101 protein-coding genes, 3 rRNA genes and 1 pseudogene (2 of these 105 only partly in view) are annotated in these 114408 nt (G+C 74.2%); 49 read left to right on the top strand and 56 right to left on the bottom strand.

From position 1 onward, the window contains the following. From HNR12_RS19935 to HNR12_RS19910, 6 genes and pseudogenes are all read right to left on the bottom strand, one after another. A protein-coding gene (locus HNR12_RS19935; protein ID WP_179770743.1) for an iron-containing alcohol dehydrogenase family protein crosses the window boundary here: on the bottom strand, window positions 1–880 show its 5' portion. The gene continues 170 nt to the left of window position 1, outside the view; the window shows 880 of its 1050 coding nt (coding positions 1–880); it begins with the start codon at window positions 878–880; its stop codon lies beyond the left edge, outside the window. Between the two features lie 5 nt (window positions 881–885). Continuing rightward, window positions 886–1617, bottom strand: a complete 732-nt coding sequence (locus HNR12_RS19930; RefSeq protein WP_179769027.1) for a phosphocholine cytidylyltransferase family protein — start codon at window positions 1615–1617, stop codon at window positions 886–888. 16 nt (window positions 1618–1633) lie between these two features. Beyond that, on the bottom strand, window positions 1634–2293 hold the full coding sequence (locus tag HNR12_RS19925) for a DUF5941 domain-containing protein (RefSeq protein ID WP_179769026.1): 660 nt from the start codon (window positions 2291–2293) through the stop codon (window positions 1634–1636). A 3-nt stretch (window positions 2294–2296) separates the two neighbouring features. Continuing rightward, window positions 2297–3304 carry a hypothetical protein gene (locus tag HNR12_RS19920; protein ID WP_179769025.1) on the bottom strand — a complete coding sequence of 336 codons (1008 nt, stop codon included), beginning with the start codon at window positions 3302–3304 and terminating at the stop codon, window positions 2297–2299. A 145-nt stretch (window positions 3305–3449) separates the two neighbouring features. Continuing rightward, window positions 3450–4331 (bottom strand): annotated as a pseudogene (locus HNR12_RS19915) (ABC transporter ATP-binding protein); the annotation flags it as partial. Between the two features lie 146 nt (window positions 4332–4477). Then, on the bottom strand, window positions 4478–5302 hold the full coding sequence (locus HNR12_RS19910; RefSeq protein WP_179769023.1) for an ABC transporter permease: 825 nt from the start codon (window positions 5300–5302) through the stop codon (window positions 4478–4480). A gap of 451 nt (window positions 5303–5753) precedes the next feature. On the opposite strand from HNR12_RS19910, the gene HNR12_RS19905 reads away from it, so the two are divergent. Together HNR12_RS19905 and HNR12_RS19900 are read left to right on the top strand one after the other, a co-directional pair. Continuing rightward, on the top strand, window positions 5754–6539 hold the full coding sequence (locus tag HNR12_RS19905) for an IspD/TarI family cytidylyltransferase (protein ID WP_179769022.1): 786 nt from the start codon (window positions 5754–5756) through the stop codon (window positions 6537–6539). Next, a complete protein-coding gene (locus tag HNR12_RS19900) occupies window positions 6536–7312 on the top strand; it encodes a glycerophosphodiester phosphodiesterase (protein ID WP_179769021.1) in 777 nt (258 codons plus the stop codon). Before HNR12_RS19905 ends, HNR12_RS19900 begins: the two co-directional genes overlap by 4 nt. A gap of 29 nt (window positions 7313–7341) precedes the next feature. On the opposite strand, the gene HNR12_RS19895 is transcribed toward HNR12_RS19900, so the two are convergent. Then, window positions 7342–8343, bottom strand: a complete 1002-nt coding sequence (locus HNR12_RS19895) for a glycosyltransferase family 2 protein (protein ID WP_179769020.1) — start codon at window positions 8341–8343, stop codon at window positions 7342–7344. Between the two features lie 404 nt (window positions 8344–8747). On the opposite strand from HNR12_RS19895, the gene HNR12_RS19890 reads away from it, so the two are divergent. The 6 genes from HNR12_RS19890 to HNR12_RS19865 all read left to right on the top strand — a co-directional run bounded on the left by HNR12_RS19890 (window position 8748) and on the right by HNR12_RS19865 (window position 14927). Beyond that, complete coding sequence (locus HNR12_RS19890) at window positions 8748–10277, top strand: LCP family protein (protein ID WP_308118915.1); 1530 nt, start codon at window positions 8748–8750, stop codon at window positions 10275–10277. Between the two features lie 91 nt (window positions 10278–10368). Beyond that, complete coding sequence (locus tag HNR12_RS19885; RefSeq protein ID WP_179769019.1) at window positions 10369–11076, top strand: hypothetical protein; 708 nt, start codon at window positions 10369–10371, stop codon at window positions 11074–11076. Window positions 11077–11150: 74 nt separating this feature from the next. Then, entirely contained in the window at window positions 11151–11924 is a 774-nt protein-coding gene (locus HNR12_RS19880) for a hypothetical protein (RefSeq protein ID WP_179769018.1), read from the top strand. Between the two features lie 499 nt (window positions 11925–12423). Continuing rightward, on the top strand, window positions 12424–13755 hold the full coding sequence (locus HNR12_RS19875) for a UDP-glucose dehydrogenase family protein (RefSeq protein WP_179769017.1): 1332 nt from the start codon (window positions 12424–12426) through the stop codon (window positions 13753–13755). A gap of 72 nt (window positions 13756–13827) precedes the next feature. Further along, window positions 13828–14244: a CoA-binding protein gene (locus HNR12_RS19870; RefSeq protein WP_179769016.1), complete on the top strand. Its 417-nt coding sequence runs from the start codon at window positions 13828–13830 to the stop codon at window positions 14242–14244. Between the two features lie 74 nt (window positions 14245–14318). Further along, window positions 14319–14927: a hypothetical protein gene (locus HNR12_RS19865; RefSeq protein ID WP_246425135.1), complete on the top strand. Its 609-nt coding sequence runs from the start codon at window positions 14319–14321 to the stop codon at window positions 14925–14927. A 24-nt stretch (window positions 14928–14951) separates the two neighbouring features. Here HNR12_RS19865 and HNR12_RS19860 read toward each other — a convergent pair whose 3' ends face one another. Both HNR12_RS19860 and HNR12_RS19855 read right to left on the bottom strand, forming a co-directional pair. Continuing rightward, a complete protein-coding gene (locus HNR12_RS19860; RefSeq protein ID WP_179769015.1) occupies window positions 14952–15182 on the bottom strand; it encodes a helix-turn-helix domain-containing protein in 231 nt (76 codons plus the stop codon). Window positions 15183–15291: 109 nt separating this feature from the next. After that, the gene (locus HNR12_RS19855) at window positions 15292–15696 is read right to left on the bottom strand and encodes an ATP-binding protein (RefSeq protein WP_179768761.1); all 405 of its coding nucleotides are present in this window, start codon (window positions 15694–15696) and stop codon (window positions 15292–15294) included. 354 nt (window positions 15697–16050) lie between these two features. Between HNR12_RS19855 and HNR12_RS19850 the strand changes: the two genes are divergently transcribed. The 5 genes from HNR12_RS19850 (at window position 16051) to HNR12_RS19830 (ending at window position 18008) form a co-directional block, all read left to right on the top strand. Further along, window positions 16051–16860: a helix-turn-helix domain-containing protein gene (locus HNR12_RS19850; RefSeq protein ID WP_179769014.1), complete on the top strand. Its 810-nt coding sequence runs from the start codon at window positions 16051–16053 to the stop codon at window positions 16858–16860. Further along, window positions 16838–17017 carry a DUF397 domain-containing protein gene (locus tag HNR12_RS19845; protein WP_179769013.1) on the top strand — a complete coding sequence of 60 codons (180 nt, stop codon included), beginning with the start codon at window positions 16838–16840 and terminating at the stop codon, window positions 17015–17017. The genes HNR12_RS19850 and HNR12_RS19845 overlap by 23 nt, the downstream gene beginning before the upstream one ends. Before the next feature lie 217 nt (window positions 17018–17234). Further along, window positions 17235–17507 (top strand): DUF397 domain-containing protein, encoded by a 273-nt coding sequence (locus HNR12_RS29565; RefSeq protein ID WP_179769012.1) that lies wholly within the window; start codon window positions 17235–17237, stop codon window positions 17505–17507. 59 nt (window positions 17508–17566) lie between these two features. Then, entirely contained in the window at window positions 17567–17758 is a 192-nt protein-coding gene (locus HNR12_RS19835; RefSeq protein ID WP_179769011.1) for a DUF397 domain-containing protein, read from the top strand. A 61-nt stretch (window positions 17759–17819) separates the two neighbouring features. After that, a complete protein-coding gene (locus tag HNR12_RS19830) occupies window positions 17820–18008 on the top strand; it encodes a DUF397 domain-containing protein (RefSeq protein WP_338119802.1) in 189 nt (62 codons plus the stop codon). A gap of 71 nt (window positions 18009–18079) precedes the next feature. Here HNR12_RS19830 and purE read toward each other — a convergent pair whose 3' ends face one another. Continuing rightward, window positions 18080–18616 (bottom strand): 5-(carboxyamino)imidazole ribonucleotide mutase, encoded by a 537-nt coding sequence (purE, locus tag HNR12_RS19825; protein ID WP_338119801.1) that lies wholly within the window; start codon window positions 18614–18616, stop codon window positions 18080–18082. Window positions 18617–19103: 487 nt separating this feature from the next. Here purE and HNR12_RS19820 point away from each other — a divergent pair, with 487 nt between their 5' ends. Both HNR12_RS19820 and HNR12_RS19815 read left to right on the top strand, forming a co-directional pair. Then, window positions 19104–19955 (top strand): DedA family protein, encoded by an 852-nt coding sequence (locus HNR12_RS19820; RefSeq protein ID WP_338119800.1) that lies wholly within the window; start codon window positions 19104–19106, stop codon window positions 19953–19955. 209 nt (window positions 19956–20164) lie between these two features. Continuing rightward, complete coding sequence (locus tag HNR12_RS19815) at window positions 20165–20782, top strand: MBL fold metallo-hydrolase (RefSeq protein WP_308118685.1); 618 nt, start codon at window positions 20165–20167, stop codon at window positions 20780–20782. 7 nt (window positions 20783–20789) lie between these two features. On the opposite strand, the gene HNR12_RS19810 is transcribed toward HNR12_RS19815, so the two are convergent. The 3 genes from HNR12_RS19810 to HNR12_RS19800 form a co-directional block, all read right to left on the bottom strand. Beyond that, window positions 20790–22067, bottom strand: coding sequence for a sensor histidine kinase (locus HNR12_RS19810; RefSeq protein WP_179769009.1), 1278 nt, complete (start codon window positions 22065–22067; stop codon window positions 20790–20792). 62 nt (window positions 22068–22129) lie between these two features. After that, window positions 22130–22798 (bottom strand): response regulator transcription factor, encoded by a 669-nt coding sequence (locus HNR12_RS19805; protein ID WP_179769008.1) that lies wholly within the window; start codon window positions 22796–22798, stop codon window positions 22130–22132. A gap of 257 nt (window positions 22799–23055) precedes the next feature. Next, complete coding sequence (locus tag HNR12_RS19800) at window positions 23056–23550, bottom strand: GtrA family protein (protein WP_179769007.1); 495 nt, start codon at window positions 23548–23550, stop codon at window positions 23056–23058. A 115-nt stretch (window positions 23551–23665) separates the two neighbouring features. Between HNR12_RS19800 and HNR12_RS19795 the strand changes: the two genes are divergently transcribed. Then, on the top strand, window positions 23666–24823 hold the full coding sequence (locus HNR12_RS19795) for a 5-(carboxyamino)imidazole ribonucleotide synthase (RefSeq protein WP_179769006.1): 1158 nt from the start codon (window positions 23666–23668) through the stop codon (window positions 24821–24823). 43 nt (window positions 24824–24866) lie between these two features. Here the strand turns inward: HNR12_RS19795 and HNR12_RS19790 are convergent, their stop codons facing one another. Further along, entirely contained in the window at window positions 24867–25424 is a 558-nt protein-coding gene (locus HNR12_RS19790; protein ID WP_179769005.1) for a peptidoglycan-binding domain-containing protein, read from the bottom strand. Between the two features lie 123 nt (window positions 25425–25547). Next, complete coding sequence (locus tag HNR12_RS19785) at window positions 25548–26426, bottom strand: SDR family NAD(P)-dependent oxidoreductase (protein ID WP_308251342.1); 879 nt, start codon at window positions 26424–26426, stop codon at window positions 25548–25550. A gap of 121 nt (window positions 26427–26547) precedes the next feature. Here HNR12_RS19785 and HNR12_RS19780 point away from each other — a divergent pair, with 121 nt between their 5' ends. Both HNR12_RS19780 and HNR12_RS19775 read left to right on the top strand, forming a co-directional pair. Continuing rightward, window positions 26548–27219: a TetR/AcrR family transcriptional regulator gene (locus HNR12_RS19780; RefSeq protein ID WP_179769003.1), complete on the top strand. Its 672-nt coding sequence runs from the start codon at window positions 26548–26550 to the stop codon at window positions 27217–27219. 212 nt (window positions 27220–27431) lie between these two features. Then, a complete protein-coding gene (locus HNR12_RS19775; protein WP_179769002.1) occupies window positions 27432–27755 on the top strand; it encodes a hypothetical protein in 324 nt (107 codons plus the stop codon). Window positions 27756–27895: 140 nt separating this feature from the next. On the opposite strand, the gene HNR12_RS28625 is transcribed toward HNR12_RS19775, so the two are convergent. From HNR12_RS28625 to HNR12_RS19735, 8 genes are all read right to left on the bottom strand, one after another. Next, complete coding sequence (locus HNR12_RS28625) at window positions 27896–28723, bottom strand: class I SAM-dependent methyltransferase (RefSeq protein WP_179769001.1); 828 nt, start codon at window positions 28721–28723, stop codon at window positions 27896–27898. Next, window positions 28720–30426: a class I adenylate-forming enzyme family protein gene (locus HNR12_RS19765; RefSeq protein ID WP_179769000.1), complete on the bottom strand. Its 1707-nt coding sequence runs from the start codon at window positions 30424–30426 to the stop codon at window positions 28720–28722. Before HNR12_RS19765 ends, HNR12_RS28625 begins: the two co-directional genes overlap by 4 nt. 142 nt (window positions 30427–30568) lie before the next feature. Beyond that, on the bottom strand, window positions 30569–32512 hold the full coding sequence (locus HNR12_RS19760) for a CoA transferase (RefSeq protein WP_217782665.1): 1944 nt from the start codon (window positions 32510–32512) through the stop codon (window positions 30569–30571). Window positions 32513–33143: 631 nt separating this feature from the next. Further along, window positions 33144–34706, bottom strand: a complete 1563-nt coding sequence (locus HNR12_RS19755; protein WP_179768999.1) for a class I adenylate-forming enzyme family protein — start codon at window positions 34704–34706, stop codon at window positions 33144–33146. Further along, complete coding sequence (locus HNR12_RS19750; RefSeq protein WP_179768998.1) at window positions 34693–36045, bottom strand: protoporphyrinogen/coproporphyrinogen oxidase; 1353 nt, start codon at window positions 36043–36045, stop codon at window positions 34693–34695. Before HNR12_RS19750 ends, HNR12_RS19755 begins: the two co-directional genes overlap by 14 nt. Then, window positions 36042–37028 (bottom strand): UbiA family prenyltransferase, encoded by a 987-nt coding sequence (locus HNR12_RS19745; RefSeq protein WP_179768997.1) that lies wholly within the window; start codon window positions 37026–37028, stop codon window positions 36042–36044. Before HNR12_RS19745 ends, HNR12_RS19750 begins: the two co-directional genes overlap by 4 nt. Before the next feature lie 197 nt (window positions 37029–37225). Beyond that, window positions 37226–38359, bottom strand: coding sequence for a DegT/DnrJ/EryC1/StrS family aminotransferase (locus HNR12_RS19740; protein ID WP_179768996.1), 1134 nt, complete (start codon window positions 38357–38359; stop codon window positions 37226–37228). Then, window positions 38356–39606 (bottom strand): DegT/DnrJ/EryC1/StrS family aminotransferase, encoded by a 1251-nt coding sequence (locus HNR12_RS19735; protein ID WP_179768995.1) that lies wholly within the window; start codon window positions 39604–39606, stop codon window positions 38356–38358. The genes HNR12_RS19740 and HNR12_RS19735 overlap by 4 nt, the downstream gene beginning before the upstream one ends. Before the next feature lie 631 nt (window positions 39607–40237). Here HNR12_RS19735 and HNR12_RS19725 point away from each other — a divergent pair. Genes HNR12_RS19725 through HNR12_RS19700 form a run of 6 tightly spaced genes read left to right on the top strand, consistent with a single transcriptional unit; the run spans window position 40238 to window position 46087 of the window. Beyond that, window positions 40238–41290, top strand: a complete 1053-nt coding sequence (locus HNR12_RS19725; RefSeq protein WP_179768993.1) for an oxidoreductase — start codon at window positions 40238–40240, stop codon at window positions 41288–41290. Continuing rightward, window positions 41283–42302 (top strand): sugar phosphate isomerase/epimerase family protein, encoded by a 1020-nt coding sequence (locus tag HNR12_RS19720; RefSeq protein WP_308118629.1) that lies wholly within the window; start codon window positions 41283–41285, stop codon window positions 42300–42302. Before HNR12_RS19725 ends, HNR12_RS19720 begins: the two co-directional genes overlap by 8 nt. Beyond that, window positions 42299–43588, top strand: coding sequence for a M20/M25/M40 family metallo-hydrolase (locus tag HNR12_RS19715; RefSeq protein WP_179768992.1), 1290 nt, complete (start codon window positions 42299–42301; stop codon window positions 43586–43588). Before HNR12_RS19720 ends, HNR12_RS19715 begins: the two co-directional genes overlap by 4 nt. Beyond that, on the top strand, window positions 43585–44709 hold the full coding sequence (locus HNR12_RS19710) for an Ldh family oxidoreductase (RefSeq protein WP_179768991.1): 1125 nt from the start codon (window positions 43585–43587) through the stop codon (window positions 44707–44709). The genes HNR12_RS19715 and HNR12_RS19710 overlap by 4 nt, the downstream gene beginning before the upstream one ends. Further along, window positions 44709–45674 carry a Gfo/Idh/MocA family protein gene (locus HNR12_RS19705; RefSeq protein WP_179768990.1) on the top strand — a complete coding sequence of 322 codons (966 nt, stop codon included), beginning with the start codon at window positions 44709–44711 and terminating at the stop codon, window positions 45672–45674. The genes HNR12_RS19710 and HNR12_RS19705 overlap by 1 nt, the downstream gene beginning before the upstream one ends. Continuing rightward, window positions 45671–46087, top strand: a complete 417-nt coding sequence (locus HNR12_RS19700; protein ID WP_179768989.1) for a DUF6917 domain-containing protein — start codon at window positions 45671–45673, stop codon at window positions 46085–46087. Before HNR12_RS19705 ends, HNR12_RS19700 begins: the two co-directional genes overlap by 4 nt. 342 nt (window positions 46088–46429) lie before the next feature. Here HNR12_RS19700 and HNR12_RS19695 read toward each other — a convergent pair whose 3' ends face one another. The 7 genes from HNR12_RS19695 to HNR12_RS19665 all read right to left on the bottom strand — a co-directional run bounded on the left by HNR12_RS19695 (window position 46430) and on the right by HNR12_RS19665 (window position 54533). Further along, the gene (locus HNR12_RS19695; protein ID WP_179768988.1) at window positions 46430–46957 is read right to left on the bottom strand and encodes an EF-hand domain-containing protein; all 528 of its coding nucleotides are present in this window, start codon (window positions 46955–46957) and stop codon (window positions 46430–46432) included. A gap of 496 nt (window positions 46958–47453) precedes the next feature. Beyond that, a complete protein-coding gene (locus HNR12_RS19690) occupies window positions 47454–48461 on the bottom strand; it encodes an adenylate/guanylate cyclase domain-containing protein (RefSeq protein WP_179768987.1) in 1008 nt (335 codons plus the stop codon). Window positions 48462–48847: 386 nt separating this feature from the next. Next, on the bottom strand, window positions 48848–49423 hold the full coding sequence (locus tag HNR12_RS19685) for a CAP domain-containing protein (RefSeq protein ID WP_179768986.1): 576 nt from the start codon (window positions 49421–49423) through the stop codon (window positions 48848–48850). Window positions 49424–49517: 94 nt separating this feature from the next. Next, window positions 49518–49769 carry a hypothetical protein gene (locus HNR12_RS19680; protein WP_179768985.1) on the bottom strand — a complete coding sequence of 84 codons (252 nt, stop codon included), beginning with the start codon at window positions 49767–49769 and terminating at the stop codon, window positions 49518–49520. Window positions 49770–49977: 208 nt separating this feature from the next. Next, window positions 49978–50247 (bottom strand): hypothetical protein, encoded by a 270-nt coding sequence (locus HNR12_RS19675; RefSeq protein ID WP_179768984.1) that lies wholly within the window; start codon window positions 50245–50247, stop codon window positions 49978–49980. 631 nt (window positions 50248–50878) lie between these two features. Beyond that, on the bottom strand, window positions 50879–51787 hold the full coding sequence (locus tag HNR12_RS19670; protein WP_179768983.1) for a biotin--[acetyl-CoA-carboxylase] ligase: 909 nt from the start codon (window positions 51785–51787) through the stop codon (window positions 50879–50881). 103 nt (window positions 51788–51890) lie between these two features. Further along, on the bottom strand, window positions 51891–54533 hold the full coding sequence (locus HNR12_RS19665) for a phosphoenolpyruvate carboxylase (RefSeq protein ID WP_179768982.1): 2643 nt from the start codon (window positions 54531–54533) through the stop codon (window positions 51891–51893). Window positions 54534–55154: 621 nt separating this feature from the next. Between HNR12_RS19665 and HNR12_RS19660 the strand changes: the two genes are divergently transcribed. The 7 genes from HNR12_RS19660 to HNR12_RS19635 all read left to right on the top strand — a co-directional run bounded on the left by HNR12_RS19660 (window position 55155) and on the right by HNR12_RS19635 (window position 63696). Beyond that, a complete protein-coding gene (locus HNR12_RS19660) occupies window positions 55155–56759 on the top strand; it encodes an acyl-CoA carboxylase subunit beta (RefSeq protein WP_179768981.1) in 1605 nt (534 codons plus the stop codon). A 55-nt stretch (window positions 56760–56814) separates the two neighbouring features. Further along, a complete protein-coding gene (locus HNR12_RS19655; protein ID WP_179768980.1) occupies window positions 56815–57060 on the top strand; it encodes an acyl-CoA carboxylase subunit epsilon in 246 nt (81 codons plus the stop codon). Window positions 57061–57135: 75 nt separating this feature from the next. Next, a complete protein-coding gene (locus tag HNR12_RS19650) occupies window positions 57136–58911 on the top strand; it encodes an acetyl/propionyl/methylcrotonyl-CoA carboxylase subunit alpha (protein WP_179768979.1) in 1776 nt (591 codons plus the stop codon). Between the two features lie 421 nt (window positions 58912–59332). Then, window positions 59333–60385, top strand: a complete 1053-nt coding sequence (locus HNR12_RS19645; protein ID WP_179768978.1) for an ABC transporter substrate-binding protein — start codon at window positions 59333–59335, stop codon at window positions 60383–60385. Between the two features lie 139 nt (window positions 60386–60524). Beyond that, window positions 60525–60671 carry a putative leader peptide gene (locus tag HNR12_RS29800; RefSeq protein ID WP_394353921.1) on the top strand — a complete coding sequence of 49 codons (147 nt, stop codon included), beginning with the start codon at window positions 60525–60527 and terminating at the stop codon, window positions 60669–60671. Window positions 60672–60790: 119 nt separating this feature from the next. Beyond that, window positions 60791–62236 (top strand): dicarboxylate/amino acid:cation symporter, encoded by a 1446-nt coding sequence (locus tag HNR12_RS19640; RefSeq protein WP_179768977.1) that lies wholly within the window; start codon window positions 60791–60793, stop codon window positions 62234–62236. 248 nt (window positions 62237–62484) lie between these two features. Beyond that, a complete protein-coding gene (locus HNR12_RS19635) occupies window positions 62485–63696 on the top strand; it encodes a chemotaxis protein CheA (protein WP_246425133.1) in 1212 nt (403 codons plus the stop codon). A 112-nt stretch (window positions 63697–63808) separates the two neighbouring features. Here the strand turns inward: HNR12_RS19635 and HNR12_RS19630 are convergent, their stop codons facing one another. Beyond that, entirely contained in the window at window positions 63809–65188 is a 1380-nt protein-coding gene (locus tag HNR12_RS19630; protein WP_179768975.1) for an NAD(P)H-quinone dehydrogenase, read from the bottom strand. Window positions 65189–65343: 155 nt separating this feature from the next. Between HNR12_RS19630 and HNR12_RS19625 the strand changes: the two genes are divergently transcribed. Both HNR12_RS19625 and HNR12_RS19620 read left to right on the top strand, forming a co-directional pair. Further along, on the top strand, window positions 65344–65799 hold the full coding sequence (locus HNR12_RS19625) for a gamma-glutamylcyclotransferase (RefSeq protein WP_179768974.1): 456 nt from the start codon (window positions 65344–65346) through the stop codon (window positions 65797–65799). A gap of 157 nt (window positions 65800–65956) precedes the next feature. After that, window positions 65957–66787 carry a purine-nucleoside phosphorylase gene (locus tag HNR12_RS19620; RefSeq protein ID WP_179768973.1) on the top strand — a complete coding sequence of 277 codons (831 nt, stop codon included), beginning with the start codon at window positions 65957–65959 and terminating at the stop codon, window positions 66785–66787. 535 nt (window positions 66788–67322) lie between these two features. Here HNR12_RS19620 and HNR12_RS19615 read toward each other — a convergent pair. The 5 genes from HNR12_RS19615 to HNR12_RS19595 form a co-directional block, all read right to left on the bottom strand. Further along, a complete protein-coding gene (locus HNR12_RS19615) occupies window positions 67323–67919 on the bottom strand; it encodes a PH domain-containing protein (protein ID WP_308251396.1) in 597 nt (198 codons plus the stop codon). Continuing rightward, entirely contained in the window at window positions 67916–69013 is a 1098-nt protein-coding gene (locus HNR12_RS19610) for an adenosine deaminase (protein ID WP_179768972.1), read from the bottom strand. Before HNR12_RS19610 ends, HNR12_RS19615 begins: the two co-directional genes overlap by 4 nt. An 89-nt stretch (window positions 69014–69102) precedes the next feature. Next, the gene (locus HNR12_RS19605; RefSeq protein WP_179768971.1) at window positions 69103–70344 is read right to left on the bottom strand and encodes a M20 family metallopeptidase; all 1242 of its coding nucleotides are present in this window, start codon (window positions 70342–70344) and stop codon (window positions 69103–69105) included. Next, window positions 70331–71572 carry a glutamate--cysteine ligase gene (locus HNR12_RS19600; RefSeq protein WP_179768970.1) on the bottom strand — a complete coding sequence of 414 codons (1242 nt, stop codon included), beginning with the start codon at window positions 71570–71572 and terminating at the stop codon, window positions 70331–70333. The genes HNR12_RS19605 and HNR12_RS19600 overlap by 14 nt, the downstream gene beginning before the upstream one ends. A 504-nt stretch (window positions 71573–72076) precedes the next feature. Next, complete coding sequence (locus HNR12_RS19595) at window positions 72077–73279, bottom strand: YihY/virulence factor BrkB family protein (RefSeq protein ID WP_179768969.1); 1203 nt, start codon at window positions 73277–73279, stop codon at window positions 72077–72079. A gap of 239 nt (window positions 73280–73518) precedes the next feature. Here HNR12_RS19595 and galT point away from each other — a divergent pair, with 239 nt between their 5' ends. The 4 genes from galT to HNR12_RS19575 all read left to right on the top strand — a co-directional run bounded on the left by galT (window position 73519) and on the right by HNR12_RS19575 (window position 78653). Next, complete coding sequence (gene galT / locus HNR12_RS19590; protein ID WP_179768968.1) at window positions 73519–74736, top strand: galactose-1-phosphate uridylyltransferase; 1218 nt, start codon at window positions 73519–73521, stop codon at window positions 74734–74736. Next, on the top strand, window positions 74733–75722 hold the full coding sequence (galE, locus tag HNR12_RS19585; protein ID WP_179768967.1) for a UDP-glucose 4-epimerase GalE: 990 nt from the start codon (window positions 74733–74735) through the stop codon (window positions 75720–75722). Before galT ends, galE begins: the two co-directional genes overlap by 4 nt. Before the next feature lie 96 nt (window positions 75723–75818). Then, complete coding sequence (gene galK / locus HNR12_RS19580) at window positions 75819–77135, top strand: galactokinase (RefSeq protein WP_308251392.1); 1317 nt, start codon at window positions 75819–75821, stop codon at window positions 77133–77135. A gap of 279 nt (window positions 77136–77414) precedes the next feature. Further along, complete coding sequence (locus tag HNR12_RS19575; protein WP_179768966.1) at window positions 77415–78653, top strand: LCP family protein; 1239 nt, start codon at window positions 77415–77417, stop codon at window positions 78651–78653. 461 nt (window positions 78654–79114) lie between these two features. Here the strand turns inward: HNR12_RS19575 and HNR12_RS19570 are convergent, their stop codons facing one another. Next, complete coding sequence (locus HNR12_RS19570; protein ID WP_179768965.1) at window positions 79115–80332, bottom strand: NADP-dependent isocitrate dehydrogenase; 1218 nt, start codon at window positions 80330–80332, stop codon at window positions 79115–79117. Window positions 80333–80605: 273 nt separating this feature from the next. After that, window positions 80606–80980 (bottom strand): DUF3017 domain-containing protein, encoded by a 375-nt coding sequence (locus HNR12_RS19565; protein WP_308118929.1) that lies wholly within the window; start codon window positions 80978–80980, stop codon window positions 80606–80608. A 535-nt stretch (window positions 80981–81515) separates the two neighbouring features. On the opposite strand from HNR12_RS19565, the gene HNR12_RS19560 reads away from it, so the two are divergent. Then, a complete protein-coding gene (locus tag HNR12_RS19560; RefSeq protein ID WP_179768964.1) occupies window positions 81516–82121 on the top strand; it encodes an FHA domain-containing protein in 606 nt (201 codons plus the stop codon). A gap of 117 nt (window positions 82122–82238) precedes the next feature. On the opposite strand, the gene HNR12_RS19555 is transcribed toward HNR12_RS19560, so the two are convergent. The 3 genes from HNR12_RS19555 to purN all read right to left on the bottom strand — a co-directional run bounded on the left by HNR12_RS19555 (window position 82239) and on the right by purN (window position 85403). Further along, window positions 82239–83105, bottom strand: a complete 867-nt coding sequence (locus tag HNR12_RS19555; protein ID WP_179768963.1) for a bifunctional methylenetetrahydrofolate dehydrogenase/methenyltetrahydrofolate cyclohydrolase — start codon at window positions 83103–83105, stop codon at window positions 82239–82241. 79 nt (window positions 83106–83184) lie between these two features. After that, entirely contained in the window at window positions 83185–84756 is a 1572-nt protein-coding gene (gene purH, locus HNR12_RS19550) for a bifunctional phosphoribosylaminoimidazolecarboxamide formyltransferase/IMP cyclohydrolase (protein ID WP_179768962.1), read from the bottom strand. Further along, a complete protein-coding gene (gene purN, locus HNR12_RS19545; RefSeq protein ID WP_274614040.1) occupies window positions 84753–85403 on the bottom strand; it encodes a phosphoribosylglycinamide formyltransferase in 651 nt (216 codons plus the stop codon). The genes purH and purN overlap by 4 nt, the downstream gene beginning before the upstream one ends. 298 nt (window positions 85404–85701) lie before the next feature. Between purN and HNR12_RS19540 the strand changes: the two genes are divergently transcribed. Continuing rightward, complete coding sequence (locus tag HNR12_RS19540; RefSeq protein ID WP_179768961.1) at window positions 85702–86115, top strand: DUF4190 domain-containing protein; 414 nt, start codon at window positions 85702–85704, stop codon at window positions 86113–86115. A 19-nt stretch (window positions 86116–86134) separates the two neighbouring features. On the opposite strand, the gene HNR12_RS19535 is transcribed toward HNR12_RS19540, so the two are convergent. The 5 genes from HNR12_RS19535 to HNR12_RS19515 all read right to left on the bottom strand — a co-directional run bounded on the left by HNR12_RS19535 (window position 86135) and on the right by HNR12_RS19515 (window position 91882). Then, the gene (locus tag HNR12_RS19535; protein ID WP_394353920.1) at window positions 86135–87775 is read right to left on the bottom strand and encodes a cell division protein PerM; all 1641 of its coding nucleotides are present in this window, start codon (window positions 87773–87775) and stop codon (window positions 86135–86137) included. 242 nt (window positions 87776–88017) lie between these two features. Next, window positions 88018–88896, bottom strand: a complete 879-nt coding sequence (sucD, locus tag HNR12_RS19530; protein ID WP_179768960.1) for a succinate--CoA ligase subunit alpha — start codon at window positions 88894–88896, stop codon at window positions 88018–88020. Window positions 88897–88923: 27 nt separating this feature from the next. Further along, a complete protein-coding gene (sucC, locus tag HNR12_RS19525) occupies window positions 88924–90105 on the bottom strand; it encodes an ADP-forming succinate--CoA ligase subunit beta (protein ID WP_394353919.1) in 1182 nt (393 codons plus the stop codon). Window positions 90106–90386: 281 nt separating this feature from the next. Next, window positions 90387–91160, bottom strand: coding sequence for a TSUP family transporter (locus HNR12_RS19520; RefSeq protein ID WP_179768958.1), 774 nt, complete (start codon window positions 91158–91160; stop codon window positions 90387–90389). Window positions 91161–91462: 302 nt separating this feature from the next. Then, window positions 91463–91882 (bottom strand): cobalamin B12-binding domain-containing protein, encoded by a 420-nt coding sequence (locus HNR12_RS19515; protein WP_179768957.1) that lies wholly within the window; start codon window positions 91880–91882, stop codon window positions 91463–91465. A gap of 146 nt (window positions 91883–92028) precedes the next feature. Here HNR12_RS19515 and HNR12_RS19510 point away from each other — a divergent pair, with 146 nt between their 5' ends. The 4 genes from HNR12_RS19510 to HNR12_RS19495 all read left to right on the top strand — a co-directional run bounded on the left by HNR12_RS19510 (window position 92029) and on the right by HNR12_RS19495 (window position 95730). Next, window positions 92029–92445, top strand: a complete 417-nt coding sequence (locus HNR12_RS19510; protein WP_246425131.1) for a hypothetical protein — start codon at window positions 92029–92031, stop codon at window positions 92443–92445. Between the two features lie 159 nt (window positions 92446–92604). After that, window positions 92605–93411, top strand: coding sequence for a TIGR02452 family protein (locus HNR12_RS19505; protein ID WP_179768956.1), 807 nt, complete (start codon window positions 92605–92607; stop codon window positions 93409–93411). 92 nt (window positions 93412–93503) lie between these two features. Continuing rightward, window positions 93504–95225, top strand: a complete 1722-nt coding sequence (locus tag HNR12_RS19500) for an AlkA N-terminal domain-containing protein (RefSeq protein WP_274614024.1) — start codon at window positions 93504–93506, stop codon at window positions 95223–95225. Then, window positions 95128–95730, top strand: coding sequence for a methylated-DNA--[protein]-cysteine S-methyltransferase (locus tag HNR12_RS19495; RefSeq protein WP_274614025.1), 603 nt, complete (start codon window positions 95128–95130; stop codon window positions 95728–95730). Before HNR12_RS19500 ends, HNR12_RS19495 begins: the two co-directional genes overlap by 98 nt. A gap of 97 nt (window positions 95731–95827) precedes the next feature. Here HNR12_RS19495 and HNR12_RS19490 read toward each other — a convergent pair whose 3' ends face one another. Continuing rightward, window positions 95828–97027 carry a methyltransferase gene (locus tag HNR12_RS19490; RefSeq protein WP_179768955.1) on the bottom strand — a complete coding sequence of 400 codons (1200 nt, stop codon included), beginning with the start codon at window positions 97025–97027 and terminating at the stop codon, window positions 95828–95830. 285 nt (window positions 97028–97312) lie between these two features. Next, window positions 97313–97891: a TetR/AcrR family transcriptional regulator gene (locus HNR12_RS19485; RefSeq protein WP_179768954.1), complete on the bottom strand. Its 579-nt coding sequence runs from the start codon at window positions 97889–97891 to the stop codon at window positions 97313–97315. 66 nt (window positions 97892–97957) lie between these two features. Between HNR12_RS19485 and HNR12_RS19480 the strand changes: the two genes are divergently transcribed. Continuing rightward, window positions 97958–98563, top strand: a complete 606-nt coding sequence (locus HNR12_RS19480) for an NAD(P)H-dependent oxidoreductase (RefSeq protein ID WP_179768953.1) — start codon at window positions 97958–97960, stop codon at window positions 98561–98563. Between the two features lie 154 nt (window positions 98564–98717). Here HNR12_RS19480 and HNR12_RS19475 read toward each other — a convergent pair whose 3' ends face one another. Beyond that, window positions 98718–99659, bottom strand: a complete 942-nt coding sequence (locus tag HNR12_RS19475) for an aldo/keto reductase (RefSeq protein WP_179768952.1) — start codon at window positions 99657–99659, stop codon at window positions 98718–98720. 93 nt (window positions 99660–99752) lie between these two features. On the opposite strand from HNR12_RS19475, the gene HNR12_RS19470 reads away from it, so the two are divergent. After that, window positions 99753–100355: a TetR/AcrR family transcriptional regulator gene (locus HNR12_RS19470; RefSeq protein WP_179768951.1), complete on the top strand. Its 603-nt coding sequence runs from the start codon at window positions 99753–99755 to the stop codon at window positions 100353–100355. A gap of 168 nt (window positions 100356–100523) precedes the next feature. Here the strand turns inward: HNR12_RS19470 and HNR12_RS19465 are convergent, their stop codons facing one another. Next, window positions 100524–101210, bottom strand: coding sequence for an NADPH-dependent F420 reductase (locus HNR12_RS19465; RefSeq protein ID WP_179768950.1), 687 nt, complete (start codon window positions 101208–101210; stop codon window positions 100524–100526). Between the two features lie 210 nt (window positions 101211–101420). On the opposite strand from HNR12_RS19465, the gene HNR12_RS19460 reads away from it, so the two are divergent. Beyond that, window positions 101421–101927: a winged helix-turn-helix transcriptional regulator gene (locus HNR12_RS19460; RefSeq protein ID WP_308251395.1), complete on the top strand. Its 507-nt coding sequence runs from the start codon at window positions 101421–101423 to the stop codon at window positions 101925–101927. 38 nt (window positions 101928–101965) lie between these two features. Here the strand turns inward: HNR12_RS19460 and HNR12_RS19455 are convergent, their stop codons facing one another. The 5 genes from HNR12_RS19455 to HNR12_RS19435 form a co-directional block, all read right to left on the bottom strand. Next, a complete protein-coding gene (locus HNR12_RS19455) occupies window positions 101966–102547 on the bottom strand; it encodes a TetR/AcrR family transcriptional regulator (RefSeq protein WP_246425130.1) in 582 nt (193 codons plus the stop codon). Window positions 102548–102883: 336 nt separating this feature from the next. Then, window positions 102884–102999: ribosomal RNA gene (rrf, locus tag HNR12_RS19450) — 5S ribosomal RNA — on the bottom strand. A 77-nt stretch (window positions 103000–103076) separates the two neighbouring features. After that, window positions 103077–106173, bottom strand: a 23S ribosomal RNA gene (locus tag HNR12_RS19445). A 288-nt stretch (window positions 106174–106461) separates the two neighbouring features. Then, window positions 106462–107994, bottom strand: a 16S ribosomal RNA gene (locus HNR12_RS19440). The 16S, 23S and 5S rRNA genes sit together here, the layout of an rRNA operon. A gap of 436 nt (window positions 107995–108430) precedes the next feature. Further along, on the bottom strand, window positions 108431–108886 hold the full coding sequence (locus HNR12_RS19435; RefSeq protein ID WP_179768948.1) for a winged helix-turn-helix transcriptional regulator: 456 nt from the start codon (window positions 108884–108886) through the stop codon (window positions 108431–108433). A 135-nt stretch (window positions 108887–109021) separates the two neighbouring features. Here HNR12_RS19435 and HNR12_RS19430 point away from each other — a divergent pair, with 135 nt between their 5' ends. Next, complete coding sequence (locus tag HNR12_RS19430; RefSeq protein ID WP_179768947.1) at window positions 109022–109891, top strand: aldo/keto reductase family oxidoreductase; 870 nt, start codon at window positions 109022–109024, stop codon at window positions 109889–109891. A 48-nt stretch (window positions 109892–109939) separates the two neighbouring features. Here the strand turns inward: HNR12_RS19430 and HNR12_RS19425 are convergent, their stop codons facing one another. Then, a complete protein-coding gene (locus HNR12_RS19425) occupies window positions 109940–112321 on the bottom strand; it encodes a UvrD-helicase domain-containing protein (RefSeq protein ID WP_338119798.1) in 2382 nt (793 codons plus the stop codon). Between the two features lie 362 nt (window positions 112322–112683). Here HNR12_RS19425 and HNR12_RS19420 point away from each other — a divergent pair, with 362 nt between their 5' ends. Together HNR12_RS19420 and HNR12_RS19415 are read left to right on the top strand one after the other, a co-directional pair. Continuing rightward, window positions 112684–113679 carry an endonuclease/exonuclease/phosphatase family protein gene (locus tag HNR12_RS19420; protein ID WP_179768946.1) on the top strand — a complete coding sequence of 332 codons (996 nt, stop codon included), beginning with the start codon at window positions 112684–112686 and terminating at the stop codon, window positions 113677–113679. Window positions 113680–113790: 111 nt separating this feature from the next. Continuing rightward, window positions 113791–114408, top strand: the 5' portion of a protein-coding gene (locus HNR12_RS19415; protein WP_179768945.1) for a nucleoside hydrolase. The gene runs 315 nt beyond the window's last position; only the first 618 of its 933 coding nucleotides appear in the window; its start codon is at window positions 113791–113793; its stop codon lies beyond the right edge, outside the window.

Raw genomic sequence — 114408 nt, 5'->3', positions numbered from 1 at the left:
GCCCGTGGCGCAGCAGGCAGGCGCGGATGTCCTCCAGGCGGGACTCCCCCTCGCCCTGGTAGCGGCTGCGCAGGAAGTAGGCGTAGAGCGCGCCCACCCCCGCCAGCTCCCCGTGGTTGCTGGTGCCGGGGTAGAGCTGGTCGATGGCGTGCAGCACCTCGTGGCAGGCGCCGCTGGCGGGGCGGCTGGAGCCGGCCACCGACATCGCCATGCCCGACAGCACCAGCGCCTCGGCCAGCGCGGTCAGGAAGTCCTGGGAGTCCACGGAGTCCTGCCGGTTGAGGATGGCCTCGGCTGCCACGCGGGCGAAGGTCACCGCCATGCCGTCGACGGGTTCGCCCTGCTCGCGGCCTGCCAGCTCCCAGTCGGCGATGGCCGAGAGGTTGCTCACGGCGTCGCCGATCCCCGAGCGCACCAGCCGCTGCGGCGCGGCGCGCACGTAGTCGACGTCGACCACGACCGCCACCGGCATGGTGACTCCGTAAGAGCCCTTGCCGCTCTCGTGCTCCAGGGAGCTGACCGGCGAGGCGATGCCGTCGTGGGAGAGGTTGGTGGCCACCGCGACCATGGGGATGCCGGCCATCGAGGCGGCGTACTTGGTGACGTCGATGGTCTTGCCGCCGCCGATTCCGGCCACGGCCTCATAGGCGCCCGCGCGCAGCTTCTTGCCCAGCTCGGTGGCGACGTCCACGCTGCCGCCCTCGACCTTGAACACCTCGCAGTGCGGCAGGTCGAGTTCGGCGGCGATCTGGGAGCCCTGCCCGGGGCCGACCGCCACCGCGATGCGGCCCTCGTTGGCGATGCGGCGGTCGGCGAGCACGGTGCCCAGCGAGCCGATGGCGCCCCGGCGGACGTCGATCGCCAGGGGGGCGGCGAGCATCCGGGCTAGTAGCGGCATGCGATCTCCCGGGCTCGGGCGAGGTCGTCGTGGTTGTCGACCTCGACCCAGTCGACGGTGCCGATGGGGGCCACCGCGACCTTGCCGCCGCGGTTGACCAGCTCCTGGTAGCCGTCCTCGTAGTAGAGCTGGGGGTCGCGCTCCCAGGTGGCCTTGAGCGCGTCGGCGAGCCGGCCGGCCAGGGAGCCCTCGATGAGGGTGGCGCCGATGTACTCGCCGGCGGCCTCGGCCGGGTCCATCAGCTTGGTGATGCGGCTGAGGTGCCCGGAGTCGTCCAGGATCACCTTCATCTCCTCTTCGGCCAGAGTTTTGACCGTGTCCACCGCGAGGAGCAGTTCGGGCCCGCGGGCGGCGAGTAGGGTCTCCTCGACGCTCACCGGGTGCACGGTGTCGCCGTTGACGAGGAGGACGCCTTCGGAGAAGTACTCGCGCGCGGTCCACAGGGAGTAGGCGTTGTTCCACTCCTCGGCCTTGTCGTTGTACACGAGGGTGAGCTTCACCCCGTGGCGCCGCTCCAGGGCCTCCTTGCGCTGCTCCACCGCCTCGGACCGGTAGCCCACGACGATCACGACGTCGGTGAGCCCGGCCGCGGCGAGGTTGCGCAGCGAGATGTCCATGATGGTGGTCTCACCATCGACCGGCACCAGGGCCTTGGGCAGGGTGTCGGTGTATGGGCGCAGTCTGCGGCCCGCTCCGGCGGCAAGAACCATACCGAGCATGTAGGCGTGCTCCTCCTTAGCCAGTGGAGGCGTCCACGCCTCCCGAGTCGTTGCGCGGGGCCTCCGAGGGCTCTGCCTCCGCCTCCGCGATGGGGGTCGCCAGCCAGCCCGTCGTGGCCTCCCAGACGAGCAGGACCGTGAGGTAACCCGCAAGTACACCGTAGGTGAACGGCAGCCAACCTAGTGCGCCGCCGACGGCCGTGACCAACATCCGGCCGTCCCAGCCGAGCATGGCCCGCATGAGCCACGCCGGGGGGCGCACACCGCAGCGCGTGCGGTGCACGGCGTCGGCGTGGTGCAGCGCGACCACGGCCACCAGCGCGAACACCAGGGGGCCGGGGACACCGGATCCGTAGCCGAGCGCGAGCAGATAAAGATACTCGGTCGCGCGGAGGATCGGCGGCACCAGCCGGTCGAAGCGCCCGTCGTGCGGATGCCCCGAGGCCACTCCGGAGAGCAGCAGCGCGGCCACCGGTGCGAACAGGGTAATGCCTGACAGCCGGTTGAGCCCCGCCACCAGCAGCACCCCCACCACCAGCGCTCCGGCGACGGCCGGAAGCAGCGGGGGCAGCCCGCCGGCGGCGAGCCGGCCCAGGGCGGTGCTCAGGTGGCCGTCGTCGCGCAGAAACCGCAGATCGGGGCCTGAGCGGGCCGGCGGACGAGGGGACGCGCCCATAGGTTACCTCGCGGTGTCCGGGGTGGTGGTCTCCACCAGTTCGACGGCGATCGCCAGGGCGCAGCCCGCGATCAGTGCGATGAACGTCACCCGCGCGTCCCAAATCGTTATCGTCAGCGCGACAACCGCGAAGCGGGCGATCTGCGGGAAGGCCAGGACCGCACGCACCGGCGGGGGCACCCGCAGGCCGGGGCGGGCGCCGGCCGGGGCGGCGGATCCGGTGTCGGCGGCGGCGGAGCGGCACAGGGCGTGGGCCCAGCCCGGCCAGGGCCGCCCGGCGGGCACCGTGCGCAGGCGGGCGCCGGCCGGGCCCTCCGTGCCGTCCGTGCCTTCTGTGTCCGCCGTGTCGGCGCCGCCCTCGGGTGCCGGGGCGGCGCGCGGCGCGGGGACAGTTGCCGCCGGGTCTCCGGCCGCCGTCGCGCCGGCGGGCGCATCGGCGGGGGCGGGGGGCTCGGGCTCGCGGGGGTCGCCCAGCAGTTCGTCGGCGAGCGAGGGGTCGCTGGGCGAGCGGTCGGCGACGTCGCGGCTGGGGTCGACCGCGTCGAGAGGGGTGCCCCCGTCGGGCCCGGGAATCCACTCGGGCTCGCCGGCGCGGGCGCCGCGCGCGGCGGCCACGGAGTCCTGGAGTGCCTGGGCGATCAGCGCCCCGGCCGCCCACGCCCAGGCGTCGGGCACGCCCGCCAGGGCGCCGCCCACCGCCAGGCCGACGTAGACGACGTACTCGCGCAGCCGGAGCAGCATGAGCGACAGCCACAGCTCCAGGCGGTCGGGCCGGTCGCCCCGCAGCCGCTCGGCGACGGGGTCGGTGCACAGCACCAGGGCCAGCAGCAGCGAGCCCACGACGGCGCCGCGCACCCCGGAGTCGGTGAACCAGACGGCCGCCGCCACGGCCAGCAGCAGCCCGATCTGCGACATGCCGGTGGGACCGACCTGCCATTCGCGCAGCCGGCGCGCCACTGACCAGGGCCGCCGTGCGCCCTTGCCGCCGCTGCGCGCGTCGACGTCCGACACAGCCGTGCCCCTCCCGTGCGCGCTCGCGTTCACCGTCTACCCGCGAGGGTGGTTCTGGCAACCACCGGCACACCCCATATGGCCGAACCCGGATCCGCCCATGGCGCCGCCGTGGCGGTGGCCGTGCGCCGCCGGGCGGCGCGGGTCAGGCGGCGCGGTCGTCACCGCGGCCGGGGGTGCGGTCGCCGCTGCCCTGAGCGGGGTCGGCGGGGTCTTCGGAGGGGGCGGCCGGGGTGCCCGAGCCCTCGGGGGCGGCGGAGTCCGATGGCGCGCCCGGACCGGGCGGCGCGGCCGGCTGGTCCGCCTGGCCGGTCTCCCCGGTGTCGCCGGTCTCAGCGGCCTGGTTCCGCCCGGCCGCGCCGGCGGCCTGCGCGCCCTCGGCCTTGGCCTGCTTGGCGGCGCGCTTGGCCTTCTGCGCCTCCTGCTCGGCCTGGGCGTCGGCCTGGTAGGCCGCCAGCGCGGTGTCGATGTCGGTGTCGAGCACCAGGCGGCCGTCCTTCATGTAGAGGCCGCGGGTGCAGAACCGGCGCAGGTCGCCCTCGCTGTGGGAGACCAGGACCATGGTGCGGTCGGCCTCCAGCATCCGGCTGATGGCGCGGTAGCACTTGCGCTTGAACGCGCGGTCGCCCACCGCCAGCACCTCGTCCACCAGCATGATGGGGTGGTCCAACTGGGAGATCAGCGCGAAGCCGAGCCGGACCTTCATGCCGCTGGAGTAGTGCCGCACGGGCATGTCGATGTAGCCCTCGCGGATGTTGGCGAACTCCACGATCTCGTCGAAGCGCTCGTCGATGGTCTGCTGGCTCATGCCGTGCAGCGACCCCACGAGGTAGATGTTCTCGCGGCCGGTGAGCTGGCCGTTGAACCCTGCCCGCAGCTCCAGCAGCGGCGCGACCTTGCCCCGGACCTCGACCGTGCCCTCGTCGGGGATGAGCACGCCCGCGATGATCTTGAGGAGGGTGGACTTGCCGGTGCCGTTCTTGCCGACGATGCCGACGCACTCGCCCTGTTCGATGGAGAAGGAGACGTCGCGCAGCGGCCAGAACTCGGCGCCGGAGGCGTTGGGGTCGCGCTTGGTCCCGTGGATGAGCATCTCGCGCAGGCTGCGCCGGCGCTTGCGGTTCATCGCGAACTTGATGCCGAGCCCCTTGGCCTCGATGACCGGCTCCGCCATTACAGCTCCTTCAGGACGGAAGTCTCCAGGCGCCGGAAGGTCAGGTATCCGGCGACGAGCAGGATGAGCGCTCCCCCGATGCTCGTGCTCAGGATCAGGGCGTTGGGCGCGTCGGCCGGGTACCACACCGCGTGGTGCATCTTGAAGATACCCAGCAGCGGATTGAGCTGGTAGAGCGTGACGAACCAGTCGGGGAAGTCGGAGTCCAGGACCAGCGACGACGGGATGATGATGGCCGACGCGTAGAACAGCACCCGGTTCAGGATACGCACGACCCGCTCGATGTCGCGGACCAGCACGTTGACCGAGGCCAGCAGCAGCGTCATGCCCAGTGAGAACACGATCTGCACCACGATCGCCAGCGGCAGCCACACCAGCAGCCCCTCGGCGCTGGTGCGCCCGCCCAGGGCGAACACGAACAGCAGCAGCACCGGCCAGGTGAACAGGTAGTCCACGAACTTCGCGGCCACCACCTCGATCGGGAAGATCTCCCGGGGCACCTTCATGGTGGTGATGAGCTTGGCGTGGGAGATCAGCGCGTTGGGGGCCTGGCTCAGCGACTGCGAGAACCACAGCCAGGGCAGCAGCCCCGAGATGAGGAACAGCAGGTAGCCGCCCGGAGCGTCGTCGCCGCCGGGCACCCCCCGGTTGGTGTTGAAGATGAGGCCGAAGACGAAGAAGTACACCCCGGCCATGGCCAGCGGCTCCAGCATGGACCACGCGTAGCCCAGGATGGACTTCTGGTACTTGACCTTGAGGTCGCGCGCGACCAGGAGGCTCACGACCTGCCGGTTCTGCCAGACGGCCAGCGCCCTTGACGGCACCGCCACCTCCTTATGGAGCGGATCAGACGGGGGGATCACGCGCCCCGGCCCGTACGGGGGCACCGCGCGGGGCCGTGCGGGGGCCTGGGCGGTGCCTCCGGGCGGCGCGGACCGCGCGGCGCGGCCACGGCGGTGCTCGGCACCGCCGAGTGGCGCCGAGTGGCGCCGGACCGGGGAGTTCTCCTGCGAGCGGCGGGACGGTGCGCGGGGCGCGGTGGTGGGCGGCCGGGCGCGTGGGGTGCGCCGGAGCGCGCCGGCGCGCTCGGCCGGCGCCTCGCACGGCCCGCCCGGTCCCGCCGGGTGCGCCGGGCCCACCGGCCCGGCGCGCCTCAGCCTACCCCGTGCGCGGGCGCGGGCCGGGCCGCCGGGCCAGGCGTTCTCGCCGGACACCGGCGGCGCCCGGCGCGGGTCCGCTACCCTCGGCTATCGACCACGCGGAGAAAGGGAGTCGATGCCGGTTGAGGAGTCCGCGCCGGGCGGTGCGGCCGGGGCGGACCGCCCGCACGTGACCGCCGCGGTGCTGGCGGGCGGCGTGGGCGCCCGCATGGGGGGCGGCCTGCCCAAGCAGCTGCTGCCGCTGGCCGGGCGCGCCGTGCTGGAGCACGCGGTGGCGGCGTTCTGCGCGGCGCCCGAGGTCGACGACGTGATCGTGCTGATGGTGGGCGAGCACCTGGCCGAGGCGGAGCGGATCGTGGCCGGCGCCGACCTCGCCAAGGTGTCGGCGGTGCTGCCGGGCGGCGCCACCCGCACCGCCACCTCCGCTGCCGCGCTGGCCGCGGTGTCCCACCGCCGCGACTCCGACCTTCTGCTGCTGCACGACGCCGCGCGGCCGCTGGTCACCCGGGCGGTCATCAGCGGCTGCGTGGCCGCGCTGGCCACGGCGGGCGCGGTGGGCGTGGCGGTGCCCTCGGGCGACACCGTGGTCGAGGTCGCGGCCGGGCCCGGCGGCACCGAGATGCTGCGCGCCGTGCCGCCCCGGGCGTCGCTGCGCCGGATGCAGACCCCGCAGGGCTTCCGCCTGGGGGTGCTGCGCCGGGCCTACGAGAGCGCGCTGGCCGACCCCGCCCTGGTGGCCACCGACGACTGCGGCGTGGTGCTGCGCTACCTGCCGGGCGAGCCGGTCCGGGTGGTCGAGGGCGACGAGGCCAACATCAAGATCACCCACCCCGGCGACGTCGAGGTCGCCGAGGTGCTGCTGCGGCTGCGCGCCGAGGCCGCCGCGGAGGCGCTGCGGTGACGGGCGGGGGCGCGGCCGCGCGCGGCCGGGTGTTCACCGCCACCGAGGTGATCGGCCACCGGGGGCTGGGCCGCGGCACGGTCGACGGCCTGCGCGAGAACACCGCGGAGTCCTTCGCCGCGGCGGCCAAGGCCGGGGCCGACTGGATCGAGGTCGACGTCCGCCGCGCCGCCGACGACGTGCTGGTGGTCAACCACGACCCCGCCCTGCCCGACGGCCGCGTGATCGTGGACCTGCCCTCGGCGCTGTGCCGCGAGGCGGGGCTGATCACCCTGGAGGAGGCGCTGGAGGCGGTGCCGCCCGAGGTCGGGGTGGACGTCGACGTCAAGTCGGTCATGGAGGACGCCGTTGACCCCGGGCACCGGCGCACCATGGCGCTGCTGGCGCCGGTGCTGCGCCGCGAGGCCGGGCGCCGCCGGCTGTTCGTGTGCTCCTTCGACCCCGCCGCGCTGCTGTACGTCCACGAGCACGCGCCCGGGGTGCCCACCGCGTGGATGCCGTTCGTGCGCAATCCGCTGGACCAGGCGGTGGCGGGCGCGGCCGGGCTGGGCTGCGCGATCGTGGCCGTCGACGCCCGCTCCTTCGGCCTGGCGGGTGAGGAGCCCCGGCCGGGCCGCCGCGAGGTCGGCTACACGGTCGAGGTCGCCCACCGCGCGGGCCTGGAGGTGGTGTCGTGGTGCCCCGGCCCGGTGGACGCCGCCCGGTTCGCCGAGGCGGGTGTGGACGCCGTCGTGGTCGACGACGTCCCGGGCGCGATCGCCGCCCTGCGGTGAGGGCGCACCGCCCGCCCGCGCGGGGCGCGCTAGGCGGGCTCGCGCCGGGTCTGGGCCACGCGGGAGTCGGCGCCCAGGCCGGGCGGGCTGGTGATGAACCCGATCCCCCAGGCCATGTGCATGGTGGCCAGGGCCACCGGGATGCTCAGCCGGGCGCGCGCCGGCAGGCCCCGCCCCAGCGGAACGGCCGCGCCGGCGATCGCGGCGGCGTAAGCGCCGGGCACCAGCCACAGCGGCCACAGCCAGAACCCGCCCACCAGGCCCACGGCGATTCCCAGCACGGCCAGCGGCGGCGCGAGGTAGCGCAGGTTGATGGTGCCCTTGTGCTGGCGGGCCACCACCCGGCGCCACCGGCCGTAGTTGAAGTACTGCTTGGCCAGCGCGCCCACGGAGGGCCGCGGGCGGTAGGACACCCGCATGCGCGGCTCGAACCACACCACCCCGCCGGTGCTGCGGATGCGGTGGTTCATCTCCCAGTCCTGGGCGCGCAGGAACGCCTCGTCGTAGCCGCCGACGCGCTCCAGGGCCGTGCGGCGGAACACCCCGAGGTAGACGGTGTCGGCCGGGCCGCCCTCGCCGCCGGTGTGGAACCGGGCGTTGCCGACCCCGATCTTGGAGGTCATGGCGGCGGCCACCGCCTTCTCCCAGGGGGTCTCGCCCTCGGCGGCCATGATCCCGCCGACGTTGTCGGCGCCGGTCTCCTCGATGGTGCGCACCGCCACCGCCAGGTAGTCCGGCGGCATCATGGCGTGGCCGTCGATGCGGGCCACGATGGAGTGGGAGGACGCCGCGATGGCGGCGTTGAGCCCGGCGGGGGTGCGCCCGGTGGGGTTGTCCACGACCTTCACCCGGGGGTCGGCCGCGGCGAGGGTGTCGGCGACCTCGCGGGTGCGGTCGGTGCTGGGACCCACCGCGAGCACGACTTCGAGATCTCCCGGGTACTCCTGGGCGAGGACGTGGCGCACCGCTTGGGCGAGGTGGCGCTCCTCGTTGAGGACGGGCATGACGACGGATACGGCCGGCCAGGTCACGAGCGATTCCAACGGTCAGGTCAACGGGTCGCGAGGCTCCTTCGCGGCTTCGCAGTCGCAACGGTACTGCACTCGGCGGCCGGGTCCGGCCACCCGCCGGACGCCGCCGCCCGCCCGCGACCCCCTGCCCACACGGCGTTTGGGCACGCCCGGGCGGGGAACCACACGTCGGCGCAACCGTGTCCGCCGGGGCCGCGTCCAACCGGGCGACGGGCCCCCGCCGGCGGACGCGAGTGCGCCAAGAGGGGCAACACGCCGACAGGTGACATCGGGCGACCGATCGGTGGATTCGGTGACAACCTAGAGGACGCGAGTGGAGGGGCCGGCGGGCCGAGCACCGCCGGGCCGCGCCGCCAGCGCAGTCCGCGCCGACTCCGCTGCGGCCAGAGCGGACGGAGGATGCTGTGAGCGACCGCCGGGGCCATGACCGGCGCGGCGGCGGCCGGGCCGACCGCGGCGCGGAGTTCCACCGCGTGCGCTCCGCGCCCCTCCCGCCCGAGCCCGGCCGGCGCCGCGCGTTCACCCCGCCCAGCCCCCGGGTGCGCCGCAAGCGCACCCTGCTGCTGCTGGCGGGCACGATGTCGGTGCTGGTGCTGCTGGCCTCGGGCACCGCGTGGTCGCTGTCGGGGTGGGTGTCGGGCCAGATGAACCGGTTCGACGTGTTCGGCGACCTCGCCGACGGCGACCGCCCCGAGGCCGGCGCCACGGGCGCGCTGAACTTCCTGGTGATCGGGTCGGACACCCGCGACGGCATGGACCGGGGCCGGCGCGCCGACCTCGGCGTGGGCCAGGCCGACGGCCGCCGCTCCGACACCATGATGCTGGTCCACCTCAACCACGACCGCGACCACATCACCGTGGTCGGCATCCCCCGCGACTCCTGGGTGGACATCCCCGGCCACGGCAAGGACAAGATCAACGCCGCCTACTCCTACGGCGGCCCGGCGCTGGCGGTGCAGACCGTGGAGTCGGCCACCCACGTGCGCATCGACCACTACGTCGAGGTCGACTTCTCGGGGTTCGTGGACGTGGTCGACGCGCTCGGCGGCATCGAGGTGTGCCTGACCGAGCCGATCAACGACCCCAAGGCCCACCTGGACATGCCGGCGGGCACGCACCGCGTGGACGGCACCGAGGCGCTGGCCTTCGCCCGCACCCGCCAGACCGCCGGCGGCGACATCGACCGCATCGACCGCCAGCAGCAGGTCGTGGCGGCCATGCTGCAGACCGCGCTGAGCACCGACACCCTCACCGACCCCCAGCGCTTCGGCGCCTTCCTCGACACCGCGCTGGGCGCGGTCACCGTCGACGAGGGCCTGGACACCGCCGCGCTCAACGAGCTGGCCGGCCAGCTGCGCGACATCACCCTGGACGACGTCACGTTCGCGCAGGTGCCGCTGGAGAGCACCGACTTCTGGACCCCGCGCGGCGACGTCGCCGTCACCTGGGACGCCGCCGCCGCGGCCGACATGTTCGCCAGGATCTCGGCCGACAAGCCGCTGGAGGGCGGTACCGGAGGCGCCGGCGCCTCGGCGGCGGGCGGGGGCACCGCGCCGCGCCCCGAGGACGTGGAGCTGGAGGTCTTCAACGGCACCGGGATCCCCGGCCTGGGCGCCCAGGCCAGCACCGCGTTCACCGACGCCGGGTTCCAGGTGGCCGACCCCGCGCGCAACTGGTCCAGCACCGACGTGCCCGAGACCGTGCTGCGCCACGGCCCCGGCCACCGGGGCGAGGCCGCCATGGTCGCCGAGACCCTGCCCGGCGCGTCGCTGGAGGAGGCGGCCGGCCTGGGCGACCGCATCCAGGTCGTCGTGGGGTTCAACTACCAGGAGGTCCGCCCGCCCGAGGACGCGGCCTCCCCCTCGCCCTCGCCCGAGGCGCCCGAGGGCGGCGACGGCCCCGCCACCGCCGCCGAGACCGTCTGCTCGGGCTGACCCGCCGCCGCGCCCCGGCGCCCGGCGGCCCCGGCGGATAGCGTGGAGGACGGGGGCGCCGCCCCGGAGCCGATCCCCCAAGGAGGCCGCCATGCTGCGCCATTTGACCGGACTGCTCGCCGGGCTGGCCCTCGCGCCGCCGCTGTGGCTCGCGCTGGCCTGGGCCTGCGGTGAGCTGTACCCCAACGTGCTGCGCGGCGGCGCCGAGGGGTTCTCCCCGCTCGCGCTGGCGGCCGTCGGCACGCTGATGGCGGTGGGTGTGGTGTGCGGGTTCCTGGCCGGCGCCCGGGTCACGCCGCTGGCCGCGTTCGTCGCGGGCGCCGTGCCGCTGGCCTACGCGCTGTGGCCGGTGCTGGCGCCGGGCTCGGTCGACGCCGTGCTGCCCGGCTGGATCCCGCCGGACTCCCTGTTCCACCCGCGCGGCCCCGGCCTGCCGGCGGGCCTGCTGGTGGGCGCGCTGCTGTTCATCTCGGCCGTGGTGCCCTCGCGCTGGCGCTCCTACCGGGCGGGCGACCCGCCGCCGGCGCCGCTGCCCGTGCCCGCACCGGCGCCCGCGCCCGCCGGGCGCGGCGGCCCCGCGCCCCGGGGCACGGTGGACGACGCGGCCGAGCCCGTCGGCGCCTACCCCGACGACGCCTATACCGGCGACCCCTACGCCGACGACCTCGACGGCGACCCCGCCAAGACCACCACCCCGCTGCGGCGCGGGCGGGCCGCGGACGCGCCGTGGCAGGGCGCGGAGCCCGCGGACGGCGAGCCGCACGACACCCGCGAGTTCCACCGGGGCGACCGCCGCTGAGCGCTGGCGGGTCCTCTGGCCGGGCGCCCCGCGCGCGGTTAGCGTAGAGGGTCCACGCTGAGGAGGCGGTCGCCATGTCCAACGCCCTGCGCCACGTGCTGGGGCTGCTCCTGGGGATCCTGCTGGCCCCGGTCCTGGCCTTCGGGCTGGCCTGGGCGCCGCTGTGGCCGGCCGAGGCGGGCCTGGACCCCGGCCTCGCCGACATCCCCGGCGCGCCGGAGTGGGCGGTGCCGGTCGGGGCGCTGGTGGTCCTCGGCCTGCTGCTGGGCCTGCTGGCGGGCTCGCGGGTCTCGCCGCTGGCGGCGCTGGTGGCCGGGCTCGCGCTGGCCGCCCTGGGCGTACTGCGCACCGCAGCCCCGCCCGAGGCGCTGCCGCGCGCCGGCGACCTCCTCACCCCCGACTCGCCCGACGTCTGGTTCGCCTGGGGGCCGGCGCTCCTGCTGGTGGGCTCCGCGCTGGTGTTCTCGGCGCTGTGGCCGTCGCGCTGGCGCGGGCGGCGGCGTCCCGCGGAGACCGGCGGACCGCCCGGGGACGACGACGCCTACACCGCCGGCTACCGCGACTATCCCGACTACCCCGGCCCCGACGACGGCCCGGGGCACGGGCGCCACCACCGCCGCGACGGCGCCCCCGCGCCCGGCCCCACGGGCACCCCGCCGCAGGGCACGCCCACCGCCGGCTGGGACGTCGACGGCATGCCGCCGCGCCACCACACCTCGGGACCCGGCGCCGCGCAGGCAGGCTGGACCGACCCCCCGCGCGCGGCCCCGCCCGGCGGCGGACCCACCGACGCCGCACCGGGGCGCCCGCCGGGCTGGGAGGACAGCGGGCCCGGCGTGTCGCGCTGACCGCACCGCCCGCCGCACCGGGCGGGCGCGCGCCGCGCCCGCGCGCCGCCGCCCTACCGCCATCTTTTACCCACGGGTAATCTTGTAGTCGACCAGCCGCTCGTGACTCGCCACCCTCCGCCCGCACCATCGCAGGATCACGTGTTCTCTCACCCGGTCCACCGGGCTCCGAGTCGGCGACCGATCCTCGGCCGCCCCCGCGTCGGCCGCGTGGCGAGCGAGAAAGCGGTGAACGAAAAAAAGGGCCACGACGCGTAGCGGCGGGCTCACGGGGTACACAGTCGGCCCGCGTCCGGCGCCGCGCGGAGGCGCCGGCACACACCGACCGTCCCCGTCCCCGAGGCCGGGCACCGCGCCACGAGAGGCGTACCTCGCACGCCGCGCGCCGCCACCGGCACCACCATTGCCGCGACCCGCATATACCATTCCAGGGCCGCGGCGGGCCGGGGACTTCGGCTCGGACGGCGGCGAGGGCAGCACAGCTGGGAAGGACGGACCATTGGTCGCAGAATCGCGCAGCCGGATCTCGGTGATCGGCACCGGGTACCTGGGTGCCACGCATGCCGCCTGCATGGCCGAACTCGGTTTCGAGGTGCTGGGCCTCGACGTCGATCCGACCAAGATCGAGAGCCTGTCCGCCGGCCGCGTGCCGTTCTACGAGCCGGGTCTTGAGGAGGTGCTGACCCGCAACCTCGCCAACGGGCGGCTGCGGTTCACGTCCGACTACACCGAGGTCGCGGAGTTCGCCGACGTCCACTTCCTGTGCGTGGGCACCCCCCAGCGGGCCGACTCCAACGCCGCCGACCTCAGCTATGTCGAGGCCGCCGTCGACAGCCTCGCGCCGCTGCTGGACCACCCCTCCATCATCATCGGCAAGTCCACGGTGCCCGTGGGCACCGCCGAGCGCCTGGCCAAGCGCATCGCGGAGCTGGCGCCCGCCGGCGCCGACGTCGAACTGGGCTGGAGCCCGGAGTTCCTGCGCGAGGGGTTCGGGGTCGAGGACACCCTGCACCCCAACCGGATCGTGATCGGCACCGACTCCCCCCGCGTCGAGGCCGCCATGCGCCGGCTGTGCGCGCCGCAGCTGGACGAGGGCATCCCGTTCCTGGTCACCGACCTGGCCACCGCCGAACTCGTCAAGGTGTCGGCCAACGCCTTCCTGGCGACCAAGATCTCGTTCATCAACGCCATGGCCGAGGTCTCCGAGGCGGCCGGCGCCGACGTGATCAAGCTCGCCGAGGCACTGTCCTACGACGACCGCATCGGCGGGAAGTTCCTCGGCCCCGGCCTGGGGTTCGGCGGCGGCTGCCTGCCCAAGGACATCCGGGCGTTCATGGCCCGCGCCGACGAACTGGGCGTGGAGCCCGCGCTGTCGTTCCTGCGCGAGGTCGACGCCATCAACCAGCGGCGGCGGGCCCGCACTGTCGACATCGCGCGCGGGCTGATCGGCGGCAGCTTCGCCGGGCGCACCGTGGGCGTGCTGGGCGCGGCGTTCAAGCCCAACTCCGACGACATCCGCGACAGCCCGGCCCTGGACGTCGCCTCGACCATCGCCTCGCTGGGCGCGGTGGTCACCGTCTACGACCCCGAGGCCCTGGAGCGCGCCCAGCGCGAGCACCCCGACCTCCGCTACGCCCACAGCATGCTGGAGGCCGCCCGCGACGCCGAGGTCGTGCTGCTGCTGACCGAGTGGGCCGAGTTCCGCGACGCCGACCCCGACGAACTCGCCAAGGTCGTGGCCGAGCCGCGCATCGTGGACGGCCGCAACGCGCTCGACCCCCAGTACTGGCGCTCCCGGGGCTGGACCTACCGCGCGCTCGGCCGCCCTTGACCCCGCGACCCGCCGACCCGCCGTGCCCGCCCCGCGCGGCGGCGGCCGGGGCGGCGGAGCACAATGGGACCCATGAAGGCTGCCAGTGACGAGGACACCATCCGGCGGGTGCTGACCGAGAGCCGGGTGTGGGCCGTGGTGGGGCTGGGCGACAACCCCACCCGCCCCGCCTACAGCGTGGCGCGGTTCCTGCAGAGCAAGGGCAAGCGGATCGTGCCCGTGCATCCCAGCGCCGCGACCGTGCACGGCGAGCAGGGCTACGCCTCGCTCGCCGACATCCCGTTCGAGGTCGACGTGGCCGACGTGTTCCGGCGCTCGGCCGACGCCGGGGAGATCGCCGACCAGGCGCTCGCCCGGCCCGACATCACCACGGTGTGGTTCCAGCTGGGCGTGGTCGACCCCGACGCGGCCGAGCGGGTGCGCGGCGCCGGGCGGACCATGGTGATGGACCGCTGCCCGGCCATCGAGTGGCCGAGGCTGCTCGGATGAGCGCGCACCGCACGGCGGCGGGGCACCGCCCGCGCCCCCGATTCGCGCGCGGCGCGGCGGGGTAGGGGGCGGGCATGCGACGTCCGCGCTTCCTCCGCTCCGCAGACCGCTCCGCGCCGGCCGGGGCCGCCACGGCCACCGCGCAGCCCGAGCCCGACGACTCCGCGCGCGCCGTGGCGCGCCGCGAACTGGCCGAGGCGCACGGGTGGCGCTACACCGAGCGCAACCAGCGCGCCATCCAGGGCTGGCCGCGCACAGCGCTGCCGCCCGGCCCCATCGGGCGGGTGCGCCACGAGGTGGCGGGGCGGCACCGGGGGCGGCTGTTCCGGCTGTTCGACTACGTCCACCACGGCGAGCGGGACGCGCCGTGGCAGACCATCGAGGTGTACGCGGTGGCGCTGCCGGTGCCGGTGCCCTACCTCTACATCCGCGACAGCACGGGCGATGCCCGCGACATCTACGCCGAGGGGCCCGAGACCCAGTTCGCCGTGGAGCTGCTGACGGAGTCGCTGCGCGACGACATCCGCGAGCACGGGTTCACCGACCTCGTCCTGGACCGCGATGTGCTGATCTGCACCAGCGACGGCGGCGGCCCGCGCGACCCGGAGTCCCGGATCGAGGCGCTGACCGGCATGGTCGAGCGGGTTCCGGCGGATGTGTGGGCGCGCTGGGGGATGGACTGATCCGGCCTACCCGGCCCACCCGGCCTACCGCGTGCCATCGGTGTCGCCGCCGCTGAGCAGTGCGTCGACGTCGTCGGCGTAGAGGCGGCGGTGGCCGCCCACGGTCCGGGCGGTGCGGATGTGGCCGGTGTCGGTCCACCGGCGGACGGTGGACTGGCTGATGCGGAAGATGTCGCGGACCTCGGCGGGGGTGTAGAAGCGGGGCGAGGGCTGCGGCGCGGGGTGCGTGGCGTGCTGCGGGTGCTGGGTGTTCATGGCTCCGTCCGGGGGGTCGGTGTCCAAGGGGTCGGGCACCCCCGCCCGCCGGGGTCTCGCACGGAGGCGGGCGGGGTGGATCGCGGGCGCGGATCAGTCCGCGGCCTGGTCAGGGGGCGGCCTTTCCGGGTGTGAACGCGATGACGTAGTAGAGGCCGGGGCTGTGGTCCAGGCAGCCCCATTCGTGGGCGAAGGCGCTCATGATGCGCAGTCCGCGCCCGTGCTCGGCGTCGGGGTCGGCCTGGACCACGTGGGGCTTGGTGGCTCCGGTGCCCTCGTCCTGGGCCTCCACGCGCAGCCGTCCGGGGGAGAGTTCCACGCGGACCGTGATGGTCCTGCTTGTGGTGTGGAGGACGGCGTTGGTCACGGCTTCGGACAGCAGCAGCACGGCGGTGGCCCGGGCGTCGTCGGGGATGTGGCCGGCCGTGGCGAGTGTGTCCTCCAGCCACGCGCGGGCGCGTGCGACCTGGTCGACATAGCGCGCGAAGGCGCGGCAGTGGATGGCGGTGTTCATGCCCGCCTGCCCCACCACACGTCGGGGCGGCTCCACCACAGGTAGGGCCGGATCCGACCGGCCCGCGCGTGGCGGGGGCGGTAGCGCGTGGAATGGCGCGGCGTATAGGGCGATTGCGGGCGTATAGGGTTCAGCACGGGTCTCCACCTGCTCTCTCAGGTCGGGGATCAAGGCCCTGCCCGGTGCTCACATCACCGGCAGGGCCGAATTGTTGTTCGGCGTTGTGACGCTCATGCCTACGATCGCGGCCCACAGCCGGTGAAGGCTAGTGGTAATACACAGCTGAGCAAATCCGTGCTGGCCATGTTGTGATAGCTGTTGTGATCAGTGGTGGTTTCGTGGTGAAGTACAAGCATGGCTGACGAACCACGCGAAGAATGGCTTCGGATAGGCCGCGAGATTCGACGCATGCGCAAAGCCCGTGATCTATCGCTAGACCGACTTGCCGAGAGGCTTCCGATTTCGGCTGGAATGATCGGTGCGATGGAGCGGGGAATCCGCGACTGCAAACCCAAGCATGCCGAGGCTTTGGACAAGGCTCTGGGGACCGGCGATCAACTGACAAGCCTCATAGCGCGTACCCGACCCGGCACCCCATGGATGGCAGAGGTCGATCCACTGCTGATGCAAGCCGAGCAAATCGGGCAATGGCAGTTGGCGTGGGTGCCGGGACTGCTACAGACCGAAGCGTATGCGCGTGCTGCCTTCCGCGCTGGTACGCCTACTGCAAGCGCTGAGCGGATAGAGGACTCAGTACGTAACCGCCAGAGGCGACAGGAGACCGTTTGGCGAGACGGGCCACCGCTTGCCCGCTTCGTTCTCGATGAATCGGTGCTGCTGCGCACGGTGGGGGGCGCTACCGTGATGGTCGGACAACTCGACCACTTGCTCACCATGGCAGAGAAGCCCCATGTCAGCGTGCAAGTCCTTCCTCTGTACCATGCGCCTCATTCGGGGATGGACGGCAGCTTCCTTCTTCTTCACCTTCCAGGTGGCGAGGTGGTGCTGGTGCTAGAGAGCCGCTTCGCGGCCAGCGTCGATCACAAGGAAGCTGACGTGCGCCGCTACCGCTCAGGCTTTGAGGACTTGCGGGCGCTCGCGCTGAGTCCGCCGGAGTCGGCAGACCTGATACGGAGGAAACGTGACCAGTTGGCGGAAGAGTAGTTACAGCACATCAACGGGGGGCGAGTGCGTAGAGATCAGCGAAACACCCGAAGCGGTGCTCGTGCGCGATACGCAAAACCGCGCGGCGGGGCACCTGGTGGTACCGCGTGAGGCCTGGGCGGCCTTCCTCACAGCCGTCAAGTCCGCCGACCTGTAGCCCTCCCAACCACCTGCCCCTCCGGTTGACGGCCGGAGGGGTCTCGCCAAGGCGCACCCTCCCCGGGGCTGCTCGTCCCGCCTCGCCCCGGCGAATCTTCCAACTGCTCGCACTGCGCCCCGATGTACCTCGGCAAGCGGTCCGCGTCCGCGCTGCTCGACCAGGGCGCCGAAGGCATCCTCTCCCGCATCAGGAACACACCCTCGAATCCGTAAGGATGGTCGGCCCTTCGCGCCATGGTGCTTGCCCCTCCATCATCGGAAGAATTGGCCGAAAAGGCGGAGGAGTCGTGCCAGTGAGCGTCATTCAGGGCACCTGGAGGAAGAGCAGCTACAGCAACAGCAAGGGCGGGTCGTGCGTGGAGGTCACGGCAACGGCCGCCCGTGGCGCCGCTGTGCGAGACACCCAACACCGCGAACACGGGCACTTGGCCTTCTCAGCCGTCGAATGGACAGCGTTCATCGGAACCGTCAAAGGCGCTGATCTCTAAGCTTCTCGCTTCCCCGCCGCACTCGCACCAGGGGAAGCACCCACGGAAAGGACAAGGCCATGGCAACTGAGCACCGTGATGCCTGGCACAAAAACTCATACAGTTCGGCCGGAGAGAACTGCGTGGAGGTCCGGGAACACGCCGCCGGAGCCGATGTCCGCGACACGCAGAACCGCGACACCGGACACCTGAGCATGCCCGCCACCGAGTGGGCGGCCTTCCTCTTAGCGGTCAAGGCCGCCGCGCTGTAACCCTCCTCGTGGGAAACGCAGTACCCACATCACTAAGGCTGCTGGAAAGAGGAGAGACCTGGTGATCGCGGACGAACGCTGGCGTACCAGTAGCTACAGCACAGCCAAGGGCGAATGCGTGGAAATAGCGGCGACCTCCACCCGTGGGGTGGCCGTGCGTGACACGAAGAACCGCGACGCCGGGCACCTGAGCATGCCCGCCGGCGAGTGGGCGGCGTTCCTCACGGCGGTCAAGGCCGCCGAACTGTAGCCCTTACAGTCCTCCCCCAGCGTGTATCCCCTCCGGTTGGTCAGCCGGAGGGGTCTTCCCTTGTCCGGGGTCTACGCGGCGCCGAAGCCCGCCGAGGCGCTACCCGGCGAGGACTGGCGGCGGAGGCGTTCGCCCTTTTCCTTGGCCTGGTTGCGCAGCTCCTCCTGGAACTCCCGCATGCGCTTGCGCAGGGCCGGGTCCTCCACGCCCAGGATGCGGGCGGCCAACAGTCCGGCGTTGCGGGCGGCGCCCACCGCGACCGTTGCCACCGGGACGCCCGCGGGCATCTGCACGATGGACAGCAGGGAGTCCATGCCGTCGAGGTGGCGCAGCGGCACCGGGACGCCGATCACCGGCAGCGGGGTGACCGCCGCGAGCATGCCCGGCAGGTGGGCGGCCCCGCCCGCGCCCGCGATGATGACCTTGATCCCCCGCTCGGCCGCTTCAGAGCCGTAGGCGATCATCTCGTGCGGCATGCGGTGCGCCGAGACGACGTCGGCCTCGTAGGAGATGCCGAACACCTCCAGCGCCTTGGCGGCGTCCTCCATCACCGGCCAGTCGGAGTCGCTGCCCATCACGATCCCGACGGTGGGGGCGTCCTCGCTCACAGCTGGTTCTCCCTTGCAGGTAGGCGGGTGCTTGCCGCGGGTCGGCGCGGCGGCCCGCGGGCGGCCGTGCGGATGCGCGCGGCGTGCCGATCCTACGGCCGGGGCCCCGGGCGGGTCCGTGCGGCGGGCCGCCGGGCGCGCCGCAGGGTTGCCCCAGCGCCGGGGTGGGGCGCGTCGGCGGCGAACCTGCGGTCTTCCGCAGTGCGCGGCGAGCACCGCCTCGGCCACAATGGAATCCGGGCGAGGGGCCGCAGGCGGCCCCGCCCGGAGGAAACCGCAGTTCACGACCGCCCCACCGGCGCGCGTCGCCGCAGTTCCCGCTTCCGCCCCGCGTTCGCGCACCGGCCATGTATTTCATGCCGTCCGCAAACCAGGCAGAATACGGACCGTACGCGGAAGTGCGACGGCCGCCCGCGCCGGCCCGGTCTGCGGATTCCGCCCCCTTCTGTCTTGCCTCGATCACCTTTTCCGACGGAGCTGATATCGCGTGCAATCGACCTCTTGGCCGTATCTGATCGCCGCAGCGCAGCGGCCGGCCACCGACGCCGTTCCGGGGCATGAGTACGAGGGCTTCATCGGCTGGGTCCTGAGCCTGATGGAGACCATCGGCGAGGTGGGGGTGGGTCTCGCGCTGCTGATCGAGACCGTGTTCCCGCCCGTGCCCAGCGAGGCGGTGCTGCCCGGAGCGGGCTTCCTGGCCTACGAGGGCCGGATGAACGTGTGGCTGGCCATCCTGTCGGCCACGGTGGGCGCGGTGATCGGCGCCTGGCTGCTGTACTTCATCGGCGCGGCACTGGGCCGCGAGCGCACCCGCTGGGTCGTCGAGAAGATGCCGCTGGTCGACCTGGAGGACTTCGACAAGGCCGAGCGCTTCTTCGCCCGCTGGGGCGGGATCGCCGTCCTCATCGGCCGCTGCGTGCCGCTGGTGCGCAGCCTGATCTCGATCCCGGCCGGCATCGAGCGCATGGGCTTCTGGAAGTTCACCGCCTACACCTTCGTCGGCAGCGCGGTGTGGAACAGCATCTGGATCGGCCTGGGCTTCGCGTTCGGACCGGCCATCGCCCCGGTCCTGGAGCGCTGGAGCGGCCTGCTCAGCGACGCGGTGCTGGTCATCATCGGCCTGCTGTTCCTGTGGTTCGTCGTGGCCCGCCTGCGCCGCAACTACCTGCGCCGCCGCAACGGCCACCCCGGTCCCGGCTCCTCGGGCGGCGCCGGCCCCTCGGGCGGCCCGGGCGCGGCCCCCATGGCCGGCGGCCCCGGGGCGGCCCCGATGGCGGGCGGCGCGCACCGCGCCCACCGCGCCGACCGGCCCGACCACGGCGGACGGCACGGCGCCTGACCCGCGCCGCGGCGTTCGGGTCCGCCACCCGGGAGCGCGGCCCGCGCGGGCCGCGCTCCCGCGCTTTTTCCCGGGCGCGTTGGATACTGTGGTGGCCCGCGCCGGACGAGGTGGAGGAGGTTTCGCGACCGATGGACAGCGACAGCGCGGCACACCGGCCCGACCCCGACGACACGGCCCCCGAGGCGCCCCCGTCCCCGGCGGCGCCCATCCACCACCTGGTCACCTCGGGCACCTTCCGCCTCGACGGCGGGGAGTGGGAGGTCGACAACAACGTGTGGATCGTCGGCGACGACCGCACGGCGGTGGTCATCGACGCGGCCCACGACCACGAGGCGATCGCCCGCGCGCTGGGCGACCGGGAGCTGATGGCCGTGGTGTGCACCCACGCGCACAACGACCACATCAACGCCGCCGCGCGGCTGGCCGACCTCACCGACGCGCCGATCCTGCTGCACCCCGCCGACGCCGAACTGTGGGCGATGGTCTACCCCGACCGCGAACCCGACGCCCCGCTGCTGGACGGCGAAATCCTCAGCGCGGGGGGCGTGGACCTCCAGGTACTGCACACTCCCGGGCACAGCCCCGGCGCGGTGAGCCTGTACGCGCCCGACCTGGGCACGGTCTTCACCGGCGACACCCTGTTCCAGGGGGGCCCGGGCGCCACCGGCCGGTCGTTCTCCGACTTCCCCACCATCATCGAGTCCATCCGCGGGCGGCTGCTGTCGCTGCCCGGCGAGACCGTGGTGCGCACCGGCCACGGCGGCCCCACCACCGTGGGCGGCGAGGCACCGCACCTGGCCGAGTGGATCGACCGGGGGTACTGAGCCGCCCCTACACGGGCGAGGAGGTCTGGCCGCCCCCGGGCGGCAGGAACAGCGCGAACGTCGTGGGGCGGGCCTGGATCAGCTCGACCCGGGCCCCCTCCGACTCCGCGATGTGGCGGGCCAGGGCCAGGCCCAGCCCGGTGCCGTTGCCGCCCGTCACCTCGCGCTCGAAGATCCGCCCGCTCAGGTCCTCGGGGATTCCCGGGCCCTCGTCGCTGACCTCCACCCGCACCGACCCCCCGCCCTGGACCGTGCGCACGGTCACCGTTCCGGCGCCGTGCTTGCGGGCGTTGTCGACCAGGGTCGCCATGATCTGGGTGAGGTCGGTGGGCGCGACGGCGGCGCGCAGCCCGCGCTCGCCGGCGAGTTCGACGTCGCGGCCCTCCGCGCGCAGGATGGGCCGCCACTCGGCGACGAACCGCTCCAGGACCTCGTCCAGCTCCACCACCTTGGCCTCGGGGTTCTGGCTCTTGCGCGCCCGGCCCAGCAGGCTCTCCACGGTCTCGACCAGCCGCTCGGTCTGGGCCAGCGCGGCCTCGCCCTCCTCGCGCACGACCTCGGGCTTGTCGGCCTCGGCGATGATCTCCTCCAGGCGCATCGACAGCGCCGTCAGCGGCGTGCGCAGCTGGTGGGAGGCGTCGGTGGCGAAGTGGCGCTCCGTGGCGATGAGCCCGGCGATGCGCTCGGCGCTGCGGTCGAGGACCTCGGCGACCCGGTCGGCCTCGGAGATCCCGTAGCGGTGGCCCCAGGGGGTGGCCACCCCCGATCCCAGCCGCTCGGCGGTGGCGGCGAGGTCGACCAGCGGCAGGGTCAGCCGGCGCGCCTGGAGCATGGCCAGGCCCACGGCCACGCCGATGGCCAGCAGGGACAGCGAGGCGATCCCCGCCCAGGCGTTGAGGATGCTCTCCTGGAGGCGCTGGGTGTCGCGCCAGACGGTGATGACGTTTCCGGCGCGCGAGGTCGACGTGGCGCGCAGCGACGGCGGCGCGTCGGGGGCGCCGGGGTCGTACTCCCAGCCCCCGGCCTGCAGCACCTCGCCGGAGCGGGCCAGCTCGATCTCGATGTGGCGGCCCGGATGCACCTCGGTCAGGCGCTCCAGGTTGACCGTGCTCTGGTCCTCCAGTTCGTCGTCGACCTCGGCCGCGATGATGTCGGCCTCCTGCTGGAGCTGGCTCGTGCTCTGGGTGTGGATCGTGGTGTAGGTGAGCGCGCCCAGGGGCAGCCCGAGGAGCAGCACCGCGATCACGGCCACCACCAGGGTGGAGAACAGCATCCGCCTGCGCATGTCACCCCTTCGTCCCGGCGGCCGGCGCGGTTGCCAGACGTCGCGGGGCGGTGCGCCGCGGCCTAGTCGCGTTCAAAGCGGAAGCCGACACCCCGGACGGTCGTGATGTAGGACGGCTGGTTGGCGTCGTCGCCGAGCTTGCGGCGCAGCCAGGAGATGTGCATGTCCAGCGTCTTTGTGGAGCCCCACCAGTTGGTGTCCCACACCTCGCGCATGATCTGCTCGCGGGTCACCACCTTGCCGGCGTCGCGCACCAGCACCCGGAGCAGGTCGAACTCCTTGGTGGTGAGCTGCAGCTCGCGGTCGCCGATCCAGGCGCGCCGGGAGTCGTTGTCGATGCGCACGCCGTGGACCACGGGGACCTCGGCGCCGCCCCGGCGCAGCAGGGCGCGCACCCGCGCCAGCAGCTCGGCCAGCCGGAAGGGCTTGGTGACGTAGTCGTCGGCGCCCGCGTCCAGGCCCACGACGGTGTCGACCTCGTCCGCACGGGCGGTGAGGATGAGGATCGGCGTGCCGTGGCCCTCGGCGCGGAGCCGTCGGGCGACTTCCAGGCCGTCCATTTCGGGCAGCCCGAGGTCGAGGACCATCAGATCGATGTCCCCGGCGCGGGCGCGGTCGAGGGTCTCGTTGCCGTTGACGGTGACATCGACCGTGTACCCTTCACGGCGAAGTGCGCGCGCAAGGGGCTCGGAGATCGAGGTATCGTCTTCGGCCAGCAAAACGCAGGTCATGCGGTTGATCGTAATTCCACCGGGCGCGTTTCCCTATCATGCGCGCCGTATGGGCCCGGCTCGACCGGAAAATACCCGCCGACAGAGCGGAACATAGCGGACAATGTGTTTCCATTCCGCAATCCCCGCCAAACCAGCGCGCTTATCGCCGAATTTCGCATTACGCCGCGCCGCCGGGCACGGCGGCGGCTCGCACCGGTGGACGGTGGCGGGAGGGGACCGGGAAGGGGCGGGGCCGAGGAGGCGGGGACGGCCGCTCAGGACGGCTCGGAGGCGCGCGGCGCCGACTCCGGCTGGGGCCCGGGCGCGGCGGCCTCCGGCTCGCCCGCGTCGGGGAACACCCACTGCCGGTAGGCGTAGAACCGGAACAGCGAGCCCAGGCCCACGCCCACGACGTTGCCCGCGATGTTGCGGGCCAGCGGGCCGTCGAGGCCCAGCAGGTAGACCGACACCCCCAGGCACGCCAGCTGGATGCCCAGGCCCACCGCGTTGAACAGGAAGAACAGCAGGTACTCGCGGCCCAGCCCGGTGCGCGCGCGGTGCGCGAAGGTCCAGAACCGGTTGCCCAGGAACGCCACCACCGTGGCGATCAGCACGCCCAGCGCCTGGCCGACCAGCGGCGGGGCGTCCAGCACCAGCCAGAACAGGTTGGTGGCCGCGAGCTGCACGACGTAGGCGACCCCGCCGACGGTGCCGAACTTGGCGAGTTCGCGCAGCAGCCGGGGCAGCCGGTCGCGGATCGGGGCGGGCACGGGGGACTCGGTTCCTTTACCCAGGTGGTCACTAGAATTCCGTAGGGCGCCCGTTCGGGCGCCGTGTCAGCCTACCCCCGCCCCGCGCGGCCCACCACCGAACGAATGAGGCACTGTGAGCGAGCATCAGCGGTCCGTCCCCCGCGTCGGCATGGTCGGCGGCGGCCAGCTCGCCCGGATGACGCACCAGGCCGGTATCGCGCTGGGTGTGGACTTCCGGGTGCTGGCGGGGTCGCCCGGCGACAGCGCCGCGCGGGTGTGCGGCGACGTCCAGCTCGGTGACGACCGCGGCCTGGCCGACCTGCTGGCCTTCGCCAAGTCCTGCGACGTCCTCACCTTCGACCACGAGCACGTGCCCGAGCCCGTGCTCCGCGAGGTCGAGGCCGCCGGCGCGGTCGTGCGCCCCGGCCGCGCCGCGCTCCAGCACGCCCAGGACAAGCTGCGCATGCGCACCCGCGCCACCGAGCTCGGCCTGCCCTGCCCCCGCTGGCGCGCGGTCAGCGCGATCGAGCAGATCGAGGCGTTCGGCGCCGAGGCCGACTGGCCGCTGGTGCTCAAGGCCGCGCGCGGCGGCTACGACGGCAAGGGCGTGTGGGTGGTGGCCGACCCCGCCGAGGCCGCCGCCGTGCTGGCGCGGGCCGACGATGCCGGCGTGCAGCTGCTGGCCGAGGAGAAGGTCGCCTTCCGCCGCGAGCTGGCGGTGCAGGTCGCGCGCTCGCCCTACGGCCAGCTCGCGGTCTACCCGGTGGTCGAGACCGTGCAGCGCGACGGCATCTGCCACGAGGTGATCGCGCCGGCGCCGGACCTGCCCGAGGACAAGGCGCTCCGCGCCCAGGAGCTGGCGATCGACCTTGCCCACGCGCTGGACGTGGTGGGCCTGCTGGCCGTGGAGCTGCTCGAGACCGACGACGGGATCGTCATCAACGAACTCGCCATGCGCCCGCACAACTCCGGGCACTGGACCATGGACGGCGCGCGCACCTCGCAGTTCGAGCAGCACCTGCGCGCGGTGCTGGACCTCCCGCTGGGCTCGCCGCGCACCACGGCGCCCTACACGGTGATGGCCAACGTGCTGGGCGGCGCCGACCCCGACGTCTACGGCCGCTACATCCACGTCATGGCCAAGGACCCCGAGGTCAAGGTGCACCTCTACGGCAAGGAGGTGCGGCCGGGGCGCAAGATCGGGCACGTGAACGTGGCCGGCGACGACCCCGCCGACCTGCTGGCGCGCGCCCGCGACGCCGCCGCCTACCTGCGCGGCGACCAGGGCTGAGCCCCGGGCGGGCCGCCGCACCGGCGGCGCCCGCCCGCCGGGGTCAGACGGGGTCCTCGGCGCCCTCGGCGTACATCGCGCGGAAGGTGATCGGGCCGATGACCCCGTCCACGCCGATGCGCCGGTCCCGCTGGAACGCCTTCACCGCGCGGGTGAACCCGCCGTGGTCCAGGGGCGAGTAGCCCAGGTGCGTCAGCGAGTGCTCCAGGCCGTTGACCAGGGCCGGCCGGGAGTCGCCGGCGCGCACCAGGCCGACGTCGTCGGACAGCGCCTCCCACACCGCGCCGTCGACCACTCCGGTGACCGGCAGGCCGCGCGCCGCCTGGTACTCCTCGACGGCGGCCACCAGGTCGGCGTCGAAGGTGGCGATCGGCTCCTTGTGGTAGAAGCGCTCCTCGGCGAGGATCGCGGCGACCGCGAGCACGCGGTACTCGCGGTCGCCCTCGCTGAGGACCACCCACGGGCGGGCCTGGACGGCCTCGGCCACGGCGGGCGGGGTGCGAGGGCCGTCGGCCAGCGCCGCCGGGGCGCTCAGGCCGCCCAGGGCCAGGGCGATCCCGGTGGCGGCCGCGACGGCGGCTGCTCGGCGTTTCGTGGTCATGGCGCCTCCCTCTCGTGTGGCGGGGCATCCATGTGACGCGGGCCACGACCCGCCGGTTGGCGTCGTTCACCCGGTGTTCGCCGGGTGCGCGGCCGGCGCCGCCCGCGCACCCGCCCCGGCCCGTTACCCGGCCGCGGGGAACAGCCACTCCGGCGGCGGCACCGGGTGCTCGGCGGCGCGGCTGACGTCCTCCCACCGCTCCCACTCCGCCATGCGGCCGCGGTAGACGTCGAAGGCGAGGTCGTAGACCATGCCGCCCAGCAGCAGGCGCCGGGGCGGGTCGTCGCTGTCGACGAGGGTGAGCACGGCCTCGGCCGCCAGCCGGGGCTCGCTGTCGGTGGGCCCGGCCGAGGCGTACTGCTCCTCCAGTTCGGCGCGCATGGGGTCGTACTCCGCCATCGGCTGCGCGGTGCGCATCCGGGTGTACAGCTCGGTCCAGTACCCGCCGGGCTGCACGATGCTGACGCGCACCCCGAACCGGGCGGCCTCGGCGGCCAGGGCCTCGCTCATGCCCTCCAGCGCGAACTTGCTCGCGCTGTAGAGCCCTGTGGAGGCGTGGCCGGCCACGGCCCCGATGCTGGAGACCTGCACGATGTGGCCCGCGCCCTGGGCCCGCATCCGCCCGAGGGCGGCCTGGCTGACCCACAGCGCGCCGAAGAAGTTGACCTCCATCTGCGCGCGGGCCTCGGCCTCGGTGAACTCCTCGACGGCGCCCATGCTCAGGGTGCCGGCGTTGTTGACCACGATGTCGACGCGGCCGAAGTGGTCGGCGGCGCGGTCCACCGCCGCGAAGACGGCGGCGCGGTCGGTGACGTCGAGCGGCAGGTCGAGCACGCGGCCGGGGTGGTCGGCGGCGAGCGCGGCAAGGGCCTCGGTGTCGCGGGCGGCGGCGGCCACCCGGTCGCCGGCGGCCAGCGCCGCCTCGGCGAACGCCCGGCCCAGGCCGCGGCTGGCGCCGGTGATGAACCAGACGCGGTCTCGGGCGGGAGAGGTGGTGGTCACGGAATCGCCTCCGGGAAGCTCGCGAGACGAACCGTATCGCCTCTCGTGGTCACCACCATGCGGCATGGACGCCCACTTGTCAAGACGGACCGTCTCGTCTTCGGTTTGGTAGCATCGCGGGGTGAGCACAGAGCGCAACTCCCCCGCGGGCGGCACCGCCAGGGACCGCACCCCCAACGCCGCGCGGCGCAGCGAGGCGTCCCGGCGCGCCATCCTGACGGCCGCCTTCGACCTGGTCGGCGAGGTCGGCTACGCCAGGCTGAGCATCGAGGGCATCGCCGCGCGGGCCGGCGTGGGCAAGCAGACCATCTACCGGTGGTGGCCGTCCAAGGGCGCGGTGCTCTTCGACGCGGTGCTGATGCTGGCGCAGGACCCCGGCGGCGGCACGGCCGCACTGCCCGACACCGGCGACCTCGCGGCCGACCTCGGGCTGGTGCTGCGCGCCACGGTCGACGAGTTCGCCGACCCCCGCTTCTCCGAGCCGCTGCGCGCGCTGAGCACCGAGATCGCCCACGACCCCGCCCTGGCCCGCAGCTACGCCGAGCGGCTGGACGGCCCCCTGCGCGAGGCCAAGAAGGACCGGCTGCGCAGCGCGCAGCGGGTCGGGGACCTGCCCGAGGACCTCGACCTCGACCTCGCCGTGGACCTGATCTGGGGTCCGCTGACCGCCCGCTGGCTGCACCGCACCGGCCCGCTCACCCACGCCTTCGCCGACGCGCTGGTCGCCGCCGCCCTCGACGGCCTGCGCGGCGCGGCCGCCCCCGGGCGGGACGGCACCGGCCGGCGGGAGTGACCCGGACGGGAACGGCAATCACGACATTCTCCGGCAAATGCAATTCGGCGGCCCGGAAATCCACCGGCCGGAAATGGAAAGCGCCGTTCATCCGCGAACCGATTGACGCGTTCGGACGCCTGCGGCGAGAATTCAAGAGGCCCGTTCCGTTCCGGCGGATAACCACCGGAACGCATCCCCGAACCCATTCTTCGCCCCGCACGGGAGTATGCATGCGAACGCTCTTTTCCGCCCTCGCGGCGGTCGCGCTGACCGGCGCCCTCACCCTTTTGCCCGCCGGCGCGGCGCACGCGGCGACCGGCGAGGTCGTCGTGTTCAAGACCGAGGTCGAGGACCTCGACGTGCACGAGAACCCCGCTCCGGGCTGCTACAGCCTGCCCGGCACCGCGCACGTCCTGATCAACCGCACCGACACCGACGTCGTCATCCACGGGAATTCGCTGTGCTTCGGCCCGGGAATTACCGTTCCGCCCAACCGCGGATGGCACGCGCCGCCCGGCGGCCTCGACGGCGTATTCGCATTCTCGGTCCGCTAGGACCGCGAACACTTCCGCGGCGCCCATGTTCCCCGCGCCCCACCGGGCATGGGCGCGGGAACCGCCGTGGAAAACCGGGGGCGGGCGGGCCGCTCCGTCCTTGCGGTCCGCCCGCCCCCGGCCCCTGCTCCCCCGCCCCGTCAGGCGGCGGGCCGCCGCCCCTGAACCGTGTAGAACACGCACGAGGACGCGCGGAACGCGGGGTCGGCCAGGAGCAGCCGCACCCGCGCCAGCTCTTCGTCGGTCATGCCGACGGCCACCAGCCGGTCCCGCAGGTGGCGGGTGTGGTGGGCCTGGAGCCGCGCCCCGGCCGAACCCGCGTCCCACAACTCCACCCGCGGCAGGGGGTCGACCTCGGTGAACCCGGCGTCGCACATGTCGGCCGCGGCGTGCCGGCCCCACTCGGGGTCGCCGCCCGCGGCCCGCAGCACGTCGGCCTTGGCCCGCTGGAACCGCGTGTAGAGGTCGCGGGCGGCGGGGTCGGCCGGCAGCAGCGCGGCGTGGTGGGCGGCGTCGAACTCGTCGACCTGCAGCCAGCCGCCGGGCCGCAGCGATCGCAGCAGCCGCGCCAGCACCGCGCGCCGCTCCGGCAGGTGGGACAGCACCAGCCGCGCGTGCACGAGGTCGTAGGCGCCCTCGGGCACCGGGTCGCGCACGATGTCGTGGCGCAGCACCACCAGGCCGGGCACCGCGGGGATGCGGCCGGGCTTGATGTCGGTGGCGACCACGCGCCCCGAGGGGGCCACCCGGCGGGCCAGCCACGCGGCCACGCTGCCCTGGCCCGCGCCGACCTCCAGGCAGCGCCAGCCCGGTCCCACACCGGTGCGCTCCAGCCGGGCGGTGGTGGCGGGGTCGTAGGCGGCGGCCAGGCAGCCGTGCTGCTCGGCGGCGTGGACGCTGTCGTTGTCGAAGGCATAGCCGGGGACGGGACCGGGGGCGGGGTCCGGAGCGGGCGCGGGCGCGGTCACCGCGGCCCCCCGTCGCGCGCCGGGGCGGCGGGCGCGGCGGGCGCCCCCTCCGGTCTCCCGGCGGCGGCCAGCGCCGCAAGGGTGGGCAGGCAGACCTTGCCGGTGGCGCCGAGCGGGAGTTCGTCCAGCAGCAGCAGCCGCTCGGGCAGCTTGGCGCGCTCCAGGCCGCGGTCCTCCAGGAACGCGGCCAGTCCGGCCAGGGTCAGCGGGCCCGCGCCGGGGCGCGGCACGACGCACGCGCACAGCCGCTCGCCCAGGTCGGGGTCGGGCACCGGCACGCACACCGCCTCGGCCACCGCCGGATGCCCGGCGACCTGGGTCTCGACCTCGCGCGGGCTGATGGTGTAGCCGCCGCGCTTGACCACCCGCTTGATGCGGTCGATGACCCGCAGCGCGCCGTCGGGCTCGATCCGGCCGCGGTCGCCGCTGCGGACCCAGCCGCCGGGGGCGCGGTAGCGGGCGTCGAGCTCGGGGGCGTTGACGTAGCACAGCGGGCTCATGGGGCCCCGCGCCCAGATCTCGCCCTCCTCGCCCGGCGGCAGCGGGCGGCCGTCGGGCCCGGCGATCCGGATGTCGGCGACGGCGGGGTCGGGCGGGCCGGTGACGCCGCCGGGCAGCGCGCTGGAACCGTAGGGGGTGTGGCAGTTCATGCCGTCGGCCGAGCCGTAGACGTTGAGCACCGGGCAGCCGAAGCGCTCCTCGGCGGCCGCGATGACGTCGGCCTCGATCACCGCCGAACTGGTCACCACGGTGCGCAGGGCCGAGGTGTCCTCGCCGGGCGGGCGCGGCAGGTCGGCGATGCGGCGCAGCATGGTCGGCACCGCGAAGAGGTGGGTGGGCCGGTGGGCGGCCACGGCGCGCAGGGCGGCGCGGGGGTCGAAGCCGTCCAGGACGATCAGGGTGCCGCCGAGGCGGGCCAGGGTGACCGGCACGCCCAGCGAGCCGTAGGAGGACGCCAGCGGCACCAGTACCAGGTTGCGCATGGGCACCGAGCCGTCGTGCAGCGCGGCCACGTAGTTGCCGCGCCCGCCGGCCACGGCGTTGTGGGAGTAGGCGATCATCTTGGGCTCGGCCTCGGAGCCCGAGGTCACCAGGATCCGCGCGGGCCATTCGGGGTCGACCGGCGGCCCCGGCCACGCGTCGGGGGTGCCGGGGTCGTGGGCGAACGCGGGCTCCAGCGCCACCGCCCCGGCGGGGGCGGCGCCGAAGGCCAGGACGGACACGGGGTGGGGGAGGTCCCGGCACAGGTCGAGCACCCCCTCGGCGGCGCCGGTGCGGCCGGGGGCGTCGCCGGTGATCACCGCGCTCGCCCGCGACCGGCGCAGCAGCGCGGTGATGCCCAGGCGCCCCCGCATGGCGGGGTAGGGCAGCGAGACGGCCCCGACCGCGGCGACCGCGAGCTCGGCGGCGGCGGCCCGCCGGCCGTTGGGCAGCTGGATCGCGACGATGTCGCCGGCGCCGAGCCCGGCGTCGGCGAGCACGGCGGCGATCCGCCGCACGCGGGCGGCCAGCCCGGCGTAGTCGAGGATGCCCTCGGAGTCGATGACGGCGTCCCGGCCGGGGTGCTCGCGCGCCCGTTCGGCGAACAGCGAGTACAGGTCCCGGTCGGGGCAGTACCCTCGCTCGACCCAGGTGCGGCGCAGCCCCGCGGGCACGAGATCGGTCAGGACGACGCCGTTCTTCGACGTCCAGGAAGCGGTCATACCCGGTACCCCCACGAAAACCCAGCAGGACAGGCCCCTTGGAGCAGGGGCGCACAACACGGCCGGCCGCCGCCGGCGCGGGGCCGCGCCCGGACGCGCCCCGGCGCGCCCGCCGCCGCGCCCCCGGTCAGGCGTGCCCGGCTCATCCGAAGAACTCCCAGGGCGAGCGGACGAACACCGAGCCGTCGCTGGTCAGCGCGCGGGCGAACCGGGGGTCGGCGGCGAGCGCGGCGAGGTCGGTGCCGACCTCGGCGGCCGGGAGGCCGGCGGCGGTCAGGGCCGCGGTGAGGTCGGCGGTGGTGTGCTCGCGGCAGTGCGCGGCCACGGCGGCGGGGAGGTCGGCCGCCGCGGGCGGCGCGCCCAGGGCGCGCAGCAGCTCCGCGGGGTCGCGGCGGGCGCGCGCGGACAGCGCGAGGTGGCCGTCGGCCGTGGCCAGGGGACCCTCCAGCGGCGACCGGCGCGGCCGCCGCCACCGGCGCTGCGCGCCCCGGCCGCGCAGGGCGGTCCGGCACAGCACCAGCGCGGCGTCGTAGAGCGAGGTGTCCACGCGCTGCCCCGAGCCGGTGCGCAGGCGGGCCAGCAGCCCGGCGAGCACGCCCTCCACACAGGTCAGCGCGCCCAGCACGTCGGTCAGCGTCATCAGCGACGGCGCCGGGGGCTCGCCCTCGGGGCGCACCAGCGCGCCCAGGCCGCTGTGCGCCTGCACCAGGAAGTCGGTGCCCAGCAGGCCCTCGGCGTCGGGCGCCTCGCCCCAGCCGCCCGCGTAGGCGTAGACCAGGCCGGGCCGCACGGCGTGCAGGTCGGCGGAGTCCAGGCGCAGGGCGGCGGCCTTGCCGGGCGCCCAGTTGTGCAGGAACACGTCGGCGCCGGCGGCGAGTTCGCGCAGGTCGCGCCGCCCGCCCGCCGTGCGGATGTCGATCTCGACCACGCGCTTGCCCCGGTTGAGCGCGAGGAACCGGGCCGAGCAGTCGCCCGACATCGGCGGCACGCCGCGCAGCGGGTCGCCGCCGGGGGGCTCGACCCGCACCACCTCGGCGCCCAGCAGCCGCAGCAGGTGGCCGGCCAGCGGCCCCTGGACCCGGCGGGTGGACTCCACCACCACCAGGCCGGTCAGCGGCAGGCGGTCGTGGGAGGCCGCGCGCGGGCGCGGCGCCCCGCCGGCGCCGGGCGCGCCCGGGCCGGCCCAGGCCGCGGCGGGGCCGGTACCGGCCATGAGGGCCGCCAGGCCGTCGGCGGCGGCGATCCGCCACGGGCGGTGGGCGTCGAGCCGCTCGGGCGGGGCGGGCGCGTCCGAGCGCACCCGGACCGCGCTGATACCGGCGGCCTCGGCGGCGGCGAGCACGTCGCGGTAGAGGCGGGCCGCCGCCACGGCGTGCAGGTGCGGCGGCAGCGGGCTGGTGGCCGTGCCGAAGCGGCCCTGGAAGGGCGGCCAGCCCCGCGCGAGGGCCGGGGCGTCGGCGCCCAGCGCGGTCCAGAAGCGCTGCCAGCCCTCGGGGTACAGGGTCTCGATCTCGAACCGGACGCCGTCGGCCGAGGTGAACGGCGGCCCGCCCGGGGACACCGCCTCGCGCGGGTCGTCGTCGGGCGCGGTGGCCGCCGCGATGTACTGGCCGACGCTGAGCAGCGCGCCCTGGGCGACGGAGGTGGCCACGCCGCGCGGGCCGGTGCCGCGCAGCCGGCCGAGGGCGGCGGCCAGCAGCCCCTGGACGGCCAGCACCCCGGTGACGGCGGAGGCGTAGTCCACGCCGAGCGGGGCGGGCGCGCCCTGGGCGCGGCCGTGGACGTGCATGATGCCGCAGGCCGCCTGCGCGGTGGCCTCGTCGACGACGCAGACGTCGATCGGGCCCGCCCAGTCGGCCACGCATTCGGCCAGGACGCCCCGGCCGCCGGGGTCGTGGAGCAGCAGCCGCGCCGCCGGGGCCGCGGGCACGCTGGACCCGCCGTGCTCGGCGAGGTCGGCGCAGCCCAGCAGGCGGAGGTGGCGCGCCGCGACGTCGCCGACGGCGGAGTCGCCGCGGTGGGCCGCGGCCATGCCCGCCAGCGGCGCGGCGCCGGTGTCGCGGCCCTGGACGTCGGACACGGTCATGCCCGCCGCCCCTCGCCCGGCGCCCGGCGCGCGCGGCGCGGCCCGACCGCGCCCGGCGCGGCGGACGTGGCCGCTGTGGCGGCCGTAACGGGTCCGGCCGCACGCCCGCGCCGCCCGGCGCAGACCCACGACACCCCCCGGGCCGCGGCGGTGCGGGAGGGCGGCGCGGGGGCGGGCGCCCGGCCGCGGGCGGCGCGGCCCGCCCCAGGGGCCGACACCCACGAGACGCCGCGCGGCCGGCCGGCGGTCGCAAGCCCCGGACCGCGCGGCGCGGTGCCCTCGGCGCGGTCGCGGCGGGCCGCCGCCGGCGCGCCTGCGCACGTATCGGGCGGGACGCCGTCGTCGCGGGAGGCCCGGTGGGCGGTGCCCGGGCCGGCGCGGCGGGCCGACCCGCGGGCCGTTCGGGAGGGGCGGGCGGAGCCCCCGCCTCCCGCGCGGAGCCGGCGGGCGGCGGGCCCCGGGGCGGCACCGCGCTCGGCGGGGGCGCCCTGGCCGGGCGCGGTGCCCGGGGCCGGGCCGGTGGTCCAGTTCTTCCCCGGTATCGGGAACAGCGGGACAGCGGTCATGGGCGGTTGTCTCCTCACTGCGATGTGGGCGGATCGGGCGGTGGCGGGCCGCGGGGGCGGCCCGGTCAGGCGTCGGGGGAGCCGACGAGGCGGCGGCGCAGCTCCAGGCGGCGGACCTTGCCGGTGCCGGTGCGCGGGAGCTCGTCCCACGCCATCACCACCGGCGGCGCCAGCGCGGGGAGGTCCCGCACGGCGCGCTGCCACTCCCCCGCGTCCAGGCGGCCGTCCTCGGTGGCGACCACCGGCAGCGGCGGGCCCTGCGGGGTCCGCAGCACCACGCACTCCAGGACCTCGGGGATGCGGTCGTCGACGATGTCCTCGATCTCCACGCAGCTCATGCCGGGCACGGCGTCGATCTCGCGGTCCAGCACCCGCACGCCGCCCCAGCGGGTGCGCTCGCCGATGTCCTCGGTGTTCCACCAGCCGTCGCGGACCTTGGCGCTCCAGCGCTCCTGTTCGCCGAGGTAGCCCAGCCCCAGCGCCCGGGTGCGGGCCAGGATCAGCCCGGGCTCGCCGCGCGGCACCGGCCGCAGGGTGTGCGGGTCGACCACGCGCAGCCGGGTGCGGGTGGGCACCGGGTGGCCGAGGTCGCGGGTGGTGGGCCGGCGCCCGCCCCGGGCGGCCACGGCCGCGCGGGTCAGGAACCGGAAGGTCAGCGGCCCGGTCTCGCTCTGCCCCCAGCCCTGCATCCACAGCGGCCGCCGGCGCGTGGTGGCGTTGAGGAAGGTGCGGACGGCCGGCGGGTGCATGGCGTCGAAGGTGCTGATGTAGAGGCGGACGTCGCGGAAGACGTCGGTGCGCGCCGCCATCGGCTGCCACCGCACGTAGGTGGCCGGCAGCGCCTCCAGTGTGGTGGGCGGGTGGGCACGCAGGAACGGCTCGGCCGCCGCCGGGGCGTGGTCGGCGACGATCGCGACCGCGCGCGGGCGCAGCCACAGCACGCTGGCGGTCCAGGCGAACGCGCGCCCGTGCACGTAGGAGGTGGCCGCCGCCACGGTGTCGTCGGGCCGGCTGCTCAGCACGGGCCAGCGGTGGGCCTCGAAGCCGATGAGCCGGCGCACCATGGTGGCCGTGGAGTGCGGGACCAGCTTGGGCACCCCGGTGGTGCCCGAGGTGTGCACGATGAGCAGGGGGTCGTCGGCGGCGCGCCCGCGCGGGGCCGACGGCCCCGGCTCGACCTCGGCCAGCGCCGCCGCGCCGGGCGCGGGGCCGTCGATGCTGAGCGTGCGGTCGGCGCGCAGTACCACCCCCGCGTCGGCGGCGGCCTTGAGCACCGCGCGGGTGGTCACCAGCACGGCGGGGCGCAGCCGGTCCAGCAGCACGGCCAGGGTGGCCGGCGGCAGGTGGTCGGAGATCGGCGCGGGCACCGCGCCCACGCGCACCGCCGCGAAGGCCAGCAGGGTGGAGTCCCAGTGGTTGTCCTTGATTACGGCGACGGTGGTGCCGGGGCCGGCGCCCGCCCCGGCCAGGCGGCCCGCCGTGTCGGCCACCAGGTCGGCGAGGCCGGCCGCGCCGTAGGCCGTGCCGCCGTCGGGGGCGATGTCCAGCGGCCGGCTCAGGTGCACGGTGGTGGGGCTGTGCGCGGCGGCCAGCGTGTCGAACAGCGTGGCGGGGTCAAGCCGCTTCATGGTGGTGTCCTTCCGTGGCGCGGGCGGACCGGCGGCGCAGGAGGTCGAGGACGCGCGGCGCGGTGATGAGCGCGGAGGCGGCGGCGCCCTCGCTGCACGGGCGCAGGGTCAGCCAGTCGCCCGCGTACTCCACCGCCCGCAGCGGCCGGCGGAGGAAGGCCGGGCGCAGCCGCAGGGCCTCGGGGGTGGGCTCGGGCAGGCCGTGGGGGAACCGGTGCGGCGTGGCGGTGCGCAGGGCCGCGCGCAGTCCCGGCAGGTAGGGTTCGGCGCGCTCGACGACAAGGTCGGCGGTCTCGGTGTCGGAGGCCTCCAGCAGCTCGGCCGTGGCCTCGGGCGTGGTGATCACCGAGACCAGGCCGCGCCCGGCCGGTGCGCGGCCGGGGTGCTTGCGGTGGTCGACGGTGACCACGTTGACCACGGGATCGGCCGAGGCGGGCACGAGCACCGCGAACCCGCGGCCGTCGGGGCGCGCGGCAAGCGGCCGGTCCAGGGTGAGGCTCACCCGCAGCATGGGCGCGTAGGCGCAGGCGTCGAGGAAGCCGCGCTCGTCGGGCGGCGCGCCCGGGTGCAGCAGGCGGGCGGCGGGGGCAGGCACGGCGAGCACCACCGCGCGGGCGGTCAGGCCGCCGCCGTCCCAGGCCACGCGGGCGCCGCCGGGGACCTCGGCGACCTCGCGCACCGGGTGGCCGGTGGCCACGTCCAGCCCGCGGGCCAGGCGCCGGGCCAGGGTGTCCATGCCGTCGCGGTAGGTGCACCAGGCGGCGGTGCTGCCGGTGGCCGCCAGGTGGGCCAGCAGCGGCGCGGCCGAGGCGCGCTCGGGGCGCCAGCCGAAGAACCCGCGCACCAGCGGCGCGAGCAGGCGGTCGGCCAGGGCGGGGTGGTGGTCGGCGGCGAGCTCGGCGACGGTGCGGCGCGCGTCCGGGGAGTGCTCGGCGGCGTCGGCGCGCACCGCGCGGGCCCGGGCGAGCAGCCGGACCAGGTCCCAGCGGGCCGGTACGGGCAGGCCCGCGCCGGTGAGCAGGCCCAGCGGGCGCCCGGCGTGCAGGCGGGCCCGTCCGTCGTGCCACACGGCCAGGGCGTCGGGGACGCGGGGGACCTCGTCGGGGGTGAGGCCGAGCTCGCGGATCAGCGCCCAGGTGGCGGGGTAGCCGCGCGCGGCGATCATCTCGGCGCCGGTGTCGACCAGGCAGCCGTCGCGCCGCACCGTGCGCATGCGCCCGCCCACCGCGTCGGCGGCCTCCAGCACCCGCACCGAGTGCCCGGCGCGGGCGAGGGCGCGGGCCGTGGCCAGGCCGGCGACCCCCGCGCCGACCACGGCGACGTCGAGGTCGGGGGTCATGCCGCCGCCCCCGCCCCGCCGACCAGGGGCGCGGCCAGGTTGACGGCGGCCAGCAGGGCCACGCTGACGCGGTGGACGCGGATGCCGAGGTTGCGGGCGCGCAGGATGTCGTGGCGGAGGAACCCGATGGTGAACTGGAGCGCGCGCAGCGCGATGACCGGGGCCATGGCCAGCGGGAACCACCACGGCGCGATCCCGGACGCCGCGGCGCCGACGATGATCAGCGCCTCGGCCGCCGACACCGCCCCCACGAAGGCGGCGTTGCCGCGCGGCGACGCCAGGACCGCGACGGTGCGCCGGCCCACGCGGGCGTCGCCGGGGATGTCGTTGGTGTTGGAGTACACCCCGAACAGCAGCGGCCCCAGGCCGAACAGCACGCCCTGGACCACGGCGAACGCGTGGACCGTGCCGCTGAGCAGGCCGTAGGGCGCCACCAGCAGGCCCACGCCCAGGGCGACGAGGAAGACCTCCTGGCCGCCCCGGTAGCTGATCTTGAGCCCCCAGGAGTACTGCACGGCGAAGAACAGGCACAGCGCCAGGCCGGCGGCGGCCCACGGCGGCTGGTGCGGCGCCGCCCACACGGCGGACGCCCACAGCAGGGCCGCGGCGACCGCGGCGGCGGTGCCCAGCCGGACCGCCTCGCGTTCGGTCAGGGTTCCGGCGATCAGCGGTTTGCGGGCGAGCTTGCGGCGGGGGGCGTCGGGGCCGTAGTTGGCGGCGTCGCTGCCGTCGCGCAGGCCGGTGACGTCGTCGAAGGAGGTCATGGCGGCGACCATGCAGACCTCGCCGACCAGCAGCAGGACCAGCGCCGCCCACACGGCGGGCTCGAAGCGCGCGGCCGGGGCCAGCAGGGTCCAGGCGAGGACGAGGCCGAGGTAGTAGTCGATGATGTCGAGCTTGGCCAGCCGGGCGTAGGCGGCGGCCTTGGCCAGCCCGGTGGGGCGGGGCGCCGGTGCGGGTGCGGGTGGGGAGTCGTGGGCCATCGCTTCTCCGCGGAGGTGTCGGCGGCCCGGCAGGGGGCCGCGCGGTCGGGGGCGTCGCAGGGGCGTCGGGGGACGCCAGGGGGACGTCGGGGACGTCGGGAGGCTCGTGCGGGCGGGGGGTCAGCGGGCCGGGGCCCGGGGCCGGCCGGGGGTGCGGGCGCCGCCTCCGGAGGTGCGGGCGGGTATGCGGTCGGGGGTCACCACTGCGGCTCCCGCCGGGGGTCGGCGAAGGCGCACACCGCGTCGGCGACCTGCTCCACCTGCGCGTCGGTCAGGTGCGGGTAGACGGGAATGGAGATGTTGCGGCGGGCGGCGGACTCGGCGTTGGGCCAGCGGTCGCCGGGGGCGGCGTAGCGGGCGAACGCGGGCTGGAGCGGCAGCGGCGCCGGGTAGTAGACGTGGGCGCCCACGCCCCGGCGCTCCAGGTGCCGCTTGAGGTCGTCGCGGCGCTCGGCGAGCAGGGTGTAGACGTAGAAGCAGCGGCCCTCGCGGCCCGGCGGCGGGGCGACCACCCCGCGCTCGCGCAGCGGGGCGAACCGCGCGGTGTAGTAGTCGGCGATCTCGGCGCGCCGGCGCAGCCGGGCGTCGAGGCCGGGCAGCCGGTGCAGCTGGAACGCCGCCAGCACCTCGTCGAAGCGGCTGTTGTAGCCGACGCGGTGGTGCACGAACCGCTGCTTGCCGTCCTGGCCGTGGTTGCGCAGCATGCGCACGGCCTGGCCGAGGTCGGGGTCGCGGGTGACGACCGCGCCGCCCTCGCCGGCCGTGCCGAACGTCTTGACCTGCACGAACGAGAACACGCCCGCCTCGCCCCAGAGCCCGGCCGGGCGCCCGCCGAGCACCCCGCCCTGGGCGACGGCGGAGTCCTCGACCAGGCGCAGGCCGTGGCGCCGGGCGGTGTCGGCGATGCGCGGCATGTCGGCCATGACCGAGAACATGTGCGCGGGCATGAGGGCGGCGGTGCGATCCGTGACGGCGGCCTCGACGGCGGCGGGGTCGGCCACCATGGTCCAGGGGTCGATGTCGGCGAAGACCGGCACCGCGCCCAGGACCGCCACCGCGGCCGCCAGGGGCGCGCAGCCGAACGCCGGCACCACGACCTCGTCGCCGGGGCCGATCCCCATGGCGGTCAGCACCAGGGTGAGCGCGCTGGTGCCGCTGGAGCAGGCCACGACGTCGGCGGCACCCAGCCGCTCGCGCAGCGCGTCCTCGAACGCGGCGGTGCGCCGGCCCAGGATGAACCGCTGCTCGGGGTCGGTGCCCACCTCGCGCACCGCCTCAAGCAGGGCGTCGCGGTCCTCGGCGAACAGGTCCGGGGGGAAGAAGGGGATCACACCCGCTCCCTTCCGGTGTAGAAGCGGCTGATCAGGGCGCAGACGCGGTCGAGGTCGGCGAGCGCGAGGCCGGGGTAGAGCGGCAGCGCCAGGGCCGAGGCGCAGGCGGCCTCGGCGCGGGGGAAGTCGCCGGGCCCGTGGCCGAGGTGGGCGAAGCAGGGCTGGAGGTGCAGCGGCACGGGGTAGTAGACCTCGGTGCCCACGCCGTGGTCGGCCAGGAAGGCGGCCAGCGCGTCGCGGTCGGCGACCTCGACCAGGTAGACGTAGAAGACCGGGGGGTCGCCGTGGGGGCCGGGCGCGTGGTCGGGCAGCCGGAGCACCCCGGGCACGCCCCGCAGCCGCTCGGAGTAGGCGGCGGCGAGGTCGGCGCGGCGGCGGATGTCGTCGGCCAGGCCGGGGAGCTTGGCCAGCAGCACGGCCGCCTGGAGGTCGTCCATCTTGCTGTTGAGGCCGGGCAGGCTGGTCTGGGTCGCGATGCCGGGGAAGTTGTCGAGCGTGGCGCCGCGCCGGCCGTGGTGGCGCAGCGCCGCCGCGGTGTCGGCGATGTCGTCGCGGTCGGTCAGCACGGCGCCGGCGTCGCCGATGGCGCCCAGGGTCTTGGCGGGGAAGAACGACAGCACCCCGCCGGCGCCCAGCAGCCCGGCGTGCACGCCGTTCCAGCGCATGCCGACGGCCTCGGCGCTGTCCTCGACGAGCGTGATCCCCCGGCGGCGGGCGAGGCCGGCCAGCGCGTCGAGGTCGGCGGTGCGCGAGAACAGGTGGGCGGGCATGACCGCGCGGGTGCGCGGCGTGACGGCGGCGGCGGCGGATTCGGGGTCCAGCGCGTAGGTGGCGGGGTCGATGTCGGCGAAGACCGGCCGGCCGCGCGCCAGCGCGACCGAGGTGGCCGTGGCCGCGAAGCTGTAGGCGGGCACCACGACCTCGTCGCCGGGTTCGAGGCCGCAGGCGCGCAGCAGCAGGACCAGGGCGTCGGTGCCGGAGTTGACGCCGATGACGTGGCGGGCGCCGGTCCAGGCGGCGAGCACGGCCTCCAGTTCGGCGACCTTGCGGCCGTGGGAGAACTTGCCGTGGTCGAGCACGTCGGCGCAGTGCGCCCGCACCCGCGGCCACAGCTCGGCGAACGCGGCCCGCTGGCTGAAGAACGGGACGGGCGGCGCGGGCGGCGGGTCCGCGGCGGGCGGGGTGGCGGTGGTGGTCGGTACGGCGGCGGGCGCCCGCGGAGCGGGCGCGGGAGCGGGGGTGTCCAAGGTGCATCCCTGCCGGACGGATCGCGTGCCCGGGGGCACGGGTGACGAGGGCTTGTCGAGGGCGGGCGGAACGGACGAGCCGGGTCCGACCGCGATCGCGGGCCGGATTCGGCTGAATCGGAACCGATAAGGCTGGTCGGGTCTTCCGGATTTACCGGGTTCACCTGGGTTGCGAGGGTTGCCCGGGTTATCGAGACATCGGCGTTTCGGGGTTTATCTCCGCCGACAATCCACAGCGTTCGCGGTTATTCCCCACGCCTTCCGGAGACTAACGCAGCACACGGGAAAAGTGTGCACAGTCGGCAAGGCGGAACACAACAGCGGAAGCGAATCCTCCGCCAATCCGACCTATCGGCGCAGTACAGGGACAACATCCCGTTCGTCCGATCATGCCCACGTATGCACCCCTGCAAGGCCGGACGTCGGACATATCGCCAGACGGCAATTTGCGGACATTTGACAAACACCGCACACCCGGTGAACCTGGGGTCCGACCACGGAATTCCACCGCGACCTCCACCTGACCGAAAATCAGGGCGCCAGTCGGACCACACCCCCAAAATCGCATTCTTCACCTGGACCGGGTGCCGCCGCCGTGCGCCCGAAAACCGGAAAAGGGGACGGAGTAGCCATGCTGCACACGCTCGTCGTCGGTCTGGGCCGCTCGGGGCGGGGGCTGCACCTCCCGGCGCTGAACCGCGCCCGCGCCCTCGCCGGCCGCCGGCGCCTCTTCTCGCCCGGCCCCGTGCTGACCCACGACATCCGGGCGCTCCGGGGCGAGCCGCCCCTGCCGGGCACCCGCCCCGTGACCGCCCTGGCCGAGGCCGCGGCGCTGGTCGACCCCGCCCGCACCGTCGTCCACCTGTGCACCCCGCCCGGGGTCCGCTCGCGCCTGATGGCCGACCTCGCCGCCCTGGGCTACCGCCGCATCCTGGTCGAGAAGCCCCTGGCGCCCGACGAACCCGAACTCGCGGCCGTGCTCGGCGCCCGCCGCCGCCACGGCCTGGACCTCGTCGTGGTCGCGCAGTGGCTGACCAGCGCGCTGAGCTACCGGCTGCTCGCCGCCGCCCGCGAGGGCGCGTTCGGCGCCCTGCGCGCCATCTCGGTCCTGCAGACCAAGCCGAGATTCGTCCGCTCCCTGACCAGCCGCGCCCACCCCACCGTCTTCGACGTCGAGCTCCCGCACTCGGTCGGGCTGGCGCTGGCGCTGGCCGGCCCCGCGCGGGTGCGCGCCGCGGCGTGTACCGACATGGCCCTGGGCAACGTCGAGGTCCCCCGCCTGGGGCAGGCCCGGCTCGTCCTGGACCACCGCTCCGGTACCCGCACCGAGATCTTCTCCGACCTGATGTCGCCCACCCGCGAGCGCCGCATCCGCCTGGAGTTCGACACCGCCACGCTGGTGGGCCACTACCCCTGCAGCGAGGACGACGACACCGCCCAACTGCGCACCACCACCGAGGACGGGTCCTCCCACCTGGTCTTCCACGACGACGCGCTCGCCGACTTCATGCTGCGCGCCTACGAGCACTTCGCCGGGCGCCGCCCCATCACCGACCTGTTCGACATCCAGGTGCGCACGGTGCGCCTGCTCGCCGAGGCCAAGCGGGTGTGCGCCGCCCCCGCGACCGGCGCCGGCCGCGCCGCCGGCCCCGCCCTTACCGAGGCGGTGCCCCCCCGTGCCTGAGCCCGCCCCGATCGCCGCGGCGCCCCCGGCCGCGCCCGCAGCCGACACGGTGGCCGCGGTGCCCGCAGCCCCGACGGCGCCCTCGGCGGCGCCGCCGGCCGCCGCGTCCGGGCCCACCGCCGCCATCGCCTACGCCGGCATCGGCGACGAGGCCGGGCCCGACCTCGCCACCCAGCTCGCCGCCCTCGACACGCTCGGCTGGCGCCACCTGGAGCTGCGCAGCGTCGGCGGCACCGCCGTCGCCGACCTCGACGACACCGCCTTCGCCCGAGTCGCCGGCGAACTCTCCGCGCGCGGGGTCGTGGTGTGCTGCGTGGACTCCCGGATCGGCAACTGGGCCCGGCCCGTCACCGGCGACCCCGGCCCCGACCTGGCCGAGCTAGCGGTCCTGGCCGACCGCTGCGCCGCCCTGGGCACCGACCGCGTCCGCGTCATGTCCTATCCCAACGACGGCCTGCCCGAGCACGAGTGGCGCCGCCGCGTCCTCGACCGCACCCGGCGCCTGTGCGACCTCGCCGAGCGGCGCGGGCTGCGGCTGCTGGTCGAGAACTGCGCGGGCTGGGCCGCCGACTCCGCCGAGCGCATGCTCGACCTCCTCGACTCCGTCGCCAGCCCCGCGCTGGGCCTGCTCTTCGACACCGGCAACGGGATCGCCCACGGCTACAGCGCCGCCGACCTGCTCGGCGACATCGCCGCCCGGGTGGCGCACGTCCACGTCAAGGACGCCCGCTCCACCCCCCAGGGCACGGTCTACACCGTCCCCGGCCAGGGCGAGGCGCGGGTGGCCGACTGCCTGCGCATGCTGCTGGCCGCCGGATACCAGGGCGTGTGGTCGATCGAACCGCACCTGGCGCTGCGCCCGCACGAGCCCGGCACGGCCCTGTCCGGCGACCCCGCCGGGTTCACCGCCGCCGGCGAGGCGCTGCGCCGCCTGGTCGACCGCGTGGTCGTGCCCGCCGCGCCCGGCTGGTCGGGCGGTGCGGTGGGACTGGTGCGCCGGGGGGCGCCGTGAGCACCGCCCGGCTCACCCCCGCCGACCACCGCCTCCTGCTGCGCCTGCTGGAGCTGCCCACCGCCGGGCCGCTGGAGACCGGGCCCGGCGCCCCGCCGCCGCGCCTGCGCCAGGCCCAGCGCACCTACGCCGAGGCCGCCGCCGAGGCGGGCTGCGTGGTGGTGCACCACGGCGCGCCCGACCCCGCGGAGCTGGAGCGCCCCGAGGTCCCCGAGGCCGTGCGCCGCGCCGCGGCCGACCCCGCGTTCCTCGCCGACCAGCCCAGTCTGGTGCTGCGCCTGGGCCCGCCGCTGCCGCGCGCCGCCACCGCCATGTTCAACGTGCACCTGGACACCGTGGCCGGCGACGAGCCGGTGTCCTTCGACGGCACCCGCTTCCACGGGCGCGGCGCCGCCGACGCCAAGGGCCCGGCCGTGGCGCTGCTGGCCGGCCTGCGGGCGGCCCGCGCCGCCGACCCCGCCGTCGGCACCGAGGTCGGGGTGCTCGTGCAGGCGGTCGCCGGAGAGGAGGGCGGCGCCATGGGCGTGTTCGGCACCCGCCCCCTGGTGGAGCGCGGCCTCGTGGGCCGCCTCAACGTCTTCTGCGAGCCCACCGGCCTGCGCTACCTGCCGCGCTGCACCGCCGCCATGACCGCGCGGGTGCGGGTGCGCGGCCGCGACTCCATCGACGACCGCCCCGGCGAGGGCCACAACGCCACCGTGCTGCTCGGCTTCCTGGCCCAGTACCTCGCCGAGGAGCTGGCCCACCACCCCGGCGGCACCGTGTGCGTGGCCGGGCTGCACACCGGCACGCTGCACAACCGCGTCTACGGCCGCGGCGACCTGCTGCTGAACCTCGCCTACGCGTCCTCGGCCGCCGGCCGGCGCCTGGGCGCGGCCGTCGAGGCGGCCCTGGACTCCGGCCTGGCGGAGTTCTCCCGGCGCTTCGCCGCCGCGCCGCCCTTCGCCCTGACGGCGGCCGACGCCCGCGCCATCACCCGCCTGGACTGGCTCAAGCGCGGCCTGCCCACCCTCGACGGCCCCGACCCCTGGCTGCGCGACCTGATGGAGCGCGCCGGGGTCGAGCCCTGGCCCGCCGACGCGCGCGGATTCACCTGCGACGCCATATGGATGGCCGGGGTGCCCGGCGCCGCCGCCGTGCTGGGCCCCGGCGACCTCGCCGCCAACAACGCCCACGCCCAGGGCGAGTTCGCCGACCTGGCCGACCTCGACGCCTTCGCCGACACCGTCGCCCGGCTGCTGCTCGCCTTCGCCGACGACCACCGACAGCGGAACGGAGCATCGTGACACGATCGGACACCGCGCCCCCGGTCCCCGCGCGCAGCGACGTGCGGGTGGCCCACGCCGACCTGGCGGCCTGCACCGCGCGGATCCTCGCCGCGCGCGGCCTTGCCCCCGACCGCGCCGACGCCGCGGCCGCGGCCCTGTGCCACGGCGACCTCACCGGGGTGCGCTCCCACGGCCTTGCCAACCTGGCGCGGATCTACCTGCCCGCGCTGCACTCCGGGCGCATCGACCCCGCCGCCGAGCCCCGCGTGCTCTCCGACCTGGGCGCCTGCCTGCTCGTGGACGCCCGCCGCGCGCTGGGCCTGTGGCAGGCGGGCGCCGCCGTGGACCTCGCCGTGGAGCGCGCCCGCCACCACGGCGCCGGCCTGGTGTGGGTGCGCGGAGCCACCCATTTCGGCTGCGCCGGCCACCACGCCGCCCGCGCCGCCGAGCACGGCATGGTCGGGATCGTGGCCGCCAACTGCGGGCGCCAGCGCATCGCGCCCCCGCCGGGCGGGCGGCGCCCGCTGCTGGGCACCAACCCCCTGGCCGTCGCCGCGCCCGCCCTGCCCGGCCGCCCGTTCGTGCTGGACATGAGCACCACGGCCGTGCCAACGGGTCGCGTGCGCGAGGCCGCGCGCGCCGGCCGCGCCATCCCCGAGGGCTGGCTGGCCGACGACCTCGGCCGCCCCGTCACCGACCCCGCCGCCTTCGACCGGGGCGAGGCGCACCTGCGCTGGCTGGGCCAGGGCGAGGGCGCCTACAAGGGCTTCGGGCTCGGCCTGGCGGTCGAGGTGCTGGCCGCCCTGGTCCCGGGCGCGGGTCTGGGACCCTGGCCCGACCCCGGCGCCGGCGGCGCGGCCCCCGCCGACGACGACATCGGGTTCCTGGCGGCGGCCTTCGCTCCTGCGGCGCTGCGCGCGGGTTTCGCCGACGACGCCCGCACCCTGTTCGCCGAGGTCCTGGCCTGCCCGCCGACCGATCCCGCCTCACCCGTGCGCTACCCGGGCTGGCCCGAGGCCGAGCGGGCGGCCGAGCACCGCCGCACCGGGGTGCCGCTGGCCGAGGCCGTCTACCGCGAACTCGCGGCGGCGGCCGCCGCCGCGGGCACCGCCGCGCCCGCGCTGATCGGAGGCGTGTGATGGCACCGACCGCACCGCTGCGCGTGGGGCTCATCGGCCTGGGCGCCATCTCGCGGTTCTACGTCCGGGCGCTGTGCGAGCGCCCGTCGCTGCGCCTGGCGGCCGTGTGCGACCCCTCCCCCGAGGCCCTGGCGCCCTTCGCCGCGACCGTGCCCTGCCACCGCGACCACCGCGACCTGCTGGCCGCCGGCGGCCTCGACGCCGTCGTGGTGGCGGTGCCCAACCACCTGCACGCCGCCGTCGCCGGCGACGCGGTCGCCGCCGGACTCCCGGTCTGCGTGGAGAAGCCGCTGGCCACGGCCCTGCCCGACGCCGAGGCGCTGGCGGCGGCGGCCGAGCGGCGCGGCGTGGTGCTGCGCACCGCGTTCCACCGCCGCCACAACGCCGCCGTGCGGGCCCTGGCGGGCCGCCTGGCCGGGCGCGCCCCGGTCACCGGGCTCACCGTGCGCTATCTGGAGCGGATCGAGGACCACATCGGCGGCGACGCCTGGTACCTCGACCCGCTCCGGTGCGGGGGCGGCTGCGTCGCCGACAACGGGCCCAACGCCTTGGACCTGGTACGGCTGCTGCTGGGCGAGGTCGAGGTGGTCGGCGCCGAGGTCGAGCGCGACCCCGCGGGCCTGGACCGCCGGGCGCGGGTGCGCCTCGCCTCGGCGGACGGCGCAGCGGCGACCGTCGAACTGGACTGGGCCTTTCCGGGCGAGCGCAAGGACGTGCTGGTGCGGCTGGCCGATGGCGGCACCGACGGCGCCGACATGCTCGCCGGCCACCCGGGCTTCAAGGGCTCGCTGTGGCACGAGTACGCCGCGATCCTGGCCGACTTCGAGGACCGCGTGCGCGGGCGCGCCCCGGCGGGCGGCGACGGCGGCGTGCCGGCCCTGGCGCTGGTCGAGGCGGCCTACCGCGCGGAGCGGGCGCCGGAGTCCGGCGCGTCGGCGGCCACCGGGGCGGGGGGACGCGCGTGATCGGCGAGGACGGGGCCAAGCGCACGGTGGCGGCCACGGTGGTCAAAGTGCTGGTGCACCGCCGCACGGACCGCGGGATGTCGCTGGAGCCGTTCGCCAGCCGCTGCGTGCGGGCGGGCGAGGTGCACGAGCTGGTCACCACCGACCACACCGGCACGGCGGCGGGCACGCGGATCGACCGGGTGGGGTTCCTCGGCTTCGCCGAGATCGACCGCGCCGGCGTGATCGACCGCGGCGACGAACTGCGGGTCAACGGCCGCACGGTCGGCACGGTCCTGGGGTTCGACGCCTGCCACTTCCCCAACCACTACAACGTGCTGGTGCGCACGCCGCGCACGCTGACGGGGCCGGACCTCCGACTGGCGCCCGAGGACCGGATCGAGTTCGTCCCGGCCCCGTTCGCGGAGGACTGAGGGGAAGGAGGGGGGCGCGGCCGGACCGGTCGGCCGGGCGTGCGCGGGGAGCGCGGTGGGCGGGCGAGGCGTCGACGGGCACCGCCGAGCGCTGACGGGCCTGCGCAGCGGCGGGGCGCGCCGGGGGCACGGAGGGAACCGCCGGAACGGGGCCGGTACCCACAGCACGGCCGGCGCACACAGCACACGGCGGGAACAGCGGCGTGAACCGCGCCGACAGTGCTGCCGACCGCGCCGCCCGGCGGCCTTCACCCTCCCGGTGCGAAGGCCGCACCACGGCGCGGTCGGCCCGGACCCGCGGCGGCACCGTCCCGCACGGCGCCGCCGCGGGCGGCTACCGGCTCAGCGGCCCAGCAGCGGCACGTCGCTGCGCCCGAGGTGGTAGTCGCGGACGGCGGCGAGCAGTTCGTCCACGGTCAGGTAGCCGTTGCCGTTGGTGTCGATCTGCTGGAAGATCTCGGCACTGTCGGACTGCACACCGATGGCGTCCAGCCAGCGCTTGAACTCGTCCGGGCTGACCCGGGAGTCGCCGTCGGTGTCGAGGAGGTCCACGATCGCCCGGATGGTCGGCCGCAGCACGCGGCTGAAGCCGGCGTCGCCCTGGCTGATGATCTCGGCCTCGGCGACCTGGGCGAACTCCTCGGCGTTCAGCGAGCTCTTCCCGGCCTTGCTGGCCAGGTAGTCCCACATCTGGGTGTAGGAGTCGAGGACCGCGCGCGCCCGGGGGGACGTCTCGTCCTCGTTGAGGCTCCGGATGATCTCGCGCGCCTCGGCCTCGAAGTCCGATCGGTCGATCTGGCCGTCGCCGTTGTTGTCCCAGAAGGAGAAACGCTCGTTGAGCCGGTCGCGCTCGGTGAGGCTACTCGCCATGTATTGCTCCTCAACGCAAAACGAGGGTGGACGATTGGCCCGAATGCGCAGTTTCGGGCCGGTCAGCGAAGCTTCGCGGGATTTACATTAGCGTTTCCCGCCTATGCCGACCAGTCCACAAGAATGAATTAACGGCACACCGGCATTGTTGCGCACCACCCCATGAGAATGCATACCGGACATCAATCGATTAACACCCAGAAAACCACGAGTGGATTTCCGTCATATAACGGATTTTCCCGCGATGCCCGGGTGGGGGAGGAAGCACCGTGAAAGCGCGCTTTCTCCACTGGGGAATCCGGGGCCGCTGCTCTTTTCGGCCGATCCGGAGAAAGGCGATTGCTCCCGCCCTGAACCCCCGCTCCGCGGTGGGGCGGCACCCGGCAGGACGCCCAGGGGCCCGCGCCCGCGGCGGCGCGGGCGGGGCGGAGGCGGGTGGGAAAGCGGCCGGCCGTCGGGGGCGGGCAGGCCCGCCCCCGACGGCCGCGCGCGGCGCTCAGACCGAGGGGTCGGCCGGCTCGTAGCTGCGGCGCAGCGCGTAGGGCTGGAGCTGGCCCAGGCCGTGGGCGTGCCGCGCCCGCACCGCCACCACCTGCAGCGCGGGCTCGTCGCGCAGCTGGTCGGCCAGCGCCTCGTCGATCAGGATGGTGCCCGGGCGGGCGAAGGACGTCAGCCGCGCCGAGCGGTTCACCGTCGTGCCGAACACGTCGCCCAGCAGCGCGAGCACCGGACCGTAGGCCAGCCCCACGCGGACGTCGGGGACCTCTATGTGGGTCTTGACGCCGTCGGCGAGCTGCAGGGCGATCTCGGCGGCCTGGAGTGCGGTGTTGGCGACGTAGAGCACCTCGTCGCCGAGGGTCTTGACCACGCGCCCGCCGCCGGAGGCCACGATGTCGGTGGCGGTGGACTCGAAGCCCTCGACCACCTCGGCCAGCTCCACCTCGTCCAGCTCGCGGCTGAGCGTGGTGAACGACACCAGGTCGGCGAACCCCACCGCCAGGGGGAAGTAGGTGGGCGCGGCGTCGTCGCTGCTGCGCGCGAACGCGATCCGCCGCGCGATCGAGGCCGCGAGCTGGCGCCGCCAGATGTAGAGCAGCAGGTTCTCGATGTCGGGCATGAGCTCCTGGGCGAGCCCCACCAGGGGGCCGTGGCCGTCGTCGGCGGCGCGGTCCTGCGGCTCGTAGGAGAGGGTCGACAGGATGCTGGTCTGCCACTCGGCCAGGCGCGCCATGGTCTGGCCCATCGCCCGCGCCATGCGGATGGCGGCGTCCTCGTCCAGGACGCCGTTCTTCATCAGCTCCGAGGTGACGCGCAGCGCCTCGACGTCGCCGTCGGTGAACGCCACGGCGTCCTCGCCCCGGGCGGCGAACCCCAGCGCCCGCCAGACGCGCTTGGTGAAGTCGTTGGAGGCCCCGGCCAACCGCACCGCCTCCTCCCGCGTATAGCGCGCCTCGCCACCGAGCAGGACGGCTTCGATCTCCGAGGGGTCGGGACGCGACGACATAGGAACTCTCGTGTTCGAGGCCGGTGCGGCGGGGGGAACGCGGCACCGGCCGAGCGGACGGAAGGCACAGAAGGCACAGAGGGCACGGTCACCCGCGCGTCACTGTCGGTTTAGTACGTGGGGGCGGCGCCCGTCAAGAAAGACCAGGTCCGCACCGCGTCCGCGCAGCCCGCGGGGGGTGCGCACGGCGCGGGGGCGGCCGCGGGCCGCGGTCGCGGCGGCGCCGCACCGTCACGGGACGATCCTCGCACAGGCGGCGGGCCCGCCGCGGGCGGCGCCCCGTACCGGCCGGTACCCGCCCGGCGCCGGGCGGTCGGCGGGTTCGGAGGCGCGGTGCGGCGGCGCGGCCCCTGGCGGACGCCCGTGACGGCACGGCGGCGCGGCGGTCAGCCCCGGCCCAGCACCAGCGTCCAGTAGACGCGGCCGGAGTCGTCGTAGGCTCCGGCGCCGACCTCGGTGTGCCCGCAGTCCAGCATGATGCGGCGGTGGCTGGAGCTGTTCTTCCAGTCGCGCACGGTCTCGCCGGCCGTCTTCTGGCCCCGGGCGATCAGCTCGCCCGACCAGTGCCGGTATCCCTCGGCCTCGGCGCGGTCGTCGCCGCGGTCGCCGTTGGCGCTGGTGTGGGTGAGCCGGCCGCGCTCGGCCATGTCGGCGGCGTGCTTGCGCGCGGCGGCGGCCAGCCGGTCGTCCTCGCGCAGGCGGGCGCACCCGGCGCCGGTGTGGGCCTCGTTGACCTCGCGCACCAGCGACTCGGCGCGGGAGTCGTCCTTGGTGCCCTGCGCGCCGCCGGGCGGCCGCGGTGCCGAGGGCGCCTCGGGCGCGCCGCCGGGCCGCTGCGGCACCGCGGGCGGCTCGGGCGCGGCGGGCCACGGGTCGGCACCGGCGGGCGCGCTACCCAGGGCGGCGGCGCAGCACAGTCCGGCCAGTACCGCGGCTCCGCGGTCGATCGCCCCGCGGGTCACGCCGGCCCGGCCGCGCGGGGCGGACCCGGATGAGCCTCCGCGCCGGCGGTGCGGATCGGGCCCCGCGACGGCCCGCGCGCGCCGGCGCGGAGGCTCACAAGGCCGAGCTGTAGACGACGTGGACATGGGCACCTCCCAGGCCGGCGGTGTAGGTGGTGGTGCGGTAGACGACGGTGCCGTCCCGGCGCGTGATGCTCTCGACCACGGTGATGGCGGCGCCCTCGTGGTCGGCGGTGGTGGTGCTGTCGAGGAACATGGCGTCGGCCGACGCGGCGGCCGGGGCGGCGAGCGCCAGCATCGGCACGGCTGCGGCAACGAGGCCGATGCGGCGGAGTGAACTCTTCATCTGTCCTGCTTTCCGTGCTGTCGCGGGCCGCGCATCGGCAAACCGACGCCTGCGCCCACGACCGCACATGGAGACCGAGTGATTACCCTGTGTAGTTACGTGGAGGCGTAAACAGGGCCGGACACCCGCGGCGTCCGGCCCCTTCCGGTCTTGACGCCGCCGCCCGTGCGGGCCGCCGCGTTCGTCAACCGCGCGTGTGCGTGCCGACCTAGTCCGCGACGCTGGTCACGCTCTGGCTACCGGCACCCTTGGGGCCCGCGTAGTCGGAGTGCTGGTGGTAGAACGACCAGCCGCCGCCCTTGTCGTCGCCGTGACCGGCGGCGGCCACCACGCCGTAGGAGCTGGCGCCGTACGGCCCGGCAGCGGTCGCCTCGGCGGCGTAGCCGCTGTCGGCCATGGCCAGGGACTGCGCGGAAAGCACGATGGCGGGCGCGGCGAGCGCGGCGATGGCGAGACGGCGCAGAGTCGTGCGCTTCATAAGTCAGGTTCCCCTCTCGTATGGGCCGGACCCCGTGTCCGACCTGCGGCAACCCGTCCCGGGCGCCACAGGGAATCTGTCCGCAAACCCACCCGATGTAACACACTGAATTTGATTCAGTGCGTAAAGTAATCATTATCATCTATGGCGGACCATTGGTCGACACACCCCCAGGAGCATATACACCGACATTCCACCCAGGAAAAATGGTTCATTCTTCTACGAAATGGCGCTGCGGGCGCGCACCGTGCCGGGCGCCCGGACGCCGCACCGCCTCCGGGCGCCCGCCGGGGACAAGGGGGCGGAAGGTGGGGCACGCGCCGTATCCCGGCTCGACGGCGGTACCGGCACTCCCCCGGCCCGGCACGGAACTTTGGCCGACCGCGCGCACCGCCACCGGCACCGGCCCGGAATTGACCGCCGTGGGCGCCCCTTCCGCGCCCGCGCCGAGCGCCGCCGCCCGTCCCCGCGATTCCCGCCCGAGCGGCCGCGGCGGAACGGAATTCGGCGCAGCGGCCGAAGGACATGAATTGCCGGGCTTCCCCCGCCGCGCCGCACGCGGCCCGGCGTCCGCGCCCGCGCCCCGCCAGAGCGGGGCGGCGCGCCCTCGCGCGTGCCGCGCGGCCGGGTGTCAGCCGGCGGTGCCGCCCGGGCGGACGTGCACCACGTCCCCGGCGCTGAGCGCCTGCTCCCGGCCCGTCTCGGTGCGCACGACCAGACGGCCCTCGGCGTCCACCCCCACCGCGCGGCCCTCGGCCCGCCGGTCGCCGGGCAGGTGCACCCGCACGGCGCGCCCCACGGTCAGGCAGTGCCGCCGGTACTCCTCGGCCAGTCCGGCCGCCTCGGCGTCGCCGCCTGCCGCCGCCCAGGCGGCGTAGCGCTCGGCGAACTCCTCCAGCAGGGCGCGCAGCAGCGCGTCGCGGTCGGTCCCCGGCGCGCCGCACAGGGCCAGCGACGTCGCGGTCTCCACCGGCAGCTCCTCGCGGCGCTGTGCCACGTTCAGCCCGATCCCGATGACGATCCCGGGCGGGTCCGCCGCGCCGCCGCCGTCGGGGGCGGGGAACGCGGCCTCGGCGAGGATCCCGGCGAGCTTGTGCTCGCCGTCGCGGGAGAGCAGGTCGTTGGGCCACTTCAGCGCGGTCGCCACCCCCGCCGCGCGCTCCACGGCGGCCACGGCCGCCACACCCATCAGCAACGACAGCCAGCCCACGCGCGCCGCCGGGACCCGCGGCCGCACCAGCGCCGACAGGGTGAGCGCGGCGCGCGGCGGCGTGGTGAACCCCCGGTCCAGCCGGCCCCGGCCGGCCGTCTGGTGCTCGGTGACCAGGACCGCGCCCTCGGGCTCGCCCTGCCGCGCGTGCTCCAGCAGCGCGGTGTTGGTCGAGGCCATGGCCGGGACGACCGTGATGGTCCGCCACAGCCCGCCGGGGCGCACCAGGGCGCGCTCCAGGGCGGCCGGACGCAGCGGCGGCCGGTCGTCGGCGGCCTCGGGGCCGCGGTGGTGCGGTGATCGCGGAAACGCGGTGTCGTCAGCGCCCATGGGGCCATTCAACCGCCCCGCCGGGGCGGGCGCGGCCCCGGCCGCCCCGGCGGCGAGGGGGCCGGCGGCACGCGGCCGCCGGCCCCCTTCGGCCGCCGCGGCCTCAGCCGGTGTTCTGCAGGCCGGCGGCCACGCCGTTGACCGTGAGCAGCAGCAGCCGCTCCAGGTGCCGCTGGTCCTCCTCGGAGAGGTCGCGCGCCTCGTCGCCGCGCAGCGCCTCCAGCGCCCGCAACTGCAGGTGCGACAGCGCGTCCACGTAGGGGTTGCGCAGGTCAACCGCGCGGGACAGCACCCGGCGGTTCTCCAGCAGCCGCTTGTGCCCCGTGACCTTCAGCACGAGGTCGCGGGTGCGGTCGTACTCGGCCAGGACCAGCTCGGTCAGCTCCGGCCGTCCGCCCAGCGCCAGGTAGCGCTCGGCGATGGCGCGGTCGGTCTTGGCCAGGCTCATCTCGGCGTTGTCCAGCAGCGACGAGAACAGCGGCCACTCGGTGTAGGCCGTGTGCAGGGCCTCGACGTCCTCCACGGCGGCCAGGCCGGTGCCCAGGCCGTACCAGCCGGGCAGGTTGACGCGGGTCTGGGTCCAGGCGAACACCCACGGGATGGCGCGCAGGTCCTCCAGGCCGCGGGCGGCGCCGCGCCGCGACGGGCGCGAGCCCAGCCGCAGCTCGCCCAGCTCCTCCAGCGGGCTGACCCGGGAGAACCACTCGGCGAACCCCTCGGTGTCGATCAGCTCGCGGTAGGCGCGGTGCGCCGCCTCGGCGATGCGGTCGGCGAGCCCGCGGTGCTTGGCCGACGCCGCGCGGGCGCGCTCCTGCACCTGCTCGGTGCCGGCCATGAGGATGGCGTGGCCCACCTGCTCGATGTGGCGGTGGGCGATGGCGCGCTGGCCGTAGCGGGCGAAGATGACCTCGCCCTGCTCGGTGACCTTGAACCGGCCCGCGACCGAGCCCGGCGCCTGGGCGAGCAGCGCCCGGCTGGCGGGGCCGCCGCCCCGGCCCAGCGAGCCGCCGCGGCCGTGGAACAGGGTGAGCCGGACGTCGTTGCGCTCGGCCCACTCGGCGAGCTGGGCCTGGGCGTCGTAGAGCCGCAGCGTGGCGCTGACCGGGCCGACGTCCTTGGCGGAGTCGCTGTAGCCCAGCATGACCTCCATGCGGCGGCCGGTCTGCTCCAGGCGGCGCGCCATCTCGGGCAGCTCCAGCATGCCGTCGAGCACCCGCGGCGACGCCTCCAGGTCGGCGCCGGTCTCGAACAGCGGGATCACGTCGAGGACGGGCGCGCGGCCGCCGGGCATGGCGCGGTCGGCCAGCTCGTAGACGGCCGCGACGTCCTCGGCCGAGCGGGTGAAGCTGACGATGTAGCGGCGGCAGGCGTCGACCCCGAACCGCTCCTGGATCCAGGCGATCACGCGCAGCGTGGCCAGCACCTCGCGGGTGCGCTCGGAGGGCTCCTCGCCGGCGCGCAGCTCGGCCAGCGCCTGGGCGTGCACCGCGCTGTGCTGGCGGACCTCCAGTTCGGCCAGGTGGAACCCGAAGGTCTCGGCCTGCCAGACGAGGTGCTGCAGCTCGCCGTTGGCCTGGCGCACCGCCCCGGCGCGGGCCAGGGAGGCCTGCACGGTCCGCAGGTCGGCCAGGAACGCCTCGGGGTTGGGGTAGGCGAGGTCGGCGTTGCGCTCGCGGGTGGCGCGCAGCCGCTCGGTGGCGAACAGCAGCGCCTGGCGGTGCGGCTCGTTGGGCGAGCGCTTGGCGATCTCGGCCATGATCCGCGGGTATCCGGCCTCGGCGGCGGCCAGGTGGTCGCGCAGGTCGGGGCTGGCGGGGGTGAGGTTGCCGTAGGCGGTGAGGGTGCGCGCGATCCGGCCGCAGGCGTTCTCCAGGGCCCGCAGCACGTGCTCGGACTGGATCGCGATGGCCTCGCGGGTGATGTCGTGGGTGACGAAGGGGTTGCCGTCGCGGTCGCCGCCGATCCAGCTGCCGTAGCGCACGAACGCGGGGGCGCGGGCGGGTTCGCGCCCGGTGCCCTCGGGGTCGAGCGCGGCGTCCAGGGACCGGTAGATCTGCGGCACCACCTGGAAGATGGTCTCGTCGAAGGCCGCCAGCGCGGTGCGGACCTCGTCCAGCGGGTCGAGCTTGGTGTAGCGGAGCTGGGAGGTCCGCCACAGCAGGTCGATCTCCTCCAGCAGGCGGCGCCGGGTCTCGGCCTCGGCGGTGCTGCCGGGGTGGGCGGCGTGCAGCTTCTCCAGCTGCCCGCTGATGCGCAGGATCGAGGTGGAGACCGCCCGGCGCCGCGCCTCGGTGGGGTGCGCGGTCAGCACGGGGTGGAACTCCATGGCGGCGACCATCTCGCGCAGCGCGTCCTCGCCGGCGTCGGCGCGGATGGCGCGCACGGCGGCGGCCAGGGACTCCCGGGGCGGGTTGTCGGCGTCGTCGCGCTCGCGCAGGGCGCGGATGCGCTGGTGCTCCTCGGCCAGGTTGGCCAGGTGGAAGTAGACGGTGAAGGCCCGGGCGACCTGCTTGGCCCGCTCCAGGGGCCAGGAGGCCACGAGTTCGGTGATCTCGGCGCCGTCGACCGAGCCGTCGCGTGCGCCGATGACGGCGCGCCGCAGCCGCTCGACGTCGTCGAGCAGGTCGGCGCCGCCGCTCTCGGCCAGCACCGTGCCCAGCATCCCGCCCAGCAGGCGGACGTCGCCGCGGAGCTGGTCGGGGATCTCCTGGCGAGCACTGTCGCGTTCCGCGCTTACCGCTGTCATGTGCACGACCTTACCCAGATTGGTCTGAACCACTGTTGAACGGGGGACCATAACTCCGTGCGGGGCGCGGCGGCCGCGTCCGGCCGCGCGGGCGGCGTCGGCACTCCCGCCACCGCCGCCGGACTCCCGCTCCCGCACTCCCGCCACCGCCCCTTTCCCACCGAAGGCCACCCCATCACGCCCCGGCCCTTGGGCGGGCCCGCGCGGGGCCGGTGCGACGGCGGGCCGACACCGCCTTGACCGCCGTGCCACAGCCGCGCGAGCCCGAGCCCGAGCCCGCGCCGGTCGGCGGGGGCGACGGCGAGGGCGGTGACGGCGACGGCGGCAGGGGCTCGGGCGAACGATCATCGGTCAGCGTGGCCGATGGTCGGGGTTGCGACGAGGCACCGAGGAGAGGCGGGGAGCCAGGCGCGCGGCCACCGGTGCCCGGGGCGGGCGGACCGGCTCGGCGTGGCGGCGGCCGCCCAGGCGAATGCGGCGCCGGGAAGCACCGCCCACAAGCCCACCCACCGCCCGCCGCTCCGCGCCCGTCGTCCTCCCCACCCACCCACCCCCCGACCTGCCGCCCAATCCCGGGGCGCGTCACCGCCGCGGCCGCGCGCGGAGTTATCGTGTGGCGTTATGGCCACCGAAGCCCCTGAACCCCTGCCCGCGGCCGAGATCGACATCCACACCACCGCGGGCAAGCTCGCCGACCTGGAGCGCCGCCGCTACGAGGCGGTGCACGCCGGTTCGCAGCGGGCCATCGAGAAGCAGCACGCCAAGGGCAAGATGACCGCCCGCGAGCGCATCGACGCCCTTCTGGACCCGGGCTCCTTCGTCGAGTTCGACGCCCTGGCGCGGCACCGCTCCACGGGCTTCGGGCTGGAGTCCAACCGCCCCTACGGCGACGGCGTCGTCACCGGCTACGGCACGGTCGACGGCCGCCCGGTCGCGGTGTTCAGCCAGGACGTGACCGTCTTCGGCGGCTCCCTGGGCGAGGTCTACGGCGAGAAGATCGTCAAGGTCCTCGACCACGCCCTCAAGACCGGCTGCCCGGTGATCGGCATCAACGAGGGCGGCGGCGCGCGCATCCAGGAGGGCGTGGTCGCGCTGGGCCTCTACGCCGAGATCTTCAAGCGCAACACCCACGCCTCCGGCGTCATCCCGCAGATCTCCCTGATCATGGGCGCCGCGGCCGGCGGGCACGTGTACTCCCCCGCGCTCACCGACTTCGTGGTCATGGTCGACCAGACCTCCCAGATGTTCATCACCGGCCCCGACGTCATCAAGACGGTCACCGGCGAGGACGTCACCGTGGAGGAGCTGGGCGGCGCGCGGGCGCACAACACCAAGTCGGGTGTGGCCCACTACATGGCCGCCGACGAGCGGGACGCGCTCGACTACGTCCGCGAACTGCTGTCCTACCTGCCGGCCAACAACCTTGAGGACCCGCCGGTCGCCGAGGGCCCCGACGAGCCCGAGGTCACCGACACCGACCGCGAGCTGGACACCTTCGTGCCCGACTCCGCCAACCAGCCCTACGACATGCACCGGGTGATCGAGCACGTCCTGGACGACGGCGCGTTCCTGGAGGTGCACGCCCAGTTCGCCACCAACATCGTGGTCGGCTACGGGCGGGTCGAGGGCCGGCCGGTGGGCGTGGTGGCCAACCAGCCGATGAGCCTGGCCGGCTGCCTGGACATCGACGCCTCCGAGAAGGCCGCCCGGTTCGTGCGCACCTGCGACGCCTTCAACGTCCCGGTGCTCACCTTCGTGGACGTCCCCGGGTTCCTGCCCGGCACCGACCAGGAGTGGAACGGGATCATCCGCCACGGCGCCAAGCTCATCTACGCCTACGCCGAGGCCACCGTCCCGCTGATCACGGTCATCACCCGCAAGGCGTTCGGCGGCGCCTACGACGTCATGGGCTCCAAGCACCTGGGCGCCGACATCAACCTGGCCTGGCCCACCGCCCAGATCGCGGTGATGGGCGCCCAGGGCGCGGTCAACATCCTGCACCGGCGCACCCTGGCGGCGGCCGAGGACGTCGAGGGCGAGCGCGCCCGGCTGGTGCAGGAATACGAGGACGCCCTGCTCAACCCCTACGCCGCCGCCGAGCGCGGCTACGTCGACGGCGTGATCCTGCCCTCGGAGACCCGGGTGGCGGTGGCCAAGGCGCTGCGCTCGCTGGCCGGCAAGCGCGAGCAGCTTCCACCCAAGAAGCACGGGAACATCCCGCTGTGAGCGGGCGGTCCACGAGGTACGCGAGGTCATCGAGGTACGCGAACAGGGGGTGGCGATGACGGCGAACGCGGCGGGGCCCTCCGGTCCCGCGCCGTTCCTCCGGGTGGTCCGCGGCGACCCCACGCCCGAGGAGGTCGCCGCGCTGGTGGCGGTGCTGACCGCGCGCGCCAGCGCCGCGCGGGCCGCGCGCGGCGCGGCCGAGGGCGCGCCGTACTCGGGCTGGCGCGACCGCGCGCGGCTGCTGCGCCGCCCGCCGGCCCCCGGGCCGGGCGCCTGGCGCGCCGCCTACGGCCCCGGCTGATCCGCCCACCGCTCCCTAGACTTTCCACCACAGGCGCCGATCCCCGCCGACGCCGGACCAGGAGGTTTTTCGACCGTGCGTAAAGTTCTGATCGCCAACCGCGGCGAGATCGCGGTCCGCGTCGCGCGCGCCTGCCGCGACGCCGGGATCGGCAGCGTCGCGATCTACGCCGAGCCGGACCTGGACGCCCTCCACGTCAAGGTGGCCGACGAGGCCCACGCCCTGGGCGGCCGCACCCCGGCGGAGTCCTACCTCGACATCGGCAAGATCCTGGCCGTCGCCGAGCGCTCCGGCGCCGACGCCGTCCACCCCGGCTACGGCTTCCTCGCCGAGAACGCCGACTTCGCGCAGGCCGTCATCGACGCCGGGCTGACCTGGATCGGCCCGCCGCCCTCGGCCATCACCGCGCTGGGCGACAAGGTGGCGGCCCGCCACATCGCGCAGAAGGTGGGCGCCCCGCTGGTGGCCGGCACCCCCGACCCCGTGTCGGGCGCCGAGGAGGTCGTGGCCTTCGCCGAGGAGCACGGGCTGCCCATCGCGATCAAGGCGGCCTTCGGCGGCGGCGGGCGCGGGCTGAAGGTCGCCCGCAGCCTGGAGGAGGTCCCCGACGCCTACGAGTCGGCGGTGCGCGAGGCCGTCGCGGCGTTCGGCCGCGGCGAGTGCTTCGTGGAGCGCTACCTGGACCGCCCCCGCCACGTCGAGACCCAGTGCCTGGCCGACTCCCACGGCAACGTGGTCGTGGTCTCCACCCGCGACTGCTCGCTGCAGCGCCGCCACCAGAAGCTGGTCGAGGAGGCGCCCGCGCCCTTCCTCAGCGACGCCCAACTGGACCTGCTCTACACCTCCTCCAAGGCGATCCTGCGCGAGGCCGGGTACGTGGGCGCGGGCACCTGCGAGTTCCTGGTCGGCCAGGACGGCACCATCTCGTTCCTGGAGGTCAACACCCGCCTGCAGGTGGAGCACCCGGTGTCGGAGGAGGTCGCCGGCATCGACCTGGTCCGCGAGATGTTCCGCATCGCCGACGGCGCCGAACTCGGCTACGGCGACCCGGTGCTGCGCGGGCACTCCATCGAGTTCCGCATCAACGCCGAGGACGCCGGGCGCAACTTCATGCCCGCGCCGGGCACCATCACCGCGCTGAACCTGCCCGGCGGGCCGGGCGTGCGGGTCGACACCGGCTGCGAGGTCGGGTTCACCGTGCCCCAGGCGTTCGACTCCATGGTGGCCAAGCTCATCGTCACCGGCCGCACCCGCGCCGAGGCGCTGGAGCGCTCGCGGCGGGCGCTGGCGGAGTTCGAGGTCGGCGGCATGCCCACGGTCATCCCGTTCCACCGGGCGGTGATCGAGGACCCGGCGTTCGCGCCGGCCGACCCCCAGACCCCGTTCTCCGTCTACACCCGGTGGATCGAGACCGAGTTCGACAACACCATCGAGCCCTACGCGGGCGCCGCCGAGCAGGCCGAGCCCGAGGAGCGCACCCCGGTCACCGTCGAGGTCGGCGGCCGGCGGCTGGAGGTCGTGCTGCCCGCCGGGCTCGGCGCCGACCTTGGCGGCGGCGGGGGCGCGGGCCGCCCGGCCCGCCGCTCCGGGCGCCGGGGCGGCGGCACCGGGGGCACCCCGGCGGCGGCCGGCGGCGACTCCCTGGTCTCGCCGATGCAGGGCACCGTGGTGAAGGTGGTGGCCGAGGACGGCCAGCAGGTCGCCGAGGGAGACCCGGTGGTGGTCATCGAGGCGATGAAGATGGAGCAGCCGCTGACCGCGCACAAGCCGGGCGTGGTCGCCGGCCTGTCGGTGCGGGCTGGCGATCCGCTGAGCAGCGGCGGCGTGGTCTGCCAGATCAAGGACGCCTGAGCCGCCCGCCGACGCGGGCCGGGGCCCGGCCGGGCACTGCCCGGCCGGGCCCCGGCGTTGCGCGATACGCGGTCCCCGTTTCCCAGCGTGGGCGTTGCCCGTCGCGGCGCCGAGCGGAACCAGGACGCCGGGGATTCCTACGGCGATGCGACGAATTGCGTGGCGTGCGCCATATCCGTCGCGCCCGTTGCCGGCGGCGCGGCGCGGCCGGACCGCTGCCCGGTGTCTCCGCTGGTGATGGGCCCACCCCGCCGCGATCCGCCAAGTGAGCCCAGGCTAACCTAATCTCCATCCCGATCCGGGGGCGTCCCGGTCGCGGCCGGGCGGTGCGCCGCGCGCTCCGCGCGGCCGCGGCCGGGCGCGGGTCTCGCGGACGCCGGCGGGCGCACCGCCCGCCGAGCAGGAACGTCAGGAGAGCACGTTGGTCAAGACAGCACACCCGCGGCCCCGCACAGGCGCGCCGGTCATCTCCCGCCGCAGCGCGCTGCTCGGCCTGGGCGGCGCTGCCGCGCTGGGCCTCACCGCCTGCGGGCCCCCGCCCACCGAGGAGTCCGGCAGCGGGCCCGCCCGCCGCGTCAAGCACAAGTACGGCACCACGGAAATCTCCGGACGGCCCTCCCGCGTCGTGACGGTCGGGTTGACCGAACAGGACTACGTGATGGCGCTGGGCGTCACCCCGGTGGGCGTGCGCGAGTGGTTCGGCGGGCACGACGGCGCCCTGTGGCCGTGGGCGGCCGAGCTGCTGGGCGATGACGAGACGCCCGAGGTGCTGCCGGTGGAGGAGCTGAACTTCGAGCAGATCGGCGCGCTGCGCCCCGACCTGATCCTGGGGGTCAACTCCGGCCTGACGGAGGAGGAGTACACCACCCTCGCCGAGATCGCCCCCACCATCGCCCAGGCGCCCGACCACGCCGACTACGGCGCGCCCTGGCAGGAGATCGCCGCGATGGTGGGCACCGCGCTGGACCGCGAGGCGGAGGCCGAGGCGCTGGTCGCCGACATCGAGGAGCGCTTCGAGCAGGTCCGCGCCGACCACCCGGAGTTCGCCGAGTCCACGGGCCTGCTCGCCACCTCCATCGAGGGCGAGGCGTGGGCCTACGCCGAGGGTCCCGCGCCGGGGTTCCTCACCCAGCTCGGCTTCGCGCTGCCCGAGAAGGCCGAGGCCCTGTTCACCGACGAGGAGCGCGCGCCCAAGCAGGTCAGCCTGGAGAAGCTGGAGGTGCTGGAGGCCGACGTGCTGCTGCTGGGGGTCTACGACGACCCCGACAACAGCGTCGCCCGCACCGACGTCTTCTCCGAGCTGGACGCCGCCAAGGAGGGCCGCGTGCTGGAGATGCCGGAGATGAGCCGCCTCAACGGCGCGCTGTCCTTCGGCTCGGTGCTCAGCCTGCCCTACGCGCTGGACGAACTGGTGCCGCGCCTGGTCGACCTGGTCGACGGCGACCCCGGCACCGAGCCCGCCGAGGTGGAGTAGCCCTCCGGGCGGCCCCGGCGCGCGGACGGCCGGGAGGGGGTGTGCCGCCGCCCCCTCCCGGCCCCGCGCCGTTTGGGCCCCGGCGCCGCGCGCGGCCTGGAGCGCGATCCGGGCCGCGGCGGGGTTCCGATCCGGCGGTGTGATCTGGGTGACATCGCACCGCGGTTGGGGAATAACCGGGCAGTGGCCACCATTGTGGACTTTTGTGACGAATCTTTGGGGCCTCACCGTGCGCCGGCACATCGACCTGTGCCGTGTCGCATCGCAGGCGTGTCCCCGGGTCTGACCGACGCTCGACCCGGCCGCCGCCGTCCCCGCCGCGCGCGTTCGCTGCGCGCCCCGTCCCCCGGAGCGGCCCCGCCCACCCGTGGGGCCCCCGATTCGCCCTGACCCAGGAGTCACTCCGTGCTATCCGCACTCCGCCGCGTCCCCTTCGCCGTCCAAGTCATCGCCGCCCTGGTCGTCGGCATCGGCCTGGGCGTCGTGGCCCGCCAGCTCGGCGGCACCGCCGACGACCCCAACTGGCTGGCCGTCACGCTCGACACCATCGGCTCGACCTTCGTGACCCTGCTGCAGACGATCGTGCCGCCGCTGATCGTGCTGGCGGTCATCTCCTCGATCGCCAATCTGCGGCACACCTCCAACGCCGCCCGCCTGGCCGGGCAGACGCTGCTGTGGTTCGCCGTCACCGCGCTGATCGCCGTCGCCATCGGCATCGGGCTGGGCCTGGTCTTCCAGCCGGGTGTCAACGCCGGCGTCGACGCCGGTGCCGCCGAGGCCCCCGACGCGGGCTCGCACGGCTCCTGGCTGGCGTTCCTGGAGAGCCTGGTGCCGGTCAACATCCTCGGCCTGACCGCGGGCACCGCCGAGGAGGGCGGCGCGCTCACCACCAGCCTCGACTTCAACGCGCTCCAGCTCATCGTCATCGCCATCGCGATCGGCGTGGCCGCGGTGCGCGTGGGCTCGGCCGCCGAGCCGTTCCTGGCCTTCACCCGCTCGGCCCTGAGCGTCGTGCTCAAGGTCCTGTGGTGGGTCATCCGCCTGGCCCCGCTGGGCACCGTCGGCCTGCTGGGCAACGCGGTCTACAGCTACGGCTGGACCACCGTGGGCGCGCTGGGCCGGTTCTCCGTGGCGATCTACGTGGGCCTGGCCCTGGTGCTGTTCGTCGTCTACCCGGTGCTGGCCCGCCTGCACGGCCTCTCGCCGCTGAAGTACTTCACGGGCGTGTGGCCCGCCGTGCAGCTCGGGTTCGTCTCGCGCTCCTCGATGGGCACCATGCCGGTGACCGAGCGCGTGGCCGAGCAGAACCTGGGCGTGCCGCGCCACTACGCCTCGTTCGCGGTGCCCTTCGGCGCCACCACCAAGATGGACGGCTGCGCCGCGATCTACCCCGCCGTCGCCGCGATCTTCGTGTCGCAGTTCTACGGCGTGCCGCTGGGCATCACCGACTACCTGCTGATCGTGTTCGTGTCGGTGATCGGCTCGGCGGCCACCGCCGGCACCACCGGCGCCACCGTGATGCTGACCCTCACCCTGTCCACCGTGGGGCTGCCGCTTGAGGGCGTGGGCCTGCTGCTGGCGGTCGACCCGATCCTGGACATGGGCCGCACCGCCACCAACGTCGCCGGGCAGGCGCTGATCCCCGCGATCGTCGCCAAGCGCGAGGGCATCATCGACCTGGCGCGCTACAACGCCCCGCGCGGGCTGGACGGGTTCGTCGCCGACACCGAGGCCCCGGCTCCGGGCACCGGCACCGCCGACGCGACCGGCACCGCCGGCAGCGCCGAGGCGGACACCGAGCCCGCCGAGCCCGCCAAGGCGGCCGGGTCCACCCCGGCGTCCTCGGCCTGACGGCCGCGCCCCGCACGCGCGGGGCGCGCCCCGCCACCCGCACCGCCGCGACACCACTACGGGCGGCCCGCCGCTTGGGCGGGCCGCCCGTAGTGTGGGGGCACAAGGTCGTGGAACCACAGCCCACGGTTCCCCCAGGGGAACCTTCCGGCCTCCCTGTTCGTCTAGTGAGGATGAGGGAGGCGAGAGGAACGATCATGTTGCGCCGCTTGGTACTACCCGCCCTGCTCGCCGCGGGGCTCACTGTCATGGCAGCGGCACCGGCCAGCGCCGATGCTCCCCCCGCGAACGACGTCGTCGACGCGCTACGGAACGAGAACGTCTTCGTCGACCCCGCCGTCAGCACCGAGGAGCTCCCCCAGGCCGAGCGGGACGCCCTTGCTGACGCGGCCGACTCCGCGGCCAACCCCACCTACTACGTGATCCTGGGCTCGGAGACCTTCAACTCCGAGGCCAGTGTCGACAGCTACCTCTCCGAGGTCCAGGCCGAGGTCGGCGACGGCACCTACGCCGTCCTGGCCGGGTCGCAGAACCTGATCATCGACTCCACCGAGCTCAGCCCGGAGGAGAACCAGGCCCTGGAGCAGGAGCTGCTCGCCCGGGGCGAGGGCCAGGTCGACACCCTGGTCGCCGTGCCCGAGGTCGTCGAGGAGCAGGAGTCCGCCGACGCCGCCTCCGGCGTGTTCGGCGCCCTGCTGCTGGGCCTGCTGGTGCTGGCCGTGGCCGCGGGCGGGTTCTTCCTCTACCGCGGCAGGAAGCGCCGCGAGGAGCAGAAGGCCAAGGAGCTGGCCGAGATCAAGCAGATGGCCACCGAGGACGTGGTCCGGCTGGGCGAGGACATCGCGCGCCTGGAGATCGACGTCGCCAAGGTCGACGACCTCACCCGCGCCGACTACACCCACGCCATGGACTCCTACGACCGCGCCAAGGCCACGCTCGACAACATCCGCGAGCCCGAGCAGGTCCAGCAGGTCACCAACGCCCTGGAGGACGGCCGCTACTACATGGTGGCCACCCGCGCGCGCATGGCCGGCGAGCCCGTGCCCGAGCGCCGCCAGCCGTGCTTCTTCAACCCGCAGCACGGCCCCTCGCGCCAGGACGTCATGTGGGCGCCGCCCGGCGGCACCAACCGCTCGGTGCCGGCCTGCCCGGCCTGCGCGCAGGCGGTGCTCTCGGGCCACGACCCCGACGTCCGCCTCGTCGAGGTCGACGGCCGCCGGCGCCCCTACTACGACGCCGGCCCGGCCTACGCCCCCTACGCGGGCGGCTACTTCGGCATGGACATGATGATGGGCATGTTCACCGGCATGATGATGGGCTCGATGATGGGGTCCATGATGGGCGGCGGCATGATCGGCGCCGGCGACATGGGCGGTGACATGGGCGGCGGCGGAGACTTCGGCGGAGGCGGCGACTTCGGCGACTTCGGCGGAGGCGACTTCGGCGGGTTCGACTTCTAGGCCCGCCCGCCCCACCCGGCCACGCACCAACGGCGGCCCCGGCACAGCGCGCTGTGCCGGGGCCGCCGGCGTTGGCGGGCCCCGCCCGGCGGTCCGGGCGCGGCGGGGCGCCCTACTCGGGCGAAGCCTGCATGAGCGAGCGGGCGGCCTCGGTGACGCTGCCCGACAGCGAGGGGTAGACCGAGAAGGTGTGGGCGACCTCGTCGACGGTCAGCCGCTGCTGCACGGCCACCGACACCCCCAGGATCAGCTCGCTGGCCCGCGGCCCCACGATCACCCCGCCCATGATGATGCCGGTCTGCTGGCGGCAGATGAGCTTGACGAACCCGTCCTTGCTGTTGGTCATCTTGGCGCGCGGGTTGGTGTCCAGCGGGAGGTTGACCACGCGGGCGTCGACCCGGCCGCTGCGCACGTCCTCCTCGGTGGCGCCCACCGAGGCGAGTTCGGGGTGGGTGAACACGGTCGAGGCCACGGTCGACAGCTTCAGCGGCGACACCGCCTCGCCCAGCGCGTGCCACATCGCGATCCGCCCCTGCATGGCCGCCACCGAGGCGAGCATGTTGACGCCCGTGCAGTCGCCGGCGGCGTAGACGCCCGGCGTGGAGGTGCGCGACACCCGGTCGACCTGCACGAACCCGCCCTTGTCCAGCCGCACCCCGGCCTCCTCCAGGCCGAGGTTGGCGGTGTTGGGGATCATGCCGACCGTCATCAGGCAGTGGCTGCCCTCGACCGTGCGGCCGTCGGACAGGGTCACCACCACGCCGCTGCCGGTGTTGGTCACCGACTCGGCGCGGGTCTTGCCGAGCACGGTCATGCCCAGCCGGCGGAACACGCCCTCCAGGACCTCGGCGGCGTCGGCGTCCTGGGTGGGCATGACCCGCTCGCGCGAGGACACCAGGGTGACCTCCGAGCCCAGGCCCTGGTAGGCGTTGGCGAACTCCGCGCCGGTCACGCCCGAGCCCACCACGATCAGCTTCTCGGGCAACTCCTCCAGGTCGTAGAGGTGGCGCCAGGTAAGGATGCGTTCGCCGTCGGGCCGGGCCGAGGGCAGCTCGCGGGGGTGCGCGCCGGTGGCCACCAGGACCACGTCGGCGCGGATGCGCTGGTCGCCCACCGCCACGATGCTGGGGTCGACCAGGCGGGCCTCGCCCGGGATGATCTCGACGCCCTCCTTGAGCACCCGGTTGGCGGTGTCGTCGGACTGCGCCTGGGCCAGCCGCTTGACGCGCTCGTTGACCTTGCGCAGGTCGACGGTGACGTCGGGCCGGCCGTCGGCCGTGGGGATCTCGATGCCCAGCCGGGCGGACTCGCGGACGTAGGTGGAGCGCACGGAGGTCGCGATGAGGGTCTTGGACGGCACGCAGTCGGTGAGGACGCAGGCACCGCCGATCCCGTCGCGGTCCACCACGGTCACGTCCGCGCCCAGTTGCGCGGCCACGAGTGCGGCCTCGTAGCCGCCGGGTCCGCCACCGATGATCACGACCTTGGTCACGTCTGCTTCACTCCCTCTGGCGGCCGACCGCCGTGCGCGCGCGCCTCGTGGGCGCCGCCCCGCGTTCTCTCACATCTGCCGTCTACCCATTGTCCGCCATGCCGAGCGGCGGGAAACGCAACGGGGGGCGGGGGAGGTCGGCTTAGCATGCTGCGGTGTCCATCTATGCCGCATATGGCACCAACCTGGATCCGGAGTACATGGCGGAGCACGCGCCGCGCTCGCCGCTGTGGGCGACCGGCTGGCTGGAGGGGTGGCGGCTGACGTTCGGCGGGGGCCCGGGGCCCTGGGGCGGGGCGCTGGCCACCATCGTCGAGGACTCCTCGGCCAGCGTGTTCGTGGCGCTCTACGACGTCGCCGAATGCGACGAAGCGCACGTCGACGGGTGCGCGGGCACAGCCTTCGGGCTGTACTCAAGGCTGCGGGTGCGCGCGGCCACGCTGCTGGAGGGCGAGGTCGCGGCCTGGACCCACGTGCTCAACGACTACGAGGGCGGGCTGCCCTCGGCGCTGTACCTGGGCCTGCTGGCCGACGCCGCCGAGAAGGCGGGCGCGCCGCCGTTCTACGTCGAGGCGCTGCGGGCGCGGCCGTGCGACCCGGCCGATCGCTGAGCGCGCCCGCGCCGCCGCGCCCGCGCGCCGCCGGTATTCGGCGGCCCGTGCGGTATTCCTGGTGGGAACCTGACCCCTACTGGGGTTTCGGGCGAATTCGAACACGCTGCGTTGCGTTCCGGAACTGAGCGGTTACACACAGGTACGCTCCTGAGATGTGAGCGAATCCACGCAAGTGCGCCCAACGACGGGGACCGCCCAGGCGAAGCGGCTGGCCGCCCAGGCCGCCGACGAACTGAAGGCCCGCACCGGGGCCGACTCCTACGACGCCATGGTGATCCTCGGCTCGGGCTGGGCCGGGGCGGCCGACACCCTGGGCGTGGCAGACATCGAACTGGACATGACCGAGCTTCCGGGGTTCGTCGCGCCGACCGCCTTGGGGCACCAGACCAAGGTCCGCAGCACGTGGGTCGACAGCAAGCGCGTCGTGGTCTTCTGCGGCCGCACCCACCTCTACGAGGAGCACGACCCCATGCGCATCGCGCACGCGGTGCGCACCGGGATCGCGGCGGGCGCCTCGACCGTGGTGCTCACCGGCGCCGCCGGGTCGCTGCGCGCCGACTTCGCGGTGGGCCAGCCCATCGTGCTGCGCGACCACATCAACCTGACCGCCACCTCGCCGCTGGCCGGGCCCGACTTCGTGGACCTGACCGCCGCCTACAGCCCGCGGCTGCGCCGGATCGTCGCCGACGTCGACCCGAGCCTGGCCGAGGGGGTCTACGCCTCGCTGCTGGGGCCGCAGTTCCAGACCCCGGCCGAACTGGGCATGCTGCGCAACGCCGGAGCCGACCTGGTGGGGCGCTCGTTCGCGCTGGAGACCATCGCGGCCGTGGAGATGGGCGCCGAGGTGCTGGGGGTGGCGGTGGTCAGCAACGACGCCGTGGGGGCGGTGTTCGAGCCCTTCGACACCCTGCGGGCGCTGGACGTCATCCAGCAGCGCGCCCAGCGGCTCGGGTCCCTGCTCAACGCCACCCTCGCGCTGGCGTGAGGCGGCGGGGATCGGCGCGGCCCCGCGCGGCCGCGTTGCGCGAAGCGCGCGGAGCGCACGGAACGCGCGGTGCGCCCGGCGGCCCCATCCGCGTAAGGGCCGCCGGGCGCACCGGCGTCTGCGGGACCGCGCGGTGTCCGCGGGTCGTCGGGCGCCCGCGTGGCGAGCGGCCTCCCGAGGCGCAGGAGGAGGCGCCCGAAGCGCCGCGGCCTGCGCGGTCCCCGGTACGGCGCGGGCACGGGTCCCCGCAGACCCGGTGGCGAGCCCTCGCCGCACCGTCACCTTCTCGGTGGTGCGTCGCGCCGGGTGGCGCGCGGCCCGGCGGTCCCCGTGACCGGCGGTCCGCGCGGGGCACGGGTGGCGATCCGTGCCGCGGCGCGCCGCTATTCAGTTGGGTGACCCATGCCGCGGGGCCGTGTGGCACGAAGGCGGGCCGGTGATCCGCGTGTCCGCCGGCCGGCCTCGCACCGCCCATTAGGCATGCCTTACCTAACCAGGTATCCGCGCGGCGGTCAACCCCCCGGCCCGGCCGGCCTCACCCCAGGACGAGCACGGCCAGCAGCAGCACCAGCGGGATCCCCAGCGCCGCGAGCGCGTCCGGCGCCCACACGGTGACCGGCCGCGCCTCCGCGGACCCGCCGCCGGAGGCGGGCGCGGGCGCAGCCTTGCGCCGCTCGGCCTCCTGGCGCAACCGCCGCGCGGCGAGGTCCACCGGCCGCATCGCGCGGGGGTCCTGCCCGGCGTCGTCGTCGGGCACCGGGCCGCCGTCGCGCGCCCGCAGCAGGTTCTCGCGCACCCGCGAGCGCCGGGTCTCGCGCAGCGGCCAGGAGCGGAACACCGCCTCGCCCGCGTGCACGCGCAGCACGTCGGTGACATCGGCCCAGGTGAACGCCGACCACGGCACGAACGTGTCGCGCAGCGGGTTGACCAGCCGCACGCCCTCGTCGGTGGGCACCACGCGCGGGCGCAGCCACAGCGTGTAGGCGCCGCCGGCGGTGACCAGCAGGACCGCACCGGCGATGAGGCTGGAGCGGCCGCTGCCGTTGAGGACGAGGTCGGCCATCAGCAGCACCACCACGCCGATCCACACCCAGCCCAGCACGCGCGGCATCGGCGCGGTCAGCGGTCTCACCGCGCCGCCCACTTCAGCTGCGCGAACCCGGGCTTGATGCGGCCGTTGATCAGCGCCAGCCGCTCGTCGAAGGGCAGGAACGACGACTTCATCGCGTTGACGGTGAACCACTGGAGGTCGTCCCAGTCATAGCCGAACGCCGACGACAGCTTGGCGAACTCCTCCGACAGGCTGGTGCCCGACTGGAGCCGGTTGTCGGTGTTGACCGTGACCCGGAAGCGCAGGTCGCGCAGCAGCCCGATGGGGTGCTCGGCGATCGAGACCGCCGCGCCGGTCTGCACGTTGGAGCTGGGGCACATCTCCAGCGGCACCCGGGTGTCGCGGACGTAGCGCGCCAGGCGGCCCATGCGGACCTCGCCGCCCTCGGCGAACTCGATGTCGTCCACGATGCGCACCCCGTGGCCCAGCCGGTCGGCGCCGCACCACTGCACGGCCTCCCAGATCGAGGGCAGCCCGAACGCCTCGCCGGCGTGGATGGTGAAGTGGGCGTTCTCCCGGCGCAGGTACTCGAAGGCGTCCAGGTGGCGGGTGGGCGGGTGCCCCGCCTCGGCGCCGGCGATGTCGAACCCCACCACGCCCACGTCGCGGTAGCGCACCGCCAGCTCGGCGATCTCGCGGGAGCGGGCCGCGTGCCGCATCGCGGTCAGCAGCGTGCCCACCCGGATGGAGCGGCCCTGCTCGGCGGCGCGCTCCCGGCCGACCCGGAAGCCCTCCAGGACCGCCTCGACCACCTCGTCCAGGTTCAGCCCGCCCTCCAGGTGCTGCTCGGGGGCGTAGCGGACCTCGGCGTAGACGACCCCGTCGGCGGCGAGGTCCTCGGCGCACTCGGCCGCCACCCGCACCAGCGCCTCGCGCGTCTGCATCACCGCCACCGTGTGGGTGAAGGTCTCCAGGTAGCGCTCCAGCGCGCCGGAGTCGGCGGCGTCGCGGAACCAGGCGCCCAGCTCGGCGGGATCGGTGGCGGGCAGGCCGGTGTAGCCGACCGCCTCGGCCAGCTCCACGACGGTGGCCGGCCGCAGCCCGCCGTCGAGGTGGTCGTGCAGCAGGACCTTGGGGGCGCGCCGGATCTGTTCGAGTGTCAACGGGTGGCTCATGTTCCTCAGCATGCCACCACCCCTCCCCCGCCGCGCCACCCCGCGGCCACCCCCGTGAGCTGGGGCGGCCCCGCCGGGAGCGGCGAGGCTCAGGCCAGCGCGGCGTCCTGCACGGGGTCGCCGCCGGCCGAGCGCGCGCCCTCCCACAGCGCCGTCAGCGCGGTGGCCGCCATGAGCTGCACGCCCACGCCGATCGCCCGCTCGTCGACGTCGAACGTGCCGCGGTGCAGGTCGAGCATTGGCGCGCTGGAGCGCGGGGAGTGCGTGCCCAGGCGGGCCAGCGCCCCGGGCACGTGCTCCAGGTACCAGGCGAAGTCCTCGCCGCCCAGGCTCTGGGGGGTGGCGGCGACGGACTCCGGGCCCAGCACCTGGGTGCAGGCGTCCTGGAGCATGCGCACGCTGGTGGCCTCGTTGACGGTGGGCGGCACCCCGCGCCGGTAGTCGACCTCGGCCTCGGCGCCGTAGGGGGCCACGGCGGCGCGCACGAGATCGGTGATGAGTTCGGGGGCGGCGTGCCAGGCGCTGTCGTCCAGGCAGCGCACCGTGCCCTCGGCCACGCCGTCGTCGGGGATGGCGTTGGCCGCCGAGCCCGCGCTGACCCGCCCCCACACCAGGCTGAACCCGGCACGGGGGTCGACCCGCCGCGACAGCGCCGCGGGCAGCTCGGTGACGACCTTGCCCAGGGCGTAGACGAGGTCGGCGGTCAGGTGGGGGCGGGCGGTGTGGCCGCCCGGGCCCGACAGCCGCACCAGCACCTGGTCGCAGGCGGCGGTGATGGCGCCGGTGCGCAGCCCCACCTGGCCGGTGACCAGGCGGGGGTCGCAGTGCAGCGCGAAGACGCGGTCGACGCCGTCGATCCCGCCGGCCTCGATCACCTCGCGGGCGCCGCCGGGCAGCTCCTCGGCGGGCTGGAACAGCAGCCGCACCCGGCCCGGCAGCGCGCCGGCGCGGGCCTGCTGGGCCAGGAACAGCCCGGTGGCCAGCAGCACGGTGGTGTGGACGTCGTGGCCGCAGGCGTGGGCGGCGCCGGGCACGGTCGAGCGGTAGGGCACGTCCTTCTCGTCGCTGAGCGGCAGCGCGTCGATGTCGGCGCGCAGCGCGACGGTGGGGCCCTCACCGGAGCCGATGTCGCAGACCAGCCCGGTGGTGTGCGGGAGCGGGCGCGGCGCGAGCCCCGCACCGCGCAGCCGCTCGATGAGCCGCTGGGTGGTGCGGTGCTCGGCGAACGCGAGTTCAGGGTGCATGTGCAGATCCCGCCGGAACTCGGTGAATTCGCGCTCGTGGCGCGCCAGAAACGCGTTCAACTGCTCCCGCAGGTCACGCCCCTGCATGGGATGGCCCCCTGTTCCTCGTCGCATTGTCGGTGCCGGTGTCGCCGCGGCCCGGCCGCGTGCCGTTGGAGCCGCCGGGTGCGGCCGGACCCGCCGGGAGCCCGCCCTCGCGGAACTCCGCCACCAGCAGGTCCACGACGTCGTTCAGGGTGCCGCCGTCGGCGATGACGGCACGTTGACGCTCGTAGGACGCGCCCTTGTCCAGGATCTCGGCGGCGACGTCGAGGTCCTCGGCGCACCCCAGCCGCGCGGCCACGGGTCTCAGTTCGCGCAGCAGTTCGTAGAGGTCGTCGCGCAGCGGGACGGTGCTCCCCCGGTCGTCGGTGATGACGCGGGCGTCCAGGCCGTAGCGGGTGGCGCGCCACTTGTTGTCGTTGACCACCCAGCTGGGGGGGCTGGGCAGCCCGTAGCCGCGGTCGAGCTGCTGGTCGAACAGCCGCACCAGGCTCTGGGAGAGCGCCGCCGCCATACCGACCTCGCGCAGCGTGGGGATGCCGTCGAACATCCGGATCTCGACGGTACCGAAGTCGGGATGGGGCCGGACGTCCCACCAGACTTCCTTGATACTCGATATGGTCCCGGCGCGGAGCAGGGTTTCCATATATTCCTCGAAGGCGCTCCAGTGCGGCAGGTGCGGCGGCGGCCCCGCGGTGGGCAGCGCGCCGAACACGATGGAGCGGCTGGAGGCCAGCCCGGTGTCGTGCCCGCTCCAGAACGGGCTGGAGGCGGTCAGCGCCAGGAAGTGCGGCAGGTAGTTGGCCAGCGCGTTGAGGATGGGGATCGCCTTGTCGCGCGAGCGCACGCCCACGTGCACGTGGACCCCGAAGGTGAGGATGCGCCGCGCCAGCCACTGCATCTCGTCGATCAGCTCGCCGTAGCGCTGCACCGGCGACAGGGTCTGGTCGCGCCAGTCGTCCAGCGGGTGGGTGCCAGTGCACATCAGCGCGGTCCCGCGCGGCCCGAGCACCTCGGTGAGGCGGCCGATGCTGGCCGCCAGGTCGGTCTTGGCCTCCTCGACGGTCTCGCAGATGCCGGTGACCACCTCGACCGTGCACTGCATCAGCTCGTGGCGCAGCGGCGGGTTGTCGCCGGTCTCACTGAGGTCGGGCAGCTCGCCCAGGACCTGCTGGGCCTCCTGGCGCAGGTGGCGGGTGTGCAGGTCGACGAGCTGCAGCTCCCACTCCACTCCCAGGGTCGCGCGTTCCGACGCGTTGAATTCGATGGCCACGGTCAACCTCCGCGCAGTCGTGGGGCCGGTGCGCTCACCGACATCGATCGCACCCTAGGCGAGGCGGTGACCGCTCCGTCAGACAGGTGCATAACCGGATTCCGTTCGGTCGGAGGTAGGGAGATCCCGAGGGGGGCCGCGACCGCGGCCGGGCTGCCGAGGGGGATGTCCGCCGCGCCGCGGCGGACCGCGCGCGGGCGGGCGGCCCGCGCCTCCACCGGGGAGGACGGGGCGGCGGCGCGGGGCCGGCGGCGACCCGGGTCCGGACCCGCGGAAGCGCACCGGGCGGTCAAGCGGCGGAGCCGGTCCCCGATGCGCCGGGAGGGCCGCGCGGGCCCTCCGTGCCTCAAGATCACGCTACACAACAACCGCTGCCTCTACCCTGAAGTAACCGATACGTGATCTCTGTGCCGGTACCCGTTTCCGAACCGACAGACGCACCCGTGCCCGCGGCACCGGTTGTCGCGCCGGCGACGGCGCGGGTCACCGGGGCCGCCGCCCCGGTCAGCCGGCCGCGCGGGCGGCGCCCGGGGCGCGGCGGGCGCGGCGGCGCCGGACGAGCCAGGCGCCCAGCGCGGCGGCGGCCAGCCCGCCCGCCGCGGCCCCCGCCGCGCGGCCCAGGGCACCCCGGCCCGGCCACCGCGGCCGGGCGCGCGCCGGGCCGCCGGGCGCCCGCTCGGGGCCGGGGCGGGCGGGCAGCGCGGCGGCGCCGCCGGCGAGGTCCTGGCGCACGGCCTGGCGGGTGGGCTCCTCCCGCGCCAGGCCGATGGGCAGGTCCACGGGCACCGCCCCCTGGTAGGGCGGGGGCACCGGCAGCCAGGTGGCGGTCCAGGCGGCGCACAGCAGCACCATGCGCATGACCAGGTTGATCCACACCAGCAGCCCGACCACCACCGCGAACGACGCGTAGACGGGGTTGCTCAGGGTGCCGCCCAGCAGCAGCGCGCCGCCGGCCTTGAGGATCTCGAACCCGGCGGCGGCCAGCAGCGCGCCGGGCCACAGCAGCCGCAGCGGGCGGCGGGTGCCCGACAGCCGCGAGAACACCACCACGAAGATCACCGTGTCCACGGCGATGGCGATGACCAGGGCGAGGACGCGGGTGGCGGCCAGCGCCACGACCGACTCGGCCAGGCCCACCCAGCCCAGCAGCCAGTGCGTGGCGGCCTGGGCCACGCTGGTCAGCGCCACCGAGCCCAGCAGGCAGGCGCCCAGCACGGCCATGACCAGGACGTCGGCCGCCTTGGCCAGCACCACGCCGGGGCCGCCGGTTACGTCCTTGAGCCAGACGCGGTGCAGCGCCTCGCGGACCGCGCCCAGGGCGCCCACCCCGGCGTAGAGCAGCCCCAGCAGGCCGACGACGCCCGCGCCGGTTCGGGCCGCGGCGATCTCGGCGACCGGCAGGCCCTCCGACAGGCCGGGCAGGGACTCCGCCAGCGCCCGCTCCAGGTGGTCGCGGGCGGCGGGCTCGACGGCGGCGGCGTAGCCCACGGCGGCGTAGGCCAGGGCCAGCAGCGGGAAGAACGACAGGAAGGCGTAGTAGGTCACCGCTGCGGCCAGCCGGTCGCCCTGGACGTCGGCGTAGCGCTCGTAGGCGCGCACCGCGTGGTCGGCGACCGGGCGCCGGCGCCGAACCGCCCAGTAGGTCTCCATCGCCAGGTTGCGGTAGTGCCGCACCCGGTCCATCAGCGCCGTCCTCGCGGAGGCCATCACCGCCCGCGCCCTCCCCTCGCCGCCCGGCCGCCCCGCGTCCCTGGACGGGCCGGCCGCGCCGGGGTCCTACCCGGCGGCGCGGCGGTGTCACCTCGCCCGCACCGCGCCGGGCGGCGGGCCGGGGAGCCCGCCGGGCACACCGAGCGGAAACGGACAGCAAAGCCCGGCTTTACCGATCAACTGCATTCAATACCGGTCCAATACAGTCACCTGTCCCCATGTCCTAGACTCGACCTGTGCGAACTCGACAGGTTTACCGATCGATTGGCCGACTCGCCGACGGGCGGGAGATCATCTACTACGACGAGTCCCCCGGCACCGGCCGCGCCGAGGTCGCCGACCGCCGCCCCCTCCAGCCCTTCGCGCCGGGCTCGCAACTGCGCCACGACCCCCTGCTCGACGAGTGGGTCGCCCTGGCCGCGCACCGCCAGGACCGCACGTTCCTGCCCCCGCCCGACCAGTGCCCGCTGGACCCCACCTCCGGCGACCGCCTGAGCGAGATCCCCGCGCCCGACTACGACGTCGTCGTCTTCGAGAACCGCTTCCCCTCCCTGGCGCCCTCGCCCGGCCCGCTCGTCGCCGCCGACGGCGGCGACGACCCCGCGCTGGTCACCCGGCCCGGCGCCGGCCGCTGCGAGGTCGTCTGCTTCACCTCCGACCACACCGGCTCCTTCGCCGACCTCTCGCCCGAGCGGGCCCGCACCGTCATCGACGTCTGGGCCGACCGCACCGAGGTACTGGCCGCCCGCGCCGACGTCGCCCACGTCTACCCCTTCGAGAACCGGGGCGTGGAGATCGGCGTCACCCTCCAGCACCCCCACGGCCAGATCTACGCCTACCCGTTCGTGCCGCCGCGCATCGAGCGCATGACCGCCACCGCCCGCGCGCACCGGGCCGCGGCCGGCACCAACCTGTTCGACGACGTCGTGGCCGCCGAGCGCGCGGCCGGCACCCGCGTGGTCGTCCAGGGCGAGCACTGGGTGGGCTACGTCCCGGCCGCCGCCCGCTGGCCCTACGAGGTCCGGCTGTTCCCGCTGCGGCGGGTGCCCCTGCTGACCGCCCTCTCCGACACCGAGCGCGACGACCTCGCCCTCGTCTACCTCGACCTGCTGCGCGCCTTCGACAACCTCTTCCGCGACGGCGACCCCGCCGCGCCGCCCACGCCCTACATCGCCGCCTGGCACCAGGCGCCCGTCGGCGCCGACGGCGCCCCCGACCCCGAGTTCGGCCTGCACCTCCAGCTGTTCACGCTGCGCCGCGCCCCTGGGAAACTGAAGTACCTCGCCGGTTCGGAGTCGGGCATGGCGGCGTGGATCAACGACGTCGCACCCGAGGCCGCGGCCGAGCGCATCCGCGCCGCGCTGCCCTCGAACCCCGCGCACCCCGGCACCGCCCCCGGCGATCCCGCGAACCGACAACCAGCCACCCGCCCAAGCGAGAAGGAGCAGCCGTGAGAGTCCTGGTCACGGGAGGCGCCGGATACATCGGCAGCGTGGTCGCCGCGCAGCTCGTCGAAGCCGGCCACGACGTCGTCGTCCTCGACGACCTGTCCACCGGCCACGCCGACGCCGTGCCCAAGGGCGCCCGGCTGGTCGAGGGCGGCATCCGCGAGCACGCCCAGGCGGTCATGGCCGAGCAGGGCACCGAGGCCGTGCTGCACTTCGCGGCCCGCTCCGTGGTGCCGGAGTCGGTGGCCCACCCCGACCGCTACTGGGACGGCAACGTCGGCTGCTCCCTGGCGCTCCTGGAGGCCATGCGGGTGTGCGGGGTGGGGCGCATCGTGTTCTCCTCCACCGCCGCCGTCTACGGCGAGCCCGAGACCGTGCCCATCCCCGAGGACGCCCCGGTGCGCCCGGGCAACCCCTACGGCGCCACCAAGGCCGCCATCGACGCCGCCCTCACCGAGCACGCGCGCATGCACGGCATCGGCGCGGTGAGCCTGCGCTACTTCAACGTCGCCGGCGCCTACGCCGGGCTGGGCGAGCGCCACACCACCGAGACCCACCTCATCCCGATCGTGCTCCAGGTGGCCCAGGGCCGCCGGGAGTCGGTGTCGGTCTACGGCTCCGACTACCCCACGCCCGACGGCACCTGCGTGCGCGACTACATCCACGTCGCCGACCTCGCCGAGGCCCACCTGCTGGCGCTGGACCACTGCCGCCCGGGCGAGCACCGGGTCTTCAACCTCGGCAACGGCACCGGGTTCTCGGTCCGCGAGGTCATCGAGGTGTGCCGCGAGGTCACCGGCCACCCCATCCCGGTCGCGGCGGCCGGCCGCCGCGCGGGCGACCCCGCCGCCCTGGTGGCCTCCAGCGAGCGCGCCCGCGCCGAACTGGGGTGGGTCCCGCGCCGCCCCGGGCTGCGCGAGATCGTCTCCGACGCCTGGACCTTCCACACCGCCCACCCCGGCCCGGCCGCCGGGGCGGGCGGCCGCGCCTAGCGCGGACCCACCGGCCACCTTCAGCGGGCGCCGGGCACCGGGCGCCCACAGGTCCGGCCCCGCCGGCACCCGCCGACCAGCGAGGAGCGTACAAGCGTGTTCGACCGACTTCTCGCGCCGTTCCGGCGCGCATCGGCCTCCGCCCCGGCGGGGCGGACCGGCGACTCACCGTCGGCACGGCCGGAGGCCCCCGCCGACGGCACCGGCGCGGCCGGCGCACCGGCCGCCGCGGTGGAGCCCCGCACGGTCGCCCCCGACCGCCTCGCCGAGGCGTTCGCCGAGGCGCACGGCGCACCGCCCGCCGGCGTGTGGCACGCGCCGGGCCGGGTCAACCTCATGGGCGAGCACACCGACTACAACGACGGCCTGGTGCTGCCCATGGCCCTGCCCTGGGGCGTCATGCTGGCGCTGACCCCCACCGACGACGGCGCCGTGGAGGTCCGCAGCGCCCAGCGCCCCGGCGAGGACGTCCGCTTCACCACCGCCGACCTCGACGCGCGGTCCCCGGTCACCGGGTGGGCCTCTTACGTGGCCGGGGTGTTCTGGGCCGCCCGCGAGGCCGGCCACCTGCCGCCCGGGGCGGGCGCGCGCATCGTGCTCGACTCCGACCTGCCCATCGGCGCCGCGCTGTCGTCCTCGGCCGCCCTGGAGTGCGCGGTGCTGCTGGCCCTGGCCGACGCCCACGGGCTCGACCTGGCCGCCGACCGCCCGGCCATGGCCGCCATCGCCCGCCGCGCCGAGAACGCCTACGTGGGCGCGCCCACCGGGATCCTGGACCAGAGCGCGTCGCTGCGCTGCACCGAGGGCCACGCCCTCTTCCTCGACTGCCGCACCGGCCTGGGCAGCAACGTCCCCTTCGGGCTGAAGGAGTCGGGGCTGCGGCTGCTCATCATGGACACCAAGGTCGAGCACCAGCTCAAGGACTCCACCAGCGGCTACGCCGTCCGCCGCGACGAGTGCGAGCGCGCCGCCGCCGCGCTGGGGGTGCCCGCGCTGCGCGACGTCGAGGACCTCAACACCGCCCTGCCCCGGCTGGACGACCCCGTCCTGGCCGACCGGGTGCGCCACGTCGTCACCGAGATCCACCGGGTCAACGCCGCCGTGGGCCTCATGCGCGCCGGCGCCGTGGGCGACATCGGCGCCCTGTTCACCGCCTCCCACCTGTCCATGCGCGACCAGTTCGAGATCTCCACCCCCGAACTGGACCTCGCCGTGGAGACCGCCGTGGCCGCCGGCGCCCGGGGCGCCCGCATGACCGGCGGCGGGTTCGGCGGCAGCGCCATCGCCCTGGTGCCGGACGACCGCCTGGCCGAGGTCGAGCGCGCCGTGGCCGACGCGTTCGCCGCGCGCGGCTGGACCCTGCCCGACCAGCGCGTCGCCCTGCCCTCGCCGGGCGCCCGCCGGCTGCGCTGACACCCCGCAGCACAAGGGGCGGGTCGCCCGCGGGCGGCCCGCCCCGCCGTGTGCGCGCGGCTGCGCGCCGTGAGATCGGCCGCACCGCGCCGGGGCGGCCGGGGCGCGGGCGCCCCTCGGTGCGGGCGGTGCGCGCGGTGCGGTGCCGGGGGCGGTTTTCGTCACGGACCGGTCGCGTCGGGAACCTGGCTAGGCTGTGGCGAGTCCCACCGGATGTAAGGGGGGACTGCCAAGTGCTAGCCAACGACGCGGTGACATCGCAGATGGGCGACCGAAGCCATGGTTGACGGGCCACACGGACGCGGCCGGGGAGGGTCGGCGGACGACGCCGACCGCACCGGCGTGTTCCGCCGGCCTCCGGGGGGCGGGGCCGACGAGATCGAGAAGCTCTTCCGGCCGGAGCCGCCCCGCCGGTCGGCGCCGAGCGGGGCGGGGCCCACGCGGCGCATCCCGCCGGTCGAGGACGACCGCCCGGCGCGCCGTTCGGCGTCCTCGGGCGGGGGACGCGGGCGCCACGGCCCGCCGCGCGACTACGACGGCTCGGGCCGCTCCCGGCGCGCCCGCGAGCAGCGGCGCCGCCGGCGCCGCACCGTCCTGGTCACCGTCCTGGTGGTCTTGGTGCTGGTGCCCGCCGTGTTCTACTTCTGGGCCGACTCCCGGCTGAACCGGGTGCCCGCCCTGGACTACGAGGGGCGGCTGGAGGACCAGCCCGGCACCACCTACATGATCGTGGGCTCCGACAGCCGCGAGGGCCTGACCGACGAGGACATGCAGAACCTGCGCACCGGCGACGCCGCCGGCAAGCGCACCGACACCATCATGGTGCTCTACGTCCCGGAGTCGGGCCGGCCCACCATCATCAGCGTGCCGCGCGACTCCTACGTCGAGATCCCGGGCCTGGGCCAGAACAAGATCAACGCCGCCTTCGCCGAGGACCTCGGCGGCGGGCCCACCACCCTGGTGCAGACCTTCGAGCAGGCCAGCGGGGTGCACATCGACCACTACGTCGAGATCGGGTTCTCGGGGTTCGTGGACATCGTCGACGCCGTGGGCGGCGTGGAGATGTGCCCCGAGGAGGCCATGGTCGACCCCAAGGCCGGCCTGGACATCGAGGCCGGGTGCCAGGAGATGGACGGCGCCACCGCGCTGGGCTACGTGCGCACGCGCGCCTCGGCGCGGGCCGACCTCGACCGCATCCAGCGCCAGCGGGAGTTCTTCAGCGCGCTGGTGTCCAAGGCGACCTCGCCCGGCACGCTCGTCAACCCGTTCCGCTCGGTCCCGCTGGTGGTCAACGGCACCGACACCTTCGTGGTGGACGAGGGCGACCACCTCAGCGACCTCGCCGGGATGGCGCTGGCCATGCGCGACGACCCCGCCACCACGGCGGTGCCGGTGGGCGCCACGCCGACCCTGCCCGGCGTGGGATCGGTGGTGCAGTGGGACGAGGCGCGCTCGGCGGAGATGTTCGGCGCCATGCAGGAGGGGCAGCCGATCCCCGAGAGCGCCATGCAGGACTAGCCGCGGGGCGGCGCGCGGACCGCGCGCCGCCCCCGGCCGGACAGGCTTAAGGAAATTCGGGAAAGTGGAAGGGGCCCGCCGCAGGCGACGGGCCCCTTCCTGACGTTCCGCACCGCGCGCGCCTACCCCCCAGCGGGCGCGTGGCCGGCACGTCGTCCTATGGTGCGCGGCCGAGCCGCGCACCCGCCTCCAGAGGTTTCCCCCCGGTGGCGGTAACTCCAATATAGGGCAATGTTCGCGAAACACGCGAACCACAACAGAGTGGGATACGCCGCACTACCAGCGGTGTTCACGCTCCGTGCCCGCGTGCTCCATCATGGCATCCGCCGGACGCGGTTCGCGCGGGAACGGCGGAAATCACCGCCCCCGGCGGGCGGGGGCCGCGCACGCCGCGGCCCCGGCCGCCGCGCGGGGGCGGCGGCCGGGGCCGGTGGTGCGTGGCCGCTTGCGGCGGCCCGGGACTAGGCCAGGCGCTTCTGCAGGTTCTCGTCCAGCGCCGCCAGGAACTGCTCGGTGGTGAGCCATTCCTGGTCGCCGCCGACCAGCAGCGCGAGGTCCTTGGTCATCTGCCCGCCCTCGACGGTGTCGATGACGACCTTCTCCAGGGTGGTGGCGAACTCCACGACCGCCGGGGTGTTGTCGAGCTTGCCCCGGTGCTCCAGCCCGCGCGTCCAGGCGAAGATGGAGGCGATCGGGTTGGTGGAGGTGGGCTTGCCCTGCTGGTGCTGGCGGAAGTGCCGGGTGACGGTGCCGTGGGCGGCCTCGGCCTCCACGGTGCGGCCGTCGGCGGTGCGCAGCACCGAGGTCATCAGGCCCAGCGAGCCGAAGCCCTGCGCCACGGTGTCGGACTGCACGTCGCCGTCGTAGTTCTTGCAGGCCCAGACGTAGCCGCCCTCCCACTTCAGGGCGGCGGCGACCATGTCGTCAATCAGCCGGTGCTCGTAGGTGAGGCCGGCGGCGTCGAAGCGCTCCTTGAACTCGGCCTCGAAGATCTCGGCGAACACGTCCTTGAACATGCCGTCGTAGGCCTTGAGGATCGTGTTCTTGGTGGACATGTAGACCGGGTAGCCGCGGTCCAGGCCGTAGTTGAAGCTGGCGCGCGCGAAGTCCTCGATGGACTTGCGGTAGTTGTACATGCCCAGGGCCACGCCGCCGCCCTCGGGGAAGTTGGCGACCTCCAGCTCGATGGGCTCGCCGCCGTCCTCGGGGGTGTAGGTGATGGTGACCGTGCCGGGGCCGGGGACCTTGAAGTCGCTGGCCTTGTACTGGTCGCCGTGGGCGTGGCGGCCGATGATGATCGGCTTGGTCCAGCCCGGCACCAGGCGCGGCACGTTCTGGCAGATGATCGGCTCGCGGAACACCACGCCGCCCAGGATGTTGCGGATGGTGCCGTTGGGCGACCGCCACATCTTCTTCAGGCCGAACTCCTCGACGCGGGCCTCGTCGGGGGTGATGGTGGCGCACTTCACGCCCACGCCGTACTGCTTGATGGCGTTGGCGGCGTCGACCGTGATCTGGTCGTCGGTGCGGTCGCGCTCCTCGATGCCGAGGTCGTAGTACTTCAGGTCGACGTCGAGGTAGGGCAGGATCAGCCGCTCCTTGATGAAGGACCAGATGATCCGGGTCATCTCATCGCCGTCAAGCTCTACTACGGGATTCTCAACCTTGATTTTGGCCATGGCTGGTGGCTGTCCCTTCGTCTCGGCAAAGCCGTCGTGTGGCTGAAGGCCGCCGGGGCCCACCGGTCCCGCCGCGAGTGCGCGGCACAGGGCCGCGCGGGTGCCCGCGGTGAGGCCGGTGCGTCCGCGACTGACCTCGTGAGCCCGCCGCAGAGCCCTGGCCCGCCCGGTGCCCGGCCCCGGTGCGTGGCTGCGGCCGGTGCGGTCCGCGGGGCGGTGGCCGTCGCCGGTCCAACGCTGCGGTATCTCGATATCAAGCTTATTAGACGCCCGCTAGGACAGCTGAGGCGCCACCCATGCGAGCACGATGAGCGCCACGGCCAGGCCCGTGTAGGTGGCGATGTCGATCCAGCGGCGGCGCACCGCCAGCATGCCGATGCGCTCGGGCGGCAGCACCGCGCGGAACACCGCGGCCAGCAGCAGCGCGCCCGCGATCAGCGCGGGCCCCCGCTTGAAGTAGGCGGCGGCCACGATCACGATGCCCGCCGACATGGTGGCGAGCACCAGGAAGTAGGGCACCTGGGCCAGCCAGCCCGGCACCTGCGCCTCGGCGGGCTCCTGCTGCGGCTCGCCCGCCGCGGACTCGGGCGGGTCCTCGGGCGAGCGCGACTTGGCTGCGACCGCTTCCTCCACCGTGTTCTGGCTCACCGTCAACCCCACGCTAGCGCACCTGCGCCGCCCGGCCCTGTGTGCGCCGGCCCGCCCCGGCGCGGCGCCCGGCCGGTTGCGGACGGGCGCGACCGCAACCGCGAGGCGCGTGACGGGAGCGGCCGGCGTGGCCGCGGTCGGCTCGGCCGCGTGTGCGGCCAAGGACGCAGCCAGTGTAGTGACCGCGGGCACCCGCGCGCGCCGCGCGCCGCCCGGCCCCCGCCCTATACCCCGGATCGGGCCCCGCGCGGCGCCCTGGTGAATCGGTCCGCAGCGGCGCGCGTTCCGGTGCGCCCGATATCCGGAAAAGCCCGTAAACCTCCCGAGATAGGGGTCTAACGGCGGAGTAAGCGCGTAGAACCGGTACCGCCCGGGTAACCAGTGAAGAGATGAGTGCCACGGTGAGCGAGGACTGCCCCCAATGAACCCCACTCAGCCCACGTCCATCGACCGATCCACCCCGACTGCGAGGCGCCCGTCCACGCACCGCCGTGCACTCCCTCATCGGCCGCGCCCAACACTGGGAGGAACAACCGTGGACGGGCCATATCTGCGGGTCGAGGAGAGCGGGGACATCCACCAGCTGCAACCTGAGGTCACCACGGTCGGACGCGGAGAAGGGGTCGACATCCGCCTCGGCGACCCCAGCGTGTCGCGGCTCCACGCCGAACTCGTGCGCCGCGGGCCCTACGTGTACGCGGTCGACCTCGGCCTGTCGCGCAACGGCACCCGTGTCAACGGGCGCCCCATAGCGCGCCGGGTGCTCGACGAAGGCGATGTCCTCAGCTTCGGCAGCGCGCGCTGCAAGATCGGCGGCCTCCCCCGGGAAGAGCTGAATCCCGACGTGGAGCTGCGCAAGGGGGCCGCACCCGAACTCACCCGGAGGGAGCTTGACGTCCTGACGTCGCTCTGCCGCCCCGCTCTCTCCGAAGAGGCCTTCGTCTCCCCCGCCACCGCGCGCGAGATCGCCGAGGACCTGGTCGTCACCGAAGCCGCGGTCAAGCAGCATCTCCTCCGCCTGTACCAGAAGTTCCGGGTCCCCGAGGGGGCCAACCGCCGCACCCGCCTTGCCAACGAGGTCGTGGCCCTGGGGCTGGTCCGCCCCATGCCGGTCTTCGACCGCGAACGCAAGGCGAGCTGACCCGCCGGGGGCCTCGGCGCGTGAGGCCCCTCGGCGAATCCCCCGCGTCCCCGCCGCACGCCCGCGCGGCACCGCGTACCCGCACCGCCTCCGGGCGCCGCGCGGTCCGCGCCCGGCTCAGCCGGCGGGAGCGATCCCCGCCATGCGCTCGGCGGCCTCCACGACGTTCACCAGCAGCATGGCCCGCGTCATCGGCCCCACCCCGCCGGGGTTGGGCGCCACGTGGCCGGCCACCTCGCGCACGTCCGGCGCCACGTCGCCCACCAGCCCGGCCTCGGTGCGGGTCACGCCCACGTCCAGCACGGCCGCGCCCGGCTTGACCATGTCCTTGGTGATCAGCCCCGGCACCCCGGCGCCGGCCACCACGATGTCGGCGCGGCGGGTGTGCTCGGCCAGGTCGCGGGTGCCGGTGTGGCACAGGGTCACCGTGGCGTTCTCGCTGCGCCGCGTCAGCAGCAGCCCCAGCGGGCGGCCCACGGTCACCCCGCGGCCCACCACGACCACGTCGGCGCCCTTGAGCGGGACGTCGTAGCGGCGCAGCAGCTCCACGATCCCGCGCGGCGTGCACGGCAGCGGCGCCTGCTCCATCAGCACGAGCTTGCCGAGGTTGACCGGCTGCAGGCCGTCGGCGTCCTTGCCGGGGTCGATCAGCCCCAGGATCCGGTTCTCGTCCAGGCCGCGCGGCAGCGGCAGCTGCACGATGTAGCCGGTGCAGGCGGGGTCGGCGTTGAGGTCGGCCACCACGCCCTCCACCTGCACCTGGGTGGCGTCGGCCGGCAGGTCCCGGCGGATGCTCTCGATGCCCACCTCGGCGCAGTCGCGGTGCTTGCCCGCCACGTAGGAGTGGCTGCCGGGGTCGTCGCCCACCAGCACCGTGCCCAGTCCGGGCGCGATCCCCCGGGCCCGCAGCGCCGCCACCCGGTCCACCAGTTCGGCGCGGATCGCCGCCGCCGTGGCCTTGCCGTCCAGAATCTGTGCGCTCATCAGCGTTCGTCCCTTTCCAGCGGCGGGCGGCGGCGCGCACCCCGGATGCGGCGCCGCCCGGCCGGTGATCAGTGCGGGGTCAGTGGAAGAAGTGCCGGGTGCCGGTGAAGTACAGGGCGATACCGGCCTGCTCGGCCGCCGCGACCACCTGCTCGTCGCGCACCGACCCGCCGGGCTGCACGACCGCCCGCACGCCCGCCTCGATCAGCACCTCCAGGCCGTCGGGGAACGGGAAGAACGCGTCGCTGGCCGCGACCGCCCCGCGCACCCGCTCGCCGGCCCGGGTCACCGCCAGGCGCGCGGAGTCCACCCGGTTCACCTGGCCCATGCCCACGCCCACCGTCGCCCGGTCGGCGGCCACCAGGATGGCGTTGGACTTCACGGCGCGCACCGCGCGCCAGGCGAACGCCAGGTCGGCCAGCGTGTCGTCGTCGACGGCCGCGCCGGCGCGCAGCTCCCAGGCGGCGGGGTCGTCGCCGGGGGCGTCGACCAGGTCCACCGACTGCAGCAGCGAGCCGCCGCTGACCGGCTTGGCCTCGGGGCGCGCGGCGCGGTCGGGCGGGGTGACCACCAGCAGCCGGATGTTCTTCTTGCGGGTGAGGATGTCCACGGCGCCCGGCTCGTACTCCGGCGCCACCAGCACCTCGGTGAAGATCTCCGACACCTGCTCGGCCAGCGCCACGCTCACCGGGCGGTTGGTGGCGATCACGCCGCCGTAGGCCGACACCGGGTCGCAGGCGTGGGCCTTGCGGTGCGCCTCGGCGATGTCGGCGCCCAGCGCGATCCCGCACGGGTTGGCGTGCTTGATGATGGCCGCGCACGGCTCGGTGAAGTCGTAGGCGGCGCGCAGCGCGGCGTCGGCGTCGACGTAGTTGTTGTAGGACATCTCCTTGCCGTGCAGCTGCTCGGCACCGGCCAGGCCCGGCCCCCAGGCGTCGTCGTCGCCCCGGTAGAGCGCGGCCCGCTGATGGGGGTTCTCGCCGTAGCGCAGCGGCGAGGAGCGCCGGTAGGCGGTGGCGTAGAAGTCGGGCCACCCGGTCTCGACCGCGACTTCGTCGGGCGCGTAGTCGCGGGCGAACCACGACGCCACGGCCGCGTCGTAGGCGGCGGTGTGGGCGTAGGCCAGCGCCGCCAGGCGCTTGCGCTGCTCCAGGGTGAAGCCCCCGCCCTGCACGGCCTCCACGACCTCGTCGTAGCGGCCCGGGTCGACCACCACCGCGACCGAGCCGTGGTTCTTGGCCCCGGCGCGGATCATCGCGGGGCCGCCGATGTCGATCTTCTCGACGCACTCGGCCGGCGCGGCGCCCGAGGCCACCGTCTGCTGGAACGGGTAGAGGTTGACCACCAGCAGGTCGAACGGCGCGATGTCCAGCTCCTCCAGCGTGGCGCGGTGCGCGGCGTTGGAGCGGTCGGCCAGCAGGCCGGCGTGCACCTTGGGGTGCAGGGTTTTGACCCGGCCGTCCAGGACCTCGGGGAACCCGGTGACCTCCTCGACCGGGGTGACGGGAACGTCGACTTCGGCGAGGCGCGCGGCGGTGGATCCGGTGGAGACGATCTCCACCCCGGCCTCGGCCAGCCCGTAGGCCAGCTCCTCCAGCCCGGTCTTGTCGTAGACGCTGATCAACGCGCGCCGAATGGCCTGCTGGGTCACCGGTTCTCCTCTGCAACGTATCCGGGTGAAGGGGACGGCCCGGGCTCCACCGAGCCCAGCCGCACGTGTCGGTCCTCGACGGTCCAGCCCTCGCGCGCCAGGCGGCCCACCACGTCGACCAGCATCCGCCGCTCGACGGTCTTGATGCGCTCGTGCAGCGCCTCGGCGTCGTCGCCGGGCAGCACCGGCACCGCCACCTGGTCGATGACCGGGCCGGTGTCCATGCCGGAGTCCACGAAGTGGACGGTGGCGCCGGTGATCCGCACCCCGTAGGCGAGGGCGTCGCGCACCGCGTGCGTGCCGGGGAAGGCCGGCAGCAGCGCGGGGTGGGTGTTGATGACGGTGTGGCGGTCCAGGACCGCCGGGCCCAGCAGCCGCATGAACCCCGCCGAGACCACCAGGTCGGGCGCGAACGCGGCGATGCGCTCACTGAGCGCGGCGTCCCACTCCGCGCGGTCGCGGTGGTCGGCGAGGCGCACCGTGAAGGTCGCCACGCCCGCGCGCTCGGCCAGGGCCAGTCCGGGGGCGTCGCGGTCGGAGCCCACCGCGACCACCTCGGCGCCGTAGAGGCGGTCGGCCGCCGCGTCCAGCAGGGCGGCCATGTTGCTCCCCGTGCCGGAGATGAGAACGACAACTCGCGCCGACAGTGTGTTCCTCCTCGTGGGAAAACGAATGCGCTGACGCGCGTCCTCGACGCCGCCGGGTGCGCCTGGCGCGGCGGCCGTGCGGGCCCGGGGCCCGGCGCGGGCGCGCGGGGCACCTCGGACGCGGCCGGACGGGGCACGCGGCTTACCCGTCCGCGCTGTCAGCCTATCTCGCCAGGTAGCGTCTACTCCACGAGGCCCCGTTCGGCGCACGCCCGCGCGCATCGCGCGACGTGCGCGCACCGGGCCGCCCCCGACCGCCGTCCAGCCGCCGACCAGGCGCCGTTCGCGAGGAGCCCCTGTGATCAATGAGCCGCCCCAGCAGCAGACGGACGGGGACCGGCCGCACATCGAACGCGGCGGCCTGTGGGGGCTGTTCCTCTCGGCCGCCGGGCTGATCCTGCCGCCGTTCGGGCTCATCCTGTCGGCGCTGGGGATCGTGCAGGGCCACCGCGCGCGCCGCGCGGCCAAGGCGAAGAACGGGGTGGCGCCCGGGGCGATCCTGAGCATGGTGCTGGGCTGGTTCGGGGTCGCGCTCTCCGCCCTGATGCTCGTGGGCTACCTGGTCTTCTGGGACGCCTACAGCGCCTATCAGGAGTGCTCCACGCGCGCGCTGACGGTCAGCTCCCAGCAGGACTGCGACCGCCAGCTGCGCGAGGACATCGCCCGGCGCGCCGGGCTGCCGGTGGAGAGCGTGCCGCCGGTGGGCGGCTGACCGGAGCGCGGCCCGGGCCTCAGCGGCCGGGGCCGTCGTCGGCGGGGGCGGCGGGGGCGGAGTCGGCCTCGTAGGTGATGCCGTAGAACTCCTCGCCGTCGTCGTCGGCCGCGCGGCGGCGGCGCAGCCGCAGCGCGGGCAGCCGCAGCCGCCAGCGCGGCGCCGCCTTCGGCGGGGCCTGCTCGACGGGCCCGGGACCGCTCCGCGGGCGGGGGCCGGGTTCGGGCGCGGGCTCGGCGTCGCCGGGGTCGGGCACCACGCGCAGCACCGGACGGCCGCGGCGCCGCGCGGGCGCGGGCGGCGGTTCGTCGCCGGGCGCGCCCTCCTCCTCTTCGGGCTCCGCCCCGGCCTCGTCCGGCGCCGCCCCGGCGTGGGCCCGCCGGTAGTAGCGCCAGTTGGCCACCCACGCGGCGATGGCCGCGGCCAGCCCGACCTCCAGCGCGGTGATCAGCCCCACCTGCCAGGCCGACGGCCCGACCTCCGACAGCCGCTCGGCGCCCATCGAGCCCCCGGCCAGCAGCGACAGCGCCGCGCACACCAGGCCGGTCGTGACCCCGCAGACGAACCCCCACAGCGGCGCCGACTCGCTGACCACCGCCGGCGCGCTGCGCTGGGTCAGCACCCCGCCCACCGCGCCGGCGAGGAACGGCACCGCCAGCGCCGCCAGCGACACCACCGGCGCCGGACCGTTGTCGGGCAGCGCCGCGAGCATGGGCAGAATCGGGACGGCGCCGACCGACACCCCGGTCGGCGCGACGACCGTGCCGGTGCCCACCGCGAAACCCGGCCCCACGGCGTAGGCCAGGCCGAACACCACGGCGTTGGGCAGGTAGAGCAACTGGACGAGCAGCAGCAGCGCGCCGCCCACCAGGCCCGGCGCGAGTTCGCCGGTGAGCGCGGCCGCTTGGTCCATGCCGCTCGCCAGTGCGGCGCCGAACAGCAGCGCGCCGGTGGCCAGCAGGGTGCCGGTGGCGCTGAGGGTGCCCACCAGCAGGGAGCGGGGGCGGTCGGGCATCAGGTCCAGCAGCCGCCGTTTGGGGATGCCCTTGTCCTTGAGCAGCTGGAACAGCACGCCGGCGCCCCCGGCCACGAACGCCACGCCGAACCCGGCGATGAGCGCCTGGACGACGCTGGGCCGCACCACCTCGGTCCGGCCGACCAGGGCGAGCGTGCCGGCGATGGCGGCGTAGGGCCCGGCGATGGCGAGCGCGGCGCGGAACAGGTGGCGCAGCCGGGGCAGCTCGCAACTGCGGGCCAGCCAGCGGCCCGCGCGGTACAGCAGCAGGCCGGGCAGCACGACCAGGCCCAGCGGGAGCAGGGACACGCCGCCGCCGGGGATGGTGAACCCGACGTGGTGGCCCACCAGCCACGCCTGCACGGCGGCGCGCAGGACCTCGCCGATGTCCTCGCCGAACGCCCCGTGGGGCGCGGCCACCCACCCGGCCACGGTGAGGGTCATCAGCACGGCCAGGCCGATGCCGGCCGACCAGGCGGCGGCCAGGCCGCCGGCGGTGTAGAGGGGGCGGGGCTGGTCGTCGGCGGGGGGCGGGCGGCGGCCGCGCGGCGCGCGGGCGGCGCCGCGCGCCTGGGAGGGCTCGCGGCGGGGCCGGCCGCCGCTGCGGTTCGGGGAGGGACGTGCGGGCGCGCTCACCCGTCCCATGCTGCCAGCCGGGCGGGCCGACCCCCGGGGTTTGGCCGGGCGTGTCGGCAGGCGGCGCACGGGCCGGTTGTGCTAGGAGTCCGGGCGCTCGCGGCGCGGCGGGACGCCGCGGGCGGGCCGCGGCGGGGGCGGGCACGCGAAAGGCCGCGCCCCGCCGCCGGTGGAGGCGGGGGGCGCGGCCGGTGTGTGCGCGGGTCCCGGCGGGGCCGGGCTCCGGCGGCGCGGCGGTGCCGCGCGGTGGATCAGAACAGCGCGCGGGCCAGCTTCGCGGTCTCGCTGGGGGTCTTGCCGACCTTGACGCCAGCGGCCTCCAACGCCTCCTTCTTCGCCGCGGCCGTACCCGCCGACCCCGACACGATCGCGCCCGCGTGCCCCATCGTCTTGCCCTCGGGAGCCGTGAACCCCGCCACGTAACCGACGACCGGCTTGGACACGTTGGCCCTGATGAACTCCGCGGCCCGCTCCTCGGCGTCCCCGCCGATCTCACCGATCATCACGATCGCGTCCGTACCCGGGTCGGCCTCGAACGCCGCCAGCGCGTCGATGTGGGTCGTCCCGATGATCGGGTCCCCACCGATCCCCACCGCCGTGGAGAAACCGATGTCCCGCAGCTCATACATCATCTGGTAGGTCAGCGTCCCCGACTTCGACACCAGCCCGATCCGCCCCGGCCGCGTGATGTCGGCCGGAATGATGCCCGCGTTGGACTCCCCCGGCGTGATCAGACCCGGGCAGTTGGGCCCGATGATCCGCGTCCGGTTGCCCTTGGCGCAGGCGTGCGCCCAAAACGCCGCCGTGTCGTGCACCGGAATGCCCTCGGTGATCACCACCGCCATCCCGATACCCGCGTCGATCGCCTCCACCACCGCGGCCTTGGCAAAGCGCGGCGGCACGAACACCACCGACACATCGGCCCCCGTGGCCGCCATGCCCTCGGCCACCGACGCGAACACCGGCACCTGGGTGCCGTCGAAGTCCACCGACTGGCCGGCCTTGCGCGGGTTGACCCCGCCCACGATCCGCGTGCCCGCCGCCAGCATCCGGCGGGTGTGCTTGGTGCCCTCAGAGCCGGTCATGCCCTGCACCAGCACCTTGCTGTCCTTGGTCAGGAAGATAGCCATGATGCTTCTACTCGCCTCGCGCCCTCGTTACTTCGCGGCCAGTTCAGCGGCCTGGGCGGCAGCGCCGTCCATGGTCGCCACCTGGCGCACCGCCGGATGGGCGGCATCGGTCAGGATCCGGCGGCCCAGCTCGGCGTTGTTGCCGTCCAGGCGCACCACCAGCGGCTTGGTCACATCGTCGCCCCGGCCCTCCAGCAGCCGCAGGGCCTGCACGATGCCGTTGGCCACCGCGTCGCAGGCGGTGATCCCGCCGAACACGTTGACGAACACGCTCTTGACATCGGGGTCGCCCAGGATGATCTCCAGGCCGTTGGCCATGACCTCGGCCGAGGCGCCCCCGCCGATGTCCAGGAAGTTGGCCGGCTTGACCCCGCCGAACTCCTCACCGGCATAGGCCACCACGTCCAGCGTCGACATCACCAGGCCCGCACCGTTGCCGATGATCCCGACCTGACCGTCCAGCTTGACGTAGTTGAGCCCCTTCTCCTTCGCCTTGACTTCGAGGGGATCGCCTTCGGCTGCGAAGGCGAGGCTCTCCAGGTCCTGGCGGAACTCGGCGTTCTCGTCGAGGGTGACCTTGCCGTCGAGCGCGACCACGCGGCCGTCACCGGTGAGGATCAGCGGGTTGACCTCGACCAGGGTGGCGTCGCGGCCGACGAACACGTCCCAGAGCTTGGTGATGACCTCGGCGGCGCCCTGCGCGGCGGCCTCGGGCAGGCGGCCCTGGCGCACGATCTCGGCGGCGACGTCGGCGGGGGCGCCCTGCAGCGGGTTGATGGCGACCTTGGCGACGGCGTCGGGGTTGGTCGCGGCGACCTCCTCGATCTCCATGCCGCCCTCGGCGGAGCAGATGGAGAGGAAGGTGCGGTTGGCGCGGTCCAGCAGGAACGAGAAGTAGTACTCCTCGGCGATGTCGCTGGCCTCTTCGACGAGGACCCGGTGGACCGTGTGGCCCTTGATGTCCATGCCGAGGATCTGCTCGGCCTTGGCCTCGGCGTCGGCGGCGTCGTCGGCCACCTTCACCCCGCCGGCCTTGCCGCGCCCGCCGGTCTTCACCTGCGCCTTGACCACGACGCGGGGCGTGCCCGCCGCCGCGAACTCCTCGGCGATGGCACGGGCCTCAGCGGCCGTGCTCGCCACCTTTCCCTGGGGTACCGGCACCCCGTACTCTGCGAAGAGCTGCTTCGCCTGGTATTCGAACAGGTCCACGAGGGTCCGTCCTTGTTGTTTCGCTGGCTGCGGTCGTGTGCGGACGCGGAGTCTGTCGTTCGCGGGGAACCGAACCGGATGCCGCCGCGTTGGAGATACGTCGAATGCCGTCCGCAACATGCGGCAGCTTAGTCCTCCCAGGGCTTGACAGATGACACCGGGGCGCCGGTGACCAGTCAAAGCGAACGGGGAAACCCCCGGTATGCCGGGTTCTGCGGCGGTGCGCCGGTGGGAATTCGTGTGAGGTCTCACATCGGGATTAACAGGACGCCGGGGGCGTTCTACGCCACCTGCTCCCAGCCCAGCCGCACCAGCAGGGCCAGCACCACCACCACGAGCACCACCCGCACGAACCCCGACCCCCGGCGCAGCGCCATGCGCGCGCCGATCTGGGCGCCGGCCACGTTGCACACCGCCAGGCCCAGCCCCAGCAGCCACAGCACGTCGCCGTTGACCGCGAACACCACGAGCGCGCCCAGGTTGGTGGCGGTGTTGACCACCTTGGCCGACGCCGAGGCGCTGACGAAGTCCAGGCCCACCACCGTGGTCAGCACCATGATGAGGAACGTCCCGGTGCCGGGGCCGATCAGCCCGTCGTAGAACCCCACGCCGCCGCCGGCCAGCAGCACCGCCACCGCGATCCGGCGCGGGGTGAGCAGTGTGGGATTGGCCACCGCTCCCATGGCCGGGCGCGCCACCACGAGCACCAGCACCACCGCGAGCACCACCATGACGGTGGGGCGCAGCGCGGCCGAGGACACCGACCCCGCCAGCGCGGCGCCGCCCCCGGCCCCCAGCAGGGCCAGCCCGGCGGTGGGCCACATGATCCGCGGGTCCGGCCGCACGCCGCGCAGGTAGGTCCAGGCCGCCGAGGCGGTGCCCATGATCGCGGTCAGCTTGTTGGTGCCCAGCAGCGGCGCGACGGGCGAGGCGGGGAAGGCCACGAGCATGGCCGGCAGCATCAGCAGCCCGCCGCCGCCCACCACCGCGTCGACCCATCCGGCGGCCATGGCGGCCGCCAGCAGCAGGGCCACCACGTCGATACCCGGTTCCACGGCCTACCCGCCGACCCGGGGCCGGGCGCGGTGATGGGGGCGGCGCGGGCGGTGGCGGCGGGGCCGCCGCCCCGGACCTGCGAGAAACCGGACGAATGACACAAAAGGGCAGCCTAATCGCGCCTCCGGCGCCCAACGCCGAAACGGCCGCCGCCGACCGTGAGCGATGCCCCACACCCGCGCGCGGCGCCTACGCGCGGCGCGCGCGGGCGGGGAGGGGCGCGGGAACCGGGCGGGTTCGGCGGGCGAAGGGCGGCGGGGAGAACCCCGGAGGAGGGCGGAGGGCGGCGCCGGTGCGCCGATCAGCCCGCGCCGGTGTGCACCGCCCGGATGTTGCCGCGCACCCAGTCGCTGATCTCGGTGGTGGGGGTGCCCGGCGTGAACACCTTGGCCACGCCCATGCGCTCCAGCTCGGGGATGTCGGCCTCGGGGATGATCCCGCCGCCGAAGACGGTGATGTCGGTGGCGTCGTGCTCGGCCAGCAGCTCCATGACCCGGCGGAAGATCGTCATGTGCGCGCCCGAGAGCACCGACAGCCCGATGGCGTCGGCGTCCTCCTCCAGCGCGGCGCTGACCACCATCTCCGGGGTCTGCCGCAGACCGGTGTAGATGACCTCCACACCCGCGTCGCGCAGCGCCCGCACCACCACCTTGACCCCGCGGTCGTGCCCGTCCAGCCCGGGCTTGGCGACGACCACCCGCACCGCCGATGACGCGCTCATGAGCGCCCCCTCCTGCCGTTGCGCGCCGCCGCCGGAGCCGGGGATCGCCCGGGGCGCCGGCGCGGACCGCGTCCTGTGTGGACCCGACCGAAGGGTAACCCACATCACCCTTTGTTGAACCGCCGCGGTCCGGGTAGGGCAGGGGCATGAACGAAGATCTGTCCGCCCTCGACCGCCTGGAGACCGACGAACTCCGCGACCGCGCCGTCGCCCTCGCCCGCCGCCGCTGGGACGTCAAGTTCTTCTGGCGGCTGCTGCGGCTGCTGCCCGCCGCCGAGGCCGCGGCGGGCAACGTGGAGGCCGGCGAGGCCGGCGTGGCGCAGGCGTCGGGCCTGTTCTACGACGCCCTGGCCGCCGAAGAGGACCCCGTCGTCCAGGACGCCCTGCGCCCGGTCTACATCGACTACCTCACCGAGCACGGCGCCTTCGCCGAGACCGACACCGCCACGCGATCCGCGTCGGGCTCCGGCACCGAGTCCGGTCCCGGGCCGAAGGCCGCCGGGTCCGGCGCCGAGTCCGGGTCCGCCGCGCCCGCCCCCGAACGGCGCCCGCCCGGCACCTGACACCGGTCCCTCCTGCCGGACCGCCCGCCGGACCGCCGGCACCCCCGCCCGCCGCGAAATCCGGTGGAGCCGCCGCCCCGGCGGGCGGTAGCGTCCGGGACGGCACCGGCCCGCCGCGGGCACGGGCGCCGGCGGAAGCGGAAGGGGTGGACGGCGGCGATGTCGCAGCGTATGCGCGAGCGGTGGCAGCAGACCAGGGCGGCCTTCGAGCGCGGCTGGTACGACCATGACGGCCACCGCGTCGACCTCGTCCCCCACCTCACCGCCATGCGCGACGGCACCCGCCTGTACCTGCCCGAGGACACCCGCGCGCTCACCCCGCCCGCCGCCCGCTCCACCACGGAGTTCGAGGTCACCGGCGAGTCCACGCTGCACGCCGCGCTCCGGCTGGGCCGCGGCGGCCCCGTCGCCGCGCTCAACTTCGCCTCGGCGCGCAACCCCGGCGGCGGCGTGGCCAACGGTGCCCGCGCCCAGGAGGAGAGCCTGGCCCGCTCCAGCGCGCTCTACGACTCCCTCGTGCGCTGCCCCGAGTTCTACGCCCACCACCGCGCCCACCGCGAACTCCTCTACAGCGACCGCGTGGTCTACTCCCCGGGCGTGCCCGTCTACCGCCGCGACGACGGCTCCTGGCTGCCCGAGCCGGTCCCCGTCGCGTTCCTCACCGCCGCCGCGCCCAACCGGCGGATGATCGAGCGCGACCAGCCGCACGACGCCGGCCGCGTCGGCGCCGCCCTCACCGCGCGCGCCCGCGCCGTGCTCGCCGCGGCCGCCGACCAGGGACACACCCGGCTCGTGCTGGGCGCCTGGGGCTGCGGCGTGTTCGGCAACGACCCCGCCGAGGTCGCCGCGGCGTTCGCCACCCACCTGCACGGCACCTACGCCGGGGTGTTCGCCCACGTGGTCTTCGCGGTCCTCGACCGCGACCCCGCCGTCCGCGCGGCCTTCCAGGCCCGCTTCCCCGGGTAGCGCACCGCGCGCCGGCCGGCACCCGCCTGCGCCACGGCCCCCGGACCTCCATGTCCGATATCCGCTAGCGTGGGCGGCGGGGGGAGGCGACCATGGATGGCGTGATGGACGACGACCAGCGCTACCTGGCGGTTCGCAGCGGCGACGCGCGCTTCGACGGCGTGTTCTACGTCGGTGTCACCAGCACCGGCATCTACTGCCGCCCGAGCTGCCCCGCCGTGACCCCCAAGCGCGAGAACACCCGCTTCTTCCCCTCGGCGGCGGCGGCCCAGCGCGCGGGGTTCCGCGCCTGCAAGCGCTGCCGCCCCGACGCCGCCCCCGGATCGCCCGAGTGGAACGTCCGCGCCGATGTGGTGGGCCGGTCCATGCGGCTGATCGCCGACGGCGCCGTCGACCGCGAGGGCGTCAGCGGCCTGGCCGCCCGCGTCGGCTACAGCGAACGCCAGCTCAACCGGCTGCTCATCGCCGAGCTCGGCGCCGGCCCGCTCGCCCTGGCCCGCGCGCAGCGCGCCCAGACCGCGCGCGTGCTCATCGAGACCACCGAGATGCCCATGGGCGACATCGCCTTCGCCGCGGGGTTCGCCAGCATCCGCCAGTTCAACGACACCGTCCGCGAGGTGTTCGCCCAGGCCCCCACCGAACTGCGGCGCCGGCGCGCGGCCGGCCGCGCGCCGACCGCGCGCACCGCCGACGCCCCCGCCGGACCGGTCGGACCCGGCGAGGCGCCCGGCACCGTCACGCTGCGCCTGCCGCTGCGCCCGCCCATCGACATCGACCACCTCTTCGGCTTCCTCGGCGCCCGCGCCGTCCCCGGCGTCGAGGAGGTCACCGGCACCGGCGCGGCCCGCACCTACCGGCGCTCGCTGAACCTTCCCCACGGCACCGGGCTGGTGGAGTTGTCGCCCGGCGACACCCCCGACCACGTGTGGTGCCGGCTGTGCCTGCAACTCCTCCAGGACCTCGGCACGGCGGTGCAGCGGTGCCGGCGGCTGCTCGACCTCGACACCGACCCCCACGCCGTCGCCGAGGTGCTGGGCGCCGACCCCGCGCTCGCGCCGCTGGTGGCCGCGCGCCCCGGCCTGCGCGCCCCCGGGCACGTCGACCCCGCCGAGATCGCCGTCCGCGCGATCGTCGGCCAGCAGGTGTCGGTGGCCGCCGCGCGCACCGTGGCCGGCCGGCTCGTGGAGCGGTTCGGCAAGCCGCTCACCGCCGCCTCCGACGGGCTCACCCACGCGTTCCCCCGCCCTGACGCGCTCGCCGGCGCCTCCCCCCAGGAGCTGCCCATGCCGCGCGGGCGCGCCCGCGCGCTCATCGCCCTGGCCGAGGCCCTCGCGGGCGACCAGCTCGACCTCGGCCCCGGCGCCGACTGGGACGCCGCCACCGCACGGCTGCGCGCCCTGCCCGGGATCGGGCCCTGGACCGCCGACTACATCCGCATGCGCGCCTTCGGCGACCCCGACGTGTTCCTCGCCACCGACCTGGGGGTGCGCCGCGCCCTGGAGCGCCTGGGCCGCCCCGGCGACCCCCGCGCGGCCGAGCGCGCGGCGCGCGCCTGGAGCCCGTGGCGGTCCTACGCCACCCACCACCTGTGGGCGGCCGGCGCCGACGCGCCGCCCACCGGCTCCGCCCCGGGGACCCGCACCGCGGCCGCCGTCCCCGCCGCCGCCACGACAGCCGCCACCGCCACGACAGAGCCCACGCGCAAGGAGCCCCGAAATGACAGCCGACAGCATGACGCAGGACGCGCTCCCGCTGGACCTGGCCGCGCCGGAACCCGAGGCGGTCGCGGCGGTCGAGTTCGCTCGACCCGCTGAGGACGGGGAGCGGCTCTACGACATCGTGCCCTCGCCGCTGGGCGACCTGCTGCTCACCGCCGAGGAGGCCGGCGCGGTGCTCACCGGCCTGCACCTGGACCCCGCGCGGTTCGCCCACGAGACCGACACCCGGTGGCGGCGCGCACCGGCCGCGCTGGCCGAGGCCGCCGACCAGCTCGCCGCCTACTTCGCGGGCGAGCGGACCGCCTTCACCCTGGCCCTGGCCCCGGCGGGCACCGCGTTCCAGCGGCAGGTGTGGCGGGCGCTCACCACCATCCCCTACGGCCGCACCGCCACCTACGGCGAGATCGCGCGGGCCATCGGCCAGCCCAACGCCGCCCGCGCGGTGGGCATGGCCAACAACCGCAACCCGATCTCGATCGTCATCCCGTGCCACCGGGTGATCGGCGCCAACGGCGCCATGGTCGGCTACGGCGGCGGCCTGCCGCGCAAGCAGGCCCTGCTCCACCTGGAGCGCTCCACCCGCCGCCCGGCCGGAGCCTGACGGCTTGTGCTCCCCGGCCGCGCGGCCGGGGAGCACAGCGGCCGCAGAGCACAGCGGCCGGCCCCCGGGCGCACGCGCGGACCTCGGCCGCCGCGTCTCAGCCGACCGCCGCCAGGCGCCACAGGGACGTGGTCTCGGCGGAGCGGGCCGCGTGGAGGGGGTCCGCGCCGTCCCTCGCACGGGGATGGCGCGGCACCGTGTCGATGCGGTCCACCACGCGCAGGCCGCCCTCGGCGATGGCGTCCGCCAACTCCCGGCGTGTCCGCAGCCCGAGGTGTTCGGCCAGGTCGGAGAGCACGAGCCAGCCCTCCCCGCCCGGCGCCAGATGGTCGGCCAGCCCGGCCAAGAAGCCGCGCAGCATGCGGCCGCCGGAGTCGTAGACGCCCAACTCGACCTCGGACGCGGGCTCGCCCGGGAGCCACGGCGGATTGCAGACGACGAGGTCGGCGCGCCCGTCGGGGAAGAGACCGGGCCCGGCGGCCACCTCCACCGTGCCGGCCGGCCCCAGCCGGCGGACGTTCTCGCGCGCGCAGGCCAGCGCACGCGGACTGATGTCGGTGGCCACCACGCGGCCGACCCCCCGCCGGGCGAGCACCGCGGCGAGCACGCCCGTCCCCGTGCCCAGGTCGAACGCGGTGCGCCGGAGTGCGCGCCGCCCGGCGGGGCGGCCCGCCGCCGTCGGCGGCAGCGGCGCTCGGGCCACCAGGTCGACGTACTCGGCCCGCGTCGGCGAGAACACCCCGTAGTGCGGGTGCACGCGGGCACCGCCCAGCGCGGCGACCGCCACCCCCGTCAGGCGCCACTGGTGCGCGCTGATCACTCCCAGCAGTTCGGTGAGGGCCACGGCCGTCGGCCCGGTCGGCCGGCCCGGCAGCGCTTCGCACGGCGGCCCGTACGCCTCGGCGCACGCCTGCCTCACGTCGGGGGCCCGGGACAGGTCGAGGGAGTGGTCGGCCTCCAGCAGCACCAGGAGGCGCCCCAGCAGGCGGGCGCGGGCGGCGCGGGCCCGCCGGTGCCGCCAAAACGCCTCGGCCGGGTCGCCGTACGGCGGAGGCGCCGCGCGGGCGGCGCGGTCGGCGTCATCGACGCGGCGGCGCAGGGCGCCGAGCAGCCGCCGCGCGTTGGGGAAGCTCCCCCGCCACAGCAGCGCGGTGCCCTGCCGGACCAGGCGGAAGGCGGTGTCGGCGCGCATGCGGTCGTCGGCCGCGACGACCCGCGTGGGCGGGGGCGCGGCGCTCTCGGAGTGCCAGCGGGCGCGGCGGCGGGTGGTGTTCTCGGTCCACCGGATCGTGGACATGGGACTCCTCGTGGTTCGAAGTGCGGGGCGCGAAGAGCACTTCGACGAGGAGCGGGAACCGGGAATCGGTGAAAGGCCGCCGCACGTGCCGGAGGCACGGGCGCACGGGGGTCGGGCAGGCGCCGCTACCGCTCCCGCGCCGAAGCGCGCGAGGAGCGATCACCGAGAACCATGCCGAGCGGCAGCCCCACGGAACTCCCTTTCACTGAAGGACGAGGACGACGCAGCAGGATGGCACACCCGCGGCCCGGAGGCAACGCACCGGACCGCGGAGGCGCACGCCCTTCAGTCGGAGCGGGTGACGACGCTGAGCAGCACGGTGGCGATGGTCGCGCGAGCGCGTTCGGGGCTGATCGTTCCGCGGGCGGCCGCATGGCCGAGCGCGTCCGCGGCGCCCACGAACGCGACCGCCCCTTCCTCGTCGAGGTCCGCGGCGCCGTCAGCGCTCCGTATGGCCTGCCGGCAGACCTCCACGTAGCGGCGTTCACCCTCCCGCTTGGCTTCCTCCAGGGCCGGGCTGCCGACCAGTGCGGCCATCACCCCGCTGAGTTCGGCGCCTTGTGAGATGACGCACGCCACATGGGCCGCCGCGATCGCGTCGACCCGCAGCCGCAGCTCGGGCGGGGTCTGCGCCAGCGCGGCACGCACGTCGGCGAGGTGCCGCCGGTCGAAGTCCTCGTACAGCGAGAGGAGCAGCGCCGAGCGCGAGGAGAAGTGGTCGTAGACGACGGGCTTGGAGATCCCCGCCCTGCTCGCCAGGTAGGCGAGCGTGAGCGCGTCCGTGCCCTCCGTGGCGATGACGTCGCGGGCAAGGCCGACGAGCTGGGCCCGCCGGTCGGCGCTGGAAAGTCGTCGCCCGGCCATGTCCGGAGGTCCCCCTTTCCACTAACCTACTAGTAGTAGGTTACTTCTGAGTGAGCGGAGCCGTCGATGCACACCCTGCTGGTGGCCACGAACCCGGACCCCCGGTCCCTGACGCATCACGTGGTGGACGAACTCAAGACGGCGCTCCATCCCGGGCCGGTCGAGGTCGCCGACCTGTCCAAGGAGCAATTCAACCCCACGTTCACCCTGGCGGACCGCCGGGCGTACCACCAGGCAGGCGGCTACCCGCCCGACGTCGTCCGCGAGCACCGCCGCCTTGAACGGGCCACGGACCTCGTGCTCGTCTTCCCGGTGTACTGGTGGTCGATGCCCGCGCTGCTGAAGGGGTGGATCGACCGCGTCTTCGTCAACGGCTGGGCCTTCGAGTACTCCCCCACATCGGGCCTGCAACCGAGGCTCCAGGCGCTCACCACCCATCTCGTGCCCATCGCGGGCGACGACCCCGCCGCATTCGAACGCCGCGGGTACGGGGAGGCGCTGCGGACGCAGATCGAGCGCGGGATCATCGGCTACTGCGGCAGCCGACGCGGCACCACGGCGTTCATCTACGAGTCCGAGCAGCCTTCCTCGGAGGCCACGGCCCGCAGCGTCGACCGCGCGGTGCGCCTCATCGGCGAGGCCGTTCGCGCGCGGACGCCGGCGCCGTCGTAAGCGTCGCCCGCGTGGGCCGGTGACGCGGGCGGCCCGAGCACCGTGCGGTGGGCGAGACGGCAAGCCGCCCATCCGGCACTTCGGCACTGGCGCGGTGATCCCGGCGCCGCGCGCGGGCGGGTGCCGGGCAGCGGCCCCGCCCCGCGCACGCACGTCAGGGGCGGCGCATGCGGTTGAGGAACCCGCGCACACCGGCGGCGGGCCTGACCGCGTCCAGCCGGGAGACCTGCTCGGCGCTCAAGACCACCGCACCGGCCTCCACGTTCTGCTCCAGATGGGCGAGGGAGGTCGTACCGGGGATGAGCAGCGTGTTCGGGGCGTGCTGCAGGAGCCAGGCCAGGCCCACCTGCACGGGGCTCGCGCCGATCTCGCGCGCGACCTGCTGAACGGCGGGCTCATGGGTCACCTTCGCCAGGCCGGGGAAGGCGCCGCCGAGCGGGAAGTAGGGCACCCACGCGATGTTCTCGGCGCGGGCGATCTCCAGGGCGGGCTCGTGCCCGCGGGACACCAGGCTGTACCGGTTCTGCACGGAGGCGATCCCGGCGGGCAGGGCGGCACGCAGCTCGGCGGCGCTGACCGTGCTCAGTCCGATGTGCCCGATCAGCCCCTGCTCGCGCAGGGCCACCATCTCGGCGACCTGGTCGTCGAACCTCACCATCTGCGACGGGGGCAGCGGGAAGATGCCGGGCGCGATGCGGCGCATGTTGACCACGTCCAGGCGCTCGGCCTTCAGGCTGCGCAGGTTGTCGTGCACCTGGGCGCGCAGCTGCTCCGGCCGTTGGGCGGGCACCAGCGGCATGGGACCGCGCGCGGGGGGCCGCGCTCCGAGCTTGGTCACGATGACGACGTCCGCCTTGCCGCCCAGGGTCTCGGCGAGGTAGCGGTTGGCCGTCCCGTCGCCGTAGAAGTGGGCGGTGTCGAAGTGGTTCACGCCCAGCTCGTAGGCGCGGCGCAGGACCTCGCGGGCCGCGTCCGGGTCGGACATGCGGGGCAGTTGCATCGTGCCGTACCCGACGCGGGCGACCTCGCGGCCGGCCAGGGGGAAGGCACCGCCGGGGCGGGTGGGCATGACGGAGTCATGGGTGGAGTCGGACATCGCAGCCGCTCTCTTCCGTGAGACCATGGAGTACATACCGGAGGACCCTCCGGTAGCTGACTCCAGAATGCCACAACCGGAGACCCCTCCGCTATGCGTGACGCGTCGCAGTCCCCTGAGGCGCCCAACCCCGCCCCGGCTCCGCGCCGACGCCGCTCGGACGCCGAGCGCAACCGGCAGGCCCTGCTCGATGCCGCTCGCGCCGCCCTCACCGACGGCGAGGAGTCGTTCTCCCTGGAGGGCGTCGCACGCGCCGCCGGGGTGGGGATCGGCACCCTGTACCGGCACTTCCCCACGCGGGAGGCGCTGGTGACATCGGCTTACGAGGCCCAGGTCGAGGACCTGCTCGCCCAGGGCGGGCGCCTGCTGGAGGCGCTGCCTCCACGGGAGGCGCTGCGGCGGTGGCTGGACGAGTTCGCGCGTTTCGTGTCGACCAAGCACGGCATGCTCGACGCCCTGCGCCTGGGCATGGTGGAGGCGACGACCCAGCACGACGTGATCAACGCGCGGGAGCGCATGGCGGCCGCGATCGCCCCGATTCTGGCGGCCGGGGCGCGTGACGGTTCTTTGCGCGCGGACGTTCAGCCAAGTGACGTCGTACTGCTGGCCGCCGGCTCCCTCATGCCCGTTCAGGTCGAGGCCGCCCAGTCGGAGCGGCTGCTGGGCCTGATCATGGACGCGCTGCGCCCCGACTGATCCTCCGGCCGCGACCGAAACCGCAACGCACCAGCCCCTGGCACGGGCCCCGGTTCACCGGCCACGGCCGGCCGGGCCCGGGGGCCGGCCGGTGTCCGGGGCGGACCGGCCGCACGGGTTGATGTGGGTCCACACCGCGGGCCGAGCGCCCGCCGGCCCCGGACCGCCTCAGTCGGCGACCGTCGTGCGCGGCTGCGCCCGCGGCGGCGGCGCCGCGTCCGGTGCCGCGAAGACCAGGCGCGGGTCGTTCCCGGAGGCGTACAACCCGATCGCGAACGCGGCCGCGGCCTCCACCAGGCCGGCGCGCTCCAGGCTCCCGGCGGGGACCGGTGTCGCGCCGAGGTCGCGCACGAGCCCGCCGGCGACGGCCAAAGCGTCGGCGGAGTCCCCGCACAGCGGCACGTGCGGCGCGGCGCCGCCGGGGGTCTCGCGAAGTGTGCGCCACACGTCCGCCGGGCACAGCGTGAACGCCTTGACGACGTGCGCGCCGGGGGCCGCGTCGGCGATCCGGCGCGCCAGCGACGGACCGCCGTCGTCGGTCGCGAGGGTGAAGGCGGCCGTCGCCACCGGGTTCACGCAGTCGATGAGGACCCGGCCCCGAAGGGCGCCCTCAGCCGCGCCCAGGGCGCCGAGCGCGCTCAGGGCCGCCGCGTAGGGCACCGCGAGCAGCACCACCGACCCGAAGGCCGCGGCCTCCGCCGGGGTGCCCGCCCGCGCCGCACCGCCCACGCGCGCGGCGAGCGCCTCGGCCCGTTCGGGGCCGCGCCCGCCGAACAGCACGGCGTGCCCGGCGGCGGCCCATCCCCCGCCCAGCGCCTCCGCCATCCCACCGGTACCGATGACTCCGATCCGCATGGCCGTGACCTCACCTTCCGTTGCCGGGCCGGCTGCTGAAGCGCCGACCGCTCGGCAGCGAGCGTAGGGAGGACGACGGACACCGATCGGTACTCATCGGGTGCTGTTTACTTGCCTGGTGTCGGAGCGGGCGGGAACGCCGCCGACGCGCGGAGCGGCCGGGCCGGGGCACCGGCCGAGGGGCGGGGAGGGGCGGGGAGGGCGAACAAGGTGGCGGACACCACGGGGGCGGCAGGGGCGGCGGGCGACCACCGGCCCCACCCGGAGGCGGGCCACGCGGCCTGGGGCGCGCACGAGCCGGCGGCACGCCTGGACCAGCCGTTCCTCGCGGACTGCCGGGCCCGGCTCGCCTTCGACCTGTTCACCCATACCTGGAACAGCGTTGTCCTCTTCGGCCTGCGCACGGGCCCGCGCCGCCCGGGTGAACTGCGCGAGGAGATCGGCGGGATCAGTGCCAAGGTGCTCAACCAGACCCTCCGGCGCCTGGCCGACTCCGGTCTGGTGGAGCGGACGGCCTATGCCGAGGCGCCGCCGAGGGTGGAGTACGGGTTGACGCCCCTCGGCCAGACCATCATGGAACCGCTGGCGGCACTGGCCGCGTGGGCGGCCGAACACGGAGACGAGGTCGCGGAGGCGCAGGAGCGGGCCCGGTTGCGCCGGGAGGAGCCGGCGGAGGGCGATGAGCGCGGAGGGGGAGAAACCCCGCTCCGGGAGTAGACGGGGGTACGGGGTACCGCGCGCCCGGCCGGGGCCGGTCAGGGCCGCTCGGGGTCGCCGCCCGGTCCGCGGGCCTCGCCGGGCCGCGCCTTGAGGAAGGGCCGCACGTCAAAGAACGACTGCGGCCGCCCTGGAAGCCTGCTGGCGCCGGGCGCGCGCAGTCCGTCGAGGATGAGGGTGATGTAGCGGTTGGCGATGTCCCCGCGCCCGTCGTCGGCGAAGGCGTGCGGGGAGGTCAGGATCCCGGCCAGGAGCACGAGGACGTCGCCGACGTCGACGTCCGGCCGCAGGGAGCCTTCGGCCTGGGCCCGGCGCACCAGCTCCGACAGGATCTCGGCCAGCCCGCGCCCCGCCTGCCGGCTCTCCACACTCCGCGCCAAGGCCTGAGCACCGGCGGAGGACAGCGAGAACCGCAGGCTCAGCCGCAGTTCCAGGGAGTGGTGGAGGAACCGGGTCAGAGCGCCCCAGGCGTCCGGCTCCTCGGCGACCGCCACGCGCACCCGCTCCAGGACGGCCTCGAACGTGCTCTCGGCTATGGCCGCGATCAGGCTCTCCCGGTCGGGGAACCGCCGGTAGAGCGTGCCCACGCCGACGCCGGCCCTGCGCGCGATGTCCTCCATGGGAGCGTCGAGTCCCCGCTCCGCGAACAAGGACGCGGCGGCTCTGACAATGAGATCGCGGTTGCGGCGCGCGTCAGCGCGCAGCCGGCCGGTACCTCGGGGTGTGCCCGCTGGTGTGTCCATACATCCCGCGCATCAGAGAGGTGATGACGCGCTCATCTTCGCACGCGGGCCCGTTGTCGGGGGGCGCGGCCTCGGCAATCGGCCACCGACGGCCAGGAATGTGGAATGCGTGTGCGCAATCCCGTTCACGGGCACGGAGGCCGCAAAACGGATAGGTCGTTCTTGGGCATAAAAAAGGGGGGACTCCTTATACAGGAGTCCCCCCAAAGTGAATTGCGGCAGCAACCTACTCTCCCACCCCACAACAGGGCAGTACCATCAGCGTAAAGAGGCTTAACGACCGGGTTCGGAAAGAGACCGGGTGTGACCCTCCCACCATAACCACCGCAAACCCAACCCCCACACCCACCAACAAAGCAGGCCCAGGGAAAACAATGAACAGTGTGCGCGAACACCCAGCATCCATGGCGGACAAGCCCTCGGCCCATTAGTACCGGTCAGCTCCACGCCTCACAACGCTTCCACCACCAGCCTATCAACCCAGTCATCAACTGGAAGCCTTACCCCCACAACAGGGCAGGAGACCTCATCTCGGAGCAAGCTTCCCACTTAGATGCCTTCAGCGGTTATCTCTCCCGAACGTAGCCAACCAGCCATGCCCCTGGCGGAACAACTGGCACACCAGCGGTTCGTCCGTCCCGGTCCTCTCGTACTAGGGACAGCCCTCCACAAGTCTCCAACGCGCGCAGCGGATAGGGACCGAACTGTCTCACGACGTTCTAAACCCAGCTCGCGTGCCGCTTTAATGGGCGAACAGCCCAACCCTTGGGACCAACTCCAGCCCCAGGATGCGACGAGCCGACATCGAGGTGCCAAACCATCCCGTCGATACGGACTCTTGGGGAAGATCAGCCTGTTATCCCCGGGGTACCTTTTAGCCGTTGAGCGACACCACTTCCACACGCCGGTGCCGGATCACTAGTCCCTGCTTTCGCACCTGCTCGACACGTCCGTCTCACAGTCAAGCTCCCTTGTGCACTTACACTCACCACCTGATTACCAACCAGGCCGAGGGAACCTTTGGGCGCCTCCGTTACCCTTTAGGAGGCAACCGCCCCAGTTAAACTACCCACCAGACACTGTCCCCGAACCGGATCACGGCCCAAGGTTAGATGCCCGAAACAGCCAGAGTGGTATTTCACCAACGCCTCCACCACCACTAGCGTGACAGCTTCACAGGCTCCCACCTATCCTACACAAACCATCCCAAACACCAATGTCAAGCTATAGTGAAGGTCCCGGGGTCTTTCCGTCCTGCTGCGCGAAACGAGCATCTTTACTCGTACTGCAATTTCACCGGGCCCGCGGTTGAGACAGCGGGGAAGTCGTTACGCCATTCGTGCAGGTCGGAACTTACCCGACAAGGAATTTCGCTACCTTAGGATGGTTATAGTTACCACCGCCGTTTACTGGCGCTTAGATTCCCAGCGACACCCCTCCGAAAAAGGGGCTGACCAGTCCTCTTAACGTTCCAGCACCGGGCAGGCGTCAGTCCGTATACAGCGTCTTACAACTTAGCACGGACCTATGTTTTTAATAAACAGTCGCTTCCCCCTGGTATCTGCGACCCCACCCAGCTCAAGACGCAAAGGCCCATCACCAGACAGGGCTCCCCTTCTCCCAAAGTTACGGGGACAATTTGCCGAGTTCCTTAACCACGGTTCACCCGAACGCCTCGGTATACTCTACCTGACCACCTGCGTCGGTTTCGGGTACTGGCCGCCTGCGCACTCGCTAGAGGCTTTTCTCGACAGCACGGGATCACTCACTTCACCAAAAACGGCTCGGCATCACGCCTCACCCCTCACAGGGCACGGATTTACCAACACCCCGGGCTACACGCTTACCCCCGGACAACCACCGCCGGGTAGAGCTACCCCACTGCGTCACCCCATCACTTGCCTACACACCCATCGGATCCCAGACGCACCACAAGGCCAGACCCGAAGGCCCAACCCCAGACACGCCCGGTTAGCATCAGGGCTATCAACATGGACGCGCACAAACGGGTACGGGAATATCAACCCGTTATCCATCGACTACGCCTGTCGGCCTCGCCTTAGGTCCAGACTCACCCTGGGCGGATTAACCTGCCCCAGGAACCCTTAGTCAATCGGCGCCGGAGTTTCCCACTCCGGTATCGCTACTCATGCCTGCATTCTCACTCGCACACCCTCCACCCCAGATCACTCTGGAACTTCACCGGACGCACGACGCTCCCCTACCAACCCACACTCGCGTGCAGGCTCCACAGCTTCGGCGGTGTACTTAAGCCCCGCTACATTATCGGCGCAGAATCACTTGACCAGTGAGCTATTACGCACTCTTTAAAGGATGGCTGCTTCTAAGCCAACCTCCTGGTTGTCTCAGCAACTCCACAACCTTTCCCACTTAGCACACACTTAGGGGCCTTAGCTGATGATCTGGGCTGTTTCCCTCTCGACTACGAAGCTTATCCCCCGCAGTCTCACTGCCATGCTCCACTCCACCGGCATTCGGAGTTTATCTGACCTCAGTAACCTTGTCGGGCCCATCAGCCAAACAGTAGCTCTACCTCCAGGGAGCACCACACAACGCTGCACCTAAATGCATTTCGGGGAGAACCAGCTATCACGGAGTTTGATTGGCCTTTCACCCCTACCCACAGCTCATCCCCCAGGTTTTCAACCCTGGTGGGTTCGGGCCTCCACGAAGTCTTACCTCCGCTTCACCCTGGCCATGGGTAGATCACCCCGCTTCGGGTCCACAGCATGCGACTCAACGCCCTATTCAGACTCGCTTTCGCTACGGCTACCCCACCCGGGTTAACCTCGCCACACACCACGACTCGCAGGCTCATTCTTCAAAAGGCACGCCATCACCCCACACCAAAGCAGAGCTCTGACGGCTTGACAGCACACGGTTTCAGGTACTATTTCACAACCCCTCACCGGGGCACTTTTCACCTTTCCCTCACGGTACTCGTCCACTATCGGTCACCAGGACGTATTCAGGCTTAGCAGGTGGTCCTGCCAGATTCACACGGAATTCCTCGGGCTCCGCGCTACTCGGGAACGCATCCAATGAGACATGCCCTGCCTTCACCTACGGGACTCTCACCCACTACGGCGCCGCTTCCCAACGGCTTCAGCTAACAGAACACACCCCACACCAGGCCGGCAGACCCAGTACAGACACGCCCCACAACCCCACGAACGCAACGACTGCCGTCTATCACACGCCCGCGGTTTAGCCACCATCCCCTTTCGCTCACCACTACTCAGGGAATCACTATTGTTTTCTCTTCCTGCGGGTACTGAGATGTTTCACTTCCCCGCGTCACCACCAACCGCCCTATACATTCAGGCAGCGGCAACCCGACACAACTCGGGCTAGGTTCCCCCATTCGGACACCCACGGATCACAGCTCGGTTGACAACTCCCCGTGGACTATCGCGGCCTCCCACGTCCTTCATCGGCGCCTGGTGCCAAGGCATCCACCGTATGCCACACATACTTGGCCACCACAGATACAAGATGCTCGCGCACACTATCCACAAATCAAAACACCAGCCACACACCCAACCACAACCCCACAAACCCCACTCACAGAGGCTTGAGACCACGGGTCTTCATCAGGGTGGCAAGCAGGAAACAACCAACGGTTGCCCCCTCAGACACCCAACAGCGCGTGACAACATCTCCATGCCATCCCAGAAAGAACCACCCAGACAAACCAGGCAGAACCAACCAGGTCCACTTACGAGTCCGCCGGCATAACGGAAAAACAACCGGCTCAAAAGACTCCTTAGAAAGGAGGTGATCCAGCCGCACCTTCCGGTACGGCTACCTTGTTACGACTTCGTCCCAATCGCCAGCCCCACCTTCACTCACTCCCTCCCCGAAGGGTTAGGCCACAAGTTTCGGGTGTTGCCGACTTTCATGACGTGACGGGCGGTGTGTACAAGGCCCGGGAACGTATTCACCGCGGCATTGCTGATCCGCGATTACTAGCGACTCCACCTTCATGGGGTCGAGTTGCAGACCCCAATCCGAACTGAGACCGGCTTTTAGGGATTCGCTCCACCTCACGGCATCGCACGCCCACTGTACCGGCCATTGTAGCATGTTTGCAGCCCAAGACATAAGGGGCATGATGACTTGACGTCATCCCCACCTTCCTCCGAGTTGACCCCGGCAGTCTCCCATGAGTCCCCACCATCACGTGCTGGCAACATGGAACAAGGGTTGCGCTCGTTGCGGGACTTAACCCAACATCTCACGACACGAGCTGACGACAGCCATGCACCACCTGTCACCGATCCCAAAAAGGACCCACCATCTCTGATGGATTACCGGCGATGTCAAACCTTGGTAAGGTTCTTCGCGTTGCGTCGAATTAAGCAACATGCTCCGCCGCTTGTGCGGGCCCCCGTCAATTCCTTTGAGTTTTAGCCTTGCGGCCGTACTCCCCAGGCGGGGCGCTTAATGCGTTAGCTACGGCACGGGAACCGTGGAAAGCCCCCACACCTAGCGCCCAACGTTTACAGCGTGGACTACCAGGGTATCTAATCCTGTTCGCTCCCCACGCTTTCGCTCCTCAGCGTCAGGTAAGGCCCAGAGACCCGCCTTCGCCACCGGTGTTCCTCCTGATATCTGCGCATTTCACCGCTACACCAGGAATTCCAGTCTCCCCTACCTACCTCTAGCATGCCCGTATCCACTGCAAAACCGGAGTTAAGCCCCGGACTTGCACAGCAGACGCGACACACCACCTACGAGCTCTTTACGCCCAATAATTCCGGACAACGCTCGGACCCTACGTATTACCGCGGCTGCTGGCACGTAGTTGGCCGGTCCTTATTCCCCACCTACCGTCAACCCCCACCGATATGGGGGCCTGCGTCAGTGGTAAAAGAGGTTTACAACCCGAAGGCCGTCATCCCCCACGCGGCGTCGCTGCGTCAGGCTTCCGCCCATTGCGCAATATTCCCCACTGCTGCCTCCCGCAGGAGTCTGGGCCGTGTCTCAGTCCCAGTGTGGCCGGTCGCCCTCTCAGGCCGGCTACCCGTCACCGCCTTGGTAGGCCACTACCCCACCAACAAGCTGATAGGCCGCGAGCCCATCCCCAACCGAAACAACTTTCCACACCAGATCATGCGACCCGGTGTCGTATCCGGTATTAGACCGGGTTTCCCCGGCTTATCCCAGAGTCAGGGGCAGGTTGCTCACGTGTTACTCACCCGTTCGCCGCTCGTGTACCCCGAAGGGCCTTACCGCTCGACTTGCATGTGTTAAGCACGCCGCCAGCGTTCGTCCTGAGCCAGGATCAAACTCTCCATTAAAGGTCTTCAATCCTGACCGGCCCACCCACACAGGGCGGACCCATCAAAGGAACCCCGAACACCCGAGGGTGTTCAACGGGGCCAAAACAAACATGGCACAAAGAATGTCATACACGCGCTGTTGAGTTCTCAAGAAGCAACCGCTCACCGGGTACAAACCCCGAACCCACTCAATCGGCAGGCCCGCAAAGGCTCTTCCCCCACGGGGCGGATCAATCTCCGCGTTTCCGCTTTGTTGTGCTCTCTACTCTACCCGCTTGTCCCGAGTGCTCGTGACAGTCAGTCGGAGTGGAGGCGACCGACTTCCGACGCAGGCGTAACCGCCAGCTTCGTTCGGTCGGTGTTGAGAAGCTTACCGGCTTCCGGCAGTGCTCGTGACAGCTTCCGCGAGCCCGCCCGCGTCCGGTCTCCATGACGCGGGCCTCCGCTCCCCCACCTACTGGTCCACCTCGTTCTCGCGCGCGTCATGCGCCGCTCGGTTGGCGAGCACGTCGTCCATGTGGCTCTCGGCCCAGACCTTGAGGCCGCGCATCGTCGTGTACAGCGAGACCCCGAGGTCGGTCAGCTCGTAGGAGACCGTGACGGGGACCGTCGGCGTCGCGGTGCGGGTGACGAGGCCGTCCCGCTCCAGCGCACGCAGCGTCTGCGTGAGCATCTTCTGGCTGACGCCGGCCAGCAGGCGGGCCAGCTCCGAGTAGCGCATCGCCCGAGGACCGCCGACGTGGTCGGCGTCCTCTCGGCGCAGGCCGTCGCCGCCCAAGGCGGCCAGGACCAGGGCGACCCACTTGTCGGAGATCCGGTCGAGCAGCTTGCGGCTGGGGCACTCCGCCATGAAGGCGTTGTACTCCGCCTTGGCCCGCGCCCTCCTCTGGGCCGCCGTCGTCGTCACCATGGACCGCTCCTCACACTCCCGTTGGTGCCTTACGCACTTTCAGGTGCCTACTTCCCGATGGGAAGCTCCCCTCCCATACTGGCAGCCATCCGTTGTGCACCACGGGCCGGACAACCCACGACGAAGGACGTTGGAATGACCTCGCTCCCCACCTCGCTTCCCGGCGGCACCTGGTCCCTGGGCGACCTGACCGTCACCCGCTTCGGCTACGGCGCCATGCAGCTCGCCGGCCCCGGCGTCATGGGGCCGCCCGCCGACCACGACGGCGCGATCGCCGTGCTCCGCGAGGCCGTCGACCTCGGCATCACCCACATCGACACGAGCGGCGCCTACGGACCGCGCGTCACCAACCGGCTGATCCGGGAGGCCCTGCACCCCTACCCCGACTCGCTGCGCATCGCGACCAAGGTCGGCGCGATCCGCGACGAGCAGGGCGGCTGGCCGCCGGCCCGGACGCCCGAGGACGTGCGCCGCGCCGTATACGAGGACCTTGAAACCCTCGGGCTGGACGTACTCGACCTGGTCAACCTGCGGCTCGGCGACGCCCGGGGGCCCCAGCCCGGCTCGCCGGCCGAGCCGTTGGAGGCGCTGGTCGAGCTCCAGCGGCAGGGGCTGATCCGGCACCTGGGCGTGAGCAACGCGACGGCCGAGCAGGTCGCCGAGGCGCGGGCGATCGCGCCGATCGTCTGCGTGCAGAACATGTACAACCTCGCCCACCGCCACGACGACAAGCTGATCGACGAACTCGCCGCCGACGGCGTCGCCTATGTGCCCTTCTTCCCGCTGGGCGGGTTCACCCCACTCCAGTCCTCGGCGCTTTCGGCGGTGGCGGCCCGGCTGGACGCGGCACCGATGTCGGTGGCCCTGGCCTGGCTGCTGCACCGGTCGCCGAACATCCTGCTGATCCCCGGCACCTCGTCGGTTGCGCACCTGCGTGAGAACGCCGCCGGCGCGGGTCTCACGCTGTCGGCCGAGGACCTCGCCGAGCTTGACGCGATCGGCTGACCGGCGGCCGGTCGCCGCGCCGCCCCGGCCCGCCGGGGCGGCGCGGCCTCACAGCTTCTCGATCGGCGCGTACTTCACCAGGAAGTCCTTCTCGCCGATGTCGGCGCCGAAGTCGATGCGCGCCTTGGTCTTGTCGCCGACGCCGTCCACCAGCAGCACCGTGCCCAGGCCGAAGGAGTCGTGGGTGACCTTGTCGCCCGGGGACAGCGACGGCACGTTTGCGCTCGCCCCCGTGGCGGCTCTGCGCGAGGGGGGTTCGACGCGGCGGCGCGGCGCTGCGGCGGCCATGGACGACTGCGCGCGGCGCCAGTCGATCAGCTCGGCCGGGACCTCGTCCAGGAAGCGCGACGGGGGGTTGAACGACGGTGCGCCCCACGCGCTGCGCACGGCCGAGCGGGTGAGGTACAGCCGCTCCTGGGCGCGGGTGATGCCGACGTAGGCCAGGCGGCGCTCCTCCTCCAGTTCGGACTTCTCGCCCAGGGTCCGCATGTGCGGGAAGACGCCGTCCTCCAGGCCGGTGAGGAAGACGACGGGGAACTCCAGACCCTTGGCCGAGTGCAGGGTCATCAGCGTCACGACGCCGCCGCTGTCGTCGGCGTCGGGGATCTGGTCGGTGTCGGCCACCAGGGAGATCTGCTCCAGGAAGTCGACCAGGGTCGGCTCGGGCGCCTCGGGCCGCGGGCCGTCGCCCGCGCCGTCCTGGGCTCCTTCGGTGCCACCGGTGCCACCGGTGCGCTCCGCCGGGGGCGCCGCCTCGCCGGACTCCGCCTGGGCGATGTCGGCGTCCTCGTCCTCGGCGTAGAGCGGGCCGGTGAAGGTGCTCTCGAACTCGCGGGCGACCTCGACGAACTCCTCCAGGTTCTCCACCCGGCTCTCGTCCTGGATGTCCTTGGAGTTGGCCAGTTCCGACAGGTAGCCGGTGCGCTCCAGGACCGCCTCGACGATCTCGGCGGGCGAGCCCTCCTCGGCGATCTCGCGGAGTTCGTCCAGCAGCGCGACGAAGTCGCGGATGGCGTTGAGGGAGCGGGTGGCCAGCACCGGCACGGCGTCCTCGGCCCGGCGCAGGGCGCGGGCGAAGGAGATGCGCTCGCGGGCCGCGAACAGCTCGATGGTCTCCTCGGCGCGGTCGCCGATGCCCCGCTTGGGGACGTTGAGGATCCGGCGCAGGCTGACGGTGTCCTCGGGGTTGGCGATCACCCGGAGGTAGGCGAGGATGTCGCGGATCTCCTTGCGCTCGTAGAAGCGCACGCCGCCGACGATGCGGTAGGGCAGGCCGGTGCGGATGAACACGTCCTCGAACACGCGCGACTGGGCGTTGGTGCGGTAGAAGACCGCCACCTGGCCGGGGGAGCAGGCGCCGTCGTCGGTCAGCCGGTCGATCTCCTGGACGACGAACGCGGCCTCGTCGTGCTCGTTGTCGGCGACGTAGCCGACGATCGCGGGGCCGTGCCCCTGCTCCGACCACAGGTTCTTGGGCGGGCGGTCGGAATTGCGCTCGATGACGGCGTTGGCCGCGGACAGGATGGTCTGCGTGGAGCGGTAGTTCTGCTCCAGCAGGATGGTGCGGGCCTGGGGGTAGTCGCGCTCGAACTCCAGGATGTTGCGGATGGTGGCGCCGCGGAAGGCGTAGATGGACTGGTCGGCGTCGCCGACCACGCACAGCTCCGAGGCGGGCACGGCGGCACCGGGGGTGTCCTCGCCGACGAGGAGCCGGACGAGTTCGTACTGGGCGTGGTTGGTGTCCTGGTACTCGTCGACCATGACGTGCCGGAACCGGCGCCGGTAGTGCTCGGCGACCTCGGGGAACATCTGGAGCAGGTTGACCGTGATCATGATCAGGTCGTCGAAGTCCATGGCGCCGGCCTCGTGCAGCCGCCGCTGGTAGAGCGTGTAGGCCTCGGCGAGCTTCTTGTCCTGGGCGCTCTGCGCCTGCTCGCTGAAGGTGTCGTAGTCGACAAGCTCGTTCTTCAGGTTGGAGACCTGCGCGGAGAACGACTTGGGCGGGAACCGCTTGGGGTCGAGGTCCAGCTCCTTGCACACCAGCTGCATCAGCCGGCGGGAGTCGGCGGCGTCGTAGATGGTGAAGCTGCTGGGGTAGCCCAGGCGCCCGGCCTCGCGGCGCAGGATCCGCACGCACGCCGAGTGGAACGTCATGACCCACATGGCGTTGGCCACGCGCCCGCCCAGCAGCGCCTCGATGCGCTCCTTCATCTCGGCGGCGGCCTTGTTGGTGAAGGTGATCGCCAGCACCTCGCCCGGGCGCACGCCGCGTTCGGCGAGCAGGTAGGCGATGCGGTGGGTGAGCACCCTGGTCTTTCCGGAGCCGGCCCCGGCGACGATCAGCAGCGGGCTGCCGGCGTGGGTGACGGCTTCGCGCTGCGGGGCGTTCAGACCTTCGAGGAGCGGCGATGCGGTACGGGAGGACGACACGCCTCCCAGGTTACGGGGCTCGGGGGGCGGCTGCCGCCGGACCGGGCGCGGCCGGCGCCGGTGCCGTGGCCGCGCCGGGGGAAACGGCCGCGCGGCGGCCGGGGCCCGAACCGCGCGCGCCCGGGGGCGTAGGAGGGCGGGCGCCGCGGCGGCCGCGGCCAGGACGAGGGCGGTGGCGGTGAGCACTCGGTACACGGCGGGGCTCCGATCGGGTGGGCGGCCGGCGGACACGCACAGTGTGCGACGAACCGGCCACGCCGTGCTCCGGTTGTCCACAGGCCGGGGACTCCCCGTGCGGCGCCGGTCGTCCCTAGAGTGGCCTCCCCAGCGGGTGCGCTGCGCGCTACGGGGAGGAGCGGGAAATGGCGGAGGACGGCGGGGATGGGAGCGCGGGTGCGGCGCCGGACCGGCCGAGGAGCCGGGGCCTGGTCGTCGCGTGCGCGAACGTGGCCGGCGGGCGGCTGGTGGACGAGGCCGGCGACTACGCGCCGGGCGACCGCACCGAGCGGTTCGCCGCCGCCCTGGCCCGGCACCGGCCCGAGATCGTGGCCGTGAGCGAACTCGACTGCACGCGGGGGTCGCGGCAGCTGAACCGGCTGGTCGAGGGGCTGGGCTGGCCGGAGGTCCACGCGGAGTCCCGCCCGGCCAGCGACTCCCACATCCCCGGGGTGGGCAAGCTCGGCATCGGGATCGCCTCCCGCTACCCCCTGAGCGACCTGCGCTGGATCGAGGTCCCCCCGCCGCCCCTGCGCTTCCTGCACTGGCGGACCGGCAAGGAGCTGAAGTGGCATCCCAAGGGGATGCTGCTGGCCACCGCCGAAGGGCCCTTCGGCGCCGTGCGGATCGCCTCGGTCCAGGTGCCGCCCCTCCACATGGGCCGCGACGAGTCCGGGCGCGTGTACTCCTACGACCGCGGCCCCGGCCTGGCCTACCGGGAGCGGCTTCGGGACTTCTTGGACGCCGCGCTGCGCGGGCCCGACGGGGCGCCATTGCGCCGCACGGTCATCCTGGGCGACATGAACATGCCCACCCCCGAGGCGGTGTTCACCGACCTGGCCGGCGCCCGGCTGCGCGACGGGTTCGGCTCGGGGCCGCCGCCCGCCACCACGCCCGACGGCCGGTCCATCGACCGCGCGTTCGTCACGGACGACCTGCGGGTGCGGGAGGGCGGGACGATCGCGATGCCGCCCGAGAACGGGCTGGGGCCCGACCACTACCCGTGCGTGTTCGACGTGCGGCCGCGCGCCTGGGAGGCCGACCGGGTGCGGGCCCTCGCCCGCCGCCGCACCCGCGAGGCGCTGCGGCCGGCGGCGCGCCGCCCCGGCCCGCCCACCGACCCCCGCCCCCGGCTCCGGTAGGCCCGCCGCGCGCGACCGGGCCGCCCGCGGGGGCCGCGCACCGGGTGTCTACCCTTGTCGGGGCGCGGCCGCCCCGTGCCCGCCGACGACGTCGCTGAAGGAGGCACACCGGTGCGGATCTATGTCGACTGCGATCCCGGGATCGACGACGCCATGGCCCTGGCCTACGTCACCGCCGGCCCGGACGCCGAGATCGTCGGCGTGGGCACCGTCTTCGGCAACAACGGCGTCGACGTCACCACGGACAACGCGCTGCGGCTGCTGGAGCTGTACGGCCGCCCCGAGGTGCCGGTGGCGCGCGGCGCCGCCCGGCCGCTGGCGCAGCCGCCGCGCTCGGCCGAGCACGTGCACGGCCGCAACGGGCTGGGCGAGGTGGACCTGCCCGCGCCCGCCGGGGCGCCCGTGGACCACTCGGCCGCCGAGATGCTGGTGCGCGCGGCCCGTTCGGCGCCCGGCGCGCTGGACGTGCTCGCGCTGGGCCCGCTGACCAACATCGCGCTGGCGCTGAGCCTGGAGCCGGAGCTGCCCCGGCTGCTGCGCCGGGTGGTGGTGATGGGCGGCGCGGTGCGGGCGCCGGGCAACGTCACCCCGTGGGGCGAGGCCAACGTCGTCGCCGACCCCGAGGCGGCCGAGACGGTGCTGGCGGCCGGGTTCGACGCGGTGCTGGTGCCGCTGGACGTCACCATGCGGACGGTGGCCACGACCGCGTGGCTGGAGGAGCTGAAGACG

This window comes from Streptomonospora nanhaiensis (genome assembly GCF_013410565.1).
Lineage (GTDB): Bacteria > Actinomycetota > Actinomycetes > Streptosporangiales > Streptosporangiaceae > Streptomonospora > Streptomonospora nanhaiensis.
This window is presented reverse-complemented; position numbering and strand designations above follow the sequence as displayed.

Excerpts from the sequence above, each read along its gene's own strand:
- HNR12_RS19885 (WP_179769019.1), top strand. The coding sequence starts at position 10,369 with ATGCTGCGCCATTTGACCGGACTGCTCGCCGGGCTGGCCCTCGCGCCG.
- HNR12_RS19810 (WP_179769009.1), bottom strand. The coding sequence starts at position 22,067 with ATGCGCAGGCGGATGCTGTTCTCCACCCTGGTGGTGGCCGTGATCGCG.
- HNR12_RS19500 (WP_274614024.1), top strand. The coding sequence starts at position 93,504 with ATGGATGGCGTGATGGACGACGACCAGCGCTACCTGGCGGTTCGCAGC.
- HNR12_RS19790 (WP_179769005.1), bottom strand. The coding sequence starts at position 25,424 with ATGACCACGAAACGCCGAGCAGCCGCCGTCGCGGCCGCCACCGGGATC.
- HNR12_RS19655 (WP_179768980.1), top strand. The coding sequence starts at position 56,815 with ATGACGGCGAACGCGGCGGGGCCCTCCGGTCCCGCGCCGTTCCTCCGG.
- HNR12_RS19515 (WP_179768957.1), bottom strand. The coding sequence starts at position 91,882 with ATGAGCGCGTCATCGGCGGTGCGGGTGGTCGTCGCCAAGCCCGGGCTG.
- HNR12_RS19570 (WP_179768965.1), bottom strand. The coding sequence starts at position 80,332 with ATGGCCAAAATCAAGGTTGAGAATCCCGTAGTAGAGCTTGACGGCGAT.
- HNR12_RS19430 (WP_179768947.1), top strand. The coding sequence starts at position 109,022 with ATGACCTCGCTCCCCACCTCGCTTCCCGGCGGCACCTGGTCCCTGGGC.
- HNR12_RS19670 (WP_179768983.1), bottom strand. The coding sequence starts at position 51,787 with ATGGGCGCTGACGACACCGCGTTTCCGCGATCACCGCACCACCGCGGC.
- HNR12_RS19865 (WP_246425135.1), top strand. The coding sequence starts at position 14,319 with ATGCGACGTCCGCGCTTCCTCCGCTCCGCAGACCGCTCCGCGCCGGCC.
- HNR12_RS19485 (WP_179768954.1), bottom strand. The coding sequence starts at position 97,891 with ATGGCCGGGCGACGACTTTCCAGCGCCGACCGGCGGGCCCAGCTCGTC.
- HNR12_RS19675 (WP_179768984.1), bottom strand. The coding sequence starts at position 50,247 with ATGAAGCGCACGACTCTGCGCCGTCTCGCCATCGCCGCGCTCGCCGCG.
- HNR12_RS19695 (WP_179768988.1), bottom strand. The coding sequence starts at position 46,957 with ATGGCGAGTAGCCTCACCGAGCGCGACCGGCTCAACGAGCGTTTCTCC.
- HNR12_RS19765 (WP_179769000.1), bottom strand. The coding sequence starts at position 30,426 with ATGACCGCTTCCTGGACGTCGAAGAACGGCGTCGTCCTGACCGATCTC.
- HNR12_RS19750 (WP_179768998.1), bottom strand. The coding sequence starts at position 36,045 with ATGACCCCCGACCTCGACGTCGCCGTGGTCGGCGCGGGGGTCGCCGGC.
- HNR12_RS19490 (WP_179768955.1), bottom strand. The coding sequence starts at position 97,027 with ATGTCCACGATCCGGTGGACCGAGAACACCACCCGCCGCCGCGCCCGC.
- HNR12_RS19505 (WP_179768956.1), top strand. The coding sequence starts at position 92,605 with ATGTCGCAGCGTATGCGCGAGCGGTGGCAGCAGACCAGGGCGGCCTTC.
- HNR12_RS19470 (WP_179768951.1), top strand. The coding sequence starts at position 99,753 with ATGCGTGACGCGTCGCAGTCCCCTGAGGCGCCCAACCCCGCCCCGGCT.
- HNR12_RS19755 (WP_179768999.1), bottom strand. The coding sequence starts at position 34,706 with ATGAAGCGGCTTGACCCCGCCACGCTGTTCGACACGCTGGCCGCCGCG.
- HNR12_RS19925 (WP_179769026.1), bottom strand. The coding sequence starts at position 2,293 with ATGGGCGCGTCCCCTCGTCCGCCGGCCCGCTCAGGCCCCGATCTGCGG.
- HNR12_RS19680 (WP_179768985.1), bottom strand. The coding sequence starts at position 49,769 with ATGAAGAGTTCACTCCGCCGCATCGGCCTCGTTGCCGCAGCCGTGCCG.
- HNR12_RS19880 (WP_179769018.1), top strand. The coding sequence starts at position 11,151 with ATGTCCAACGCCCTGCGCCACGTGCTGGGGCTGCTCCTGGGGATCCTG.
- HNR12_RS19725 (WP_179768993.1), top strand. The coding sequence starts at position 40,238 with ATGCTGCACACGCTCGTCGTCGGTCTGGGCCGCTCGGGGCGGGGGCTG.
- HNR12_RS19860 (WP_179769015.1), bottom strand. The coding sequence starts at position 15,182 with ATGAACACCCAGCACCCGCAGCACGCCACGCACCCCGCGCCGCAGCCC.
- HNR12_RS19760 (WP_217782665.1), bottom strand. The coding sequence starts at position 32,512 with ATGACCGTGTCCGACGTCCAGGGCCGCGACACCGGCGCCGCGCCGCTG.
- HNR12_RS19930 (WP_179769027.1), bottom strand. The coding sequence starts at position 1,617 with ATGCTCGGTATGGTTCTTGCCGCCGGAGCGGGCCGCAGACTGCGCCCA.
- HNR12_RS19805 (WP_179769008.1), bottom strand. The coding sequence starts at position 22,798 with ATGACCTGCGTTTTGCTGGCCGAAGACGATACCTCGATCTCCGAGCCC.
- HNR12_RS19605 (WP_179768971.1), bottom strand. The coding sequence starts at position 70,344 with ATGCAGGGGCGTGACCTGCGGGAGCAGTTGAACGCGTTTCTGGCGCGC.
- HNR12_RS19555 (WP_179768963.1), bottom strand. The coding sequence starts at position 83,105 with ATGAGCGCACAGATTCTGGACGGCAAGGCCACGGCGGCGGCGATCCGC.
- HNR12_RS19610 (WP_179768972.1), bottom strand. The coding sequence starts at position 69,013 with ATGAGCCACCCGTTGACACTCGAACAGATCCGGCGCGCCCCCAAGGTC.
- HNR12_RS19850 (WP_179769014.1), top strand. The coding sequence starts at position 16,051 with ATGGCTGACGAACCACGCGAAGAATGGCTTCGGATAGGCCGCGAGATT.
- HNR12_RS19595 (WP_179768969.1), bottom strand. The coding sequence starts at position 73,279 with ATGGCCTCCGCGAGGACGGCGCTGATGGACCGGGTGCGGCACTACCGC.
- HNR12_RS19420 (WP_179768946.1), top strand. The coding sequence starts at position 112,684 with ATGGCGGAGGACGGCGGGGATGGGAGCGCGGGTGCGGCGCCGGACCGG.
- HNR12_RS19635 (WP_246425133.1), top strand. The coding sequence starts at position 62,485 with ATGGCAGCGGCACCGGCCAGCGCCGATGCTCCCCCCGCGAACGACGTC.
- HNR12_RS19575 (WP_179768966.1), top strand. The coding sequence starts at position 77,415 with ATGGTTGACGGGCCACACGGACGCGGCCGGGGAGGGTCGGCGGACGAC.
- HNR12_RS19835 (WP_179769011.1), top strand. The coding sequence starts at position 17,567 with ATGGCAACTGAGCACCGTGATGCCTGGCACAAAAACTCATACAGTTCG.
- HNR12_RS19475 (WP_179768952.1), bottom strand. The coding sequence starts at position 99,659 with ATGTCCGACTCCACCCATGACTCCGTCATGCCCACCCGCCCCGGCGGT.
- HNR12_RS19480 (WP_179768953.1), top strand. The coding sequence starts at position 97,958 with ATGCACACCCTGCTGGTGGCCACGAACCCGGACCCCCGGTCCCTGACG.
- HNR12_RS19455 (WP_246425130.1), bottom strand. The coding sequence starts at position 102,547 with ATGGAGGACATCGCGCGCAGGGCCGGCGTCGGCGTGGGCACGCTCTAC.
- HNR12_RS19855 (WP_179768761.1), bottom strand. The coding sequence starts at position 15,696 with ATGAACACCGCCATCCACTGCCGCGCCTTCGCGCGCTATGTCGACCAG.
- HNR12_RS19510 (WP_246425131.1), top strand. The coding sequence starts at position 92,029 with ATGAACGAAGATCTGTCCGCCCTCGACCGCCTGGAGACCGACGAACTC.
- sucD (WP_179768960.1), bottom strand. The coding sequence starts at position 88,896 with ATGGCTATCTTCCTGACCAAGGACAGCAAGGTGCTGGTGCAGGGCATG.
- HNR12_RS19705 (WP_179768990.1), top strand. The coding sequence starts at position 44,709 with ATGGCACCGACCGCACCGCTGCGCGTGGGGCTCATCGGCCTGGGCGCC.
- HNR12_RS19660 (WP_179768981.1), top strand. The coding sequence starts at position 55,155 with ATGGCCACCGAAGCCCCTGAACCCCTGCCCGCGGCCGAGATCGACATC.
- HNR12_RS19745 (WP_179768997.1), bottom strand. The coding sequence starts at position 37,028 with ATGGCCCACGACTCCCCACCCGCACCCGCACCGGCGCCCCGCCCCACC.
- HNR12_RS19495 (WP_274614025.1), top strand. The coding sequence starts at position 95,128 with ATGACAGCCGACAGCATGACGCAGGACGCGCTCCCGCTGGACCTGGCC.
- HNR12_RS19435 (WP_179768948.1), bottom strand. The coding sequence starts at position 108,886 with ATGGTGACGACGACGGCGGCCCAGAGGAGGGCGCGGGCCAAGGCGGAG.
- HNR12_RS19690 (WP_179768987.1), bottom strand. The coding sequence starts at position 48,461 with ATGTCGTCGCGTCCCGACCCCTCGGAGATCGAAGCCGTCCTGCTCGGT.
- HNR12_RS19775 (WP_179769002.1), top strand. The coding sequence starts at position 27,432 with ATGCGAACGCTCTTTTCCGCCCTCGCGGCGGTCGCGCTGACCGGCGCC.
- HNR12_RS19870 (WP_179769016.1), top strand. The coding sequence starts at position 13,828 with ATGAAGGCTGCCAGTGACGAGGACACCATCCGGCGGGTGCTGACCGAG.
- HNR12_RS29565 (WP_179769012.1), top strand. The coding sequence starts at position 17,235 with ATGGTCGGCCCTTCGCGCCATGGTGCTTGCCCCTCCATCATCGGAAGA.
- HNR12_RS19465 (WP_179768950.1), bottom strand. The coding sequence starts at position 101,210 with ATGCGGATCGGAGTCATCGGTACCGGTGGGATGGCGGAGGCGCTGGGC.
- HNR12_RS19905 (WP_179769022.1), top strand. The coding sequence starts at position 5,754 with ATGCCGGTTGAGGAGTCCGCGCCGGGCGGTGCGGCCGGGGCGGACCGC.
- HNR12_RS19665 (WP_179768982.1), bottom strand. The coding sequence starts at position 54,533 with ATGACAGCGGTAAGCGCGGAACGCGACAGTGCTCGCCAGGAGATCCCC.
- HNR12_RS19535 (WP_394353920.1), bottom strand. The coding sequence starts at position 87,775 with ATGGGACGGGTGAGCGCGCCCGCACGTCCCTCCCCGAACCGCAGCGGC.